General features: G+C 64.6%; 108 protein-coding genes and 2 pseudogenes (1 of these 110 only partly in view). 36 read left to right on the top strand and 74 right to left on the bottom strand.

Annotation, left to right across the window (positions count from 1 at the left end; all coding sequences use genetic code 11):
* The first annotated feature begins 20 nt into the window (after positions 1–20).
* Entirely contained in the window at positions 21–239 is a 219-nt protein-coding gene (locus XI05_RS17280; RefSeq protein ID WP_007596256.1) for a hypothetical protein, read from the top strand.
* 96 nt (positions 240–335) lie between these two features.
* Positions 336–587 carry a hypothetical protein gene (locus tag XI05_RS17285; protein ID WP_172784742.1) on the top strand — a complete coding sequence of 84 codons (252 nt, stop codon included), beginning with the start codon at positions 336–338 and terminating at the stop codon, positions 585–587.
* Here XI05_RS17285 and XI05_RS17290 read toward each other — a convergent pair.
* Positions 584–1294 (bottom strand): GGDEF domain-containing protein, encoded by a 711-nt coding sequence (locus XI05_RS17290; RefSeq protein WP_271503775.1) that lies wholly within the window; start codon positions 1292–1294, stop codon positions 584–586. The genes XI05_RS17285 and XI05_RS17290 overlap by 4 nt on opposite strands.
* Positions 1295–1436: 142 nt before the next feature.
* Here XI05_RS17290 and purE point away from each other — a divergent pair, with 142 nt between their 5' ends.
* Together purE and XI05_RS17300 are read left to right on the top strand one after the other, a co-directional pair.
* Entirely contained in the window at positions 1437–1925 is a 489-nt protein-coding gene (purE, locus tag XI05_RS17295; protein WP_172784744.1) for a 5-(carboxyamino)imidazole ribonucleotide mutase, read from the top strand.
* Entirely contained in the window at positions 1922–3028 is a 1107-nt protein-coding gene (locus XI05_RS17300) for a 5-(carboxyamino)imidazole ribonucleotide synthase (protein WP_271503779.1), read from the top strand. The genes purE and XI05_RS17300 overlap by 4 nt, the downstream gene beginning before the upstream one ends.
* A gap of 43 nt (positions 3029–3071) precedes the next feature.
* Here XI05_RS17300 and aqpZ read toward each other — a convergent pair whose 3' ends face one another.
* Positions 3072–3794, bottom strand: coding sequence for an aquaporin Z (gene aqpZ, locus XI05_RS17305; protein ID WP_271503781.1), 723 nt, complete (start codon positions 3792–3794; stop codon positions 3072–3074).
* A 259-nt stretch (positions 3795–4053) separates the two neighbouring features.
* Here aqpZ and rpsU point away from each other — a divergent pair, with 259 nt between their 5' ends.
* Entirely contained in the window at positions 4054–4350 is a 297-nt protein-coding gene (gene rpsU, locus XI05_RS17310) for a 30S ribosomal protein S21 (protein ID WP_008546194.1), read from the top strand.
* Positions 4351–4451: 101 nt separating this feature from the next.
* On the top strand, positions 4452–5102 hold the full coding sequence (locus XI05_RS17315) for a tetratricopeptide repeat protein (RefSeq protein ID WP_271503787.1): 651 nt from the start codon (positions 4452–4454) through the stop codon (positions 5100–5102).
* Between the two features lie 26 nt (positions 5103–5128).
* Here XI05_RS17315 and XI05_RS17320 read toward each other — a convergent pair whose 3' ends face one another.
* From XI05_RS17320 to XI05_RS17380, 13 genes are all read right to left on the bottom strand, one after another.
* Entirely contained in the window at positions 5129–6034 is a 906-nt protein-coding gene (locus XI05_RS17320; protein ID WP_271503790.1) for a hypothetical protein, read from the bottom strand.
* A gap of 92 nt (positions 6035–6126) precedes the next feature.
* Positions 6127–6411, bottom strand: a complete 285-nt coding sequence (locus XI05_RS17325) for a cupin domain-containing protein (RefSeq protein ID WP_271503792.1) — start codon at positions 6409–6411, stop codon at positions 6127–6129.
* A gap of 12 nt (positions 6412–6423) precedes the next feature.
* Positions 6424–7521 (bottom strand): calcium:proton antiporter, encoded by a 1098-nt coding sequence (locus XI05_RS17330; RefSeq protein WP_271503795.1) that lies wholly within the window; start codon positions 7519–7521, stop codon positions 6424–6426.
* A gap of 134 nt (positions 7522–7655) precedes the next feature.
* The gene (locus XI05_RS17335) at positions 7656–9041 is read right to left on the bottom strand and encodes a sodium:proton antiporter (RefSeq protein WP_271504009.1); all 1386 of its coding nucleotides are present in this window, start codon (positions 9039–9041) and stop codon (positions 7656–7658) included.
* A gap of 46 nt (positions 9042–9087) precedes the next feature.
* A complete protein-coding gene (locus tag XI05_RS17340) occupies positions 9088–9885 on the bottom strand; it encodes an alpha/beta hydrolase (protein WP_271504011.1) in 798 nt (265 codons plus the stop codon).
* Positions 9886–9911: 26 nt separating this feature from the next.
* The gene (locus tag XI05_RS17345; RefSeq protein WP_271503798.1) at positions 9912–10082 is read right to left on the bottom strand and encodes a hypothetical protein; all 171 of its coding nucleotides are present in this window, start codon (positions 10080–10082) and stop codon (positions 9912–9914) included.
* Between the two features lie 13 nt (positions 10083–10095).
* Positions 10096–11493, bottom strand: a complete 1398-nt coding sequence (locus XI05_RS17350) for an NAD(P)(+) transhydrogenase (Re/Si-specific) subunit beta (protein WP_172784751.1) — start codon at positions 11491–11493, stop codon at positions 10096–10098.
* Between the two features lie 39 nt (positions 11494–11532).
* A complete protein-coding gene (locus XI05_RS17355) occupies positions 11533–11850 on the bottom strand; it encodes a proton-translocating transhydrogenase family protein (RefSeq protein ID WP_014492434.1) in 318 nt (105 codons plus the stop codon).
* 11 nt (positions 11851–11861) lie between these two features.
* Positions 11862–12989 carry a Re/Si-specific NAD(P)(+) transhydrogenase subunit alpha gene (locus XI05_RS17360; RefSeq protein ID WP_212254280.1) on the bottom strand — a complete coding sequence of 376 codons (1128 nt, stop codon included), beginning with the start codon at positions 12987–12989 and terminating at the stop codon, positions 11862–11864.
* A gap of 137 nt (positions 12990–13126) precedes the next feature.
* Entirely contained in the window at positions 13127–13279 is a 153-nt protein-coding gene (locus tag XI05_RS17365; protein ID WP_008136857.1) for an aa3-type cytochrome c oxidase subunit IV, read from the bottom strand.
* A 97-nt stretch (positions 13280–13376) separates the two neighbouring features.
* Positions 13377–13772, bottom strand: a complete 396-nt coding sequence (locus XI05_RS17370) for a type II toxin-antitoxin system death-on-curing family toxin (protein ID WP_271503801.1) — start codon at positions 13770–13772, stop codon at positions 13377–13379.
* Between the two features lie 12 nt (positions 13773–13784).
* Complete coding sequence (locus XI05_RS17375; protein WP_018641564.1) at positions 13785–14009, bottom strand: AbrB family transcriptional regulator; 225 nt, start codon at positions 14007–14009, stop codon at positions 13785–13787.
* Between the two features lie 100 nt (positions 14010–14109).
* Entirely contained in the window at positions 14110–16032 is a 1923-nt protein-coding gene (locus tag XI05_RS17380; protein ID WP_271503804.1) for a M3 family oligoendopeptidase, read from the bottom strand.
* A gap of 127 nt (positions 16033–16159) precedes the next feature.
* On the opposite strand from XI05_RS17380, the gene XI05_RS17385 reads away from it, so the two are divergent.
* The 3 genes from XI05_RS17385 to XI05_RS17395 all read left to right on the top strand — a co-directional run bounded on the left by XI05_RS17385 (position 16160) and on the right by XI05_RS17395 (position 22063).
* Positions 16160–17656 carry a sigma-54-dependent transcriptional regulator gene (locus XI05_RS17385; protein ID WP_271503807.1) on the top strand — a complete coding sequence of 499 codons (1497 nt, stop codon included), beginning with the start codon at positions 16160–16162 and terminating at the stop codon, positions 17654–17656.
* Positions 17657–18007: 351 nt separating this feature from the next.
* The gene (locus XI05_RS17390) at positions 18008–20182 is read left to right on the top strand and encodes a L,D-transpeptidase family protein (protein WP_271503809.1); all 2175 of its coding nucleotides are present in this window, start codon (positions 18008–18010) and stop codon (positions 20180–20182) included.
* A gap of 288 nt (positions 20183–20470) precedes the next feature.
* Entirely contained in the window at positions 20471–22063 is a 1593-nt protein-coding gene (locus XI05_RS17395; protein ID WP_271503812.1) for a DUF882 domain-containing protein, read from the top strand.
* Between the two features lie 72 nt (positions 22064–22135).
* Here XI05_RS17395 and XI05_RS17400 read toward each other — a convergent pair whose 3' ends face one another.
* From XI05_RS17400 to XI05_RS17410, 3 genes are all read right to left on the bottom strand, one after another.
* Positions 22136–23899 (bottom strand): adenylate/guanylate cyclase domain-containing protein, encoded by a 1764-nt coding sequence (locus XI05_RS17400; protein ID WP_271503815.1) that lies wholly within the window; start codon positions 23897–23899, stop codon positions 22136–22138.
* Positions 23900–23985: 86 nt separating this feature from the next.
* On the bottom strand, positions 23986–24258 hold the full coding sequence (locus XI05_RS17405) for a DUF2312 domain-containing protein (protein WP_018641571.1): 273 nt from the start codon (positions 24256–24258) through the stop codon (positions 23986–23988).
* A gap of 195 nt (positions 24259–24453) precedes the next feature.
* Positions 24454–24759 (bottom strand): DUF1244 domain-containing protein, encoded by a 306-nt coding sequence (locus XI05_RS17410; RefSeq protein WP_271503819.1) that lies wholly within the window; start codon positions 24757–24759, stop codon positions 24454–24456.
* A 155-nt stretch (positions 24760–24914) separates the two neighbouring features.
* Between XI05_RS17410 and XI05_RS17415 the strand changes: the two genes are divergently transcribed.
* Entirely contained in the window at positions 24915–25496 is a 582-nt protein-coding gene (locus XI05_RS17415) for a DUF1036 domain-containing protein (protein ID WP_271503822.1), read from the top strand.
* On the top strand, positions 25493–26929 hold the full coding sequence (gene pyk, locus XI05_RS17420) for a pyruvate kinase (protein ID WP_271503825.1): 1437 nt from the start codon (positions 25493–25495) through the stop codon (positions 26927–26929). The genes XI05_RS17415 and pyk overlap by 4 nt, the downstream gene beginning before the upstream one ends.
* Positions 26930–27082: 153 nt before the next feature.
* On the opposite strand, the gene XI05_RS17425 is transcribed toward pyk, so the two are convergent.
* The gene (locus XI05_RS17425) at positions 27083–27763 is read right to left on the bottom strand and encodes a TetR/AcrR family transcriptional regulator (RefSeq protein ID WP_271503827.1); all 681 of its coding nucleotides are present in this window, start codon (positions 27761–27763) and stop codon (positions 27083–27085) included.
* A 319-nt stretch (positions 27764–28082) separates the two neighbouring features.
* Here XI05_RS17425 and XI05_RS17430 point away from each other — a divergent pair, with 319 nt between their 5' ends.
* A complete protein-coding gene (locus XI05_RS17430) occupies positions 28083–28277 on the top strand; it encodes a hypothetical protein (protein WP_271503830.1) in 195 nt (64 codons plus the stop codon).
* A gap of 173 nt (positions 28278–28450) precedes the next feature.
* Here the strand turns inward: XI05_RS17430 and XI05_RS17435 are convergent, their stop codons facing one another.
* Complete coding sequence (locus tag XI05_RS17435; RefSeq protein WP_271503832.1) at positions 28451–28678, bottom strand: hypothetical protein; 228 nt, start codon at positions 28676–28678, stop codon at positions 28451–28453.
* Positions 28679–28856: 178 nt separating this feature from the next.
* Between XI05_RS17435 and XI05_RS17440 the strand changes: the two genes are divergently transcribed.
* Positions 28857–29261 (top strand): VOC family protein, encoded by a 405-nt coding sequence (locus XI05_RS17440; protein ID WP_271503835.1) that lies wholly within the window; start codon positions 28857–28859, stop codon positions 29259–29261.
* Between the two features lie 118 nt (positions 29262–29379).
* Here XI05_RS17440 and XI05_RS17445 read toward each other — a convergent pair whose 3' ends face one another.
* Entirely contained in the window at positions 29380–29646 is a 267-nt protein-coding gene (locus XI05_RS17445) for a hypothetical protein (protein WP_271503838.1), read from the bottom strand.
* Between the two features lie 362 nt (positions 29647–30008).
* Between XI05_RS17445 and XI05_RS17450 the strand changes: the two genes are divergently transcribed.
* The 5 genes from XI05_RS17450 to XI05_RS17475 all read left to right on the top strand — a co-directional run bounded on the left by XI05_RS17450 (position 30009) and on the right by XI05_RS17475 (position 37067).
* Positions 30009–30815 (top strand): transglutaminase-like domain-containing protein, encoded by an 807-nt coding sequence (locus tag XI05_RS17450; RefSeq protein ID WP_271503842.1) that lies wholly within the window; start codon positions 30009–30011, stop codon positions 30813–30815.
* Positions 30816–31149: 334 nt separating this feature from the next.
* Positions 31150–31344 (top strand): hypothetical protein, encoded by a 195-nt coding sequence (locus tag XI05_RS17455; protein ID WP_271503846.1) that lies wholly within the window; start codon positions 31150–31152, stop codon positions 31342–31344.
* A 2894-nt stretch (positions 31345–34238) separates the two neighbouring features.
* A complete protein-coding gene (locus XI05_RS17465; RefSeq protein WP_271503850.1) occupies positions 34239–34610 on the top strand; it encodes a hypothetical protein in 372 nt (123 codons plus the stop codon).
* Positions 34611–34741: 131 nt separating this feature from the next.
* Positions 34742–35371 (top strand): TerC family protein, encoded by a 630-nt coding sequence (locus tag XI05_RS17470; protein WP_271503853.1) that lies wholly within the window; start codon positions 34742–34744, stop codon positions 35369–35371.
* A gap of 190 nt (positions 35372–35561) precedes the next feature.
* On the top strand, positions 35562–37067 hold the full coding sequence (locus XI05_RS17475; protein WP_271503856.1) for a CHASE3 domain-containing protein: 1506 nt from the start codon (positions 35562–35564) through the stop codon (positions 37065–37067).
* A gap of 67 nt (positions 37068–37134) precedes the next feature.
* On the opposite strand, the gene XI05_RS17480 is transcribed toward XI05_RS17475, so the two are convergent.
* Entirely contained in the window at positions 37135–38364 is a 1230-nt protein-coding gene (locus tag XI05_RS17480) for a glycosyltransferase family 87 protein (RefSeq protein WP_271503859.1), read from the bottom strand.
* Between the two features lie 163 nt (positions 38365–38527).
* Positions 38528–38692 (bottom strand): Flp family type IVb pilin, encoded by a 165-nt coding sequence (locus XI05_RS17485; RefSeq protein WP_172784770.1) that lies wholly within the window; start codon positions 38690–38692, stop codon positions 38528–38530.
* 353 nt (positions 38693–39045) lie between these two features.
* Between XI05_RS17485 and XI05_RS17490 the strand changes: the two genes are divergently transcribed.
* The 4 genes from XI05_RS17490 (at position 39046) to XI05_RS17505 (ending at position 43994) form a co-directional block, all read left to right on the top strand.
* Positions 39046–40536, top strand: a complete 1491-nt coding sequence (locus tag XI05_RS17490; protein WP_271503863.1) for a hypothetical protein — start codon at positions 39046–39048, stop codon at positions 40534–40536.
* A gap of 44 nt (positions 40537–40580) precedes the next feature.
* Positions 40581–42143, top strand: a complete 1563-nt coding sequence (locus tag XI05_RS17495) for a hypothetical protein (protein WP_271503866.1) — start codon at positions 40581–40583, stop codon at positions 42141–42143.
* A 163-nt stretch (positions 42144–42306) separates the two neighbouring features.
* Positions 42307–43302 carry a glycosyltransferase family 2 protein gene (locus tag XI05_RS17500; protein ID WP_271503867.1) on the top strand — a complete coding sequence of 332 codons (996 nt, stop codon included), beginning with the start codon at positions 42307–42309 and terminating at the stop codon, positions 43300–43302.
* An 8-nt stretch (positions 43303–43310) separates the two neighbouring features.
* Complete coding sequence (locus XI05_RS17505; protein ID WP_271503870.1) at positions 43311–43994, top strand: class I SAM-dependent methyltransferase; 684 nt, start codon at positions 43311–43313, stop codon at positions 43992–43994.
* 1 nt (position 43995) lies between these two features.
* Here XI05_RS17505 and XI05_RS17510 read toward each other — a convergent pair whose 3' ends face one another.
* The 11 genes from XI05_RS17510 to tolQ all read right to left on the bottom strand — a co-directional run bounded on the left by XI05_RS17510 (position 43996) and on the right by tolQ (position 58338).
* Positions 43996–45438: a hypothetical protein gene (locus tag XI05_RS17510; RefSeq protein WP_271503873.1), complete on the bottom strand. Its 1443-nt coding sequence runs from the start codon at positions 45436–45438 to the stop codon at positions 43996–43998.
* A 455-nt stretch (positions 45439–45893) separates the two neighbouring features.
* A complete protein-coding gene (ftsH, locus tag XI05_RS17515; protein WP_035998585.1) occupies positions 45894–47816 on the bottom strand; it encodes an ATP-dependent zinc metalloprotease FtsH in 1923 nt (640 codons plus the stop codon).
* A 279-nt stretch (positions 47817–48095) separates the two neighbouring features.
* Positions 48096–49151 carry a tRNA lysidine(34) synthetase TilS gene (gene tilS, locus XI05_RS17520; RefSeq protein WP_271503876.1) on the bottom strand — a complete coding sequence of 352 codons (1056 nt, stop codon included), beginning with the start codon at positions 49149–49151 and terminating at the stop codon, positions 48096–48098.
* 123 nt (positions 49152–49274) lie between these two features.
* The gene (ybgF, locus tag XI05_RS17525; RefSeq protein WP_271503879.1) at positions 49275–50354 is read right to left on the bottom strand and encodes a tol-pal system protein YbgF; all 1080 of its coding nucleotides are present in this window, start codon (positions 50352–50354) and stop codon (positions 49275–49277) included.
* 207 nt (positions 50355–50561) lie between these two features.
* Complete coding sequence (pal, locus tag XI05_RS17530) at positions 50562–51050, bottom strand: peptidoglycan-associated lipoprotein Pal (RefSeq protein WP_018641585.1); 489 nt, start codon at positions 51048–51050, stop codon at positions 50562–50564.
* A 251-nt stretch (positions 51051–51301) separates the two neighbouring features.
* The gene (locus XI05_RS17535) at positions 51302–52033 is read right to left on the bottom strand and encodes an N-acyl amino acid synthase FeeM domain-containing protein (protein WP_271503882.1); all 732 of its coding nucleotides are present in this window, start codon (positions 52031–52033) and stop codon (positions 51302–51304) included.
* A gap of 151 nt (positions 52034–52184) precedes the next feature.
* Positions 52185–54515 (bottom strand): putative bifunctional diguanylate cyclase/phosphodiesterase, encoded by a 2331-nt coding sequence (locus tag XI05_RS17540; RefSeq protein WP_212254257.1) that lies wholly within the window; start codon positions 54513–54515, stop codon positions 52185–52187.
* A 258-nt stretch (positions 54516–54773) separates the two neighbouring features.
* A complete protein-coding gene (gene tolB / locus XI05_RS17545; protein ID WP_442869285.1) occupies positions 54774–56120 on the bottom strand; it encodes a Tol-Pal system beta propeller repeat protein TolB in 1347 nt (448 codons plus the stop codon).
* Positions 56121–56161: 41 nt separating this feature from the next.
* On the bottom strand, positions 56162–57121 hold the full coding sequence (locus XI05_RS17550) for a protein TolA (protein ID WP_172784780.1): 960 nt from the start codon (positions 57119–57121) through the stop codon (positions 56162–56164).
* 4 nt (positions 57122–57125) lie between these two features.
* Positions 57126–57578, bottom strand: coding sequence for a protein TolR (gene tolR / locus XI05_RS17555; protein WP_172784781.1), 453 nt, complete (start codon positions 57576–57578; stop codon positions 57126–57128).
* A 43-nt stretch (positions 57579–57621) separates the two neighbouring features.
* Entirely contained in the window at positions 57622–58338 is a 717-nt protein-coding gene (gene tolQ, locus XI05_RS17560) for a protein TolQ (RefSeq protein ID WP_172784782.1), read from the bottom strand.
* A gap of 438 nt (positions 58339–58776) precedes the next feature.
* Here tolQ and XI05_RS17565 point away from each other — a divergent pair, with 438 nt between their 5' ends.
* A complete protein-coding gene (locus tag XI05_RS17565; protein WP_271503887.1) occupies positions 58777–59292 on the top strand; it encodes a DUF2231 domain-containing protein in 516 nt (171 codons plus the stop codon).
* A gap of 10 nt (positions 59293–59302) precedes the next feature.
* Here XI05_RS17565 and XI05_RS17570 read toward each other — a convergent pair whose 3' ends face one another.
* Entirely contained in the window at positions 59303–60070 is a 768-nt protein-coding gene (locus XI05_RS17570; RefSeq protein WP_271503890.1) for a serine O-acetyltransferase, read from the bottom strand.
* 312 nt (positions 60071–60382) lie between these two features.
* Here XI05_RS17570 and XI05_RS17575 point away from each other — a divergent pair, with 312 nt between their 5' ends.
* The gene (locus XI05_RS17575) at positions 60383–61546 is read left to right on the top strand and encodes an acyl-CoA desaturase (protein ID WP_271503893.1); all 1164 of its coding nucleotides are present in this window, start codon (positions 60383–60385) and stop codon (positions 61544–61546) included.
* 156 nt (positions 61547–61702) lie between these two features.
* Here XI05_RS17575 and XI05_RS17580 read toward each other — a convergent pair whose 3' ends face one another.
* The 4 genes and pseudogenes from XI05_RS17580 to XI05_RS17595 all read right to left on the bottom strand — a co-directional run bounded on the left by XI05_RS17580 (position 61703) and on the right by XI05_RS17595 (position 64006).
* Positions 61703–62194 carry a DUF2852 domain-containing protein gene (locus tag XI05_RS17580; protein ID WP_172784786.1) on the bottom strand — a complete coding sequence of 164 codons (492 nt, stop codon included), beginning with the start codon at positions 62192–62194 and terminating at the stop codon, positions 61703–61705.
* Positions 62195–62316: 122 nt separating this feature from the next.
* Positions 62317–63057, bottom strand: a complete 741-nt coding sequence (locus XI05_RS17585; protein WP_271503896.1) for a TetR/AcrR family transcriptional regulator — start codon at positions 63055–63057, stop codon at positions 62317–62319.
* A gap of 127 nt (positions 63058–63184) precedes the next feature.
* A complete protein-coding gene (locus tag XI05_RS17590; protein ID WP_271503899.1) occupies positions 63185–63550 on the bottom strand; it encodes a hypothetical protein in 366 nt (121 codons plus the stop codon).
* 52 nt (positions 63551–63602) lie between these two features.
* Positions 63603–64006, bottom strand: a pseudogene (locus XI05_RS17595) (YciI family protein).
* Positions 64007–64424: 418 nt separating this feature from the next.
* Here XI05_RS17595 and XI05_RS17600 point away from each other — a divergent pair.
* From XI05_RS17600 to XI05_RS17615, 4 genes are all read left to right on the top strand, one after another.
* The gene (locus tag XI05_RS17600; RefSeq protein ID WP_271503902.1) at positions 64425–66089 is read left to right on the top strand and encodes a methyl-accepting chemotaxis protein; all 1665 of its coding nucleotides are present in this window, start codon (positions 64425–64427) and stop codon (positions 66087–66089) included.
* A 303-nt stretch (positions 66090–66392) separates the two neighbouring features.
* On the top strand, positions 66393–67181 hold the full coding sequence (locus XI05_RS17605) for an SDR family NAD(P)-dependent oxidoreductase (RefSeq protein WP_271503905.1): 789 nt from the start codon (positions 66393–66395) through the stop codon (positions 67179–67181).
* 127 nt (positions 67182–67308) lie between these two features.
* The gene (locus XI05_RS17610; RefSeq protein ID WP_172784791.1) at positions 67309–67746 is read left to right on the top strand and encodes a hypothetical protein; all 438 of its coding nucleotides are present in this window, start codon (positions 67309–67311) and stop codon (positions 67744–67746) included.
* A gap of 385 nt (positions 67747–68131) precedes the next feature.
* The gene (locus XI05_RS17615) at positions 68132–68476 is read left to right on the top strand and encodes a hypothetical protein (protein WP_271503908.1); all 345 of its coding nucleotides are present in this window, start codon (positions 68132–68134) and stop codon (positions 68474–68476) included.
* A gap of 104 nt (positions 68477–68580) precedes the next feature.
* Here the strand turns inward: XI05_RS17615 and XI05_RS17620 are convergent, their stop codons facing one another.
* From XI05_RS17620 to XI05_RS17635, 4 genes are all read right to left on the bottom strand, one after another.
* Positions 68581–68994: a VOC family protein gene (locus tag XI05_RS17620; RefSeq protein ID WP_271503911.1), complete on the bottom strand. Its 414-nt coding sequence runs from the start codon at positions 68992–68994 to the stop codon at positions 68581–68583.
* A 25-nt stretch (positions 68995–69019) separates the two neighbouring features.
* On the bottom strand, positions 69020–69559 hold the full coding sequence (locus XI05_RS17625) for an SRPBCC family protein (protein WP_271503913.1): 540 nt from the start codon (positions 69557–69559) through the stop codon (positions 69020–69022).
* A gap of 170 nt (positions 69560–69729) precedes the next feature.
* A complete protein-coding gene (locus XI05_RS17630) occupies positions 69730–71016 on the bottom strand; it encodes an RNA polymerase sigma factor (RefSeq protein ID WP_271503915.1) in 1287 nt (428 codons plus the stop codon).
* Entirely contained in the window at positions 71013–71381 is a 369-nt protein-coding gene (locus XI05_RS17635; protein WP_271503916.1) for a YciI family protein, read from the bottom strand. Before XI05_RS17635 ends, XI05_RS17630 begins: the two co-directional genes overlap by 4 nt.
* A gap of 140 nt (positions 71382–71521) precedes the next feature.
* On the opposite strand from XI05_RS17635, the gene XI05_RS17640 reads away from it, so the two are divergent.
* Both XI05_RS17640 and XI05_RS17645 read left to right on the top strand, forming a co-directional pair.
* On the top strand, positions 71522–72487 hold the full coding sequence (locus tag XI05_RS17640; protein ID WP_271503918.1) for a 2-hydroxyacid dehydrogenase: 966 nt from the start codon (positions 71522–71524) through the stop codon (positions 72485–72487).
* Between the two features lie 105 nt (positions 72488–72592).
* Complete coding sequence (locus tag XI05_RS17645) at positions 72593–74560, top strand: methyl-accepting chemotaxis protein (protein WP_271503920.1); 1968 nt, start codon at positions 72593–72595, stop codon at positions 74558–74560.
* A 1-nt stretch (position 74561) separates the two neighbouring features.
* On the opposite strand, the gene XI05_RS17650 is transcribed toward XI05_RS17645, so the two are convergent.
* Complete coding sequence (locus XI05_RS17650; protein WP_271503922.1) at positions 74562–75248, bottom strand: TetR/AcrR family transcriptional regulator; 687 nt, start codon at positions 75246–75248, stop codon at positions 74562–74564.
* Positions 75249–75354: 106 nt separating this feature from the next.
* Here XI05_RS17650 and XI05_RS17655 point away from each other — a divergent pair, with 106 nt between their 5' ends.
* Positions 75355–75999, top strand: a complete 645-nt coding sequence (locus tag XI05_RS17655; RefSeq protein ID WP_271503925.1) for a glutathione binding-like protein — start codon at positions 75355–75357, stop codon at positions 75997–75999.
* Positions 76000–76081: 82 nt separating this feature from the next.
* Here XI05_RS17655 and XI05_RS17660 read toward each other — a convergent pair whose 3' ends face one another.
* The 6 genes and pseudogenes from XI05_RS17660 to XI05_RS17685 all read right to left on the bottom strand — a co-directional run bounded on the left by XI05_RS17660 (position 76082) and on the right by XI05_RS17685 (position 83394).
* Positions 76082–76846 (bottom strand): substrate-binding periplasmic protein, encoded by a 765-nt coding sequence (locus XI05_RS17660; protein ID WP_271503928.1) that lies wholly within the window; start codon positions 76844–76846, stop codon positions 76082–76084.
* A 17-nt stretch (positions 76847–76863) separates the two neighbouring features.
* Entirely contained in the window at positions 76864–77142 is a 279-nt protein-coding gene (locus XI05_RS17665; protein WP_271503931.1) for a c-type cytochrome, read from the bottom strand.
* A gap of 153 nt (positions 77143–77295) precedes the next feature.
* Positions 77296–79014, bottom strand: a complete 1719-nt coding sequence (locus XI05_RS17670; RefSeq protein WP_212254242.1) for a pyrroloquinoline quinone-dependent dehydrogenase — start codon at positions 79012–79014, stop codon at positions 77296–77298.
* A 335-nt stretch (positions 79015–79349) separates the two neighbouring features.
* Positions 79350–79568 (bottom strand): annotated as a pseudogene (locus XI05_RS17675) (TRAP transporter large permease subunit); the annotation flags it as partial.
* Positions 79569–79648: 80 nt separating this feature from the next.
* Positions 79649–81307 (bottom strand): hydantoinase B/oxoprolinase family protein, encoded by a 1659-nt coding sequence (locus XI05_RS17680; RefSeq protein ID WP_271503933.1) that lies wholly within the window; start codon positions 81305–81307, stop codon positions 79649–79651.
* A gap of 2 nt (positions 81308–81309) precedes the next feature.
* On the bottom strand, positions 81310–83394 hold the full coding sequence (locus XI05_RS17685; RefSeq protein ID WP_271503936.1) for a hydantoinase/oxoprolinase family protein: 2085 nt from the start codon (positions 83392–83394) through the stop codon (positions 81310–81312).
* A 298-nt stretch (positions 83395–83692) separates the two neighbouring features.
* Here XI05_RS17685 and XI05_RS17690 point away from each other — a divergent pair, with 298 nt between their 5' ends.
* Positions 83693–84790, top strand: coding sequence for a hypothetical protein (locus tag XI05_RS17690; RefSeq protein ID WP_271503939.1), 1098 nt, complete (start codon positions 83693–83695; stop codon positions 84788–84790).
* A gap of 60 nt (positions 84791–84850) precedes the next feature.
* Here XI05_RS17690 and XI05_RS17695 read toward each other — a convergent pair whose 3' ends face one another.
* From XI05_RS17695 to XI05_RS17710, 4 genes are all read right to left on the bottom strand, one after another.
* A complete protein-coding gene (locus tag XI05_RS17695) occupies positions 84851–85672 on the bottom strand; it encodes an NAD-dependent protein deacetylase (protein WP_271503942.1) in 822 nt (273 codons plus the stop codon).
* A gap of 76 nt (positions 85673–85748) precedes the next feature.
* Positions 85749–87434, bottom strand: a complete 1686-nt coding sequence (locus tag XI05_RS17700; protein ID WP_271503944.1) for a cation:proton antiporter domain-containing protein — start codon at positions 87432–87434, stop codon at positions 85749–85751.
* Between the two features lie 246 nt (positions 87435–87680).
* Positions 87681–88517, bottom strand: coding sequence for an SDR family oxidoreductase (locus XI05_RS17705; RefSeq protein WP_271503947.1), 837 nt, complete (start codon positions 88515–88517; stop codon positions 87681–87683).
* A gap of 70 nt (positions 88518–88587) precedes the next feature.
* Positions 88588–89904: a solute carrier family 23 protein gene (locus XI05_RS17710; protein ID WP_271503949.1), complete on the bottom strand. Its 1317-nt coding sequence runs from the start codon at positions 89902–89904 to the stop codon at positions 88588–88590.
* Positions 89905–90031: 127 nt separating this feature from the next.
* Between XI05_RS17710 and XI05_RS17715 the strand changes: the two genes are divergently transcribed.
* Complete coding sequence (locus tag XI05_RS17715) at positions 90032–91366, top strand: dicarboxylate/amino acid:cation symporter (protein ID WP_271503952.1); 1335 nt, start codon at positions 90032–90034, stop codon at positions 91364–91366.
* Positions 91367–91620: 254 nt separating this feature from the next.
* Here the strand turns inward: XI05_RS17715 and XI05_RS17720 are convergent, their stop codons facing one another.
* Genes XI05_RS17720 through XI05_RS17760 form a run of 9 tightly spaced genes read right to left on the bottom strand, consistent with a single transcriptional unit; the run spans position 91621 to position 99758 of the window.
* A complete protein-coding gene (locus XI05_RS17720; protein WP_025034068.1) occupies positions 91621–91968 on the bottom strand; it encodes a RidA family protein in 348 nt (115 codons plus the stop codon).
* Between the two features lie 14 nt (positions 91969–91982).
* Positions 91983–93104, bottom strand: coding sequence for an NAD(P)/FAD-dependent oxidoreductase (locus XI05_RS17725; RefSeq protein ID WP_271503954.1), 1122 nt, complete (start codon positions 93102–93104; stop codon positions 91983–91985).
* A complete protein-coding gene (locus XI05_RS17730) occupies positions 93101–94519 on the bottom strand; it encodes an FAD/NAD(P)-dependent oxidoreductase (RefSeq protein ID WP_271503956.1) in 1419 nt (472 codons plus the stop codon). Before XI05_RS17730 ends, XI05_RS17725 begins: the two co-directional genes overlap by 4 nt.
* Entirely contained in the window at positions 94516–94812 is a 297-nt protein-coding gene (locus XI05_RS17735; protein ID WP_172784813.1) for a (2Fe-2S)-binding protein, read from the bottom strand. The genes XI05_RS17730 and XI05_RS17735 overlap by 4 nt, the downstream gene beginning before the upstream one ends.
* A 27-nt stretch (positions 94813–94839) precedes the next feature.
* Positions 94840–95976 (bottom strand): NAD(P)/FAD-dependent oxidoreductase, encoded by a 1137-nt coding sequence (locus XI05_RS17740; protein WP_271503959.1) that lies wholly within the window; start codon positions 95974–95976, stop codon positions 94840–94842.
* A gap of 8 nt (positions 95977–95984) precedes the next feature.
* Positions 95985–96791 carry an ABC transporter permease gene (locus XI05_RS17745; RefSeq protein ID WP_271503962.1) on the bottom strand — a complete coding sequence of 269 codons (807 nt, stop codon included), beginning with the start codon at positions 96789–96791 and terminating at the stop codon, positions 95985–95987.
* Positions 96788–97663 (bottom strand): ABC transporter permease, encoded by an 876-nt coding sequence (locus XI05_RS17750; RefSeq protein WP_260382098.1) that lies wholly within the window; start codon positions 97661–97663, stop codon positions 96788–96790. The genes XI05_RS17745 and XI05_RS17750 overlap by 4 nt, the downstream gene beginning before the upstream one ends.
* Positions 97660–98700, bottom strand: a complete 1041-nt coding sequence (locus XI05_RS17755; RefSeq protein WP_271503966.1) for an ABC transporter ATP-binding protein — start codon at positions 98698–98700, stop codon at positions 97660–97662. Before XI05_RS17755 ends, XI05_RS17750 begins: the two co-directional genes overlap by 4 nt.
* Positions 98701–98723: 23 nt before the next feature.
* Positions 98724–99758, bottom strand: a complete 1035-nt coding sequence (locus tag XI05_RS17760; protein WP_172784818.1) for an ABC transporter substrate-binding protein — start codon at positions 99756–99758, stop codon at positions 98724–98726.
* Positions 99759–100033: 275 nt separating this feature from the next.
* Here XI05_RS17760 and XI05_RS17765 point away from each other — a divergent pair, with 275 nt between their 5' ends.
* Positions 100034–100933 carry a LysR substrate-binding domain-containing protein gene (locus XI05_RS17765; protein ID WP_271503969.1) on the top strand — a complete coding sequence of 300 codons (900 nt, stop codon included), beginning with the start codon at positions 100034–100036 and terminating at the stop codon, positions 100931–100933.
* Positions 100934–101121: 188 nt separating this feature from the next.
* On the opposite strand, the gene XI05_RS17770 is transcribed toward XI05_RS17765, so the two are convergent.
* From XI05_RS17770 to XI05_RS17805, 8 genes are read right to left on the bottom strand one after another with little or no spacing between them, the layout of a single operon-like run.
* Entirely contained in the window at positions 101122–102495 is a 1374-nt protein-coding gene (locus XI05_RS17770) for an amidohydrolase family protein (RefSeq protein WP_271503972.1), read from the bottom strand.
* Complete coding sequence (locus tag XI05_RS17775) at positions 102492–104075, bottom strand: ABC transporter substrate-binding protein (RefSeq protein ID WP_271503976.1); 1584 nt, start codon at positions 104073–104075, stop codon at positions 102492–102494. Before XI05_RS17775 ends, XI05_RS17770 begins: the two co-directional genes overlap by 4 nt.
* Positions 104075–104959, bottom strand: a complete 885-nt coding sequence (locus XI05_RS17780; protein WP_271503978.1) for a polysaccharide deacetylase family protein — start codon at positions 104957–104959, stop codon at positions 104075–104077. The genes XI05_RS17775 and XI05_RS17780 overlap by 1 nt, the downstream gene beginning before the upstream one ends.
* Positions 104946–105761, bottom strand: coding sequence for an ABC transporter substrate-binding protein (locus tag XI05_RS17785; RefSeq protein WP_271503980.1), 816 nt, complete (start codon positions 105759–105761; stop codon positions 104946–104948). The genes XI05_RS17780 and XI05_RS17785 overlap by 14 nt, the downstream gene beginning before the upstream one ends.
* 16 nt (positions 105762–105777) lie before the next feature.
* On the bottom strand, positions 105778–106542 hold the full coding sequence (locus tag XI05_RS17790) for an amino acid ABC transporter ATP-binding protein (protein WP_271503982.1): 765 nt from the start codon (positions 106540–106542) through the stop codon (positions 105778–105780).
* The gene (locus XI05_RS17795) at positions 106539–107396 is read right to left on the bottom strand and encodes an amino acid ABC transporter permease (RefSeq protein ID WP_212254224.1); all 858 of its coding nucleotides are present in this window, start codon (positions 107394–107396) and stop codon (positions 106539–106541) included. The genes XI05_RS17790 and XI05_RS17795 overlap by 4 nt, the downstream gene beginning before the upstream one ends.
* Positions 107393–108220 (bottom strand): ABC transporter substrate-binding protein, encoded by an 828-nt coding sequence (locus XI05_RS17800; RefSeq protein WP_271503984.1) that lies wholly within the window; start codon positions 108218–108220, stop codon positions 107393–107395. Before XI05_RS17800 ends, XI05_RS17795 begins: the two co-directional genes overlap by 4 nt.
* 36 nt (positions 108221–108256) lie before the next feature.
* Positions 108257–109213, bottom strand: coding sequence for an N-carbamoyl-D-amino-acid hydrolase (locus XI05_RS17805; RefSeq protein WP_212254222.1), 957 nt, complete (start codon positions 109211–109213; stop codon positions 108257–108259).
* 151 nt (positions 109214–109364) lie between these two features.
* Between XI05_RS17805 and XI05_RS17810 the strand changes: the two genes are divergently transcribed.
* Both XI05_RS17810 and XI05_RS17815 read left to right on the top strand, forming a co-directional pair.
* Positions 109365–110291 (top strand): LysR family transcriptional regulator, encoded by a 927-nt coding sequence (locus tag XI05_RS17810; RefSeq protein ID WP_271503985.1) that lies wholly within the window; start codon positions 109365–109367, stop codon positions 110289–110291.
* A 28-nt stretch (positions 110292–110319) separates the two neighbouring features.
* Positions 110320–111039: a type 1 glutamine amidotransferase gene (locus XI05_RS17815; protein ID WP_271503987.1), complete on the top strand. Its 720-nt coding sequence runs from the start codon at positions 110320–110322 to the stop codon at positions 111037–111039.
* A 119-nt stretch (positions 111040–111158) separates the two neighbouring features.
* Here the strand turns inward: XI05_RS17815 and XI05_RS17820 are convergent, their stop codons facing one another.
* The 3 genes from XI05_RS17820 to XI05_RS17830 all read right to left on the bottom strand — a co-directional run.
* Positions 111159–111626, bottom strand: coding sequence for a nuclear transport factor 2 family protein (locus XI05_RS17820; protein ID WP_271503989.1), 468 nt, complete (start codon positions 111624–111626; stop codon positions 111159–111161).
* A gap of 79 nt (positions 111627–111705) precedes the next feature.
* Entirely contained in the window at positions 111706–112155 is a 450-nt protein-coding gene (ybgC, locus tag XI05_RS17825; RefSeq protein WP_172784831.1) for a tol-pal system-associated acyl-CoA thioesterase, read from the bottom strand.
* 68 nt (positions 112156–112223) lie between these two features.
* On the bottom strand, positions 112224–112595 hold the 3' end of the coding sequence (locus tag XI05_RS17830) for a metallophosphoesterase (protein WP_271503990.1). The gene runs 549 nt beyond the window's last position; 372 of the gene's 921 nt are visible here — the last part of the coding sequence; its start codon lies beyond the right edge, outside the window; the stop codon is at positions 112224–112226.

Raw genomic sequence — 112595 nt, forward strand, 5'->3', positions numbered from 1 at the left:
AACACACGAGGACAACGCAGATGTCGGCGACCGCCCTTCTCGACAACAGCCATTATGAACAGGCCTGCGATCAGGCGATCGCGATGTGCGACGGCAATCTGCGCAGCACCATCAAGGCGCTGATCATGGCCAACGAATATCTGGAAGCCGAGCTGGAGGAATTGCAGGCGGCAATTTCCGCGGGCTGCATTCCGGAGACCTCGCGCAGCAAGATGCGGAGCAAGAGCAGCGCCGCCTGATTTTCAAGCGCGAAGGGATCGCGCTTTGTTTTAAGCATGATCTTGTCGGAAAACCGCTTCACACTTTTCCGGATCATGCTCCATCGGAGCAACGCCATGTCGGATGTGACCTATTACGTTGCAATGCCCTTTTTGATCGATGATGACGGATCCCCCGTCGCAGGCGCGGCAGAGGAGTGCCAGTCCTCGACGGCGGCGCTGCGACGCGCAGAGATTCTGGCGCGCGGCGCCGGCCATATCGGCGCGGTCGCATTCAGCCGCAGCGGCGATCCCATGACCGGCGAGTTCGGGGATGCGACGCTGCTGCGCAAGTTCGGCAACGTGCCGGAAGATCTTGCAACCCTCTAGACTGGCGCTCGCTGCGGAGCCTGATCCGCCGCCTCGTGCCGGCGGTGCGCCTTGCGCACATACATGGCGGCATCCGCCTCCTCCAGGGCGCGAGCTGCCGCGGACTGCGGACCGAGCAGGGCGACGCCCGCCGAGGCGCCCGCGGTCACGTGCTGGCCGCGAAAGACGAAGGACAATTCGTCGATCGCCTGCTCCAGGGCGGCGGCCTTCGCCTTGGCATCGGTCTCGCTGAGATTCCAGAGCAGCAGCGCGAACTCATCGCCGCCAAGGCGGCCGACCACGTCGGAGGCGCGGACCTGTCGCGTCAGCGTGGCGACAATCGCCTTGAGCACCTCATCGCCGGCGGCATGACCGAAGGAATCATTGATCGGCTTCAGCCGATCGACGTCGAGCACGATCAGCGCCCCGCTGGCGCGGTAGCGCTTCATATAGGCGATGGCGCGCGCGAGCTCGCGCTCGAAACCGCGCCGGTTGGGGATATCGAGCAGGAAATCGGTGTCGGCGGCCGCCTCGAGTTCCGAGATCCGCAGCAGGGCTGCCTTGAGCTTGCTCCTGAGGCCGCGAATGGCCGCCTTGCTGTCGTCGGCAGCAGGCGCTCCGCGCAAGGCCGGTTCGGCCGCGCGGCTCGAAACGGCTTTGGATCGGCCGGCGCTGATGGTCCGGCCCTTTCCGGCCTTCGCAGAGCTCGCCCTTTTTGGTTTCTTCATGGGCATCCTGCTCAATGAAGGCTTGCGGGGATTCACCAAGACAGGATAGTGGATTCCCTTCTCCTTGCCACCGCCTTGCGAGCCGCCGGCCGGAAACGTTAATCTGGCCTATCTTTCTGTTTTTCTGGGCACAATTGACGTCATGACCGCGCCAATCGCCATCATCATGGGCAGCCAGTCGGACTGGGACACGATGCGGCACGCCGCCGACACGCTTGACGCGCTCGGCATTGCTGCCGACAGCCGCATCGTTTCGGCCCACCGCACACCCGACCGGTTGTTCGCCTTCGCCAAGGGCGCCAAGGCCGCGGGTTACAAAGTCATCATCGCCGGGGCCGGTGGCGCGGCACATCTGCCCGGCATGGCGGCGGCGCTGACGGAACTCCCGGTGTTCGGCGTTCCCGTCGAATCCAGGACGCTCAAGGGCGTCGATTCGCTCTATTCGATCGTCCAGATGCCCGCGGGCATCCCGGTCGGCACCCTCGCCATCGGCAAGGCCGGCGCGATCAATGCCGCGCTGCTGGCGGCCGCCGTGCTGGCGCTGTCCGACCCGGCCCTGTCGGATCGCCTCGCCGCCTGGCGCAAGGCGCAAACCGAGGCGGTCGCCGAGCGCCCGGAGGACCAGGCGTGACGGACACCAGGCACGTGAAGCTGAAGCCCGGTGACACCATCGGAATCCTCGGCGGCGGACAATTGGGCCGGATGCTGGCCATGGCCGCGGCGCGGCTCGGCCTGCGCTGCCAGGTGTTCTCGCCCGATCCGGATTCGCCGGCCTTCGACGTCGTGCTGAACGCGACCTGCGCCGAATATGCCGACGTCGAGGCGCTCGAATTGTTCGCGCACGATGTCGACGTCATCACCTACGAATTCGAGAACGTGCCGGCGGCAGCCGCGCTGGTGCTGGACGCGCGCCGCCCGGTGCTGCCCAATCGCAAGATCCTCGAGACCACCCAGGACCGGCTCGCCGAGAAGGATTTCGTGACCCGGCTCGGTATCGGCACTGCCGCCTATGCCGACGTCACCTCCGTCTCCTCGCTGCGCGAGGCGATCGCCAGGATCGGCCTTCCGGCCGTGCTGAAAACCCGCCGCTTCGGCTATGACGGCAAGGGCCAGGCCATCATCCGCGAGGGCGACGACATCGCGAAAGTGTGGACCAGCCTCGCCACCAAATCGGCGATCCTGGAGGCCTTCGTGCCCTACGAGCGCGAGATCTCCGTGATCGCCGCGCGCTCCGCCACCGGCGAGGTCGAGTGCTTCGACGTCACCGAGAACGAGCACCGCGACCACATCCTGAAGATATCGCGTGCACCCGCGCCGATCCCGGATGCGCTCGCCGAGGAGGCGCGCAGCATCGCCGGCAAGATCGCAAGCGCGCTCGACTATGTCGGCGTGCTGGCGGTCGAGATGTTCGTGCTCGCCAACGGCACCGGGCCGAAGGTGCTGGTCAACGAGATCGCGCCGCGCGTGCACAATTCCGGACACTGGACGCTCGATGGCGCCTCCATCTCGCAGTTCGAGCAGCACATCCGCGCCATCGCCGGCTGGCCGCTCGGCAAGCCGGTACGCCACGGCGACGTCGTCACCATGACCAACCTGATCGGGGACGAGATCAAGGACTACGAAAAGTGGCTGAGCGTGCCGGGCGCGACCGTGCACGTCTACGGCAAGGGCACGCCGCGCCCCGGCCGCAAGATGGGCCACGTCACCGAAGTCAGGCCGCCCCGGGACGAGTGACGGGATCGCAGCAAAGGCTGCAATCCCGCCGGGTGCTTTTCGACTACGCCGTCTTCACGCCCGCAACGACGCCGGTGGGCTCCTCGCTGAGCCAGCGATAGATCACCCCGCCGAGCGCACCGCCGATCAGCGGCGCGATCCAGAACAGCCAGAGCTGCGACAGCGCCCAGCCGCCGACGAACAGCGCCGGGCCGGTGCTGCGCGCCGGGTTCACCGAGGTGTTGGTGACGGGAATGCTGACGAGATGGATCATCACCAGTGCGAGCCCGATCGCCAGCGGTGCGAAACCCGCCGGCGCGCGGCCATGGGTGGCCCCCATGATGATGAACAGGAACATCATGGTCATCACCACCTCGGTGAGGAAGCACACGATCATGCTGTACTGGCCGGGCGAATGCGCGTCATAGCCGTTGGAGGCAAAGCCCTTGCCGACGTCGAAGCCGGGCGCCCCGCTGGCAATGACATAGAGCAGCCAGGCGGCAATGATCGCCCCCGCCACTTGGGCGACGATGTAAGGCAGGACCTGCCCCGCCGGAAAACGGCCACCGGCGGTAAGACCGACCGTGACGGCCGGGTTGAGATGGCAGCCGGAGATGTGGCCGATCGCATAGGCCATGGTGACGACGCTCAATCCGAAGGCCAGGGACACGCCGACCAGCCCGATTCCCACCTGCGGGAAGCCGGCCGCAATCACCGCGCTTCCGCAGCCCGCGAATGTGAGCCAGAAGGTGCCGATGGCTTCGGCAGCATATTTTTTGATGTCCATTGTGGTCCCCTCATTGCAAGATTCCGGAACAAAGCTCCGGCGCGGCCCCGTCCTCGGCGCCAAACCGCCCAAATCGGGGCCGCACGGAGGTATTTTCGCCGCATTTAATGGCCGAACTTGGCCCGAAAACCCGCTTGGCCGGTGGACATCTGCTGTTTTGTCTGATACATCCGCGCGCTCAAGGTTAAGGGCTTGCGCGTTTCGCCATCCCCTTTGACTTACCAGAATTCAAATCCGATCCACCTGAAGAGGATGCCGCGTGCAGGTTCTCGTTCGCGATAACAATGTTGATCAAGCCCTCAAGGCGCTGAAGAAGAAGATGCAGCGCGAGGGAATTTTCCGCGAGATGAAGCTCCGCGGTCATTACGAGAAGCCCTCCGAGAAGAAGGCCCGCGAAAAGGCCGAAGCCGTGCGCCGTGCGCGCAAGCTCGCCCGCAAGAAGCTGCAGCGCGAAGGCCTGCTGCCGATGAAGCCGAAGCCGGTGTTCGGCGCCGGCCCGGGCGGCGATCGCGGCGGTCGTGGCGGCCCCGGTGCAGGTCCGCGCGGACCGCGCTGATCCGATTCAGCAAGACTTCAGTTTTCGATGACGCGGGCCCCAGGCCCGCGTTATTGTTTTGAGGACTTGTCGGATCAAGCTCTAGCGCGAGCGAACCGTAGATGGCCTCCCCTTTCCCTCAGCGCGGCTTTGCGCGACGGCGCCGGATCTGGCAGCCGCCGCTCGCGGTGGCGTTGACGGGAATCGCGCTGTGCGGCTGCTCGTTCGATCTGGGATCGCTGATGCCGGAGAAGGACAAGCCGCAGGAAGCGCCCAAGGCCGCCACGCCAGCCGAGAGCGCGGTAAGCGCCGGCAACGTCACCGAAGCTCAGGCCCATACCGCGAAGGCCCAGTCCCTGGCGAAGTCAGGCGAGACCGCGGCAGCGCTCGACGAGTTCAACCGCGCGGTCGGCCTCGATCCCTATAATGCGCAGGCGCTCTATGGCCGCGCCCTGATCTACCAGGGCAACAACCAGCACGACTTCGCGATCGCCGATTTCAGCGCCGCCAGCGGCCTCAACCCGCAAAAGGCCGAGCCGCTGCTCGGCCGCGCCACCAGCTATCTCGCGCTCGGCAAGGTCAAGGAGGCCGCAGCCGATCTCGATGAAGCCTCCGAGGCCGATCCGCACAATGCCCAGGTCTGGACCGCGCGCGGTCAGGCCTATGAGCGGCTGGGCGACAAGGCCAAGGCGGCGGCGTCCTACACCAGGGCGGTCGCGCTTCGTCCACGCGACGAACCCGCCCGCAGCGGTCTCGCCCGCGTCGGCGGCTGACCGTTTGGTGTAGCCTGAGCGTAGTTCTAGTCGGGGGTAGCGCTCTTGGGCAGAACGGCGTTGAACATCGACTTCATGCCCGACAGCATCTCGTCGGCGACATTGGTCTTCTTCGGCCGCGGCATGGCGGCGCCCGCATCGGCACGCAGGTCGAGCGGTGGCGCGATGACCGGCACGGGAATGTCGGCCGGCGGCGTCACCCGATTCGGATCGTCGTTGCCGACCGAGGCCGTGTAGGGCGGATTGGAGCCCGCATTGCCATAGGCCTCGGGCGAAGGCGTCGAGACATTGATCGGCGGCGGCAGCGGACGGACCGGGGACGGCTCCACATTCACGACCCGCGGGGCCTCCGGCGTGCGGGCAGCGTCCCGCACCGCAGGCTCGGCCGGCTTGGTCTCCGAAGCGCGAGCCTCGGCAGGCTTGGTTTCCGACGATTTGGCCTCGGCAGCCTTGCCCTCGGGTGATTTGCGCAGGCGCTCGATCGCAGCACGCGCCAGATCGTTGGCGTCGGGAGCCGGGGAAGCCGCCGTCGGGGCCGAATTGGCCTCGACCACCGGAGCAGAGGCAGCCGGTGCGGATTTCGCCGCGGCCTTGTCGCGGGTAGAGGGTCGGCCGCGCGGGGCGGCGTCAGCGGGAGCCACGTCTGCGGCCTTGGTCTCGGCGGCCGGCGGACGATCGGCTGGCTTCTCGGCTGCCGACTTGTCCGTCACGCTCTTCTCGGGGATGCCCTTGGCCTTGACGCCAGGCGCGGGAAGGTTGGCGCTATCGGTCGGCTTGCCGTCGCCGCCGGTCTGGGCAGGCGCGGTCACGGCGGCTGGGGTATCGGCGGCCGGCTTGGCGTTGATGTAATGATTGACGATGTAGGCCCCGATGATCGTCGCGAGCACCGAGGGGAAAATATCCATCGAAATTTTTGCGAGGTATTTCAGCATTCCGACCACTCCCCGCGCGACCTGATGCGGGAACTTTAGGGCATTGTGAGGGATCAACTGCGACGGATCGATGGCAAAGGGTGGCGCGCCCCCTAGCGTTTCAGCTCAATTTCAAGGAACACGATCTCAGTTGAGGTTTCGTTAAGTACGTCATGCTGGACGCCGGCCTTGCGGAAATAGGATTTTCCGGCGGCAAGCTGCGCCTTGGACCGTTCGCCATTGGGCGCCACGATGGTCATCTCGCCGGCGGCGACCGGAACGATCACATAGTCCATCCCATGGGTGTGGTGGCCGGTGGCGCTGCCGGGAGCAAGCCGCCATTCGGTCACCCGGACCTCCTCGTTGTCGATCTGGACGTCGGACTTGGCGGCAAGCACCGGGAGCTCCTTCTAGGGCACGAAAACCATGAACACGTAGACGGCAAATACCACCATATGCACCAGGCCGAACAGGACGTTGGTTCTGCCTGTGCCGAAGGTCAGCATGCTCAGGAAGAAGGTCAGCAGCAAAAGGACGCTGCCCTGGGCGCTGAGGCCGAGCTCGAGTTCCTTGTCGAGCGCATAGGTCGCGACGCCGACGGCAGGAATGGTCAGGCCGATGGTCGCCAGCGAAGAGCCGAGGGCGAGATTGATGCTCTTCTGGAGGTCGTTCCTGCGCGCCGCCGCGACGGCCGCAACGCCCTCGGGCATCAGGATCAGCAGCGCGACCAGAAGGCCGGCGAAGGCCGGTGGCGCCCCGATCCTGGCGCCCACGGCATCGACCACCAGCGAGAATTTCTTGGCGAGCAGCACGACCGCCAGAAGCGAGACCAGGAGCAACACCACGGTGAGCGCGAGTGCCCCTGCCGACACGTGCGCCGCCCCGCCCTCGCCGTCGGCACGTTCGTGCACGAAGTAATCCTTGTGCAGGACCGTCTGGGTGTAGAGAAACACCGCATAGAGCGCCAGCGTGACCACGTCGACGAAGCCGAGCTGGACCGCCGAATAGACCGGCCCCGGCGTGGTGGTGGTGTAGTTCGGCATGATCAGCGTGATGGTCGCGAGCGCGAACAGGACGCTGAGATAGACGTTGGCGCCGGAGAGCTGAAAGCCCTGCTCGCGATAGCGCAGGCCGCCGATGAAGATGCAGAGCCCGACGAGGCCGTTGCAGACGATCATGACCACGGCGAATACGGTGTCGCGGGCCAGTGCCGGGGCAGGCTTGTCGCCCAGCATGATCGTGGTGATCAACGCGACCTCGATGATGGTCACCGACAGCGTCAGCACCAGCGTGCCATAGGGTTCGCCGACCCGCTCCGCGATCACCTCGGCATGATGAACCGCAGCGAACACCGTGCCGAACAGAATGACCAGGAGGACGATTGCGAAGAGCAGTCCGCCAATCGACAGCGAGAACACGTAATCCGTCGCGCTGACGGCCGCGAACAACAGCAAGGCCAGCGCCGGAAAGACCCAGGCCGACCGGGGCATCGGATCATGCGCGCTCATCCACCGGCTCCAATCCCAGCATGATCCGGAAAAGTGTGTTGCGGTTTTCCGATATGATCATGCGCAATCGAAAAACCGAGGTGCGATGAAATTCATCGCAGCTCGGCCGAGCAGTAGCAAATCGGCCGGCAGATTCAATGCCAGTGCAGGATCGGCGCGACCGGCAGGAACGTCAGCAACAGGAACAGCGGGATCAGCACGGCGCCCGCGCGCAGGAGATAACCGAAGAAGCTCGGCATCTCGATGCCGTTCTCGCGGGCGATGCTGCTCACCATGAAGTTCGGCGCGTTGCCGATATAGGTAAGCGCTCCCATGTAGACGGCTCCCATCGAGATCGAGGCGAGCGTGCCCGAGAGCTCATGCATCAGCACCTGCGGGTCGCCGCCGGCGAGCTCGAAGAACAACAGATAGGTCGGCGCATTGTCGAGGAATGCCGACATCAGTCCGGTGAACCAGAAATAGGCGACCTCGCGCGGGGTGCCGTCCGGCGCCGTCACGGCCGACAGCAGCCAGGCGAACGCGCCGTGATGGCCGGCATTGAGCATGGCAATGACCGGGATGATGGCGACGAAGATGCCCGCGAACAGCTTTGCGACCTCGCGGATCGGCTCCCAGGTGAAGCCGTTGGCCTGCCTGTGCTCGTCGGGCGTCAGCCACACCGACAGCGCCGCGATGGCCAGCAGCACCAGATTGCGAACGAGGTCCTCCAGGTCCAGCCTGGTGCCGAGAACATCGAACGCGATGCCGGGCCTCCACATCGCCGAGGCGAGCAGGCTGGCGACGATGGCTGCGATCAGCACCAGATTGACGAGGCCGCGGATGCGCAACGGCTCGCCACGGCCTGTGTCAGTGGGCGGCGGCTCGCTGCGAAAGCGCCAGACGTCGACGACGGCGAAGATCGCGAGCAACAGACCGGCAACCAGCGTGGTCTGCAACCAGATGGTCCGCGTGGTCCAGAAGAAGTCGACACCGTGGAGGAAGCCGACGAAGAGCGGGGGATCGCCGAGCGGGCTCAGCGCGCCGCCGACATTGGCCACCAGGATGATGAAGAAGACGACGACATGGGCGTTGTGGCGCCGCAGCCGATTAGCGCGGATCAAGGGGCGGATCAGGATCATCGCGGCACCCGTGGTGCCGACGATGCTCGCCCCCAACGTGCCGAGCGCGAGGATGCCGACATTCGCCGCCGGCGTGCCCTTGATGTCGCCCGTGATGAGAATGCCGCCGGCCACGACATAGAGCGCGAACAGCAGCACGATGAAGCCGAGATATTCGGCGAGCATGGCATGGACCAGCGCCGCCAGCATCGCCATGCCGCCGGCGAAGACGACGAGCGCGGCGAGCGCCAGCAGCGACCAGGCAGCAGTGATCTTGCCGTAATGGTGATGCCAGATCTTCGGCAACAGCAGAGGCCCCAGTGCGATCGACAGCAACAACCCGGCAAAAGGCAGCGCATGGGGCCAGCGCATCGCCGCACCGTCGAGGCCGGTCGCGGCAAGCGCATTCTGCGGCAGAAACATCAAGCAGGAGACAGCGAGCGCGGGAACGTAACGTTGAGCCAAGCCGTCAGCCACCAATGAAGCCTCTCGCCGTTTCGATCGCACCATATTGGTCGAGATTGTCGTGCCCGCCGCCCACCATGCGAACGAACCGCTTGGGCTCGCGCGCGAGTGCGAACAGACGCTCCCCGAACACGATCGAAATGACAAGGTCATTGGTGCCATGCATGACGAGCAGCGGCACCGTGACGCGCGAGATGCGCTGGTCCGAATGGAACGGGTCGCGCATCAGAAGGCGGACCGGAACGAACCAGAACGATGACCCCGCAATGTCGGCCGTCGAGGTATAGGGCGCCTCCAGGATGAGTTTTCCAATGCGCTGCTCCGAGGCGAGCGCAACCGCGACGCCGGTCCCGAGCGAAAAGCCCCAGGCGACGATTCGTTCCGCCGCATAGCGCGCGGTCGTGAATGCGTAGGCGGCGGCAGCGTCGCGCAGCAGGCCCTGTTCGCTCGGCATCCCGCTCGACCCGCCGTAGCCGCGATAGGACAGCGCAACGAGGCCAGTGCCGTCGGCGGTCATCGCCTTGAAACGGCTGACGCGGCCGGCGAGAGAATCGCCATTGCCGTGGAAGTACAGGATCACCGAACGACCGGGCTTGGCCGGCACGTGCCAGACGATGACCTTCTCGCCGTCCGAGGTAGTCAGGACATGCTCTTCCGCCTCGGGAAGGCCCGCAGCATCGGGGGCGGTGCGACCGACGGGCGGGATCGGAAACAGCATCTCGCGCTGGCGGAGATACAGCACGACGAGACCGGCAAGATAGACGGCCACGAGCAGGATGACGGTCCATTTGACGATGGTGATCATTGCGCGGCCGGCCCCGATCCAGACTAGGGCTTGCGACGGCTCCGCAGCAATTTCATGACGTCGGGCCGGAGACTCGCCGGAACGTCGCGACAGCCGCACGCCGCCTTGTGGGCAGCGTGCCAGGCGATGCGCTGCTCGCGCGTCGCCTTGGGCGGCATGCGATGGGACCGGTGCCATTCCTTGTTGATGGCCACGGTCCCTCCCGCGTCACATCGCCTTGACGATGTTCTCGGTGACCTTCTTGGCGTCGCCGAGCAGCATCATCGTGTTGTCGCGGTAGAACAGCGGATTGTCGATACCGGCATAGCCCGAAGCCAGCGAGCGCTTGATGAACATCACCGTGCCGGCCTTCCAGACCTGGAGCACCGGCATGCCGTAGATCGGCGAGGACTTGTCCTCTTCGGCCGCCGGGTTGGTGACGTCGTTGGCGCCGATCACGAAGGCGATGTCGGCCTGCGCGAATTCGGAGTTGATGTCTTCGAGCTCGAACACCTCGTCATAGGGAACGTTGGCTTCGGCGAGCAACACGTTCATGTGGCCGGGCATGCGGCCCGCGACCGGGTGAATGGCGTATTTCACCTCGACGCCTTCCTTCTTCAGGATGTCGGCCATTTCGCGCAGCGCGTGCTGGGCCTGCGCCACCGCCATGCCGTAGCCGGGCACGATGATGACCTTGGAGGCGTTCTTCATGATGAAGGCGGCATCGTCCGCCGAGCCGAGCTTGGCGGGCTTCTGCTCGCCCGTACCGCCGCCGGCCGCAGCGGTCTCACCGCCGAAGCCGCCGAGGATGACCGAGATGAAGGACCGGTTCATCGCGTGGCACATGATGTAGGACAGGATCGCGCCCGAGGAGCCGACCAGCGCGCCGGTAATGATCAGCGCGGAATTGCCGAGCGTGAAGCCGATGCCGGCCGCGGCCCACCCCGAATAGGAGTTCAGCATCGAGATCACGACCGGCATGTCGGCGCCGCCGATCGGGATGATCATGAGCACGCCGAGCAGAAGCGCCAGGATGACGTTCAGCCAGAAGAACACGGGGCTGCCGGTGACGACGAGACCGACGATGCAGGCGACCAGCGCCACCGCGAGCGCGATGTTGATCACGTGGCGGGCCGGCAGGATGATCGGAGCGCCGCTCATCCGTGCCGAAAGCTTGAGGAATGCGATCACCGAGCCGGTGAAGGTCAGCGCGCCGATGGCGACGCCGAGCGACATTTCGACCAGGCTCTGGGTGTGGATATTGCCCGGCGTGCCGATGTCGAACGCCTCGGGCGCATAGAACGCGCCGGCGGCGACCAGCACCGCGGCCATGCCGACCAGCGAGTGGAAGGCCGCGACGAGCTCCGGCATCGACGTCATGGGCACGCGCCGCGCGATCACCGCGCCGATCGCGGCGCCAATCGCGATGCCGACGATCACCAGCACCCACGCGAGACCGTCAGCCGGCGGATGGTTGGCAAGCGTGGTGGCGACCGCGATCGCCATGCCGATCATGCCGAACAGATTGCCCTGGCGCGACGAAGCCGGGCTGGATAGCCCACGCAGCGACAGGATGAACAGCACTCCCGCCACGAGATACAGAAATGCAGAGAGGTTGGCGCTCATCTCAGGTCCCCATTGATCCCATCAGCCCGAGGTGGCCGCTCACTTCGACTTCTTCTTGTACATCGCCAGCATGCGCTGGGTGACAAGGAAGCCGCCGAAGATGTTGATGCAGGCAAAGATCAGCGCGACGAAACCGAAGGCTCGCGCCCAGCCGGAGCCGCTCGAAACATTGGCGACGCCGCCGGCAAGCAGCGCACCGACCACGATCACCGAGGAGATCGCGTTGGTCACGCTCATCAGCGGCGTGTGCAGCGCGGGTGTCACCGACCACACCACGAAGTAGCCGACGAAGACGGCGAGGACGAAGATCGACAGCCGGAAGATGAAGGGGTCGACGACCTGTGCAGCGTGCTCCATAACGGGTCTCCTTAAGCCTTCGGCTGGAAGTTCGGGTGGATCACGGCGCCGTCCTTGGTGAGCGCGGTGGCCTTGACGAGCTCGTCGTCCCAGTTCACGGCGAGCTTCTTCTCGTTCTTGTCGACCATGGTCTCGATGAAGGAGAACAGATTGCGGGCATAGAGGCTGGAGGCCGAGGCTGCAACGCGGCCGGCGACGTTGGTGTAGCCCACGATCTTGATGCCATCGAGGTCGACGACCTCGCCGGCCTTGGCGCCCTCGACATTGCCGCCGCGCTCGACGGCGAGATCGACCAGCACCGAGCCGGGCTTCATCGATCTCACCATGTCGGCACTGACGAGCTTCGGCGCCGGCCGGCCCGGAATCAGCGCGGTGGTGATGACGATGTCCTGCTTCTTGATGTGCTCGGCAGTGAGCGCGGCCTGCTTGGCCTGGTACTCTTTGGACATTTCCTTGGCGTAGCCGCCGGCGGTCTGTGCGTTCTTGAACTCCTCGTCCTCGACGGCGAGGAACTTTGCGCCGAGCGACTCGACCTGTTCCTTGGTGGCGGGTCGGACGTCGGTCGCGGTCACCACGGCGCCGAGACGGCGGGCGGTCGCGATCGCCTGGAGGCCGGCGACGCCGACGCCCATCACGAACACCTTGGCGGCGGGCACGGTGCCGGCTGCGGTCATCATCATCGGAAAGGCGCGGCCGAAGGCCTCGGCGCCCTCGATCACGGCACGGTAGCCGGCGAGGTTGGCCTGCGAGGACAGCACGTCCATCACCTGCGCGCGGGTGATGCGCGGCATCAATTCCATCGCGAAGGCCGCGACGCCCGCATCCGCGATCGTCTTCAGCGCGGCCTCGTTGCCGTAAGGGTCCATGATGGCGATGACGAGGGCGCCGCGCTTGTACTGCGCAAGCTCGGATGCCTCGGGACGCTTCACCTTGATGATGATGTCGGCGTCCTTGAGCGCGTCTGCGCTGACGGTGGCGCCCACGGCGGTGAATTCGGAATCCGGCAGGCCCGACTTGATGCCGGCGCCGGGCTCGACGGCGATCTCGGCGCCGAGCGCCTTGAATTTTTTCACCGTATCAGGCGAAGCGGCGACGCGCGGCTCCGACGGATCGATTTCCTTGGCAACGGCGATCTTCATAGGCCCTCCGGCGACGCGGGACAAAGCGCGCACGCGAACTTAGCGTTACTCCCGCAACGTTGGATACCGGTTTTAGAACCGGCTTGAATGCAAATTTTATGGGCACCGACAGCGCTGGCGGTGCGGCAACGGATCGATCAGGTGAGGAAGATCGCCATCAGGATCACGATGAGCGCGACCGAGGCCGTGCCGTATTTCACCAGCTTGATGAAACCCTCATAGGTCTGCTCGTGGGCAACGTAGTCGTTGCCGTCGGCAGTGGTGTACGCCACTTCGCTATGATCAGCCATGGAATGTCCCCAGTCGAACGTCGAATTCTCGGGCTGGGATACCTGAAAGATTTAGACAGGGCAACGGCACCGAAGCGGGGTTTTCCCGCAAATCGGGTCATTTGGAATTCCAATTGTCGCGGATCCAGCGCGCGAGGCTCTGCTCGCTGACTTCGCCGGCGGCGAGAGAGAGGATGATGGTCGTCGCTTCCGCCGGATCGGGACTGAACGCCACGCCATTCTTGTGCAGAAAAATCATCATCGCCATGAAGGCAATACGTTTGTTTCCATCGACAAACGCATGATTCTTCGCGAGCCCGAATGCATGGGCTGCGGCAAGCTCGTCCAACGGCGCCTGCTCGTAGCGCCATTTGTTGATCGGTCGATCGAGCGCGGACCGCAACATGCCTTCGTCACGCAGTCCAGGCGCCCCTCCAAAGCGTCGGAGTTGCCGGCCGTGAATGGCGACGGCCTGCTCGTAGGTAATCCAGAGCGGCTCCTGAGGATCGCTCATTGCATGAGCCGACTATTTCGCAAGCGCCGCGAGCGTGTCGCGATACTTGTCCATCACCTCGTCGGCGATTTCCATCGTCCGCTCGAAGTCGGGATCGTATGGCAGCAACTGAAAACCACCGCCGGGTAATTCCACGATGTGCAATTGCTGTCCGCGCTTGAGATCGAGCCGCTGCATCAATTCACGGGGCAGCAGTAGCCCGTCGGAATTGCCAATCTTCTTGATCTCGATCTTCATGGCATGGGCTCCAGCGAGTTATACATATGTATAACATCACCGAAGCCTAAGTTCAACAGATGTTTTACGTGCGACCCATCTCCAAAAGCGCCCGCGCGCCTCAGCCCATCGCCTCGAGCTCGTCGATCATCCCCGCGATGACGCTGAGCCCGCCGTCCCAGAACTTCGGGTCCTTCGCATCGAGCCCGAACGGGCGCAGCAGCTCGGAATAGTGCTTGGTGCCGCCGGCGGCGAGCATGTCGAGATAGCGCTCGGCAAAACCCTCGGCCGCGTTCTCATAGACCGCATAGAGCGAGTTCACGAGACAGTCGCCGAATGCGTAGGCGTAGACGTAGAACGGCGAGTGGATGAAGTGCGGGATGTACATCCAGTAATTCTCATAGCCCGCCTTGATCTCGATCGCCGGTCCCAGGCTCTCGCCCTGCACCGACAGCCAGATCTCGCCGAGCCGCGCCGCGGTGAGCTCGCCGTTCTTGCGCTCGGTGTGGACCGCGCGCTCGAAGGAATAGAACGCGATCTGCCGCACCACGGTGTTGATCATGTCCTCGACCTTGCCGGCGAGCAGCGCCTGGCGCTGCTTCGCGTTCTTGGTCTGGGCCAGCAGTCGCTTGAAGGTGAGCATTTCGCCGAACACGCTCGCGGTCTCCGCCAGCGTCAGCGGCGTCGGCGCCATCAGCGCACCGTTCTTTGCCGCGAGCACCTGATGGACGCCATGGCCGAGCTCATGCGCGAGCGTCATCACGTCGCGCGGCTTGCCCTGGTAGTTCATCAGCACGTAAGGATGCGCCGACGGTGTGGTCGGATGCGAGAACGCCCCCGGCGCCTTGCCCGGCCGCACCGGCGCGTCGATCCAGCGGTCGGTGAAGAAGCGCTCGGCGATATCGGCCATTTTGGGCGAGAAGCCGCGATAGGCCGTCAGCACCATGCTGCGCGCCTCCGGCCAGGCGATGACGTCGGTCGCCGCAAAGGGCAGCGGCGCGTTGCGGTCCCAATAGGCCAGCCGCTTCTTGCCGAACCATTTCGCCTTCAGCGCATAATAGCGATGCGACAGTTTCGGATAGGCTGCGCGCACCGAGGCGACCAGCGCGTCGACGACCTCGCGCTCGACGCGATTGTTCAGATGGCGGGAATCGGCAACGTCCTTGAAGCCGCGCCAACGGTCGGAGATGTCCTTGTCCTTGGCGAGCGTGTTGGTGATCAGCGCAAAGGTACGCTCGTTGGTCTTGAAGGTCTTCGCCAGCGCCTCCGCCGCGCTCTTGCGCTTGGAGCCGTCGCGGTCCTGCAACAGGTTGAGCGTGGGCTCGATCGCGAGCTCCTTGGTGCCGATCTTGAAACGCAGGCCGGAGATGGTCTGGTCGAACAGCCGGTTGAAGGCAGAATAGCCGGTCTGCGCCTTCTCGAGGAAAAGCTGCTCGAGCTTGTCGTCGAGCTGGTACGGCTTCTCCTTGCGCAGATCCTCGATCCAGGGACGGTAGTGCGCGAGCTCGGCGGCCTGCATCGCGCGATTCAAAATATCGTCATCGATCCTGTTGAGCTCGAGCGCGAAGAACAACAGATGCGTGGACGCCGCCGTCAGCCGCTCGGACACATCGCCGTAAAACTTTGAAATCGCAGGGTCCACGCTGTCGCCGGCATGGACGAGGCCGGCATAGGAGCCGAGACGGCCGGCGAGATCGTCGATCGCCTCATAGCGTCGCACCGCTTCGGCGAGCCATTTTCCGCCATCTTCGTTTGCTGTCCCTGTCGCCAGCTTGCCCTTGTAGTCCGTCTCGAAGGCGACGCAGTCGGCATCCATTTTCTCGAGATCGCGCGCCACTTCCGGCGCGCCGATCCCGGAGTAGAGGTCGGCCAGGTTCCACTCCGGAAGCTTGCCGGTCTTGCTTGCAGCTTTGGAGGGTCTGGCCTTGGCGGCGGATTTCTTGGTGCTTGGCTTGCGGAGAGCGGGCTTGCTGGGAGCGGACTTCTTGAGAGCGGTCGTCTTAAGAGCGGGCTTGTTCGAGGCAGACTTGGAGCGCGAATTCATTGTGTGGGAAACCTGTGTTCAACAATCGCGGAGGCGGGCGGGGGCATCAAGGATTAAGCGTGCGTTAATCGGCTTCGGCCAGAGTGCCCCGATTCGAGACAGATAGTAGTAGCGTGCGGGGAACACCATGGCTGCCAGTATTTTGATCGCCGACGACGACGCTGTAGCCCGCCGGCTGGTCGAGAACATGGTGCAGAAATGCGGCTATGAGACGGTCGTCGTGGACTCCGGCGACGCCGCAATCGCCGCCCTCACCGCCCCCGACGGACCGGCCATCGACGCCGTCATCCTCGATCTCGTGATGCCCGGCCTCGACGGCATGGGCGTATTGGCCAAGATCCGCGAAGCCGGCCTGAGCGTCCCCGTCATCGTGCAGACCGCCCATGGCGGCATCGACAACGTGATCTCCGCGATGCGCGCGGGCGCGGCCGATTTCGTCGTCAAGCCGGTCGGCGTCGAGCGGCTCCAGGTCTCGCTGCGCAACGCGCTCAACACGTCCGCGCTCAAGGGCGAATTGCAGCGCATCCGTCACAGCCGCGAAGGACGGCTCACCTTCTCCGACATCATCACCCGCTCCGAAGCGATGGCGGGCGTGATGCGTGCCGCCCAGAAGGCGGCAAACTCGGCGATCCCCGTGCTGATCGAGGGCGAGTCCGGCGTCGGCAAGGAGATGTTCGCGCGCGCCATCCATGGCAGCGGCGAGCGCAAGGCCAAGCCGTTCGTCGCGGTCAATTGCGGCGCGATTCCAGACAACCTCGTCGAGTCCATCCTGTTCGGGCATGAGAAGGGCGCCTTCACCGGCGCCACCGAGCGGCACACCGGCAAGTTCGTCGAGGCTCATGGCGGCACGCTGTTTCTGGACGAGGTCAGCGAGCTGCCGCTGACGGCGCAAGTGAAGCTGCTGCGCGCGCTCCAGGAAGGCGCCGTGGAATCGGTCGGCGGCCGCAAGCCGCTCAAGGTCGACGTCCGCATCATCTCGGCCACCAATCGCAAGCTGCTGGAGCGGGTCAAGCAGGGACATTTCCGCGAAGACCTGTTCTATCGGCTGCACGTGTTGCCGCTGACGATCCCCTCGCTGCGCGCGCGGCGCGAGGATATCCCGCATCTGCTCAGGCATTTCATCGCGCGCTTCGCCGCCGAGGAGAACCGCCCGATCACCGGGATCAGCGGCGAGGCGGTGGCCCACCTTGCCCAGCTGGACTGGCCCGGCAACATCCGCCAGCTCGAGAACGCGGTCTACCGCGCCGTGGTGATGAGCGACGGAGACCAGCTCGCTCTCGGCGACTTCCCGCTGCTCGCCTCGCAGCCACATCCCGCCACGGAAATTCCGACCGCCCCGCTGATGCTCGAGCCGGCGGCGGCACCCTCGCTGGTATCGGGTAATGAGATACCAATCGCTCCGCTCCCCCTGGTGGGGACGCTCTCCATGCTCACTGCGACCGGGGATGTTCGCCCGCTGGACAACATGGAGAACGAGATCATCCGGTTCGCGATCTCGCACTATCGCGGCCAGATGTCCGAAGTGGCCCGCCGCCTCAAGATCGGCCGCTCCACGCTCTATCGCAAACTCGACGAGGCCGGGGTTCCCGGGCATGGCGGCAAAAGCGGCGAGGAGACGCATTGAGCCCAGTGAGAACGGGGGTTCGCGCGCCGCTGCGAGTCCGCTCTAAACCGTTCGCATGACGACAGAATTCGGTTGCGATTTGAACCGTGACTTGGAAGTGACAGACAGAGGGAAAAGCGCGTGGCAGAAGCGTACAATCCGTTGCCAAGAGGCTCCCTTGAAGTCAGTTTGTCGTGAGTCGTCCCGAGTAGCGCTGGCTGCGAAATCGGGGCCTGTATATCGTCTGCGTCAGAATCGTTGCGTGCAGGCGTGCAACTTTCGAGAGGCCGGCGCGGTTTTAGCCGTAACTCATCACTAGGCGATAACGAAGCTGTTCCACGAAGGAACAGCTCACCCGAGGGGTGCGACACAATGCGTGACTGTTTGAACCATCGTGTGGGCTTTGACCGTGTCTTGATGACGGTCGCGGCAACCTTCCTCACGGTGTCGGCCAGCTCGGCCCTGGCGCAGGATCAGGTGCGCAGCAGCGCCGCCGAGCTCGCGATCGAAGCTGCGATCCCGCGCCCCGAGCCCGCAAACGTCCCGCCCCCGACTGCAGCCGACATCAAGCTCGACACCACCGCCACGGTGCAGGATTCGACGAAGGACGCTGCGAGGGACTCCGCCAAGACGGACGTCGCACCAGTGCCGGACAAGGTCGAGACCAAGCCGTCCGACGTTGCCACCACACCCGCGCCAGAAGCGCCGAAGGGCGAGACTGCGAAAACCGAGCCGGCAAAGGCCGAGCCTCCCAAGGCTGACACTGCAACCGCCACACCGGCGGCTCCCGCAGCACCGGCCGCAGAGCCGGTGAAGGCCGCAAGCACCGTGCCCGCCGCCGACCAGCCGGTCGCGGACAGGCTCAAGGACATGATCGGCGCCAAGACCTCGCGCCATTTCGACCGCAAGAACGAGCGGGCGGCCGTCGAGAAGTTTTACGGCGCGCGCGACTTCGCGCCGGTCTGGACGCAAGGCGGCAGCCTGACTGCTGCGGCCAAGGGCGTGATCGCGCGGCTCAAGGACGCGGCCTCCGACGGTCTCAATCCCGCCGACTATCCGGTGCCGGATTTCGCCGCCGCCACGACGCCCGATGCGCTGGCCGATGCCGAGCTCAAGCTTACCGCCGGGATGTTCGATTATGCGCGCCACGCCCAGAGCGGCCGCATGCATTGGTCGCAGGTCAGCGGCGACATCCTCTATCCCGAGCACCCGGTCGACCCCGGCGAGGTGCTCGCCAAGGTCACGACCGCGAGCGATACCTCTGCGGCGCTCGACAGCTACAACCCGCCGCACAAGCTCTACAAGGAGCTGAAGGCCAAGCTCGCCGAACTGCGCGGCCAGGGCAGCGGTCCGGTGATCGAGATCGCCGACGGTCCGGCGCTGAAATATACCCCGGCCGGCAAGAAGCAGGCTGAGATCGTCGTGGATGATCCGCGCGTGCCGCAACTGCGCGCCAAGCTCGGCCTCGCCGAGAATGCCAGCGACACCCGCTACGACGCCGCGGTGGCCGAAGCCGTGCGCAAATTCCAGACCAGCGTCGAGCTGAAGCCGACCGGCATCCTCGACGACAAGACGGTCAAGGCGCTCAACACCCCCAAGCGCGACAAGCAGATCGACGTGGTGCTGGTGAACATGGAGCGCTGGCGCTGGCTGCCGCGCGACCTCGGCACGCCGGCGCTGGGCGATGCCTATGTCATCCTCAACATTCCGGACTTCACGCTGAAGGTGATGCAGCGCGGCCAGCAGGTCTGGACCACCCGTGTCGTGACCGGCAAGCCGGGGTCGCATGCGACCCCGCTGCTCACCGAGACGATGAAGTACATCACGGTCAATCCGACCTGGAACGTGCCGCCGTCGATCGTCTACAACGAATACCTGCCGGCGTTGCAGCAGGACCCGACCGTGCTTCAGCGCATGGGCCTCAGGCTCGAGCAGAACCGCGACGGTTCGGTGCACATCTCGCAGCCGCCCGGCGAGGCCAACGCGCTGGGCCGCATCCGCTTCAACTTCCCGAACAAGTTCCTGGTCTATCAGCACGACACGCCGGACAAGCATTTGTTCGCCAGGGACGAGCGCGCCTTCAGCCATGGCTGCATGCGCGTGCAGAATCCGGATCAGTACGCCTCCGTGCTGCTCAACATCGCCATGCCGGGCGAGAAGTACACGCCGGAGCGCGTGCGCAGCATGTACGGCAAGAGCGAGATCGACCTGAAATTCCCGACGCCGATCCCGGTCAACATCACCTATCAGACCGCGTTCGTGGACGACGCCGGCAAGCTGCAATTCCGCAAGGACGTCTATGGCCGCGACGCGACCATGATCAACATCCTGAAGAACAACCGCGGCAAGGACCTCGAGGCCGTCGTGGCGCATTCCCAGCCGAGCTATTCGCGTCCGGCGACGACGCTGCCCTCCGGGGTGGCCGTGGCTAACAGCGGCTTCGGCTCGTCCGGGCCCAATTTCTTCGAGCGGCTGTTCGGGGCGCCCACCCAGGCCGCGCCGCCGGCGCCGGTCGGCCGCCGTCCGCAGCGGGTGTTTACCCGCTGAGCCTCGCTCGGCACCCTTGGCTTACAAGGAATTGTACAATGAAATCAGCGGCCTCATCCCCAGGATGAGGCCGCTTAACGTTAACCATGCTGCGACCCGCCCTGGGGCAGCGGGCGTTTTTTTGCCACAGTCAACGGCTTAGGATCGTATTCTGACTTGGTTTGGGGGCGGGAAGGTCAACTTCAAATTAACCTTCTCGCTTTAAGAAAGCGTTCATCCTCTTTCGCGCTGCTAACGGGGTTGGCGGGAGAGTCCATTTGAACGCTCGTCGACTGGGTGGGCTCATACGTGCTGACTGGTCTCGCACGCCAACTTGCTGTGCTGTCGTTGTCCCATGCGGGCGTGAAGGCCGGATCCCGGATCGGCCTCGCGGCTGCATTGCTGCTTGCGGCCGCCGGTTCGGTTCATGACGCCGCCGCGCTGAACGAGACCAAGACGCTCTCCTTCCACCACACCCATTCCGGCGAAGACCTCACGGTCACCTTCAAGCGCGACGGGCGCTATGACGAAGCGGCGCTGAAGCAGCTCAACCATTTCCTGCGCGACTGGCGCACCCAGGACGAGACGGTGATGGACCGCCGCCTCTTTGACATCCTCTGGGAAGTCTACCGCGACGTCGACGGCAAGCAGCCGATCCAGATCATCTCCTCCTACCGCTCCCCCGCCACTAACGCCATGCTCCGCCGCCGCTCCTCCGGCGTGGCGCGCGCCAGCCAGCATATGCTGGGACATGCGATGGACTTCTACATCCCGGGGGTGCCGCTGGAGCAGATCCGCTTCGCCGGCCTGCGCCTCCAGCGCGGCGGCGTCGGCTTCTATCCGACCTCCGGCTCGCCCTTCGTGCACCTCGACACCGGCAGCGTCCGGCACTGGCCGCGAATGACGCATGACCAGCTCGCGCGCGTGTTCCCGGACGGCAAGACGGTGCATCTGCCGACCGACGGCGTGCCGCTGAAGAACTATGAGCTCGCCAAGGCCGAGATCGAGCGACGCGGCAGCGCCGACGATGCCGGCAGCAAGCCGAATTTCTTCGCCGCGCTGTTCAAGGGCAAGTCGGCAGCTCCGGCCACCAGCGACGAGGATGACGAGGGCGCGCCCGCTCCGGCCGCGAAGCCGGCGGCACCGACCGTCGTCGCAGCCGCCGCCAAGCCCGCCGAGCCGGTGCCGACACCGCGCGCCAAGCCGCAGATCGCCGCAGCGATCCAGCTCGCCTCGGCAGATGCGCAGATCGTCGCGCCGCCCAAGCCGAAGCCCGCGCCCGTGGCTGACAAGCCCGCTTCCGGCAAGCCGGAGACCCCGGCCGACATCATCAATGCGCGCGGCTTCTGGGATGACGTTCCGGCCACGCCGCAGCAGGCGACGCCGGCGCAGATCGCAGCGCTGAAGGCGCGCCAGGCGCTGGCCGCGGCCACCGATCAGCAACCAACCGCCAGCGTGTCCAACGCGGCCCTCCAGGCCCTGGCTTTCGCGCCGGCGGCCTCCCCGGTCGACCGCACCAATGTCGTCGCCGCCTCCGCGCCGATCCCGCGCACCGCCCGCCCCCGCAGCGTGGCTCAGGCGACGGAGATCAACACCGTGGTCGGCAAGAGCATCGACGGCAGGATCGCAACCGCGACCCGCCTCTCCGCGGCCAAGGGCGAGAGCATCTGGCTCAAGATCGTGATGCTGTCGCCGAGCGCCAGCCGCGCGATGTCGGTGACGCTGATGGGCGAGCTCGATACCACGGCGCTCCGCGGCTATTTCGTCAAGCCGAAGGCCGTGATCGCGATGGGCTTCTCCGACGACCCGATGCAGGGCCTGTCCTGCGACAATTTCTCGGGCAGCGCGACCGCAAAGCTCGAGACGACGTCGTTCGTCGTGCGCACCGCCGCGCTGCGCTGAGGCGCATAGCGACCTTCGCGAATTCTTAGCCCATCTTGCGATGATCGCAGGCAGTCTCCTCCGTGCGCCGGATCAAGCCGGCAGGCCTGCCCGAAGGAGGCCTGCCTCATAGCGCTGACGATCGACCTCCCGCTTATAATGCTGGGTGGAAAGATGATTGGCGACGGAAAATGCCGGCTCACGCTTGAGAACTTCGGCCGCGTGCGCGCCGGCAGCCACTGCATTGCCCATCTGCGCGAAGATCCCGGCGAGGAACGCATGATGGGTGTGATCGGGGCGTGAGATCCGCGAGAGGGCTTCGGCGGCTTCGGCGTATTTTTCGGCACAGTAATAGGCACGCCCGAGATGGCTCCAGAATCGTTCCGGGTGATACGGGTTGAGCCGCATCGCCTTCTTGATCCAGTCGATGCCCTCCTCCGGCCGCCCCAGCCAGGTCAGCAGTTCGCCCTGCTGCACCACCACGAGGTCATAGTTCGGGTTGAGCGCGAGCGCGCGTTCCTGATGGTAAGTGGCCTTATCATGGTCGTCGCGATTCAGATTGAGTGCCGCGAGGATGCGGTGGACGTCGCTGTCATTGTCGTCGAGGACCAGCGCGGTTTCCAGCTCTGAAGCCACCTGCTCAAAGGTGGCGTCGCGATCCGCGCACCAATTATAGACCCAGGTCTGGCCCAGAACGCACGCCTTCCACGCATGCGCGTGCGCATAGCTCGCGTCGAGTTCGAGCGCCCGGTCGAGCAGAACTTGCGCCCGCGCATTGTCGTCGCGATTGGAGCGATGGTGCAAGACTTTCGCGGCCAGCACGCATTCGTAGGCCGCCATGTTGTCCGTCGGCTTGCGGTTCGCGCGATCGTGCGTCGCCGCCTCGACGCGGCCGGGCAACGTGGCGGCGATTGCCCGGGTCATCTCGTCCTGGATGGCGAAGATGTCCTTGAGCTCGCCGTCGTAACGCTCGGCCCAAATGTGCCGATCCGTCTCCGCATCGATCAGCTGCACGGTGACGCGGACGCGATCCCCGGCCTTTCGCACGCTTCCCTCGATGACGTAGTCGACACCGAATTCGCGGCCAACATCCTGTACCTTGACCGACTTTCCCTTGTACACGAAGGTCGAGTTGCGCGAGATCACCAGCAGGTCGTGGAAGCGTGAAAGCTCGGTGATGATGTCCTCGGTGAGACCGTCTGCAAAGAACTCCTGCTCCGGATCGCCGCTCATATTGGCGAACGGCAGCACGGCGATCGACGGCTTCTTCGACTTGCCAGTCGGCTTTGCGGCGGCCGTCGCACCCGCTGGCGTGCTTGCCACATCCTCCAATCGGATCCGGTAGACGCGGATGGCGCGCGCGATGTTCTTGACGTTCTGCTCGCCGATGTCCTCGAATGCGACGCCGTCGAGGCGCTCGCCCAGCTGGTCGCGAACCGCGCTGGAGATGCAGATGCCTCCAGGCTCGGCCAGCGTTTCCAGCCGCGCCGCGACGTTGACGCCATCGCCGAAAATGTCGTTTTGATCGACGATGACGTCGCCGAGATTGATGCCGATGCGGAATTGGATCCACCGCGGCGGCGCGACGTCGGCATTGCGCCGCGCCATGCGCCGCTGAACCTCGGCCGCACATAGCACGGCATCGACGACGCTGTGGAATTCCGCGAGCATGCCGTCGCCGGTCGTCTTGATGATACGGCCGCGATTCTTGGCAATGGCGGGATCGATGAGTTCGACACGATGGGTCTTGAGGCGCGCAAGGGTGCCGGCCTCGTCGACCTCCATCAGTCGGCTGAAGCCGACCATGTCGGCGGCGAGAACCGCGGCAAGCCTGCGCTCTGGTCCGGGCACGTCCATCGCTCGGTCCCTTCACCGAGCAATCTAGCAGATGCCGAGATTTTGCCCAAGCTTGGTGCGCTGCAACGCCGACCGGGCGAGGCGCCTCACAGCATGCCCAGTGCCTGCATGTAGGTCTCGAGAATGGTCTCGGCCTCGGCGCGCTCGTTGGGGTCCTGCTTGCGCAGGCGCACGATGGTGCGCAGCGCCTTGACGTCGTAGCCGTTGCCCTTGCTCTCGGCATAGACGTCGCGGATGTCGTCGGAGATCGCCTTCTTCTCTTCCTCCAGCCGCTCGATGCGCTCGATGATGGATTTGAGCTGGTCCTTGGCAAATTTCGTCGCGGGCTCGTCGTCGCGGACGGCGGCGGAGGTGGCCATCTTGGTACTCCCAATGGAACTGGCAAAACGAGGTGACGCCGGCATCCCTCACCGCGCGTGCTGGGTAGACCCTTAGGGTCGCCGCTCCCAGCGTTCAAGCAAGCATCACGCTCGTCCACAGCGCGCCCACACCTTCCTGCACTGATGCAAAGAAAGCTGTTGTGTGGAGCGACTCAGGGCTCGGCGATGGGCCGTTCAATGCCCGTGGGGATGGACCTTCTTCATCGCCTCGAGCTGCTCGGGCGTGGCCGCGCCCTGGTGCTTCGCCTTCCAGGTCTCGTAGGGCATGCCGTAGACGGCCTCCCGGCTCTCGTCCTTGCTCAAGGCGACGCCCTGGGCGTCCGCGGCGTCCTTGAGCCAGTTGGAGAGGCAGTTGCGGCAGAAACCGGCCAGATTCATCAGGTCGATGTTCTGGACGTCCGTCCGGCTCCGCAGATGCTCGACCAGGCGCCGGAAAGCGGCCGCCTCGAGCTCCGTTCTGGTTTTGTCGTCGATTGCCATGGCTGTCGTCCTTAACCGTGCCGGTGGAGGTTAGCGTTAGGGGATCAGGTGGGTGTTGTCACAGATTTTGCCATATCGCGGCGCAAAGGGGCCACGGCCGGGCTGGCCCCGGCCCAACGCCAAATCGTCAATGATCTGGTATAGCTTCCGCGACAATGACGACCGAATCTCCCCGCTCCCCGCTTTACCTGCTCGCCCGGTTGGTCCCGGTGCTGGTGGTCGCTCTGCTGTGCCTTGCCGCCAGCCCCGCCTCCGCCGATTTCCGCCTCTGCAACAACACCTCGAGCCGGGTCGGCATTGCGCTCGGCTACAAGGACGCCGAGGGCTGGACCACCGAGGGCTGGTGGAACATCTCGTCGCGCTCCTGCGAGACGCTGCTGCGGGGCACGCTGGTCGCCCGCTATTACTACATCTACGCCATCGACTACGACCGCGGCGGCGAATGGTCGGGCCAGGCCTTCATGTGCTCGCGCGACAAGGAGTTCACCATCCGCGGCACCGAGGATTGCCTGGCGCGCGGCTATGACCGCACCGGCTATTTCGAGGTCGACACCGGCGAGCAGCGGGCCTGGACGGTGCAGCTGACCGACGCCAACGAACAGCCGGCGCAGCAACGCGTGCCTGGCCTGCCCGGCCCGGTGGGCCCGGGCGGGGTTCCGGGTTTGCCCAATAGCCCGCCCGGTGCTACGCCCCCGGGCTCGCCCGGCCTGCCACCCCCGCCTGGAAATAAGCCATGAGGCGTCTTCGCCGTATCAAGATTCTCGCGACCCTGGGACCGGCCTCTTCAGACCTCGCGATGATCCGCCGCCTGTTCGAGGCCGGCGCCGACCTGTTCCGCATCAACATGAGCCACACACCGCATGACAAGATGCGGGAGCTGGTCGCGACGATCCGCAACGTCGAGTCTAGCTACGGCCGGCCGATCGGCATCCTGGTCGACCTGCAGGGCCCGAAGCTGAGACTGGGCTCCTTTGCCGAAGGGGCGATCCAGCTCCAGAACGGCCAGACCTTCACGCTGGATTCCGACAAGGCGCCGGGCGATGCCACGCGCGTCCATCTCCCGCATCCGGAGATCCTGGCCGCGCTCAGGCCCGGCCATGCGCTGCTGCTCGACGACGGCAAGGTGCGGCTGATCGCGGAGGAGACCTCGAAAGAGCATGCGGTGACGCGTGTCGTGGTCGGCGGCAAGATGAGCGACCGCAAGGGCGTCAGCCTGCCCGACACCGATTTGCCGGTCTCGGCGATGACGCCCAAGGACCGCGCCGACCTCGAGGCGGCCCTCGTCACCGGCGTCGACTGGATCGCGCTGTCCTTCGTGCAGCGCGCCGACGACGTGATCGAGGCCAAGAAGATGATCCGCGGCCGCGCCGCCGTGATGGCCAAGATCGAGAAGCCGCAGGCGATCGACCGCCTCGCCGACATCATCGAGGCTTCCGATGCGCTGATGGTGGCCCGCGGCGACCTCGGCGTCGAGCTGCCGCTGGAGCGGGTGCCGAGCCTGCAGAAGCAGATGACGCGGATGGCGCGCCGCGCCGGCAAGCCGGTGGTGATCGCGACCCAGATGCTGGAATCGATGATCCAGTCGCCGGTGCCGACCCGCGCCGAGGTCTCCGACGTCGCCACCGCGGTCTATGAGGGCGCCGACGCCATCATGCTGTCCGCGGAATCGGCGGCCGGCAAATTCCCGGTCGAGGCGGTCTCGACCATGAACCGCATCGGCGAGGAGGTCGAGCGCGACCCGATTTATCGTTCCGTGCTCACCGCGCAGCGTCCGGCGCCGGAAACCACCGCAGGCGACGCCATCGCCGACGCCGCGCGGCAGATCGCCGAGACGCTCGACCTGCCCGCCCTGATCTGCTGGACCTCGTCGGGCTCGACCGCCGTGCGCGTGGCGCGCGAGCGGCCGAAGCCGCCGATCGTGGCGATCACGCCGAACATCACCGCCGGCCGCCGGCTCGCGGTGACCTGGGGCGTGCATTGCGTGGTGGCGGAGGACGCGCGCGACCAGGACGACATGGTCAGCCGTGCAGGCCAGATCGCGTTCCGGGACGGCTTCGTCCGCGCCGGCCAGCGCGTGATCATCGTCGCCGGCGTGCCGCTCGGCATCCCCGGCACCACCAACATGGTGCGCATCGCCTCGGTCGGCCCCGAGGGCGACGCGAACATGTGAGGCCCGCCGGGGGCTGCCGAACAAAAAGTCGAAAAACAACCCCATGCACAGTAGCCGGCCGCTTGGCCGGATCTTGCCGGGGTTTTACGAAAAGGCATGCTCAGGCAAAGGCCTGAGCGCGATCAGGTCGCCACCGCACGCGCGGCGCGATTTTTACGCGCCGACCAGCGCCTTGGTCGTCGGCAGCAGCGTCTGCTGGACCACGAGGCCGCGGGCGCGGGCGTCCATGACGCCGACGGCGCGCAGCGCCAGCAGCGTCACCGTCTGCACCGCATCGCGCATCTTGACGGGATCTTCGAGACTGTCGGGCGCGAGCGGCCCGACGAGAGCCTCATGCAGCGCCCCAAGCAGCGCGGTGGCGGCGAGCGCGGTGTCCTGCGCCGGCAGATGGCCGGCGCGCACCGCAGCGTCGATCCGGGAGGCGATCTCGCCGGCGATCTCGCGCCGGCTGGCCAGGCGGGAGGCGCTGACATCGACATCGACGGGCTCGGCCAGGATGCCCCAGGCCAGCCTGCGCTGCGACAGCGTATGGACCGCCACCGTGGTGACCGCAGCCGCCAGCGCCGAGGACGGCCCCGGCGCGGCATCCGCCGCCCTTCGGATCGCCGCGAGCTCGTCGCGGGAGACCTCGGCAATGAGCTCGGAGATCAGCTCGGCCTTGGAGGGGAAATAGCGGTAGACGGTGCCGGCTGCGACATTGGCCCGGACCGCGACCGGCGCGATCTGCACCGCCGCCATCCCGCCCTCCGCCGCCGCCTCCCGCGCCGCCGCCAAAATTGCGCTGCGCCGCGCCGCAAGGCGCTTCACCACTTGATGCGTCCGCCGATAAACCATGGCGCGCTTCCTGTCCCACCACGCCGGCCGCACGCCCTGCGGCCGAACGCTTCTCACGCAAAAGATGCAAATCGCCCCGCAAGGACTGAACAACTATTCAGGGTGAATGACAAGATGCAAATGCGTGAAGCGCCATGGTGAGCGGACGAGGGCGTCAAGCCTGCGTCAGTGGCGCGCGGGCTTTCGTCTTGGATTTCGACGGACCCCAGCCCCGGAGCTGAGTTCTTTTCGTCGCCTGTGTACATTTTTGTACAAAGCACCGGAACGCAGTCGCGGTTTCCGACTCATCCCAGGGGGCCATGGATGGGATAAAAAAGACGTGCCGCGCTACACCTCCTTCGCCCGAGAGGCGGCAGCAACGCTGCTGCGAATGGCAAAAACAACAAAGGACCCGCAGGTGGCGTCGGGATTGATCCAGCGAGCGGCCGACCTGAAGGACCGCACGGGCGAGTTGCCCCCGGTTGATATTGAGATTGCCCCCGCGGAGCCAAAGAAGCCACTGACGAAGAACTAAGGCTGCCCCAATTGGCGGCCCTTTCCTCTCGGAACCTAGTTAAATGGCCCCAGCTTCTGGGGGCAATGGGGATGAAGCTGGGGCCGATTGGCGGTGCCCTTGGGGAAGGGCATCGGGAAAACCTGGCAATTGGCAAAGCGTTCCCTCGCCTTGGCGTTTTCCGCCTCAGCTTGTCAGCGATCCTTATCAGGCTTGCCGTTGGGGCTGCCGTCACCGCCGCCATTGCCATAGCCGTTATTGCCCCGCGGGCCATGCACCAAGCCGCCGCCCGAGCGGGCGATGGCTGTGCTGGTGAGGGACGTGGACAGCAAGACGGTGATAACAGGAGGCGTCACCACGGCAAACTTGCCGCAGGTTTTCAGAAACTCCCGCCGGTCATCATCTTCTCGTTCCGTCGTCATTGCACTCTCTCCAAGTCCCTCAGCGGCACCATATAATACCGAGTGGAATTAAATAAATTAAACAGGTTAATGTTCAATCACAAAATGCGACGGAGCGTCGCGGGTAGCATTCCGAGCGGACTTCGGCTTGACCGAGCGGTGATGCGACCGGCGCTTAGAATGCAGAAGGAGAGAAGGGATGCTCAGAAACGCGAAAGTGGCGGCCCGTCTTCCAGCCAAGGACCTGGAGCGCGCTCGGGCCTTCTACTCCGAAAAACTCGGTCTCGAGCCGGCCGAACAGCGTGAGGGTGGATTGCGCTACGTCTGCGCAACTGGCGAGTTTGCGATATTCATCTCGGCCGGGGTGCAATCCGGCACGCATACACAGATGGGCTGGGAAGTAGAGGATCTCGAAGCAACAGTGCGCGAGCTTCGGGCGCGGGGAGTCAAGTTCGAGGAATATGACCTGCCTGGTCTGAAGACAGCGAACGGGATCGCCGACATAGCCGGCAACTACGCCAGCAAGGGTGTAGCTGAGCGAGGCGCGTGGTTCCGCGACAGCGAAGGCAATCTTCTTGGTATCGGACAGCCGGTTCGATCCTGACCGGCGGGCCGCTGCGGTTTCGAATTCACTCAAGGACGTGACCGCCGCTTTTGGCCCATGAACTAAGTTGCGCCTCGTCCCGCTGCAGACTCCTTGCAAACGCCGGTCGGCGTCGCGTTCACACGGCCTCGACGGCGAGCACGCGAACAGCACCGTGGTCATTGAGATACGCGGAGAGACAGTCGCCAAACTCGTCTAAAAGGGCGAGCCCGGCTTCATCAAAATCGTTCGTGCCGCATAGGATCAGAGTCCCGCTTTCGTAGCGACAGTGGACGTCTCGGTGCCATCGACGGTGATCTCGGAATTCAGTTTGGATGTCTTGTGCCGCTATTGCTCCGACAGCAGCATCAATCCCACCGCAAGCAAGCGTAATCTTGAAAGCCATCAGCCCCAACGCGACCATAGATTGGTGCAAGACTACTATGCTGCTTCGCCCCAGTGAATGGCCGCTTTGGTCTTCGGTGCCCTAGGCTCCCGCTGCCTAAGAAACGTGTCCGCAAAACCCGTCGGATGAGAGCTAGCATCGCCTTTTATCACGTCCGCGCATGGCGCGTTCAATCTCTTCAATTGGCGCTAAGGGCATCCTCAGCTAGCGACTGCTCTCTTCTCCGAGCAGCCTGCCATGTGGCCGATTGGCCCGTTGCACACCTCGGGCGCGCTCGACTAGGCTTGTCATCGGACCGCCGGCCGCCGTTGCCGACACGATCATCCCGCAGCCAATCGAGTTAATGCAGACAGGCCCTCAGCATGAAAATACAGGTTGGCTTCGAAATGATCTACGAATTCCAGCAAGTCACACCATTGATTGCTGTCGTCGGCATGCATTTCACCCGTGCATCCGACATCATCGTGCCGGATTACCTCGTCACGGAGCCTTCCGTGCCGATCTCGCCATACCGAGACGGCTTTGGAAACTGGTGCAGTCGGTTCGTTGCGCCCGCCGGCCGCATGCGCCTTTCCGCCAACGGTACAGTGCGCGATAGCGGCTTGCCTGATGTGATCGCGCCTTCCGCTACGCAATACGCGGTCGAGGATCTTCCACCTGATACCATCGTTTATCTGCTCGGCAGCCGCTACTGCGAAACCGATCGGCTTTCGGACATCGCATGGAAGCTGTTCGAGAAATCAGCGCCGGGTTGGCCACGGGTCCAGGCGATCTGCGATTTCGTGCACAATCACATCGCGTTCGGCTACGCGCACGCGCGGCCCACCATGACGGCTTGGGACGTATTCAACGAGGGCAAGGGCGTCTGCCGCGACTATGCGCATCTTGCCATTGCATTCTGCCGTTGCATGAACATTCCGGCGCGCTATTGCACCGGCTATCTCGGCGACATCGGTATCCCGCCGCCCCACGCTCCAGGGGACTTTGCAGGCTGGTTCGAAGCCTATCTTGGCGGCCGCTGGTACACATTCGATGCACGCAACAACACTCCGCGAATCGGCCGCGTCCTGATCGCGCAAGGCCGCGATGCGGCGGATGTTCCGATCGCCCACACTTTCGGACCCAACACGCTCGTCAGCTTCAAGGTGTGGACCGATGAACTTGTCTAAAGCGCTCGCCTAGGCGATTGGGTACCAGGCGGCTGAGATTGATCTCGCTAATCGGTTAGAAGACTGCTAGACAGTTCCCATCACCGCGCGCTGCGTGGCTGTTATCGGTGACTGAGAGCGTTGTGCTCCCGCCTCAACCCAAGAGAAGGCGGTCAGATGTCAAATTCCGACAAATTCGACATTCGTGAGTGGCTCGTACCACCGTTGTTGGTACCGCTCTTCCTCGTACTGCTGATTGCGGTGACCGCCCTTTTATAGCGGTAAGTCCGTCAAGCGATGCGTCAGACCTGCAAACCGGGGCGTTGAGTCAGTTCAAGGCAAACAGGAGCCCAAAATGGCAAACACGGCAATCATCAGGGATGCCTACGGGGTTCCGGCAATCTTCGTTGGTTCGAAGAGTGGCCGGGACGATGCGCCCTTTGTTTTCGTGCGGGTCGGAGGTGAAGAGCGGCGAATGCGTTGGTCCGAATGGGATGCTCTTCCGGCCTGGACCGGCGAGAGCCCCACCTGGGCGAGTAAAACCAAATAGCTATGGAGTGCTCAGCATGAGGATGGTTCGAACAGGCACTTGGACCGCGGCGCTTCTGCTGGCATCGGTATTGGGCCTCTACACGCCGGCAGCTTTTGCCGCGGAGCCGAATTGCCGTGCGATCGAAAGCAGCAACGCGCGCCTATCTTGTTACGATGCGGCATTTCCTCCAAAAGCCAGGAAGCCCACCGAAGCCGGCATCGACTCATCGCCAGGCCCCAAGGACCCATTTCTTGCGGAAGACGCTCGAACCGCCGCGAGGCTGAAGAATATTTGCCGGGGTTGCTGAGTTTCGCTTCCGAACATGTGCGCCAATTGAGAGAGCCTGAAGATGACGAGCGATGATGCTAAAGGTCGCCGAGTGGTCCGCCAGCAAAAGCGTGCTCTTCATCTGGCTGGCACGGTTTTGGATGGCAGGGCTGACCGCTCCGCAAGCTCTAAGGACCAATCGGCGAGAAAACAGCGCCTGCTTGACGGGCCAGCGGAATTCAAATCGGTCCGCGTCGACCGTTCGAAGAAGACTTCAAACGATGCTGAGTAATCGAGGACGGTCCCTTCGGCCCGGAGTCATGATGGCGCATGGAACATCAGGGCATTAAATACACAGTGGTCCAGACGATCAATCCGCCCGGCTGGAAATGGTCGTTTGAGCGAGACGGTCGGTCACCCCGAACCGGAATTGCCTTCAATCGAGCGGAGGCTGTCAGCGCAGTTGAACGAGCGATCAGCCGATCGCTCAGAGATCAGCAACGCCAATAGAAGCGCTCGGTTTGCGGCTCCTCAATTTGAATTTTGCCTCTGTCCTCGGCACGTTGCCTCTCGACGCCGGCGTCGCAAGGCGCAAGTGCGGATCACAAAAGCCCGGGGGCCAGGGCGGAGAATTGCAAGAGAGGTGCGCCCGGCCAGTACCGCATTACAGAGGGCTAGCTTCCAGCGAATAGTTCTTGCCAGAAACTGAACAAAGCGCTCGCTATCGGGCAAATAAAGGCGCACTGTCCCACTACCATCGAACGGCCCATAGCATCTATCGGTGGTGTGAACGCAACTTGCGCTCCCGCTCAACCCCGCAGCGGAGCGTCAAACATGCCGGCTAAACGGTCCCAAGGACAATCCTCGACATTCGAATACCGCCTCGCGCAAGAGGCGATCAACCTGCGCCTACAAGCCAAAGGGATGCCCGCTGGCGTCCGCCGCACGGAGCTTCTGCGGAAAGCCCGTCAGATCGATGTTGCCGGAGAGATCAACAACTGGCTGACCTCGCCGGGACTACAGCCGCCAACTTGAATTTAGGTCTCGCTTTTTGTCCGACGTGATGAACTTCACACGCCACGTGGAGACCAACCTTCATCGGGATTTTACTCTCACCCTCCCGGGGGCTGGTAAGCCGCCGCCTGCGCTCTATTTAAGCGGGCGGCGTTTTTGCTCGAGATGGTATGCCATTGGATGCGACGTCTAGCGGCTGATCGAGATTTCCATGTGGCTTTCCAGGAACGCCGCTGGGAGAACGGCTTTAACGTCGATCACCTTTTCGAATCCCTGGGCTACTATCGGTGACTGAGAGCTAGTTGCTCCCGCCTCCAAGCCGCGGGATGCACATGTGCGACAAGTGCGACCACATAGACAACGAGATTGAACGGTTCCGCAGGTTGATAGCACCGGGGCTGGACTCGCTTAGTCTGGCGATGATCCGATGCGCCATCGAATTGCTGGAAGATGATAAGGCGGCCTTTAAGTGCAGCGGGAGCGCGCGCAACTAAGTGAGCGCTCAGTTCGCAATCCTGGTCGATGTCGTCTCTTAGGCCCGTTGCTGACACTGGCTCATCGCGCCGCGAAGCCGGCTTCCCGACGGCTGACCAGAACGGGGCAATGTAGTGGCCAAGGCCGCCTTTGATCCGCTGCTGAACTGAGGGACCGACGCTATTGCCGCGTCATCAGCGCGACAACCAATCCAAGCAGAGCGAGCAGAATAGTGAGGGGATACAGCTGAACGAGCTTCGTCCTGAGCGGAATGGCTATGCCAAGGTTGTTTGAGGTCGAACTTAAATGGCACCTCGGAGAAACGTAGCCCGAAGTCCAGCTCGTACTTCTCGCAAAGAAGGGCCAACAGGTCGTTCGTGAGGAAATAGAATTCGAAGAAGATGATGGTTGGCAAGAGATACAGCCCCGTCTCAGAGCTCAGGCAATCTTCTTGGTATCGGACAGCCGGTTCGATCCCCGACCGGCGGGCCGCTGCGGTTTCGAGTTGACTCAAGGACCTGACCGCCGCTTCTGGCCCAAAGGCAAATGTGGGAAATCAACATTGACTTCACTTGTTGAGGAAAGAGCGGACGCAAGTTGGACGAGATACCGCCCGTACACCACCCAGAGACTCAGCCCCATCGTCAATGAGCATTTTCAGCCATAGATCTCGTGTTGATCCACGAGCCGGCATGTGACTCGATGCTATCGAACGGGTCCACACTCAGCGGAACAAGCAGGCGGATCGGCCGGAGTTCGGGCACGTTCCAGTAGAAAGATTGAGCGCGTGCGGGCCAAACGGATCGCGGTCATGTTGCCGCGCGGCCAAAACGCGCGCGACCATCAGTAGCATTGTGCTTCTGACTGCAAGGGTCGTCTTTTAAACGGTGAAATCTGTCGATCGTGGGTGCGCTCTCGAAAGAGGCCAGCACATGATTGAGCTTTGGAACAAATGGTATGAGACCTTGGCCTCCGTCGAGGGGCTGGCAGCCGTTGTCATCGCTGCCGTAACGACCGCTGGCGTTCTTACGTTGATTGAGGGTCGGCGGCATAGGACAACAAGACATTCATTTGAGAGGCGGAAAACGCCCAAGTAGACCGGATATTTCAACGAGTAGACGGCTCCTACGTAAAGCGCTCGTATGCAGGAGGATCAAATGATCGCTTCTCATGCAAGTTGGAACAGGAATGCGCCTTGGCGGGACACATTCTGCTTATTCGCGTTGTTGAGCATCCTGGTCGCGACTCCCGCCCTCTTTATGATCCTCCTGCTGGATTCCCAACTCGTCTTACCAGCGCTCAGTCTTCTATTTTTCTCAGACGCGATGATCACCGCGCTCTTGGCTTGGGCAAAGCCCGAACATGTAACGCCAGAACATGTAACGCTCTGGGATATCGCAGGTGCATTCACCATGATGTGTTGCGCCACAGCGATTTTTGGCGAACCAGATCAAGTCGCAATGCTTTTCGGGGCGCCGGTCGGACAACATTCGGACGCCGTTTTGGGAGATCGTCACCTGGCGCCCTGATTGCCGCCGACGTCGGACTAGAGTTGATTTGGCCGCTCTGTTTTGGATGGTAACGCGCATCGGTCAATCCATAGAACGTATGCGACCATCGCTCGGAGTTGCCATTTCCCTGGCATCGGGAACCATGATCCGTGTTAGATTCCCTCAATACGGATGTTCTTAGCGTACTCTTGCAGGTCGTTCTAATCGACCTTGTGCTCGCCGGCGATAATGCCATCGTCATCGGCCTTGCCGCGGCGGGACTTCCTCAGGCCCAACGAAGCAAGGCGATTTTGATCGGTATAGTCGCCGCGACGATACTGCGCCTTCTGTTAGCCGGGACAGCGACGCAGATCCTGCAGATCGTCGGCCTCCCGCTCGCTGGCGGGATCCTGCTATTGTGGGTATGCTGGAAGATGTGGCGAGAGTTGCGCACGTCCCCCTCGGGCCCCACCGATAGGAAAGGGACAATTGCAGAAATCCCGGAAAGCAAACCTCGCAAAACACTCATCCAGGCGAGTTGGCAAATTATCGTTGCCGACGCTTCCATGTCTCTCGACAATGTTCTGGCCGTCGCAGGGGCTGCGCGGGAGCATCCATTGGTCCTGATCTTCGGCTTGGGCCTTTCCATCGCGATGATGGGAATGGCCGCTTCCTTCATTGCCCGCCTTCTGGAGACTCATCGCTGGATTGCTTACGTCGGTCTGGCCGTCATTCTCTACGTGGCGCTTGAGATGATCATTCGCGGGACATTGGATGTCATGAAGGTCGCGTCGATATGACGGCCCTGTTGCGTCCAACGACACGGCAAAATTTCCCCCTTGCCCGGCGAGACACTGACTGCGCTCCACTCCGGAGGCTGCGCCGCTTTGCCCCGTCACGGTCCCATACCAATTCTTGCGAATGCCATCGCTTGGGAGCAATCTCGAGCTAGCTGTCTGGTCGGTCGCGGACTTCGGCCTTGAGGGTCAGGTGCCCCAGTTTTCAAGTCTACTGATTTTGCACAAATTGATGGCGGCATTTGCAGCCGTGGTAGCAGTCATATTCGTGAGCGGCGCAATCGTCTACGACAGACTTAGCGTGATCGAAGAGGCCAAAAACCGGCGGGTCCACACCACCGACGTGTTGGACACGCTAGAGGCGGCAGTAGCCGCAGCGCTGGATCAACAAACTAGCCTACGCGGCTATTTGATCAGCGGCGACGAGAAATTCCTGGACCCGTACCGCAGAGGCAGCGCCGACTTCAGCGCGGCAATCCGAAAATTGAGAGAACAGACTTCGGATAACCCAGACCAGCAGGGTCGTCTCGATGAATTGAACAAGCTGGCGATGACGTGGCGCGTCGAGACCGCCGAGCGGGAGATCACGCTGATGGCGGATCCCACGACTCGGGAGCAGGCGCGCACGTTGGAGGGGGCGACCGGCAAAGCTGCCATGGACGCAATCCGCGCCAAGGCGCGCGAAATCGAGAAGGTTGAGCGCGATCTGTTGGCAAGGCGCGACGCCGTACAGAACTCGGCATATGCTACCGCATACGCGGCAACCGTGATAGGCGCCGCAGCCTCACTCATGATCGCAGTGTTGATGGGCATACTACTCACACGCGCGATCGCGCAGCCGATCACACGCATGACCGGGGCTATGGCGGCGCTTGCCAAGGGAGACACGAGCATCGACGTGCCCGGAATTGACCGGCGTGACGAAATCGGCGCAATGGCGGCCGCGGTCAATGTTTTCAAGAAAGGCATTGTCGAACGCCAAAGGACACAAGTCGAGCTCGCTCATGTCAGTCGCGTCGCCACAATGGGCCAGCTGACGGCCTCGATTGCCCATGAGATCAATCAGCCGATCTCGGCCGTGCTTAGTAACGCCGACGCCGCCTTGAACTGGCTCGCCGCGGACCCGCCAAACCTGGGCAAGGGCCGCGAGTCCCTCCACCACATTGTCACAGATTGCCAACGAGCTGGCGACATCGTCCACCGGATCCGCGATATGGTCAGGAAAGCGCCGGTGCCCAAAAGTCGGCTCGACGTCAACGCAGCCGTTCTGGACGTCATCGCCATGGTCCGGAGCGAGGCGGTGAGGCATGGAATCTCGGTACAGATGCAACTCGCTGAGGATCTGCCGCAAATCGAAGGTGAGCGCATTCAGCTGCAGCAAGTGCTCCTAAATCTGATCCTCAATGCCGTGGAAGCCATGAATAGCCTTGAGGACGGCAAGCGGGATTTGCAGATCAGTACCGAAAGAGACGTTGCAGGCAGCGTGCTCGTCGCTGTACGGGATTCGGGCCCGGGGATCGAGCCGACGAGTGCGGAACGTGTTTTCGACGCATTTTACACGACCAAGTCCGACGGCCTAGGCATGGGGCTTGCCATCTGTCGGTCGATCATTGCGGCTCATGGCGGACGGTTGTGGGTCACCGCGAATAAACCGCGGGGCGCCGTCTTCCAGTTTACCCTCGCTCCCCTCCAGGACTAGATGACGCCACATGGGGCGCTCAGCCGACAGTCTCCGGCTTTGAGCCGGCAGACCGCTTTCGAACTTCTCAGCTCGTTCGCGTGATCGCGAGCTGCGCCGATGCGGCCTCGGCCGTCCGCCAGGCTGCACAGCGTCCGAGGATCAGCCCGAACACGATCAGGATCGCCGGGAAGCCGACCGGTTGCCCGAGAAACAGGAAGCTCGCAAGCAGCGCGAAGACGAGCGCCAGCGCCATCACCTCGTGGCGTGCGAAACCTTCGTCGAGTCCGGCGCGGATGAGGAAGGCCACCGCGATGCCCAGCACGACCAGATCGTACATGAAGAGATAGGGCGTCGTGAGCAGCGTCGCCGTCGCGAGCATCGCCGCCTTGAGGGCGTGGGGCAGCCGGCTCCGCCACACCACGGCCAGCACGACGGCCACAGCTGCGGTCAACACCCACTGGAAGATCCATCCGAGCTGCTCGGTGCCGCCGACATAGCGCACCAGCGCGAAGATGCTCTGCATCTTGAACCAGGGCGCCCTGCCTTCGGTCAGGAAGGCCTGGGAGAACATCGGGATCCAGTGGAAGAACGCCTGCCAGCTTTCGGTGCCGAAGGCGAACCAGGACATTGCAGCGATCGCAGCGGTGACGATTGCGGCGGTGAACAGCACGGTCCATTCGGCGGCGGCGAGCAGTGCAAGCGGAAACAGGAGTCCATATTGCGGCTTGTAGCTGAGCAGGCCGAGACAGATTCCGGCCAGCACCGGCCGTGCCGGCAACAGATAGAGCGTGCCGCCGATCAGCGATGCCGTGAGAAAGCCGTTCTGCCCGACCAGGATGTTGAGGAAGGCGGCCGGAAATCCAACCGCAATCACGAGGCCCGCATTGCGCCCGATGATCGCGCGCATCACGGCGAGATAGGGCACCATGCTGAACGCGGCCCAGCCGATGAACGCATTTGCATAGGGAAATTGCGCAAGGAACGACGCAACGAACAGGAAGGGCGGCGGATAGTGCCAGGCGAAATGGCCGGCGAAATCCTGCTTGAGCAGTGCAAGCTCGACCTGCTTCTGAATGTCCCAATCCCAGGCCTGCGCGGGATGCCCCTCGAGCGCCAGCTTTCCGGCCGCCCAGACATTGACGAAATCAGTGGGGATGCCGCGTCCGTCGGCGTCGAAGATCCAGAGATGGGTGAGATAGGCCGTCGGAAAATACGCCAGCGTGACGATCGCCAGCACGAAGGAGATGTTGACGAGGATCGCAGGGACCGCATCGTGACGGCCGACGGCTGGCGGGACGGACGAAGCTTCGGCCATGCGGCTTCCTTACGCGATACGCTGACGCAGATGCGTTCAAGCCATACACCCGAGTGGCTTGAAGGAGGCTTAAGCCCGATCGTCGCGCCTCGCGCCGATGCCGGCAAAGCAAAAGAGCCCCGTCGATGACGGGGCTCTTCGCTATTTCGCTGGTCGTCCGGCCTTACTTGAGGCTGGTCGAGATCGAGGTGAACTTGGCGTTCAGCGTGGTGCCGAGGTTGTTGACGACGGTGATGATCGCCAGCGCGATGCCGGCAGCGATCAGGCCGTATTCAATGGCGGTGGCGCCGGATTCATCCTTCATGAAACGCGCAACGAGGTTCTTCATAGAGTGCTCCAAATGAGTACACGAGGCTACAACTGATCTGGTCTCTTCGGCTTCCCAGCGCCGCCCGACCATGGGAACGAAACGTAGAGGCAAAGAATTGCGCCGCAGTTAATTCGACTGCGTAAACACTGAGCGGATTGCGTGTATTGGCCCATGGTAAATCCAAGTTCGAAACAATCCGTTAAATTGTAAATATATGACGCCGGTCTGGCGCGGCCGGTTTACCCGAAGTTATGACCGGCGTGGTCCAATGCCGCCCGCTCGGACTGAAGCGCGGGGAGATGGTGCGCACGCAGCCCGCCGGGTCCGGATCATGGCCGGACCGGCAAGAACAACCAGGACGACGAGGCGGCATGTCCCTTTCCTTCGCCAACAGCATCGCGGTGCAGGGCCGCGCACGCGCCCTGGTGCCATTGTGCGTCGGCGCCGGCGCCTATCTGTTCTTCCTGTTCCTCGGCGACACGCTGCTTCAGGATTCCGACTCGTTCTGGCAGATCAAGATCGGGCAATGGATCCTCGATCACCGCGCCATGCCCATGATCGACTTCTATTCCTTCACGCGGACGGGCGCGCCGTGGATCTCGACGTCCTGGCTGTCGCAGGTCGCGTTCGCCTTCTCCCATGCGCAATGGGGCTGGGCGGGTCCCGTCATCCTCACCGCGGCCGCCGTCGCGCTCACCGTCGCAATCTTCGTCCATCTGCTCGAGGCGCATCTCGAAGCCCCGCGCGCGGTGCTGTTCGCGATGCTGGCGCTGCTGCTGTCGATCCATCACGTGCTCGCGCGCCCGCATGTTCTGGCGCTGCCGGTGATGGTGGCGTGGGTCGGCTTGCTGATGGCGGCTGCGAACCGCAGGAGCGCGCCGTCATGGACCTGGCTGCCATTGATGGCGCTCTGGGCGAACCTGCATGGCGGCTTCGTGCTGGGGCTCGCGCTGATCGGCCCGATCTCGCTCGAAGCGGTCGAGCATGCCGAGAAGGGGCGGCGGCTTGCCCTGTTCATGCGCTGGGTGCTGTTCGGAATCGGGGCGCTGATCGCGAGCTGCTGCACGCCGTACGGCTGGCGAACGCTGCAGGGCGCGACCAACATCCTCAGCCTCGGCGAGCTGCTGACGCTGATCCTCGAATGGATGCCGGCGAACTTCGCCACGTTCACCCCGTTCGAAGGCGCCCTGCTCGCCCTGATCGCCTTCGGCTATTATCGCGGCCTGGTGCTGTCGGCGCCCCGGATCTTCCTGATCCTGTTCCTGACCTGGAGCGCGCTGAGCCACGTCAGGAGCATCGAGGCATTTGCATTCCTGGTGCCGCTGGTGCTGGCAAAGCCGCTCGGCGAGATGTTCCCGCAGCCGGCGCCTGAGGCCGCCGGTGCCGAAAGCTGGCCGGGCCGCACCGTCACAGCACTCGGCGCGCTGATGATCGTAGCGGCAAGCTGGACCTCGACCTCGCTCTACATGGGGCACCACCGTTTCACCTTCACCATGACGCAGACGCCGGTTGCGGCGGTCGATCTGCTCGAGCAACGCAAGGTGCAGCGCGTCTTCAACGCCTACCAGTTCGGCGGCTATCTGATCTCGCGCGATATCCCGGTTTTCGTCGACGGCCGTGCCGAGCTCTACGGCGAGAAGTTCATCATGGACTTCTTCAAGGCAACCGAAGGCAAGAAGCCCGAGCTGCTGCCGCGTCTGCTCGACGAGTACAAGATCGACGCGACGCTGCTGGGTGCCGATGCGCCGGGCCCGCAGATCCTCGACCAGCTCAAGGGCTGGAAGCGGATCTATGCGGACGGCATCGCCGTGATCCATTTGCGCGACACTGCAGACGGCGTCACCGCGGCGCCTGCGAAGTGAGGACCTGCTCCAGCGCGCGTCGTCGGCCTCAGCGCCTCCATCACATGGTTCCTTCCAGCAAGCAGACCCTGACAGATCCGGCTCGTCCCGACCCGGACCGAGCCGTGACGATCATCGTGCTTGCGATGCTGGCGGCGGTCTCGTTTGTTCCGGTGCTGCTGACGCCCATTCCGGCGATGGTCGATTATCCCAATCACCTCGCCCGCATGTACATTCTGAGCCAGAACGGCACCCCGGGGGCCAATCCGTATTACGAGGTGAGGTGGGCCTTCTATCCCAACCTCGGAATGGACCTGCTGGTGCCGCAGCTGGCGCGGCTGATGAGCGTCGAGGACGCCACGCGGCTGTTTCTGCTGCTGAGCCAATTCCTGATCGTCACCGGTGCGCTTCTGCTCGAATGGGTCAGGAAGGGGCGCATCCATCTCGCCGGCTTCGCCGCGCTCGCCTTCCTCTACTGCCTGCCGTTCAGCTGGGGCTTCGTGAATTTCGAGTTCGGGCTCGGCCTCGCGCTCTGGGGCATCGCCGTCTATCTGATGCTCGCCGAGGGCCCCTGGCCGCTGCGCTTCGCCGCCAATCTGATCTTCGTCGCCGTGCTCTATGTAGCGCATTTCTTTTCGCTCGGCATCTACGGCGCGACGCTTGGCCTCTTCGAACTGTCGCGCATCCGCCGAGGGCAAGTCGCGTATCCGATCGCGACCGCGCGGCTCGGCGCGCTCGCCCTGCCGGCGCTTTCGCTGCTTGCGATCATGCATGTGACGGCAGGCTCGATCGGAAGCGAAGGCAACAGCTGGTTCGCCGCATTCAAGCCGGTCTGGCCGCTGCGTATCATGAACGGCTACAATCTGACGATCGCGGCGATAACCGGCCTGGCGCTGATGATCTCGCTGCTGTTCGCCGCAAGGCGCGGCGTTCTCAGGCTCGAGCCGGCGGGGGTCTGGCTCGCGATCGGCTTCGCGCTGCTTTACCTCGTCATTCCCTCGAAACTGTTCGGAACCTCGTTCGTCGACCTTCGCATGATTCCCGCGGCGGCGCTGATCCTGCCGGCGTTCTGCTCGCTGTCCTTGCCGAGCCGGGCCTGGAGAATGGCTGCGCTCGCTGCGATCAGTGGCATCATATTGCTCAATGTCGCCGTCGTTCTGGCGGTCTGGCTGCCTTACCGCGCCGACTATGCGGCGATGATCGCCTCGTTCCAGAAGATCGATCGCGGCTCGCGCGTTCTCGTCGGCAGCACGGACGACAAGGGAGATCCGCCCTTCGCCGACCTCACCTCCTATCCGATGTATTATGCGCCGACGCTGGCGGTGCACTATGCCGACGCGTTCGTGCCCAACCTGTTCACCGAAACGGGCAAGCAGCCGGTGCGGCCGCGCGAGGCGGTGCGCAATATTGCCATTCCCTATGGCGGGCCGGTGCCGTCGGGCCTGCTTGCCGCGATCGCGATGGGCCAGCCGGCGGCGGACGCTCCGCAATTCGTCCGCACCTGGCACCGGGATTTCGACTACCTCTATGTGCTGGGATCGCCGGCCGCAAATCCGCTGCCGGATCGGCTGGAGGTGCTGGAGACCTCGAAGCGATTCGTCCTCTACAGGATTCGCCGCACGCCCTAGCGCGAAGCCGCGGCCGCAGAAGCGTGGTTAACCGCACTTCACCATTCCCGTCCGCCGCCCTCACCCATGTTCCGGGCGATAGACCCTTAACGGTTGCGGCAAGGCGACCTTAACCACCTGCTCATAGACTTCCGCCCCTGCAACCCCAGCCGGACTCCTTCGCATGGCGGCCAATTCCAGATCGATCCGCTACAGCCTCGTCATCCCCGTGTTCAACGAGGAAGCGGTGTTGCCGGTGCTGTTGCGCCGGCTCGACCAGGTCATGTCCAAGCTGGACGGGCCGGCCGAAGCGATCTTCGTCGACGACGGCAGCAGCGATTCCAGCTCGATCGTGCTGCGGGCGCTTGCCGCGCGTGACGAGCGCTTTCGCTATATCGGCCTGTCGCGCAATTTCGGCCATCAGATCGCCATCACCGCCGGCATGGACGCCACGCAAGGCGACGCTATCATCGTCATGGACGCCGATTTGCAGGATCCGCCCGAAGTGATCGAGCAATTGATCGCGAAGTGGAAGGAAGGCAACGACATCGTCCACGCCCGCCGCCTGTCGCGCGAGGGCGAAAGCCGTTTCAAGCGTGCGACCGCGCATCTGTTCTACCGGCTGCTGGGCAGGATGTCCTCCGTCGGCATCCCCGCCGATGTCGGCGACTTCCGCCTGATCGATCGCAAGGTGCTCGACGCGCTCATGCAGATGCCGGAGCAGGATCGCTTCGTGCGCGGCATGATCGCCTGGCTCGGTTTCCGTCAGGCCGAAGTCGCCTTCCATCGCCTCGAGCGCGCCGCGGGCGAAACCAAATACCCGCTGTTCAAGATGGTCCGCCTCGCGGTGAACGCCGCACTCGGCTTTTCCGATCTGCCCTTGCGGCTGGCGATCTGGTGCGGATTGACGGTCTCCGGACTTGCGCTGCTCTACGGCGGCTGGGTGGTCCTGTTGTGGCTCAGCAAGGACAGCCATCTCGTCACCGGCTGGTCCTCGACGATCGTCGTCGTGTCGCTGCTGTGCGGCATCAACATGCTGATGACGGGCATCGTGGGACTCTATGTCGGCCGCATCCATGCCGAGGTCAAACGCCGTCCGCTCTACGTGGTGCAGGCACGCATCGGATTCAATCGGGGCGAGACCGCGGCGACACCCGCGATCCACGCCGTCAACGAGTGACCCAGCGCATGGCCGAACTGTTCGACGGCTATCACGACAATTACCGTGATGTGGTCCAATCCTCGATCGACTTCTCGGGTCTGCCGCATGATTTCTTTATGCGCGCGAAGGCCGACCTGCTGCGCGATCTGATCGCGCAGCGGCTCGGCGCGGAAAGGCCCGACATGCTGGACGTCGGCTGCGGCGTCGGCAGCCTTCATCCGCTGCTGCACGGCATGGTCGGCCGCCTCAGCGGCATCGACGTCTCGTCCGCCAGCCTGATTCAGGCGCGCACTCACAACGCTGCGGCCGACTACCGGGAGTATGACGGCCGCACCTTTCCGTTCGCCGACGCCAGCTTCGACCTGGTCACGGCCATCTGCGTGATGCACCATATCGTGCCGGCCGAATGGGCGCAGTTCATGGCCGAGATGCGGCGCGTGACGCGCCCCGGCGGGCTCGTCTGCGTGATCGAGCACAATCCCTACAACCCGCTGACGCGCCTGGCCGTTGCGCGCTGCGAGTTCGACCGGGACGCCGTGTTGCTCGGCGCCGGCACGACCCGGAAGCTGATGGCGGCGAGCGGCCTGCGCGAGATCGGCGCGCGGCATTTCCTGCTGCTACCCTGGGACACCAAACCGGCGCGGCGCCTCGAAGGAGCGCTGAGCGGGGTTTGGCTCGGCGGCCAATACGCCGCGTTCGGGACCGCTTGAATTATTGCGGCGTCGCCCGCCGCTTGTGCACGACCGCCACATCGTCGCCGTAGACACGCTGCCATTCGGGCAGCCGGTCGAGCAACGCAACGGCCGGTGTGCCAGGCGCAAGCAGCGTCGCGCCGATCTTGTACTCGTCGAGCAGCTTGAGAAGATCTCCGAGGTCGACCAGCGCCAGCGCGCGGTTGTAGCGGTCGATGAACGGCCCGCCGTAGAGCTCGCCGCGGCCATCGATGAAGGTGGGAATGCCGGCATAGATCAAATAGCCGCCGAAGGAATAATCGTTGAGCACGCGCTCCGCCTTGGCGAGGCCGGTTCGGGCGATGGCGGCCTCAGGGGTGATGATCGGCGCGGGCCGGATGTCGCGCGCCAAAGCCAGGCCGCTGATCGCGGCCAAGACGCCGAATGCGGCGAGATTCAAGCCGCGCGAGGAGCCGTCGGTCTCGTTCTCGCTCGGCCCACCGAAGGTGCGGCCCAGCGGGGCCGCCAGATAGAGCGGCGCCAGCATGGCCAGCAGATCAGCATTGCGCATCTGCGCCAGCGCGAAATGCAGCAAGCCGATCACCACGAGGGTCCGCACGACCGGCAGCGTCACGCCGCGCGAGAGCGCGAAGATGCTCCCCAGCAGCAGCAGCTCGAAGCCGCCGACATGACTGAAATCCTGCGGCCGCCATTCCGCGATCCAGGCGAGCGCGGAGCCGAGGCCGAGCGTGGTCAGCGGCATCAGCAGCGGTTCCGGGCCGTGCGGCGTCAGGCAGGACGCCGCCAGGGCAAGCGCCGAGAAGGGCAGCCATCGCAGCAGCACGCGCGGCCACTCGCTTCGCTGCTCGCGCAGCAGCGCCTCGAGCACCGCCGGGCCGATCAGCCCGAGCGCCAGCACCACGCTGCCATGCAGGTTGGTCCACAGCACCAGCAACGGAAGGGCCCAATAGGGCGGAGGCGTGCTGCGGTCCATGCAGCGAACCAGCGCGGCCGCCCAGGTCACCATCAGCGGCAGCACGAGGACATGGGGCCGCGCCAGCATGTGCGGCGCCAGCAGAACGATGGCCGTGATCACCATCAGCATGGTCAGGGCCGGCGAAAGCTCGCGCAGCAGGAAGAACGTGAGCAGGCCAAAGGCGAGCGCGATCGCCGCGGCGGCAATGGCGACGACGCCCGGCCAGCCGGCCAGCGCAAAGACGGCGGCATAGATGACCTCGGACAACCATTCGAAGGTGATCCATGGCGCGCCGTGCTTCGAAAATGAAAACGGGTCGCTCGTCGGCAGGGTGCCATGCGCGATGATCCAGCGTCCGACCTCGATGTGGGAATAGCTGTCGGGATCCCCGAGCAGCCGCGGCCCGATGGCCAGCAGCACGGCATAGAGCAACAGCCCCACCGCCCAAGGGAGCGCTGCACGTGCCGAAAACGATTGAACCGCGCTGTGGACGACCTGATCAGTCATGGCGGGCCAAGGTAGGCCGCAAGCGTTAAGTTCTTCTTTAGGGTTTCGCGCATTTGCCCCAAGGCAGGCCGGCGGCGCCAGATGATCTTCATTGCGATCGTGCATGGCATCAACGTCGTCATTGCGAGCGCAGCGAAGCAATCCAGAGTCTTTCGGCGGAGGCAGCCTGGATTGCTTCGCTGCGCTCGCAATGACGAGTTTGTGGCTGCGGCGTGCGTCCCTCTTGTGTCCCGGACGCGTTGCAACGCTCCTGGCGTTGCTGCGCAGAGCCGGGACCCAGGAGGCGGCACGCGAAGATGCGGAGACGTGGGGCCCGGCTCTGCAGCGCACCACGTCGCGAGGGCGACGCGCTGCGCTGCGTCCGGGGCACGAGACCGGAGCAAAGCGGCAACACCTCGGCCAACAAAAAACGCGGCGTTGCCGCCGCGTTTTTCGATCTCAGTTGCCGCTTGGAATTACGCCTGCGGCTGCGGCTCGAGGCCGGGATCCGGATCCGGACGCGGGCGCGGCTTGCCGGCCGGGGGCACGGCGGAGGCGCGCGGGGTGGTCGGCTCGAGCACGGACTCGCGGTTCGGCTTCTTGCCCTTGAGCAGGTCGACGATCTCATCGCCGGTCAGCGTCTCGAACTCGAGCAGGCCCTTGGCCAGCGTCTCGAGATCGGCGCGCTTCTCGGTGAGGATGCGGGTCGCTTCCTTGTAGCCTTCCTCGACCAGGCGCTTGATCTCGGAATCGATCTTCTGGACGGTGGCTTCGGAGGCGTTCTGCGTGCGCGACACCGACATGCCGAGGAAGACCTCGTCCTGGTTCTCGCCATAGGAGACGGTGCCGAGCTCCTCCGACAGGCCCCAGCGCGTCACCATCATGCGGGCAAGGCGCGTGGCCTGCTCGATGTCGGACGCCGCGCCCGAGGTCACCTTCTCGCGGCCGAAGATCAGCTCTTCGGCGACGCGGCCGCCCATCATGATGGCGAGGCGCGAGGTCATCTGCTCCAGCGACATCGACAGCTTGTCGCGCTCGGGCAGCTGCATGACCATGCCGAGCGCACGGCCGCGCGGGATGATGGTCGCCTTGTGGATCGGATCGGTCGCGGGCACGTTGAGGCCGACGATGGCGTGGCCGCCCTCGTGATAGGCCGTCAGCAGCTTCTCTTCCTCGGTCATGACGAGCGACTTGCGCTCGGCGCCCATCATCACCTTGTCCTTGGCCTCCTCGAACTCGGCCTGCGTCACCATCCGCTTGTTGCGGCGCGCGGCAGTCAAAGCGGCCTCGTTGACGAGGTTCATCAGGTCGGCGCCGGAGAAGCCGGGCGTACCGCGGGCGATGGTCTTGAGGTTGATATCCGGCGCCAGCGGCACCTTGCGGACGTGAACCTTCAGGATCTGCTCGCGGCCGACGACGTCGGGGTTCGGCACCACGACCTGGCGGTCGAAGCGGCCCGGACGCAGCAGCGCGGGATCGAGCACGTCGGGACGGTTGGTCGCGGCGATCAGGATCACACCCTCGTTGGCCTCGAAGCCGTCCATCTCGACCAGCAGCTGGTTCAGCGTCTGCTCGCGCTCGTCATTGCCACCGCCGAGGCCGGCGCCACGGTGACGACCGACGGCGTCGATTTCGTCGATGAAGATGATGCAGGGCGCGTTCTTCTTGGCCTGCTCGAACATGTCGCGGACGCGGCTGGCGCCGACGCCGACGAACATCTCGACGAAGTCCGAACCCGAAATTGTGAAGAACGGCACGTTGGCTTCGCCCGCGACCGCGCGCGCGATCAGGGTCTTACCGGTGCCAGGAGGGCCGACCAGCAGCACGCCGCGCGGGATGCGGCCGCCGAGGCGCTGGAACTTGCCCGGATCGCGCAGGAACTCGACGATCTCCTGCAGGTCCTGCTTGGCCTCATCCACGCCCGCGACGTCCTCGAAGGTGACGCGGCCATGGGCCTCCGTCAGCATCTTCGCACGCGACTTGCCGAAGCCCATCGCCTTGCCGGCGCCGCCCTGCATCTGCCGCGACAGGAAGATCCAGACGCCGATCAGCGCGATGAAGGGCAGCCAGGAGACCAGCAGCGAGACGAACCACGGCACGTTGTCGCCGGGCGGCTTCGCGGTGATCTGCACCTTGCTGTCATAGAGGCGCTTCACCAGCGTCGGGTCGTTCGGCGCGTAGGTCTGGAAGCTGGAGCCGTTGGTGAAGGTGCCGTGAATATCCGGCCCCTGGATCACGACGTCGCGCACATTGCCACGGTCAACCTCGCTCAGCAGCTGCGAGAAGGCGATGTCCTGCGAGGAGGCCCGCTGACCCGGATTCTGGAAGAGCGTGAACAACGCCAACAGCAGCAAAACAATGATGACCCAGAGGGCGAAATTGCGCAGATTGGCGTTCATCGATCTTCCTTCGTGGTCGCGCGGATCGCGGCCCTGATCCTTGGGTCGTTACTTCCGTCAATGCGAGGAAATCCCAAGGAATCCTCATCGTTGGACGCATACAATTTAGGTGCCGCCCCGGTCGCTGCCAAGGGAACGAGATGGGACTATTTATCCCATCTTACCGCGATTCCCGCTGAAATAATGGCGTCCAAACCGGGGTTTTTCCTGCCTGGTTAAGGTGGCCTGACGGGCACGGACGCGAATTGACCGGTGTCATGATCCGCTTCTCTGTCGCGCTCATCTGCCCTTGCGCCGGCGGGCCGGCGCCGGCGCGATCTGGATACGCCCGCCGGCAAGGCTGATCAAGGCTCCCGCAAGGGTCTGCTTGAGGACCGGCCGGCCATTTGCGGCTGCACGGGGGCTGGCGGTCGCCCGATCAAGCACGGACATCAGGGTTTCGACCTTGCCGAGTTCCGCCGGCCCTTCATGACCGAGCGCGTTGATGGCCCGCAGCAGCAGCCGCAGCCGCACCTCCTCCGGCAGGGCGGCAAAAGCGGAGGCCTCGAAGCTACGGACGCCCACCTGCGGCGCATCGCCGCGATCCCGCACGCGGAGGAAGCGCTCGGCGCCGTCGGCGAGCACCTCGATCGCCGCGTTGGCCCGCGCCAGCCTTGCCGCGAGCCGCGCCAGATTCCTGGCATCGCCACCCTCGGCCGCGAGAAGCGGCAGCAGCGCGCGCAGCCGCGGCCGGGTGAAGGCGGCGTCCCGGTTGCTGGGGTCCTCGGCAAAGCCGATCTTCGCCCGCCGCAAGGTCGCGATCAGCTGCGATTTGGGGACATCGAGCAACGGACGCGCCAGCACGATTCCCTCGCGCGCGGTGAAAGGAGCCATGGCCGAGAGCCCGGCAAGTCCGCTGCCGCGGAACAGGCGCATCAACAGGGTCTCGGCCTGATCGTCACGGGTGTGGGCCGTCAGGACATGGCTCGCGCCGGCGGCACGCGCGGCCTTTGCAAGCAGACGGTAGCGGGCCTCGCGCGCAGCGGCAGGCAACCCCGTCTTCGGCTTTTCACCGCGCCAGCGCAGAGTCCGGTGCGGCAATCCGAGCGCGGCGGCGAGCCGCTTGACCTCGCGCGCCTCGCGGGCGGCTTCCGGGCGCAGGCCGTGATCAATCGTCACGACCGTGATTTGCGGGGCTCGCGCGAGGCTGCGCTGCCAGCGCGCCGCAAGCCACATCAGCGCAACCGAATCGGGCCCGCCGGAGACCGCGAGCACCAGCGCCGGCGCATCTTTCAGGCCCGCGAAGAGCCGCCTCGCCTCGCGCGCCGAGATCGGTGAATTGTCGTCGTCTGACATGACGCTGCAATCGTCCGCGGATGGACCGAGTGTTTAGCGCAACGCCATCGGTTTTGTCAGCGACCGCTCTTGTTTGAGCATGATCTTTTCGGAAAACCGCTGCACACTTTTCCGGATCATGCTCTAGCACTTCACCCGCTTCTGCTCGCGATCGACGGTGGCTTTGACGCTCGCCGAGGCGCGCGGATATTTGCGGCCGATCTCGCCGAAGGCGGCGCAGGCGGCCTCCTTCTCCTTCAGCGCGGCGAGCGACTGGCCGAGCCGCAGCAGCGCATCCGGCGCCTTGGCCGATTTCTCGTATTTGGTGGTGACGGCGAGGAATGCTTCCGCGGAGTCACGATATTGCTGACGCTGGAAATAGCTCTCGCCGAGCCAATATTGCGCGTCGCCAAGCAGCGGGTCACTCGGATATTTCTGCGTGAAGTTCTTCATGGTCTGCTCGGCCAGCGCGTAGTCCTTGCGCTGCATGTAGCCGATGCCGAGGTCGAACTCGTCGCGCGGCGTCGCCGAGGGCGGCAGGGTGGCCAAGGCAGCGCCCCCGGCCGGTGCGGGATAACCCGATTGCACCGGCGGATAGCCGGGCTGCGCGGCTGGCGGCACACCTTGCTGGTAGCGGGGGCTGGTGTTGGCGAGATCGAGCGGCTCGCCGGCATTGCGGCCGCCGCCGGGCGTGACCGCCGGCATCGGCTGCTGCCCGCCGCCGAGTGCGCGCGGCGCACCGGGCGCGTTCGGGTTCTGGTTGGGGTCGAAGGCATCGCCGCGGCGGCGCGTGCCGGGTCCGCCGGGCGCCGGCTGCTCCTGAACGATCGGCGCGGGCGCAGCGATCTGCGGCTGCTCGTAAGCAGGCTGCGCGGCCTGCTGTTGCGGCGGCTGGCGGTAGCCGGGCCCGGCCTGACCTGGTGCAATCTGGCTCGGTGCGATCTGCGCGGGCGGCATCGCCGCGACGTTGGGTGCCTGTCCGGGCGCGCCTTGCGCACCGCCCTCAAGCGCCCGCAGCCGCTCTTCGAGCTGGCGGTTGCGATATTGCAGCTCCTCGTTCTGGCCGGTGAGCTGGCGCAGCCGGTTCTCCAGCCGCTCGATCCGCATCTCCGGGTCGGCATCTTCCGACTGTCCGTAGCCCGATTGTGCGAGTGCGGGCGAGCACAAAGAGAGCAGCGCGGCGGTCGCCACGGTGCCGGTAAAGACCTTAAATCTGGATGACATCTTGCCCTGACGACGAAAGCGAAATGGCCTGCGACGGAACCCTCGACGCGCCACACATTGAAGTGGAGTACGCCAAAAATGTGACTGATACCAAGGGGTTTTCAGTCACAGAATGCTGAAACGAAACCGGCGCCCGAGAGGGCGCCGGCATCATCCAATTCCAAAGCTGAACGGCACCTGACTGACCGCCGGGGACCTGACCGATCGTCAGGAGCTCGCGTTCAAGACAGTGACCGCGCGGCGGTTCTGCGACCAGCAGGAGATGTCGTTACAGACGGCGACCGGCCGCTCCTTGCCATAGGAGATCGTGCGCATGCGGTTCGGGTCGATGCCGCGCGAGGCGAGGAACGAACGCACCGACTGGGCACGCCGGGCGCCGAGCGCGATGTTGTATTCGCGGGTGCCGCGCTCGTCGGCATGACCTTCGATGGTGAAGGAGTAGCGCGGATAGGTCTGGAGCCACTGCGCCTGCTTCTCCAGGGTCACGATCGCCTGCGGGGTCAGATCGGTCTGGTCGCTTTCGAAGAACACGCGGTCGCCGACATTGACGACGAAGTCCTGCTGGCTGCCGGGCGTCGCCGCATTGGCCATCGCATCCGTCGCGGCATTCTTGTTGGCGCAGGCGCCCATCGACAGCGCGACGGCGAGCACCGCGGCCAGCTTCAATCCCTGGAGGATACGCATAGGATGTTTCATTCCGGAGCCTCCACGCTCACGTTAGTCCACTGCTGTCCGGTCTACAGGGGGTTGGTTAAGCGAACGTTCCGTCAACCTTGACGGAACCTTGCCACAGCCGGTCAAATGCCCCCAACCAGCGAAAAGCAAACGCCATGGTTAATGGGTTGTAAATGTGGCGCGAGGGTGAAGGCAAGCCGGTCGATGATCAAAACACCGTTCCGCCAGGATCGACCCCGGCGGCCGCTGAAGCCGCTCACGGACTGAAGGGTTCAGGCCGGCGCAGCCGCGCCGGCAACGAGAACCGGCCGCGATGGGGCAATCCGGGGGGCGCTACGTTCGAACAGCATCCGCCGCTCGAACGCACTCGATCGCATGATGGGGAAGCGCGTGAGGATCTTTTCCCGGACTCTAGGATAGTCCGAGGCCATCAGGACGGCCTTCTTGGTCGGCCAGCCCGGAAATGAACGCGGCTCGGTGAGAGTCTCGGACAGGAACACGCGGCGGTAGAACGCCTGATGATCGGTGCGCACCATCGAGAGTCCGACATCGGCGTTGAAGTGCTCGCAGGCGACGAAGGGAAGCCGCACCGTTAGATAAGGCAGTTCGGGGAACCGCTGCTGCATTTCCGGATCAGCGACGAATCGACAGGGGTCGATGAAGACCTCGCCCCGGTCCAGGCGGGGATGCAGCACGTCACCGAACACCTCGGTCGTGTAGGACATCCGCCATTCGAATGTCAGAACGTGGATGCGGACGGCACTGCAGAGTTCGTTGTCGACGTAGACCCCGAAATTCCAGACGTTGGGCGCGTCGTCGAAACGGTCGGTCACCCGCTGGGATTCCGACGGCGGAATCAGCCCGGCGTGCAAATAGGCATGGTAACGCATCCGATGGAGGCGATCCGTGTCCTCTTCCGTTTCGATGAGCCGATAATCCACACGCTCAAACAGCGCGGCTCCGCGTGGAACAAGCGCCGTTTGCGGTTCGGCCCCGGACTTCATCAATAACCCCTACGCTGCAAGCAACTTCCGCGAGTGAGCACAAGTTAATAGTTCCTTAAAGAAATTGCAAAGCGTTAGAAACGTTAGGGTTAACCTTTTGCTCCCCGTAAAAACACCGACACGAAGAGCCTTTGTGAAGTCGGAAGGGAGGTCAGGCGATCGATCGCGCCGAAGCTGCGAGGGACTGATCGTTGCCGCCGCGAACGCCGTAGGAGGCATTCAGCAGCTGACGAATGCGCACGGCAGGGACTGGCCGGCTGAACAGGTATCCCTGCGCTTCGGTCACTGTCCCGTCGGCGTTGATGAGCTCGAGTTGCTCGTTGGATTCAATTCCTTCCACCACCACCGACATACCGAGGTCGGCGGATAGCCGCGCCACCCCCCGCAGCAGCGTCAGCGGACGGTCCGAGTCGATGCCTTCCAGGAAGGAGCGGTCGATCTTCACCTTCTGCATGGGGAAGTTGTGCAAATAGCTGAGGCTGGAATAGCCGGTGCCGAAATCGTCCAGCGAGATGCGCACGCCGAGCGCGTGCAATTGCGACAGGATGTCGTGCGTCAGCTGGGTGTTACGCAACAGCGAGGACTCGGTGATCTCGATCTCGAGCCGATGCGCCGGCAGGCCCGACACTTCGAGGGCATAGCGGATTTCGCTCAGGACGTCGCGCTGGTGGAATTGCTGCGGCGAGAAGTTGACGGCGACGCTGACGCCTTCCGGCCACTTCATGCATTCCACGCAGGCGCGGCGCAGGATCCAGCGGCCGAGATCGACGATCAGGCCCATGTCCTCGGCGACCGGGATGATGTCGATCGGCGACACCGTGCCGCGCACCGGATGATTCCAGCGCAGCAGCGCTTCGCAGGTGGTGATCTTGCCGGACTTCAGATTGACCAGCGGCTGATAGAACAGCTCGAACTCCTCGTTGGCGAGCGCCTTGCGCAGGTCGAGTTCGAGGATGCGGCGGGCCTCGACGGTCGCCGCCATCTCGTCGCGGAAGAAGCAGAAGGTGCCGCGACCGTCGGCCTTGGCACGGTACAGCGCCATGTCGGCGTTCTTGAGCAGCGTGTCGGCGCTGGTGCCATCCGGCGAGGTCAGCGCGATGCCGACGCTGGCGCCGATCTCGACCAGGTGATTGTCGATGCGATAGCGCTCGCTCAGCCGCTCGACGATGCGGCGGGCGAGCGCCGCCGCGTCCTCCGGCGAAGCGAGGTTCTGCTGGAACACGACGAACTCGTCGCCGCCGAAGCGGGCGACGAAATCTTCGGGCCGCAGCATCTCGCGCAGGCGGTTGGCCACCGCACACAGGAGCTGGTCGCCGCAGGGATGGCCGAGCGTGTCGTTGACCTGCTTGAACTGGTCCAGATCGATGAACAGCAGTGCGGAGAGCCGCTCGGCATGATGCGTGCTCGCCAGCAGTCGCTCGATCTCGTCACGGAAGCTGACGCGGTTCGGCAGCGCCGTGAGATCGTCGAAGCGGGCCAGATGGCTGATCCTGGCCTCCGCCGTGCGCCGCTCCGTAATGTCCTCGAGCAGCACCACCGCACCGCCGTCAGCCATCGGCTGGACGGTCCATGACAGCGAACGGTTCCTTTGTGAATCGGGGTCGGCGGTGATGATCTCTTTCGCATGCGCGTTTTCGATATCGGCAATGATCGCGGCGCCGCTCGCGGCCGAGATCGATCCCCCCTCGACACATGCGGCGACGATGTCGCGCGCTGTCATGCTGCTCTGGGTGAGATTGCCGGGCAGTTTCATCATGGCGGCAAAGCGGTGGTTCATCACCGCGAGCTGGCCGTCGATGCGAAACATGCAGAGCCCGTGCGGCATGTTGTTGAGCGCCGTGTCGAACTGGCCGGCGAGCGCAGCCTCGCGTTCGCGTGCGACAACTGCGCGCAAGAATATCTTGTGCAGATTGCCGGACAGACGCATGACCGAAAGGAGGAACGCGGCGCAGACGACGGACATCGCGACGTAATAGGGCGTGCGGTGCAGCGCCAGCGCGATCACGGCCGGTCCGAAGATCAGAGTGGCTTGCAGACGAAATATCCACTGCCGTCCATAAGCTCTCCCGGCCCCTCCCGCCACGATTCCGGTGGTGACCGAGAGCGCAATCATGTGGGCGACGGCATCTTCATTGCTCAACAGCGTCGTGGAACACCAGAGACCGATTACGGCCGCCTGAATGAGCGCTCCAATCTGGTAGCGCTTCTGCCAACGCGCCGCTTGTTCGGCGCTCAGAACCGATTTTTGGGCCTGGTATCGACTGAGATCGAAAGCGCGTATAGCTCCCGCAAGAATGAGAAGCGGAACAAAGCCCCAGAGCAGCACCTGTCCGGTCTTGAGCGCCGTCAGCGAGGCGGAGAACGCCGAGAACACAATGCCGGTAAGCACCGTGCCGGGAGCTTCGAACAGCGAATCGGTCAGCGCCGCCGAGATCGTCGGCGAGGCCTGGTCCGGCTCTCTGCTCTGGCTTGCGAACTGCATTGGTGTTTGTACGCGCGTCCTGTTTGCCGCGTACTTTTATCCACTTCAGGTGAAGCTTTTCTGAGGGAACATCGTTAAAGTCGAGTTGTTTTCGGCAACGACGAAATGATTTTCGCCTGATATATCAGGCAGGTAGGAAACTCTCGCCGGGGCACAAGGTGAAGGAAGTGTTGCCCTTCGTAGAGAACGCGGAAAAATCGGCGCGTTTTTTCGAAAACATCGCGCGTCTGAACGCGCGATGTTTCGGTTGCGATGTCGTCAACCCGACGTCGAGGACAAGAGCGGCGACCATGCCGGGTCGGAGGCAAAGCCCGGCGTCGGCACTTTCAACTCGTTGCGGCCGGAGATGTCGACGGAGTACAGCGACGGCCCGCCGTTGCCGCCGGGATCGCGGAAGAACATCAGCACGCGGCCGTTCGGCGAGAAGGTCGGGCCTTCGTTGTGGAAGCCTGAGGTGAGCAGCCGCTCGCCCGAGCCGTCGGGCTTCATGACGCCGATCGCGAACTGGCCGCCGCCCTGCCGGGTGAAGGCGATGTAGTCGCCCTTCGGCGACCACACCGGGGTGGAATAGCTGGCGTTGGTGTCGTCCTTGGAGAAGGAGATGCGCTGCGCCTGTCCGCCACCCGCGCTCATCACGTAGATCTGCGACCTGCCGCCACGATCGGACTCGAAGCAGATCCGGCTGCCATCGGGCGAATAGGACGGCGAGGTGTCGATCGCCGGCGTGTCGGTGAGACGCGTGGTCGAGCGCGAGCGCAGATCCATCACGAACAGGTTGGAATTGCCGCCCTGCTGAAGGCTCATGATGACGCGCTGGCCGTCCGGCGAGAAGCGCGGCGCAAAGGTCATGCCGGGGAAATTGCCGACGATCTCGCGCTGGCCGGTCTCGATGTTGTAGAGATAGACCTTCGGATCGCCCTGGCCGAACTCCATGTAGGTGATCTCTTGCGAGTTCGGCGAGAAGCGCGGCGTCAGCACGAGGTCGGAGCCGCGGGTCAGATAGCGCACATTGGCGCCGTCCTGGTCCATGATCGCGAGCCGCTTGACGCGGCGCTCCTTCGGCCCGGTCTCGTCCACGAACACGACGCGGCTGTCGAAATAGCCCTTTTCTCCGGTCATGCGCTCGTAGATCTGGTCGGAGATGATGTGCGCGATGCGGCGCCAATATTCCGGCGAGGTGAAATATTGCTGGCCGGCGAGCTGCTGGCCGGAGATGACGTCCCACAGACGGAATTCGGCCTTGAGACGGCCGTCCGGCTGCCGCGTCATGCGGCCGGTGACGAGCGCCTGCGCGTTGAGGGTCTTCCAGTTCTGGAATTGCGGCGCGACGTCCATGTTGTTGATGCGCTCGATGAAGGCGGCCTGGTCGATCGGCGCGAACAGGCCCGAGCGCTTCAGATTGTTGGTGATGACCTGCGTGACGCCGTTGCCGACGTCGCCGTCGGACGGCGAGCCCGGCAGGAAGCTGGTGATCGCGATCGGGATCGGCTGGAATGCCGTGGGATCGATGCGCAGGCGCCCCTCCTGCCCTTGAGCGAAGGCGCGTCCGCTCCCGAGCATCGCGAGCGTCGATCCGGTCAGGGTCATGAAGCGGCGGCGGTTCATCGAGCTCACGTCATTCATCGCAAAATTCTTTTGTTCGGATGTCACAACATATCTTTCAGGCCGAAAGTCATCGGAATGAGCTTCCAGCTCTCGTACTGCTGCTTCGGCATGAAGGAATAGACCTGGCACTGCACGATGGCGCGCTTGGCGCTCTCCGCCACCGCCTGCGCGATCGACCGCGACGGTCCACGCACTGCGACGACGATCGGCTCGGAGGCGAGCGATCCGTCGATCTTCATGGGAATGTCGATGTCGGCCTCGTACTGATCGGCATCCTGCCCGTTATAGGTGGGGGTGAAGCAGCGCTTGACGGCGCCCTGGAATGCACCGCGCCAGGTCGCGACATTGTTGGCGGCCGTCCCGGTCGCCGCCCCCAGCGATGCCGACGCGTTCAGCGTCGACCCGGCGAGCTCGTGCCGGGTCGCGGCGCGCTTGTCGAGGTCGCGCTGGATCTGCGCGGGATCGAAGGTGCGCTCCTTGGGCTTGGGCTGCTGCTGCGGCTGCACCGCCGCGACCTTCTGCTCCACGGGCTTCGGCGGCGGCTTCTTGGTCTCCATCTTCTTCTGCAGCTCGGCGATCGGATCTTCCTTGGCCGGATCAGGCTTCTTGTCCTGCGGCTTCGGCTCTTCCTTCGGCTTGGCCTCGGCGACGGGCTTGGGCGGCTCCGGCTTCTTCTCGACCGGCTTCTCGACGGGCTTTGGCGGCGGCTCCGGCTGCGAGTTGGTCTTGATCAGCTCTTTCTTCTCGGTGACCTTGCCGACGGCGTCTTCCTCGGGCTTCGGTTCGGCGATCTTCTCGACCTTGGGCTTCGGCTCTTCCTTCTTGCCGGTCTTCTGCCCCGCCATCATCTTGGCGAGCTGATCGGTGGAGATGATGTCGACCGGAAGCGACTCCTCCGGCGCGATGTAGGCCTTGCTGCTGAAGGTGACGAGCCCCCATCCCAGCACGAGGACATGCAGGGCAATCGACGCAACGAGTGTCTTGTCGACGTTCACCTTCACGGCCTCAAGACCCCTGATCCGCTTCCGTGACGAGCGCCAGCTTCTTGAATCCGGCGCCCGAGAGCTGGCCCATCACCTTGGCCACGGTGCCGTAATCCGCCTTCTTGTCGGCGCGCAGATAGATGCGCTCCTCGAGGCCGCCGCGCGCATCGGTGATCGCCTTCAGCTTCGGGATCAGCTCATTCAGCGCAATCTCGGTATCGTTGATGAACACCTTGCCCTTGATGTCGACCGACATCTGGATCGGCTTCTGGTCGTTGTTTTCGAGGCTCTTGGCATTGGTCTGGGGCAGGTCGAGCGGCACGCCGACGGTCAACATCGGCGCCGACACCATGAAGATGATGAGCAGCACCAGCATGACGTCGACCATCGGCGTGACGTTGATCTCGGCCACGACCGGCTTGCGCCGGCCGCGGCGCCCGCCGCCGCCGGACGAACTCGCAACGTTCATGGCCATGATCGCGTGCCCAAATTGCCCTTCACACTATACATGCCGTCGTTCAGCCCCGCTCGTCGATCTGACGGGACAAGATGGCTGAAAATTCATCAGCAAAGCCCTCGAGCCGCTGGGCCTGCCGGTTCACCTCGGAGGTGAACTTATTGTAGAAAATAGTGGCAGGAATGGCGGCGATAAGGCCGACGGCGGTCGCAAACAGCGCCTCGGCGATGCCGGGGGCGACCACCGCCAAAGAGGTATTTTTCGACGCCGCGATCGACTGGAAGCTCGACATGATGCCCCAGACCGTGCCGAACAGGCCGACGAAGGGGCCGGCGGAGCCGACGGTCGCGAGCACCAAGAGGCGCCGTTCCAGCCGCTCCACCTCGCGCGCGATCGAGACGTTCATCACCTTGTCGATGCGCATCTGAAGCCCTGCGACCGAGCGGGCATGGCTCTCGAACGAGCGCTTCCACTCGCGCATCGCCGCCACGAAGCAGGCCGCCATGGAATGCGTCGGCTTGGCCGACAGCGTGCGATAGAGCTCCTCGATCGACTCGCCGGACCAGAACGCCTGCTCGAACCGGTCCATCGAGCGGCGGGTGCGCGCGTAAAGAAAGATCTTGTCGATGGCGATCGCCCAGACCCAGACCGAGCAGGACAGAAGTCCCAGCATCACCGCTTTCACGATCCAGTGAGCCTGCCAGAACAGCGCAATCAGCGACACGTCGGCGGAGGCAGCAACCGGAAGGGCTGACTGAGCCAATTCGGCCGGATTCATAAGCAGTATCCTCTCAAGGCGATCGTTACCTAATGTCCTTCGGCCAGCAAATCTCGGCCGGTATTCCCCAACAGCCGCGCTGGACCCGCGCGGCCGGCAAGCCTGCTCAAAGCCTTGTCTTTCTGGGGTGCAGGGCTCGTCCAAAGGCTCGTTAAAGCCGGCCGCCTGCATTCCCCGCCAAGATGTCAAAACTAAGGGGCCTCGACCCCAGGCCTTGACGTCGGGCTCCGGGCACGCCTGTCCAGCCTTACCAGAGCCCGCCGATGGTTAATGCGGGGTTACCGGCAGCGCATTTGGCTGCGGGAAACGCAGGCCGCACAGGGGGATGAAGGGACGCTGCGTCGCACCCGGAGCACGGGTTCCGCGCACAAGGCAGCCGGAGGAACCAGCTTTCGCGCCAAAAATTGTCCGGAAAATCACTTTCAGCGAGGTCCTGCCATGTCGATCAACCCCAAGACGACCGCCGCCATCGGCGATCACCCGCTCCACCCCATGCTGATCCCGTTCCCGATCGCGTTCCTGGTCGGCGCCCCCATCGCCGATCTGGCCTTCATCGGAACCGGCGACGGCTTCTGGGCGCGCGCCGCGATGTGGCTGATCGGCGCCGGCATCGTCATGGCGCTGGTTGCCGCCGCAGCCGGCTTCACCGACTTCTTCAGCGAGCCCCGCATCCGCCGCCTGAACGATGCCTGGTATCACATGGTCGGCAATCTCGCGGCGGTCGTGCTGGCCCTGGTCAATTTCTATCTCCGCTACGCCCAAGGCGCGGAGGCGGCGATCAAGCCATGGGGCGTCGTGCTGTCGCTGATCGTAGTCGGCATCCTTCTGTTCACGGGATGGAAGGGCTGGGAGATGGTCTACCGCCACCACGTCGCGGTGCTGGATGCGCCGGGCCAGACCAGCTCGGAGCCGGTCAGCCCGCATCACGGCGGCGAACGTCGCCGCGCCGCGTAAGCGAGGGCCCTCAGGCGGCCGATGCTGCCTCGGGGCAGTTGATCAGCCGCGCGGGATTGCCGACCGCGGTGCAGCCAGCGGGGATATCGCGCGTCACGATGGTGCCGGCGCCGATCTTCGCGAGATCGCCGATGCTGATGTCGCCGAGGATGCTCGCGCCCGCGCCGATGAAGACGCCGCAGCCGATGCGCGGCGAGCGCGCCGGCAATTCACTGCTGCGGCCGATGCTGACGTTCTGGAGAATGGTGACGTCGTCGCCGATGACGACGTTGGCGCCGATCACGATGCCGCTGGCGTGGTCGAGATACACCGCGGAGCCAATGCAGGCAGCCGGATGAATGCTGACCTGGAGCACGTTCGAGGCCTCGTTCTGAAACAGCAGCGCGGCATCGCGATGATCGTGGCGCCACAGCCAGTTCGAGACGCGCCAGGCCTGCAGGGCGAGGTATCCCTTGTAATGCAGCAGCGGCGGCAGCAGGCCGGCGACGGCGGGGTCGCTGCGCGCGATGGCCACGAGATCTCGGCTGGCAGCTTCGATCAGGTCCGGCTCGCCACCAAAGGCGTCGCGGGCAAAGGATGTGAAGCGCGCGCGTTCGGCGGCATTGCTGCCGAGCCGCTGGCCGATCAGATCGGCGAGCGCCGCGGCGAAATCATCATGAGCGAGAATGGCGCCGGCGAGCGCCTTGCCAAACACGGGATCGGCAGCGGCCGCGCGCTGCGCCTCGCTGCGAAGTCTCCGCCAAAGGCTGTCGCTCGCCATCGTCGCAGCTTCCGCCATTGCCGCCTCCGGTATTCTGGCGCGTCCTACTCAGGTGCCGAATATAGGACGTGGGTGGCCCCCGCGCCACGGCGCACGCGTGGCCCCCAAACAACATGCCGCAGCTCCCCGTGAGGCTACGAGCTTGCATGCCAGGCACCCGCGACCATATAGTTCGCTTGCTATTCGGCCGGCGCTGCGTTGGCCGGGGATGTACACGCAGAGCATCTCAAGCCCCCCGCGGTGGTCCGCCACCCGCGGGTTTTTCGCACCCGACGTCCTGCGCGGCCGATGCGAATACCCGATCCCCCTCACCCAAGGTCACGCCAAGACATGTCGCCCAACGCGCTCGCCGACGACCACCATGACGACGTCATGTACCCCTCCGCCATACCGTTCGTGCTGGTCCATCTCGGCTGCTTCGCGGCCATCTGGTCGGGCGTCACATGGCAGGCCGTCGCGATCTGCGGTTCGTTGTACGTCGTGCGCATGTTCGCAATCGGGGCAGGTTACCACCGCTATTTCTCTCATCGGGCCTTTGCGACAGGGCGCGCGTTTCAATTCATCCTGGCCTGTCTCGCGCAGAGCAGCGCACAGAAGAGCGTTCTGTGGTGGGCGGCCAAGCATCGGCACCATCATCTCCATTCCGATACCGAATTGGACGTGCACTCACCGCGCCAACGCGGCTTCCTGTACAGCCATGTCGGCTGGATTTTTTACCGGCAGCACGACGCGACCGACCTCGTGAAGGTCGGCGATCTCACGGTCTATCCGGAGCTGATGTGGCTGCATCGGCTGGAGCTTCTGCCGGCCGTCGTGCTTGCAGTGCTCTGCTTCCTGGCTGCGGGCTGGTCAGGTCTGATCGTCGGCTTCCTCTGGAGCACGGTGCTGGTCTATCACGCGACCTTCTGCATCAACTCGCTGGCCCATGTCCATGGACGCAAGCGCTACGTGACAGGCGACGATTCCCGCAACAACTGGCTGCTGGCCTTACTCACCCTGGGAGAGGGCTGGCATAACAATCACCACGCCTACCAGAGCAGCGTGCGACAAGGCTTTCGCTGGTGGGAGGTCGACGTGACCTATTACATCCTGAAGGTCCTGTCCTGGTTCGGCATCGTCTGGAACATGAAGGCGCCGCCCGAACTGGTGCTGCGCAACGAGCAGCAGCTCGGCGCACGGGTCATCAACAGGGCAGCCCGCCAGCTCGCCGGGCAGTTCGACGCTCACGCGCTGGCGCACGCGATCTCGTCGGCGCTGCACAGGGCCGACCTGGCCCAGCTGCAACTGCCGACGCTGCACGACATCTTCAATCGCGCCCACGAGAGCGTCGATGCGCTGACGCATCTGCATCTGCCGAAGATCCCGACCCGCGACGAGTTCCTCGCCGAAGCCAGGGCGATGTTCGCGCGAACGCGATCGCTCAACGAGATCGTGGACCACGCCTACGAGCATTTCCTATCGTCGGTTCGCGCGCAGCTCGTCACGGTTCGCTGACCAGGGTGACCTGCAAGGCCATCTGAACGTCGCGGCTGCCCAGCCGCCCCCCCAAAACCAAACCGCCCGCCTGCGGGTTGCGCAGGCGGGCGGCTCGGGGCCATCAGGACTTTGGGGGCATGCGCCTGAAGGCTTTGAGAGGTGGACTTCTTCGGATCAACCCTGCTGCTGGTCGGTCGGCGGCGGGGTCGGACGCGTCTTGTGCTGCGCCATGAACTGGTCGAACTCTTCCTTGTCCTTGGCGTGACGCAGGCGGGTCAGGAAATCCTTGAACTCGCGCTGCTCTTCCTCGAGGCGCTGCAGCGTCTCGGCGCGATATTCGTCGAAGGCGCGGTTGCCGGAGGACGGCGGGCCGAAGCCAAAGCCGAAGCCGCGGCGATCCATGCGGTCGCGCATGCGATCCATCTTGTACTGCATCTTTTCCATCTTGTTCTGCCAGCGATCCTGGTGGCTCCAGCACGACATTCTTCTGCTCCCGAGTGTGAAAAAGAGAAGGGCAAGTCCGATCGGCCACCAGATGATGAAGCCGAGAATGGTCACGGCGATCCAGCCGGGATGCCAGGGCGTATCGAGCATGCGGGGGCGCTCGTACTGTTGGTATTGGTCCGAAGGGCCGCGCCATCGATTGACATCAGCGGTGTAGGCCATTTCCCATCTCCATCACGGCAACTGCGCCGTTGTGAATGTAAATAACATTTACATAGCTAGACTATCCCGCGATTTTGTCAAGCTGGCCGCCAGACACGCCCGCGTGATTATTTCGCGCAATCTTATTTCGGCTTGCCCCAGGGGCCGCCGGGCGGGACGCCCGAACCGGAGGGAGCCTCCGGCGGCACCGGCGGCGGCGCGGCGCCCTTGGCCGCAGGACGGCGGTCGGTCGGGAAACCGAGGCCGCGCAGATAGATCAGCACCTCGGCCTCCAGCAGCTCGTCCGGCGACATCGGCAGCTTGCGGCGCGCAGCATCGCCCCGGGAAAACAACGAGGCCACGCCATGCGCCATCGACCAGATGTGCAGCGCCATCATCATCGCCGGCGGTCGGGGCGTGCCCGGTGGCGTCAGCGCGGCGAGCCGCTCGGCTGCGGCTCGGATGATGTTGAAGGCGCGTTCGCTGGCCGCCTGAAGTGCGGCATTGGCATCGACCGGCACGCCAGATTCGAACATCGCATTGTAGAAGGCCGGCTCCTCGCGGGCGAAGGCGAGATAGGCCTTGCCGACGCGCTCGAACGCGGTGACCGTATCGGGCCGCCCGTCGTCCCAGGCCGCGGACAGGCGCGCCTCGAACTGCTCGAAGCCGCGCTGCGCGATCGAGGACAACAGCTCCTCGCGGTCGCGGAAATGCCGATAGGGCGCCGCCGCACTGACGCCGGCCATGCGCGCGGCATCGGCGAAGGTGAAGCCGGCCGCCCCCTTCTCGGCGATCAGCCCGAGGGCCGCCTGCAACAGGGCTTCCTTCAGATTGCCGTGGTGATAGCCGCGCTCGGCGCGGCGCTGCTCCTTGCGCCAGCTCATGTGAACGACCTTTACATGAGCCGGGCGTGAAGGTCACTAGCGGCGATGGGGCGTGATTAACCCCGTAGTCTCCGCAGTCGTTCCGAAGTGGCTCGAAGAGCCGCCCCGGAATGACGATCGCCGGAAGCTACATCTGCGGAATCGGCAGCACGGGCATGACCTCGATGGCCTCGCCCGGGAAGATCGCAAAATGCGGGTGGTTCTCGAACAGCTTTGCAGCGTCCTCCTGCGAGGCGGCGCGCACCACCGTGAAACCGGTCAGCGCGTTGCTGATCTCGGTGATGCCATTGGCGTCGATCCTGCGGGTCTTGCCGAGCGGGCCGCCCATCTCGACGATCACGGCTTTGTGCTTCTCGACCCAGCCGTGCCAGGCCGCCATGCCCTCCTGCTCCTTCGCCTTCCGTTCGGCCTCGGGCAGTGCGCGCCACGCCGCCATTTTCGATCCCGTCATGCTGCCGAGATAGATGGCGAGGAATTTGTGTTCGGTGCTCATGGTTTTCTCCTGGGGTTGAAAGAGTGGGGACATCACGCAGCGGCTGTGTCGTCTACGTCTTCAGGTCGCCAAACCCGGCGATGATCTCCTGCACCTCGGGCGAGTAATCGGCGATCTCGTGCACCTGCCGGATTTCGATGATCTCGTTCGGCGAAGCCGGGCACTTCCTGGCCCACGCGATCGCTTCCTCGCGCGAAGCGACCTCGATCATCCAATAGCCGCCCAGGACTTCCTTGGCTTCCGCGAGGGCCCGTCGGTCACCACAGGCTTGCCGGTCGCGAACGAGACGCGCGCGCCGGTCGACGGCGGGTGCAGCCCGTCCAGCGTGATCAGCACGCCCGCATCCTTCAGCGCCTCGTTGTAGCGCATCATCGCCGCAACGCGCTCGGGATCGAGCTGCACCTCCGGCGGCGCGTTCTCGTAGCCGAGCGGGATCATCAGCATCATGAATCGCATGGGGCTCCTCGCCTTTCATCGTCGGGGAGAGCGCGGCCGAACCGTCCGCCTCACCTGCAAGACGAACGGACTTTCAGGGAACCGACATGCGGCGTGAGAAAATTTCCTCGGCCGACCTGGCCCCGGCGCGTGATGATTCTCAGGACGCCGCGCCCTGCATTTGCGCAGACCCCGGCAACACGGCGCGAAAAATCATGCGCGTTCGCCCCGTACAAATACGGAGCCCATATGTACCTAAACGTGCATACAGAGCTGAAATCTCTCTAGATTGAAGGATGTGGCCAATACACGTTTAAATAACCCGAATTCTTACGGGGTTGCAGGGTTTACAGATGGTCAAGAAGAGCATGCAACTTTTTTCATCAGAGAACGATACGCCAGTCCTTTCAATCGCCCCCGAGAATATTGCGGAGCTCACGTGTTCAATTTCCAAAGCAAGAAGGTCAGACACGCCATCGCAGAAGTCGAGGCACTCGATCAATCTCAGGCCGTGATCGAATTCGACCTCGACGGCACCATCCTCGATGCCAACGAGAACCTGCTGAAGATGACCGGCTATACGCTCGCCGAGATCAAGGGCAAGCACCACAGCATCTTCGTCAGCCCGGCCGAGCGCGAGAGCGCCCGCTATCGCGACTTCTGGGCCAGCCTCAACCGCGGCGAATTTCAGACCACTCAATACCAACGTTTCGGAAAGGGCGGGAAGGAACTCTGGATCCACGCCTCTTACGCGCCGCTGCGCGACGAGAACGGCAAGGTCGTCAGCTTCATCAAATTCGCCACCGACATCACCGCGTACAAGATCAAGACCATGGAGGATTCCGGCAAGATCGCCGCGATCAATCGCGCCCAGGCGGTGATCGAGTTCAACATGGACGGCACCATCGTCAGCGCCAACGAGAACTTCCTGAAGGCGATGGGTTACTCGCTCGACGAGATCAAGGGCAAGCATCACAGCATGTTCGTGACGCCCGAGGACCGTGCGAGTGCGGCCTATGCCGCGTTCTGGGCCAAGCTGAACCGGGGCGAGTTCGAGGCGGCCGAATACAAGCGGCTGGGCAAGGGCGGCAAAGAGATCTGGATCATCGCCACCTACAATCCGATCCTCGACGAGAACGGCAAGCCGTTCAAGGTGGTGAAGTTCGCAACCGACGTTACCGCGCAGAAGATGCAGGCCGCCGACAATAACGGTCAGCTCGCCGCAATCCAGAAGTCGCAGGCCGTGATCGAGTTCAACATGGACGGCACGATCCGCACCGCCAACGACAATTTCCTGAAGGCGATGGGCTATTCACTGGCGGAGATCAAGGGCCAGCACCATTCCATGTTCGTCGAGCCGAACGAGAAGAACTCGGCGGCTTATCGCCAGTTCTGGGAGACCCTCAATCGCGGCGAATATCAGGCCGCCGAATACAAGCGGATCGCCAAGGGCGGACGAGAGATCTGGATCCAGGCCTCCTACAACCCGATCTTCGACCTCAACGGCAAGCCTTACAAGGTGGTGAAGTACGCCACCGACATCACCGCGCAGGCGATCGGCCGCAAGAAGGCCGACAATGCGCGCGGACTGATCGAGGCTGTCGCGGCCGGCAGCGAACAGATGAGCGCCTCGATCCGCGAGATCTCGGAGACCATGGCGAAGTCGCGCGAGACGTCCAAGGTCGCGACCGCGAGGGCCGAATCCGCGGACAGTCAGGCCCATAAGCTGGCCGCAGCTGCGCAAGCCATGAGCGGCATCGTGGAGATGATTTCGGGCATCACGAGCCAGATCAACCTGCTCGCACTCAACGCCACGATCGAATCGGCGCGTGCGGGCGAGGCCGGCCGCGGCTTTGCGGTGGTCGCCTCCGAGGTGAAGAATCTCGCGAATCAGGCCAAGCAGGCGACCGACACGATCACCTCCGAAATCGAAGCCCTGAACGTCATCTCGGGCGACGTCGGCAGCTCGCTCACCGCGATCAAGGCCGCGATTGCCGGCGTCAACGAGTTCATCGCCTCCACCGCGGCCGCCGTCGAGGAGCAGAGCATCGTGACATCGGACATGTCGGCCAACATGCAGCGGGCCTCGGCGGAACTGGCCTAGGCGCCCGCTTTATCGCCATCCTGAGCGCTCGCTGTCTCCACAGCGACATTGCGAGCGCAGCGAAGCAACCCAGAATCCCCTCCGGGGCGGCAATCTGGATTGCTTCGCTGCGCTCGCAATGACGGAGCAAGGAGCGACGCCGTCGTTCCCTAACTTGTATCTCGCCTTGCAGGCCCGGGGCTTCGCGCTCTCCGAGCGTACAAGCGACCGGCTCGACCAGCATGGGCCTTTCGTCCTCTGACCAAAGCACAGTAAAAGGACCGCAAGCTCAAGCACGCACTTTGCCCCGAGGACAGATTCTCCATGCCGCAAGCCCCGCAAAAAATTGCCCTCGTCACCGGCGCCGCCCGCGGTATTGGGCTGGCAACCGCGAAGAAGTTTCTCGCCGAGGGCTGGCGCGTGGCGCTGCTCGACATCGATGGCGACCTGCAGGCGAGCGCGGTAGCGGCGCTGGAAAACCGCAATGATGCGCTGGCGATCACCTGCGACGTAGCCGACGCAGCGGCTGTCGGAACCGCAATGGACGCTGTCATGAGCCGCTTCGGCCGGCTCGATGCGCTTGTCAACAATGCCGGCGTTGCCGCGTTCGCACCGGTGTTGGAGACCAGTGACGCCGATTGGAACAGGATCATGGCGGTCAACCTCACCGGCCCGTTCCTCTGCACCAAGGCGGCCGTGCCCTTGATGCGCGACGGCAACGGCGGGGCCATCGTCAACATCACCTCGATCTCGGCCGTGCGCGCCTCGACGCTGCGCTCGGCCTACGGCACCAGCAAGGCAGGCCTTGCGCACCTCACCAAGCAGCTCGCAGTCGAACTCGCCTCGCTCAACATCCGTGTCAACGCAGTCGCGCCTGGACCGGTCGACACCGCCATGGCCAAGCAGGTGCACACCAAGGAAATCCGCGCCGACTATCACGACGCCATTCCGCTCAACCGCTACGGCCTGGAGGAGGAACTCGCGGAAGCGATCTATTTCCTGTGCTCGGGCAGCGCGAGCTACATCACCGGCCAAATTTTGGCCGTGGACGGCGGCTTCGATGCGGCGGGTATCGGCCTGCCGACGCTGCGCGGGCAGAGGCGCAACGGGTAGGCACAGGATTTGTAGGGTGGGCAAAGGCGCAACGCGCCCTGCCCACCATCGATCCAAATTTGGCGGTACGGATGGTGGGCACGCTCCGCTTTGCCCACCCTACGGAATCGAGTTCGTGGAGAGTACCATGCAACGCATCACCTTCCTCAAAACCCTGATGCTTGCATCCGCGCTGCTCGTCGCCGCGCCGGCGGCGGCCGAGATCCGCATCATCCAATCCCCGGGTGGACAGGTCGGGCCGTTCCTCGATCTGTTCGAGAAAGTGCGCGAGAGCGGCGAGCGCGTCGTGATCGACGGCCCCTGCCTGTCCGCCTGCACGCTGGTGCTGAGCATCGTGCCGGGCGAGCGCATCTGCGTCACCAAGCGTGCGGTGCTCGGCTTCCACGCCGCGCGATCGGTGGACCGGCGCGGCCGCTTCTATGCCGAACCGGAAGCATCGGTCGCGGTGCTTGCCGCCTATCCAGGCCCGGTGCGCGACTGGATCAGCCGCCGTGGCGGTCTTAGCTCGCGGCTGCTCCTGTTGAAGGGGCGCGATCTCGCCGCGATCTATCCGCGTTGCCGCTGATACAGCCGGCAGCCGCCAACCGCTTTCAAAAGAGCGTCTGGATCACCGGCGCCAGTTTCGCGCTGGCGCAAATGAGCATTCCCCAGAGAGCAAAGTTGATCTGTAGCGCCGCCGCCATCGGTCGCTCCCCTTCCACGTGACGTCCATCCCGGTTTGTAGCTTTTATGACTCACCAATAACGATTCTGACGTGCATATCACAGCCCAATATTGCGCCAATTGTTGTGCGATGCAGCTGATGCCTCACTGCGTCCGCAAAGTGATGCGAAAGCACGACTCATATTCGGCCATGCTGGCAAGCTTGTTTTGCCTTGAGTTCCATTGAACCGACGATGCGCGTGTCTCTCGCAGATCCTGCGCGCCGCTTATGGAGGCAAAAGCCCGGCATGATTCGACACGGCTTCATCGTGCTTACTTTTTGCACAGCGCTGATCGGATGCGCAGAGGCGCAGGAGCGCCGCGCCATCGCATGGGATGGTCTCGGCAAGGACCCGAACCGTCCGCATGTCGCCAAGCGGCGCGTCACGACCGGCGCGCCGGCCGCAAGTGATCCCAATCAGGAGCGGGAAAAGGTGCTCGGCACATTGCGCCCATATTCCGAGGCGTGGTGGGCGGTCCAGGACGAGATACAGGCGGAGAACGACAAGAAGCTCGGCGCCAAGCTCGTGATCTGTCCTCGCTGCGTGGAATCGTCGCCGCCGCGCGAGGACGCCACCGGATCAATCCGGTGAGAGGAGAAACGGCCGATCGGCGCGTGACGTAACGAAGCGTACGTCCCCTCTCCCGCAGAATTGGAGAGAGGGGATCGCAACGCGACGGATCGCGCTCGCGCCCGTCACATGCCTTCGGCCGGGCAATTCACCATCCAGGGAATGCCGAACTTGTCGACGCACATGCCAAAGCCCTTGGCCCAGAACGTCTTGCTGAAAGGCATGGTGACGCTGCCGCCGTCGGCGAGCGCGTTGAACTTGCGCTCGCCATCTGCAGGATCCTTGACCGTGAGCGAGACCGAGAAGCCCTGCGGCTTGTGAAAGTGCTCGGCCGGCGCATCGGAGGCCATCAGCACGCTGCCGTCGGGCAGCGACATGCGCGCATGCATGATCATCTTCTCGCGGCCGGGCGCGGCCGGCATTTCCGGCGGAGCATCCGATGCGCGCATCATTGCGTCGATCTTGCCGCCGAGAACCTTGGCGTAATAGTTGAACGCCGCTTCGCAATTGTCCTGGTAGAACAGATAGGGATTGAGCATCGTTTCTCTCCTCTTCGTTGCAGTCCTATTGCTTCTCGGTGAGCTTCTTCAGGCCGGCGAGGCCCGCCTCGAAATCCTTGCCGATCATGCTGTCCATGTTGATGAACACCTGCATGACCTTGGACAGGAACGGGGCCGGACCGTACATCGCCCATGTGACGAGTGTGGCATCGCCTTGCGGCACAAAGGTGAACTCCGCGGTGTTGTGGCCTTCGAACGGCCGCTCGAAATCGAGCTTGATGCGGAGCTTGGAGGGCCCGTTCGCCTCCAGGATCTCCATATGGCCGGCGCCGACATTGTTGTTGCCGTCCCAGGCATAGGTCGCGCCCTTGCCTGCCGCGGTTCCGCCGAACGTCCGCCTCATGGCGGGATCGCGGGTCTCATAGGGCGACCAGGCGGTCCAGCGATGGAAGTCGGCAACCAGCGGATAGATCGCAGCGGCCGGCGCCTTCACGGCGAGCGCGCGCTCGACACGGAGCGTATCGGGTTTGGTCAGGGCGAAGACGAGGACCGCGGCAATGCCGACGGCGAGAACGATGGCGATGACGGCAATGGCTTTCAGCATGAGGGCTCTCCTGGATACGGGATTAAGACGAAGGAGAACGGCTGGGGCCGACAAGACGGAAACGGAATTATTTCAGCGTCATTCCGCACCCGAAGGGTGAACCCGGAATCTCGAGATTCCGGGTTCGATGCTTCACATCGCCCCGGAATGACGGTTTAGGGGCACCTGCCCTACTTCGTCTTCGCGCTTTCCTTTGCCCTCGGCTGGCTGTCCCGCATCAGGCGATCCAGATGCATGCGGATGTGGGCGGCTTCGGCCGAGGTGTTGGCGAGCGCGATGGCGCGGTCGAAGGCGATTCGGGCTTCGTCGTTGCGGCCGAGCTGCATCAGGAAGGCGCCGCGCACGCCGTAGAAATGGAAATAATTGGCGAGCTTCGGCGCCAGCGGCTCGATCAGCTCGAGCGCGGCCTGCGGCCCGCGCACCTTGGAGACCGCGACCGCCCGGTTGAGCGTGACCACCGGCGAGGGCTGCACCACTTCGAGCGCGCCGTAGAGCAGGTCGATCTCCGTCCAGTCGGTCTCCTCCGGCGTCGCCGCGCGCGCATGCAGCGCGGCGATCGCGGCCTGGATCTGGTAGGGCCCGCTGCGGCGGTGGCGCATCGCCTTGTCGATCAGCGCGAGGCCCTCCGCGATCATGGTGCCGTTCCACAAGGAACGATCCTGATCGTCGAGCAGGATCAGCGAACCGTCCGCGGCAAAGCGCGCGGCGCTGCGTGCATGCTGCAACAGGATCAGCGCGGTCAGACCCATGATCTCCGGCTCGCTCGGAAACAGCCGCAGCAGCAGCCGCGCCAGCCGGATCGCCTCCTCGCACAGCGGCTTCCTGATTTCAGCCGTGTCGCCGCTCGCCGAATAGCCTTCGTTGAAGATCAGGTAGATCATCGCGGCGACGCCGGCGAGCCGTTCGGAGCGCTCGACCGCGCCGGGCGCCTCGAACGGTGTCCCGGCCTCGGCGACCTTTGCCTTGGCGCGCGTGATGCGCTGCTCCATCGCCGCTTCCGAGACCAGGAACGCGCGTGCGATCTGCTTTACCGTGAGGCCCGAGACGATGCGCAGCGCCAGCGCGATCTGCTGCGTCGCCGGCAGTCCTGGATGGCAGCAGATGAACATCAGCCGCAAGATGTCGTCGCGATAGTGCGAGCCGTCGAGCCGCTCGGCCAGCGCGCCTTCGGCGTCGTCGAGATCGGAGATCGCCTGATCGTCCTCCGGCAGCGGCTGCTGCCTGCGCGCGCGTCGCACCTCGTCGATCGCAACGTTGCGGCCGACCATGATCAGCCAGGCCGCGGGATCGCGCGGAGGCCCGTTCTGCGGCCAGGTCTTCAGCGCGCGCAGGCAGGCGTTCTGAAAGGCCTCCTCTGCGGTGTCGAGATCGCGGAAATAGCGCAGCAGCGCGCCGACCGCCTGGGGTCGCGCCGAGGTCAGCGCAGTCTCGATCCAGGCGGTATCGGCCTCGCTCACGTCAGGTTTCCTCCGGGCCGGAACACGCCGACGGGACGCACCTCGTAGGCGCCGCCGGGGTTGGCGGCAGCCAGCTCGCGTGCGGCGTCGAGGGCGTCGTCGAGATTCTTGCAGTCGACGATGTAGAAGCCGAGCAGCTGCTCCTTGGTCTCGGCATAGGGGCCGTCGAGCACCAGCGGCGGATCCTCCTTGCGCAGGGTCGCCGCCGCAGTCGTCGGCAACAGCCGCGCCACCGGCCCGAGCCGGCCCTGCTTGGTGAGCTTCTCCTGCACCACGGCGAGCTTCTTCATCACGGCCTCGTCCTGGTCCTTGCTCCAGGAGCCGACGAAATCCTCATCGTGATAGCAAAGAATGGCGTAAAGCATGGCCGGCACTTCCCTCGTCTGTTCTGAAGACGCGCCAATATGCCCCGCGCCGACAGCGCTGCGGAAAAAAATTGCAAGAAAAATCCGGCAGATCGTGCCAAGGAGGGCCTTCTCGAGCGGAACCTGAAGAGGCACTTCGAATGACCCTGGGCACACTGGCCGTCCTGATCAACAGCACGCAGCAGAACTGGCTGCCGGAGCGCTGGAAAGCCCGGTTTGACGCCGTCTGCGGGGACCGCCGCGTGGTGCTGCTGCCGGACGCCGGGCTCGATCCGGCGGAGGTGCATTATGCGGCGGTGTGGAAGCCGGTGCCGGGCGATCTCGGTGCGTTCCCAAATCTGCGGGCGATCTTCAACCTCGGGGCGGGCGTCGACGCGCTGATGGCCGACAAGAGCCTGCCCGAGGTGCCGCTGGTGCGCGTCGCCGTGCCCGATCTCACCAACCGCATGACCGAATATGTCGTGCTGCACGTTCTGATGCATCACCGCCAGGAGCTTTACCTCCGGCAATCGCAGCGCGAGAAGCGCTGGGAGCCCAGATATCAGTGGCCGGCCAGCGCGATCACGGTCGGCGTCATGGGACTGGGCACGTTGGGAGCCGACGCGGCCGACGTGCTGCGGCGGCTCGGCTTCCGCGTCGCCGGCTGGAGCCGCAGCCCGCGCACGATCGACGGCGTCGAATGCTTCCATGGCACGGCCGGCATGGACGCATTCCTGCGCGCGACCAATATCCTGGTCTGCCTGCTGCCGCTGACATCAGACACGCACGGCATCCTCAACGGTGACGTCTTCGCAAAGCTCAACCGCAGCAGTCCGCTCGGCGCGCCGGTGCTGATCAATGCCGGCCGTGGCGGCCTGCAGAACGAAGCCGATATTCTCGCCTGCCTCGACGACGGCACGCTGGGTGCGGCCTCGCTCGACGTCTTCGTGCAGGAGCCGCAGCCAAAGGACAGCCGGTTCTGGACCCACCCCAAGGTGGTGCTGACGCCGCACAATGCCGCCGACACCGACGCGGATGCGATCTCGGCCTATGTTGCCGAGCAGATCGCGCGGTTCGAGGCGGGCGGGAAGCTGGAGAACGTGGTGGACCGCGCAAGGGGCTATTGAGACCGCCTGAGAGGCGCACGACCGCACGCTCCGGCATCCCGTTCACCGTCTCTTAGCGAGAAGTTGATAGGCCTCGTTAATCAACGCTCAAACAACGAGTCGGACATGCGGGCGAGTCTCGGTCTCAGGATGCGGATCACGGTTGCGCTGGCGGTGACGGCCGCAGCGACCACCCTGTTTGCCGTGCTCGGCGCGATGTGGATCATCGGCGGGATCATCGACCGCGCAGACCAGCGCGAGCTGCGCAGCCATTATGATGCCCTGTTGTCGCGCATCGCCGAGGAATCCCGCCGCGCCGCCGCCATGAGCATCGTAGTTGCCGCGATGCCGGCGACGCAGGATGCAATGGCGAAACAGGACCGCAACGCGCTCGTCACACTGTTCGGGCCGGTGTTCACCGCGACCAAATCGGAGTACGGCGTCGAGCAGTTCCAGTTTCATGTGGCGCCGGCGACCTCGTTCCTGCGCGTGCACCAACCCGCCAAGTTCGGCGACGACCTCTCGGGCTTTCGCAAGACGGTCGTCGCCACCAACCAGGACCGCAAGGTCGTGGTCGGTCTCGAGGGCGGCGTCGCCGGTCTCGGCATCCGCGGCGTGGTGCCGATCGCGCAAACCGGCAAGCATCTCGGCAGCGTCGAATTCGGCCTGACCTTCGGCCAGTCCTTCCTCGACGACTTCAAAGCCAACCGCCATGTCGACATCGCCTTCCATCTCGCCGACGGTTCCGGCTTCAAGCTCTTTGGCGGCACGCTGAAGGGCAAGAGCTTCTTCGATGCGACCGAATACGGCCGGGCCACCGGCGGCGACTTCACGGTGCGGCAGGGCAAGCTCGACAGCACGCCGGTCGCCGCCCTGCTGGGACCGATCAAGGACTTTTCCGGCAAGCCGCTCGGCGCCGTCGAGCTGGTGATGGACAATGCCGACTATGTCGCTTCCGCCGATCGCGCCTGGTGGCTTTCGCTCGGGATCGCCGCGCTCGGGCTGGTGGTGGCCGCGATCGTCGGCTATCTGATCGCCCGCAGCATTTCGCGTCCGATCCTGTCGATCACATCAGTGATGCGCGAGCTCGCCGATGGCCGGCTCGACGTTGAAGCTCCCGTCAGCACGGCGAATGACGAAGTCGGCGCGATGGTGAAGGCGGTCGGGGTGTTCCGCGACAATGCCGTGAGCTTCAGCAAGCTTCAGGCCGACCAATTCGAGGCCAAGGCCCAGTCCGAGGCCGAGAAGCGGCGGACTTTCGCGGCGCTCGCCGACAATTTCGAAGCGAGCATCCGCGACGTCGTCACCACGGTGTCCTCGGCCGCGGTCGAGATGGAGCATACGGCGCGATCGATGTCGGCCATCGTCGAACAGTCGCGGCAGCAGACCCGGATGGTGTCGTCGGCCTCGGCGCTGGCCTCCGAGAACGTGCAGACGGTTGCGGCAGCCGCAGAAGAGCTATCCTCGTCCATGACCGAGATCAGCCGTCGCCTCGCCCATGCGACCGAGGTGGTCGGCAAGGCCGCCAGCGACGGGCAGCGATCGAATGCGCGCGTGCAAAGCCTTGCAGATGCCGCGCAGAAGATCGGCGACGTCGTCTCCTTCATCAACGGCATCGCCGGTCAGACCAACCTGCTGGCGCTGAACGCGACGATCGAAGCGGCGCGCGCGGGCGAAGCCGGCCGCGGCTTCGCCGTAGTGGCGTCCGAGGTGAAGGCGCTGGCAACCCAGACCGCGAAGGCGACCGAGGAGATCGGCGCACAGGTCACCGCCGTGCAGGGCGAGACGTCAGGCGCGGTTGACGGCATCCAGTCGATATGCGCAACCATCCAAGAGGTCGACGAGATCTCGGCCGCGATCGCCGCCGCCGTCGGCCAGCAGGGCACGGCAACGCAGGAGATTGCGCAAAACGTCCAGCAAGCCGCGGCCCGCACCGGCGAAGTCTCGCAAAACATTGCGGGCGTCACCGACGGCATCGCAGCGACGGGTACCGCCGCCGAAGAGGTGCTGGGCTCGGCGGTCGAGCTGGCCAAGCAATCGCAGCGGCTGCGCGAAGAGGTGGATCGTTTCCTCGCGCAGATTCGCGCGGCGTAGCTCAGGCCCTGGTCCCGACTCCAACCATCACGTCGATCGCGCCCTTCACGATCGCCTCCAGCTCCTTGCGCGGCACGCGGGCGCGGGAGCGGACGGCGATGGTGTGGATGGTGGCCGATGCGATCTGCGCCAGCGCGAACGGATCGGCGCTCTCCGGCAGCTCGCCTTTCTCCTTGGCGCGGCGGAAGCAACTGGCAAACGCTTTGTCGAGCCCGGTGAGGCCGTCCAGCACCATGGCGCGGATCTCGGGATCGCCGACCGCCTCGGAGGCCGCGGTCACCACCGTGAAGCAACCGCGCGGTCCGGTGTCGCCGGACAGATAGATGTCCAGCGCGGAAGCGTAGATGCGCTCCAGCCGCTGGCGCAGCGGCATCTCCTCGCGGAAGATCGCGACCATCGCCGCGCCCGCTTCGTCGCGATAGCGCTGGTAACTCTTGATGTAGAGCTCGCGCTTGTCCCCGAAGGCGCCGTAAAGGCTCGGCCGGTTCATGCCGGTGGCCGCGCTGAGATCGTCGAGCGAGGTGGCCGCGAAACCCTGCTTGCGGAACAGATCGAGCGCCTTGCCGAGCGCGACATCGGGCTCGTAGGCGCGCGGGCGGCCGCGGCGCTTAGGCTGGCCCCGGCGCTCGGGTTGACCGCGGGATTCGGGTTGATTGGCAGCAGCTGGCGGCTTCGATTTTTGTACCATTTCGCAGGATAATCCTTGACCGCATCCATATTATGCAAGATGGTACAAAAATCAATCTGGCCAGGTTGAGCGACACCCAAAGAGGAATTGCCCAAGGAGGCTACAGATGGATCTCTATTTCTCGCCGCTTGCCTGCTCGATGGCGACACGCGTCGCACTGTATGAAGCCGGCGCCGAGGCGAATTATCTCGAAGTCGATCCGCCGACCAAGAAGGTGCTGAACGACGGCTCCGACTTCCGCACCGTGAATCCGATCGGCCTCGTGCCGACGCTGCGCACCGACGAGGGCGTGGTGCTGACCGAGAACGCCGCAATCCTGCAATATGTCGCGGACCGTTTTCCGCAATCCGGTCTCGGCGCCACAGCGGGCATCGAGCGCACAAGGCTGCATCAGTGGCTCTGCTTCATCGGCACCGAGCTGCACAAGGGTCTCTTCATTCCCCTGCTCGACCGCAAGGCGCCGCAGGACGCCAAGGCGTATGCGCTGGAGAAGAACCTGTCGCGGCTCGACTATCTCGACAAATACCTCGAGGGACGCGAGTTCCTGCTCGACCATTTCAGCGTGGCCGATGCCTATCTCGCCACGGTCATCAACTGGACCATGGCGACGCCGCCGATCGAGCTTGCGAAATGGCCGAACGTGAAGGCGTATTACGAGCGCCTGCGTCAGCGGCCGTCATTCGCGAGGGCGATCGCCGAGGAGTTCGAGCTGTACAAGGCCGAGCTCGCGCGGAAGAAGGCGGCGGCCTGAGGCCGCACGCAAACTCCGTATTCGCGCGGCAGCGATGCTATCCCGGCTCAGTCGGGACAGCGTCGCTCCGTCGTGCAGCGCGCTATCTCGGCGCCTGCAGCGTGATGCCGTAGCGGCGGTAGATCCGGTCGATCGTGCCGTCGCTGCGCAGCCGTTCCATCGCTGCGTCGACGGCCTCGCGCAAGGCATCGTCCGGGCGGACCATGCCGACGCCGACGTTCCAGTTCAGATCGGCCGTGCTCTCATCGCGATCCAGGATCCGGAGCGGATTGTCCGGATGGGTCAGATTGAAATAGCTCGCCGCAGTGGGCGTGACCGCGGCGGCATCGATCTCGCGGTTCGATACGGCCTCCAGGCTGTCGCTCTCGAAGCCGAAGGTCGATATCGGCACGCGCCGCTGACCGATGATCATGGCTGCGATCGATCCAACCTGCACGCCCACCTTGGTCGACCCGTTGAGGCTCGCGAAGGACGTGAGCGTGCTGGATGAAGGCACGGCGAGCGCGACGCCCGTGCGATAGTACGGTTTGGAGATTTTCAGGCGGGTTTCGCCTTGCGCTTCGCGATCGGCGATAACGTCCAGAAGAATGTCGCAGCCGGCGCTGCGCATCTGGTACTGCGTGATGATCCAGTCGAGCCTCAGGGAGACACCGAGCTCGCGTGCCAGCACCCGGCCGAGCTCGATCTGGAAGCCGGGCGGATCGCCGGTCTTGTGCGCGAAGGGAAGCGAATTGGGATGCGCGCAGAGCCCGATCACGCCGCTGGAGCGGATCGCCTCCAGGGGTCGCGCCGACGCCTGCCCCGACAGCACGATGGCGGCGACGATAACAGGGACAAATGCCTTCATGCCGCGCTCTCTGCGGTTCAACCCTCGCGCGGTTTCAGGGCGCGGATGTATTTGACCATCTGGTCAATCTGGGCGTCGGTGAAGGCGCCGTCGAAGGCTGGCATCGCCCCCTGCTTGCCCTGCTTGATGCGATTGCGAATGAAGTCGTCGTCCCGCGGCGAATTCATCAGTTGCGGCCCTTTGCCGGCGGCGCGGCCGCCGTCGGAGTGACAAAAGCCGCACGTCCCCGCGAACACCTGCTCGACCTCGAACGCCGCGTTCTCCGGCGCGGGCGTTGCGGATTGTGCCTGGGCCATCGCAACCCACAGCAATGAGGCGCCCAGCCCCGCCGGAATCGTTTTGCAAGGCAGTCTCAACAGCTACGCTCCATTCCTGATCCACGCACGGGCCGCGACGTCGATCGAGGAGCGGGCTTGCGCCCGCTCCATGACCGAACCTCTGCGGCTTACCTATTTCAGGCTGAAGACGACCAAGGCGCCGTCGTCACGCGGCATGCTCTTGTAGACGCCGCCGAAGTTCGGCGCATATTCGTCTGCCAGCATCCCGCCGAAGCCCGCCGTCACGGCGATATATTGCTTGCCGCCGACGGAGTAGCTGACGATGCCGCCCTGATGGCCGGTTCCGTTGTTGTGCTTCCACAGCTCGGCGCCGGTTTCGGCATCATAGGCGTGCAGCACGCCGCGGGAATCAGGCACGAAGACGAGGTTGCCCGCGGTCGACAGCACGCTTCCGAGCGGAGGCTCGGGATAGCGAACTTCCCATTTCTTCGCGCCCGTGATGGGATCGCGCGCGTCGAGGTGTCCGTAGATCTCACCACCCGGAGGCGGCACCATCTTGAAATCGGCACCGATGTTGAGCTGGGCCTGCGGCGCTGTGACCGGGGTCGTCTTCTGGATATCCAGCGTCATGCACCATTCCTGTCCGATCTTGTAATAGAGACCGGTCTTGGGGCTGTACGAGCCGGCGTTCCAGCTGATGCCGCCGCCGATGAACGGACAGAGCGGTGGTTCGGTGACCTTCCCGACCGGGAAATCGCGACGGCCGATCAGCGCGCCGGTCTTGGGATCGATGTCCTTCACGAAGTTGATGTTCTCGACCAGCCGCCAGACGTTCTTCACGGCGAGATTGCGGTCGTAGACGAAGACGAAGCCGCCCTTGTTCGGATGGACCACGTATTTCTGGCCGTCACGCTCGAGCATCACGAACTCGCCGACGGAGCTGTCGAAGTCCCAGGCATCGTGCGGCAGTTCCTGATGGTAGAATTTCAGCTTGCCGGTGTCGATGTCGAGCCCGATCACCGAGCTGGTGTAGAGATTGTCGCCGGGACGCGCGCCCTGCGTCTTGTAGTCTGCGCCCGACCAATCGTAGAGCGGCGCCGGGTTCGCAGTGCCCCACAGGATGGTGTTGGTCTCGGAATCGTAGGTGCCCGGCATCCAGCCGCCACCACCGCCGGTGCGCCAGGACTCGTTGCCCCAGGTCTTCATGGCCTCGTCGGTGCCTGCGACCGTCAGGAACTCCCACTTCTTCTTTCCCGTCGCGGCATCGAGCGCGAAGATCGGGCCGCGGCCCGGCCATTCGCCGCCTTGCGCGCCGATGATCACGCTGCCCTTCGCGTAAAGCGGCGCGCCGGTGAAGCCGACCGTGAGCTTCTGCGAGTCGAGCAGCCTGGTCTCCCAGAGAACCTTTCCGGTCTTGGCGTCCAGCCCGAAGGCACGTCCATCCATCGTGCCGACGAAGACCTTGCCTTCGCCGAGAGCGACGCCGCGGTTGTAAGGGGAGTGGGTCTGCCGGCTGATCAGCGCTTCATCCAGCTCCGGAAAGAACGACCAGATGACTTCGCCGGTCGCGCCGTTCAGCGCGAAGACGCGGCTGTAAGAGCCCGAATAGTACAGCACGCCGTCGGCTACGAGCGGCATCGACTGCAGTCCGCGCGTCGAGCGTCCGGGAATGTGCATCCACGCCACGCCCAGATTGCCGACATTGCTCGCATTGATCTGCGCAAGCGGGCTGTAGTGATGGGATTTGTACGAGCCGTGATAGGTGAGCCAATCGTTCTGTCCGGCGCTCTCGATACGGGCCGTATCCACGGACTGAGCCAATGCCGCCGTCGCTGCAAACGTCGCAACGACAACGACAGGCAAGACCGAGCTGAGCCACTGTTTCCTCATTTGCACTTCCTCCCGCTCTTGTGTTTGTTGATTGCGTCTCGTGAACGCCGCCGCGAGGGATTATTTGCAGTTCAGTGAGCGTCGATCGTCCTCCATCGGACCGAATCGTCAACAGACGTCCCCTCGCTCGGCGCATCGCGCCGAGGAGCCACGTTCACCGGAGTGGTTGCTGTTGTACTTCTGCTTGCCGTTACAGTGTACGACGGATCAAAGAACGTGCAAACACGGAATGCGCGCTGAAGGCGATTTGATGCAGGGCAACTTAAAACGGCAGCGGCGCTGACCGTTTTTGCGATTGATCGGCCAAATTTCTTGGAACTAGTCGGCTTATCCGTCTTCGGCAGGATCGTGACCGTGGCCGGCCATAGCGTGAGCAGCAGCACAAAGGCGATCATGATCACGAGGTACGGCAAGGTGACGCGCGCGATATAGCCGAGACCATCTTCGGTAAGGCACTGGATGACGAACAGGTTGAAGCCGACCGGCGGCGTGATCTGCGCCATCTCGACCGCGAGCAAGAGGACGATGCCGAACCAGACCTCGTCGAAACCTGCGGAGCAGCGTCGCCGCGCCCCCCGGTGAAGTTCCGTCGCGTGATCAGTTCGCCCCTCCCTTTACCAAGCGCGTCGATGCATCAACGCGCGTACCCATAAACCTTGACGGCGTTCTCTGACGACACGAGACCGCTCGCGATGTCGTCGTTGACGGCCGCGCGATCGCGCTCCCTGGGATCGCCGATGCCGGCGCCGCCGGGCGTCATCACGACTAGTCGATCGTCCGGCGGCACCTGCTGGAAGCCTTTGCCGCGCAGTTTCTTGCCGGACTTGAGGCCGACATAGCCGGCCTCGCCGTTTCGGCCGCCGTCGCGCCCACGCGGCGGATGATCGATGCGATCGAACGCCGCGAGGATGTCGAACGGCGCATCGACGCCGCTGCCGACTTCGATGATCTGGCCGAGGCCGCCGCGGGTGCGCCCTGCCCCGCCGGAATCCGGACGCAGCTCCTTGCGCCAGAAGATCAGCGGCGTCTGCGTCTCCGCGATCTCGACCGGCGTGCCGCGCACGCCGCTCGGGTAAGCGGTGGCCGACAATCCATCCTTGCCGAAGCGCGCGCCGGTGCCGCCATTCGAGGTGACCGCCATCGAGAACCCGTAATTGCCGCCGGCGCCGCTTCGCGTCTGGCCGCGGACGTTGAGATTCCACAGGCAGGAGGTGCCTTCCGCGGGCACGCGCTCGGGAATGATCTGGCGCAGGCAGCCGAACACGACGTCAGGCAGCATCTGGCCGATGACGTGGCGCGAAGCCACGGGCGCCGGCTTCGGCGCATTGAGGATCGCGCCCGCCGGCGCCGACACGGTCAGCGGCGAAAGCGAGCCGGCATTGTTGGGAATCTGCGAGGCGACGACGCAGCCGAGGCCAAACACGGTGTAGGCCGTGGTGTAGGACAGCGGCACGTTGATGCCGAACTTCGAGGCGGCGGATGTGCCGTCGAAATCGACGTGGATGCCGGTCTCCGAGATCGTCAGCGTCGCGGCCAGCGTCACCGGCGCATCATAGCCGTCGACCACCATGGTGTTGCGCCAGCTGCCCTTCGGCAGCTTTGCGATCTCGGCCAGCACGGCCTCGCGCGAGCGCTCGCAGATGTAATCGCCGAGCTCGTCGAGCGTGTCGATGCCGAACTCGGTCATCATCTCGACCAGCCGCTCGCAGCCGACGTCGTTGCAGCCGGCGAGCGAATAGGTGTCGCCCTCGGTATCGATCGGCAGGCGCGTGTTGGTGCGGATCATCGCCATCAGCGTCTCGTTGACGACGCCCTGATCGATCAGCTTCAGCATGGGGATGTAGAGCCCCTCCATGAAAACGTCGGTGGCGTCAGGTCCGAAGCCGATGCCGCCGATGTCCATCAGATGGCTGGTGCAGGAGAACAGCGCGACGACCTTGCCGTCCTTGAAGCAGGGCGTGGTGACGACGAAATCGTTGAGATGACCGGTCCCCATCCAGGGATCGTTGGTGATGTAGGCATCGCCCTCCTTCATCGTCTCGATCGGGAAATGAGCGATGAAGTGCTTGACCGATTCCGCCATCGAGTTGACGTGGCCGGGCGTGCCGGTCACCGCCTGCGCCAGCATCCGCCCCCTGAGGTCGAACACGCCGGCCGAGAGGTCGCCGCATTCGCGCACGATCGGGCTGAAGGCGGTGCGCAGAAGCACCTGCGCCTGCTCCTCCACCACGGCGATCAGCCGGTGCCACATGATCTGAAGGTCGATCAGGCTCGCGCCATTTGCCTTGCTCATGATCAGGCCGCCTTTCGTTCCATGACGATGCTGCCAGCACCGTCGATATGGGCGTCGAAACTGGTGGAGACGAAGGTCGAGGTCTCGTCTTCCGCGATCACGGCGGGACCCGCGATGGTCGCTCCCGGCGCCATGTCCTCCCGGCGATAGAGCGGGATCTCGATCACTTCTCCGGCCCGGCCGTCGAAGAATTTTCGACTGCCCGACGCCTTGGCCGCGGCCTTGCGCGCGACCGCCGCAACGCCAGGCGGATTGCGCGCCTCCGTCGTCGCCAGCACCGACCAGCTCAACACCTCGATCGCCGCGCCCGGGATCGGACGCTCGAACATCGCCGAATAGTCGGTTTCGAACTGCTGACGCAGGGAGGCGAGATCGGCCGAGGTGAGCCGCCGGTTCGGCAGCTCGACGGTGATCTCGTGGCCCTGGCCGACATAGCGCATGAAGGCCGCGCGGCGCTCGCGCACCGGTGCGCCGGCAGCTCCAGGCTCGACCAGCGCACGCGCTTCGGTTGCCATCTCCTGCAAGAGGTCGGAGACCGCCTCGGTGTCGAAATCATCGAGGCGGACGTGCCGGCTGCGCACCAGCTCATAGGCGATCGGCGCGGCCAGAAAGCCGACCGCAGAGCCGACGCCGGCATTCGACGGCACGATCACACGCGAGACGCCGATCTTCTCGGCGACGCGCGCCGCATGCAGCGGCGCAGCGCCGCCGAAGGCGATCAGCGTGTGCTGGCCGACCACCGCGCCGCGCTCGACGGCGTGCACGCGCGCCGCGCTCGCCATGTTCTCGCAGACCACCTCGTGCACGGCATAAGCCGCGGTTTCCGCCGACAGGCCGAGCGGCGCACCGACATCGCGCAGCAGCGCCTGTTTCGACAGCTCCGGATCGAGCTTGATCGTGCCGGCTGCAAAGGCATCAGGGTCGATCATGCCGAGCGCAACGTCGGCATCCGTCACCGCCGGACGCTGGCCGCCGCGGCCATAGCAGGCCGGGCCCGGCTCCGACGAGGCGCTCTCCGGGCCGACGGTGACGCGCTTCATCGCGTCGACATGGGCGATCGAACCGCCGCCCGCGCCGATCTCGACCATCTCGATCACGGGGATGCGCACCGGCAGGCCGGAGCCCTTGAGGAAGCGCGCGGCGCGATCGACCTCGAACACGCGTGAGGTCTCGGGCTGGTACTTCTCGATCAGGCAGATCTTCGCCGTGGTGCCGCCCATGTCGAAGGAGAGCACCCTGCTCTCCCCGAGCCGCGCCGCGATCTGCGCCGCGAAGATCGCGCCGCCAGCCGGGCCGGACTCGACGAGGCGCACCGGAAAACGCCGCGCCGTCTCGATCGAGGTGACGCCGCCACCTGACGTGACGAGATAGATCGCGCCGCGAAACTGCTCGACCTGCAGGGCGTCGGCCATGCGGGCGAGATAACCGTCGATCAATGGCTGCACATAGGCGTTCGCAACGGCCGTGGAGGTGCGCTCATATTCGCGGATCTCGGGACACACCGCCGAGGACACCGTCACCGAAATGCCGGGCATCTCTTCCGCGATGATTGCGGCCGCGCGTCGCTCGTGCTCGGGATTGGCGTAGGAGTGCAGGAAGGCGATCGCGACGCTCTCGACGCCGAGCTCACGCAATTTGGGCGCCAGCGCGCGCACGGCCGTCTCGTCGAGCGGGAGGCGGACGCCGCCATGGGCGTCGATGCGCTCGGGCACGGTGAAGCGGAGGCTGCGCGGGGCCAGCGGCTTCGGCTTGTCGATGCCGAGATCGTACTGGTCGTAGCGGCTCTCGGTGCCGATATCGAGCACGTCGCGAAAGCCTTCGGTTGCGATCAGCGCCGTCTTGGCGCCGCGCCGCTCGATGATGGCATTGGTCGCGAGCGTCGTGCCGTGGATGAAGACGTCGATATCGCTGATATGGGCGCGCGCATCGGCAAGGATGAGCCGCATGCCGTCCAGCACCGCCTGCTCGGGCCGCTGCGGCGTCGTCAGCACCTTGCGGGTTTTGCGATCTTGTCCCACGTCCAGCACGATGTCGGTGAACGTGCCACCGATATCGACGGCAAGCCGCACCTCGGCTCCCTCAAGCATTCCAATTTCTCCGTGCTGGTCGTCAAGACTGGGCCCAAAAAGCGCAGCAATTCCCGTGCCATGAGGCATGCCGGCAGCGCTGTGCCCGGCTATTTTGCGCGGCACCTATGCAATAGGCAAGGCGTGTTCGCGCCTGAGCGATCAGAGCAGGAATGCAAGCGCCGCTTCGCAGCGCTCCTCGACCTGACGCGCGAGGAGATCGCCGGCGCGGCGCGACCAAGCAGCGGATGCGTTCTCTTTACCAAAGATTGCATCCGTGATTATTTTCCCGCAGCAGCCATTCCCAGGAGTGACTTGCATGGCCGACGATACTCCGCTCGAGGAGCGCAAATTCCTTTTCGAACAGCAGCGATGGCGCGACGAGCTCCCGCTCAAGCGGTTGGAACTCGAACAGAAGCTTCGCGAGAACGGCTGGCTTGCCCGGGCATTCTCGCCGCTGACGACGGCCCTGATGGCGGGGGTTCTGACCATCTTCGGATCCGTGGTCGCGACCACGATGCAGAGCCGCAATTCACTCGAGTTGGAAACCAGGAAATTCGAAAGCACCAAGCAGTTGGAAAGCCAGAAGCAGGAGCACGAATTGATCCTGAAGATGGCCAGCGTCGGTGACGTCGAGCAATCCCGGAAGAACATTCGATACCTTGCTGAAACCGGACTCATTACGGACAAGGCGCTGGTCACGAGAATCCTTGCAAGAACGGATGCGCCCGTTCTCCCAGCGCCGGCCGGGGCAGCCAACTTCCCTGTTCCCGACTCGCTATCCCGGAGGCTTTCGCCGAGAGCGCTTGAAATGATAGCGAGCTTTGAGGTTCTCGGCCGCGAGAACTACGAAAAGACTTATGCGCATCCAACATGGACAGGCATGGGCGGCGTCACCATCGGGATCGGTTATGATCTGGGTTCGGTGTCTCCAAGCCAGATGAATCAGGACTGGGACGGCCTGATTGCCTCGGCCGACCTGAATCGGCTGACAACAGCTGTCTCGATCAGAGGGCAAGCCGCGCGCGATCTCGCAAACAGCTTGCAGGACATCGTGATCGATTGGGATGACGCGGTCGTTGTATTCGGCAAGCAGATCGAACGCTGGTCGAGCCTGGTTGACGGGCGTCTGCCAAATGCCCGCGAGCTTCCTCCCGATTGCTACGGAGCGATCCTGTCGATCGCATACAACAGGGGCCTGTCCTTCGACTCGCAAGGCGATCGCTACATCGAAATGCGAGCCATCAAGGAGCTGATCGAGAAACGGGAGTTTGACAAGATTGCCGATCAGATTTGGGCGATGAAGAGACTGTGGCCGACCGTCTCCGGACTACAGCAGCGCCGCGACAAGGAGGCAAAACTTTTCGAAGATGGGCTCACGCGTGCCGGCAACAAGGCCGCAACTGCTCCAAACTAGACCTGCTAAGGTGCCGGGCCGAGCCTGATCAACAGCCAGGTCACCCTGTTGGCCATGCGCTCAGAGCAAAAACGCCAGCGCCGCTTCGCAGCGCTCCTCGACCTTCAGCGTCAGGAGATCGTCGGCGCGGGTGCGGCCGAGATTGACCGCGGCGATCGGAATCTGCCGCTTCGCGGCGGCCTGGACGAAGCGGAAGCCGGAATAGACCATCAATGACGAGCCGACGATCAGCATGGCATCGGCCTGCGCCAGATGATCCTGCGCCGTGGCCACCACCTCGCGCGGCACGGTCTCGCCGAAGAACACCACGTCGGGCTTGAGGATGCCGCCGCAGGCCTCGCAAGGCGGCACCTCGAAGGAGGAAAAATCCTCGTGCTCGAGATCGGCGTCGCCATCGGGCGCGTCCACGGCATCGAGCGCCAGCCATGCCGCATTGGCGCGGCCGAGAGCGTGCTGGAACGCGTCGCGAGGGGTCTTGCGACCGCAGCCCATGCAGCGGACCAGATCGAGCCGGCCGTGCAGGTCGATCACCTGCCGGTGGCCGGCCGACTGATGCAGCCGGTCGACATTCTGCGTCAGCAACATCCCGCATCGCCCATTCGCCTCGAGCCGGGCCAATGCGCGATGCGCATCGTTCGGCTTGGCCTGGCCGAACCGCCGCCAGCCGATCAGGCTGCGCGCCCAATAGCGCCGGCGCGTAGGCCCGTCCGACATGAAGGCCTGGAAGTTGACGGGCTGGGTCCGCTTCCAATTGCCCTGGCTATCGCGATAATCGGGAATGCCCGAATTGGTGCTGCAGCCGGCGCCGGTCAGCACGAACAGGTTTTCGTGCCGCTCGATAAAATCCTGGAGCGATCTGTTTCCCGGCGCAGCATTTGTCATCGCGCACATGTAGTTCGCGCAACTGCATTTTGCCAGATCACGAGCGCCGGCGGCGCACAGCCGTCCGGACGAGTGGCTATCGTGAGGACCGGCGCCCTGTGAGATCGGGCGGAGGAGCCTTCTCTTGTCCGGCGATGCGGGCGGCCTGCTGCAGCGTGCGCCGGAATTCGTCCCGCTTCTCGTGCACCGAGGCGATCGCATGACCGACCGCAACGCCGAGGCCGACCAGCGCGGCTTCGGAGAGTTGCAGGCTCGCCTCGATCGTTTCCGGCACCGCATCGGTTGCGCCGATCGCATAGAGGTGGCGGGCATGATCGGCGTCCCGCGCGCGTGAAACGATCAGCACATCCGGCCGCACCGCCCGGATCCGCTCGACGACGGCGTCGATCGCCGGCCGTGATTGGACGGTGATGATCACGCCGGTCGTCTGCATCAGGCCGCAGGCTTCGAGGAATCCCGGTTCGGTCGCATCGCCGAAATAGACTCTGTGGCCGTCGCGGCGATCGCGCGCCACGCCGGCGGCCTCGTGATCGACGGCAATGTAGTTCAGGCCGTGGCTTGTCAGCAGGGAGCAGACGACTTTTCCAACACGGCCGTAGCCGACCACGATGGCTTGCGCCTGATCGCCGGGCGGCCGAACCGCAAGCTCGGGATCGCGCGCGCGCTCGCTGCCCAGCTTCGCGGCCAATTTTCGTCCGAGAATGCTCAGAAGCGGTGTCAACGCCATCGTCACGGCGGTGACGGCCACGGCAAAGCTCGATACGCGGGGCTCGATCAGGTCGCCGGCCGCCGCCATTCCGATGCTGACGAAGGCGAATTCGCCGACGGGGCCCAGCAGGAAGCCGATCTCGATCGCCGCCGGCCATGACAGCCTGAAGAGGCGGCCTAAGATGATGAGCACGATCGCCTTGCCGACGACAATGCCGATAACGGCCGCCAGCAGCCAACCGGGCTCCCGCGCGAACACGCGGAAGTCGATGGCCATGCCGACGGTGAAGAAGAAGATGCCGAGCAGCAGGCCCTTGAACGGCTCGACGGTGGCCTCGATGGCCTTGCCATACTCGGTCTCCGCCAGCATCAGTCCTGCAACGAATGCTCCGAGCGCCATCGATAGGCCGGCCTGGTGGGCGGCAAGCCCTGCGCCGACAATGACGAACAGGGTCGCGGCAACGAACAACTCCGTCGAATGGGTGCCTGCAACCATCTGGAAGAGCGGGCGCATCAGCAGCCGTCCAATCAGAATCAGGAAAACGACTGCCAGCACGGCCTTCAGGATCGCCGTGGAGATGTGCGCCACGACCGAGCCGCCGCTGCCCGCGCCGAGCACCGCGACAAGGACGAGGACGGGGACCACGGCAAGGTCCTGGGCCAGCAGCACCGCGAAACTGGCGCGCCCGGCTGTGGTCGCAAGCCGCCTCTCGGTGGATAGAAGCTCGAGTACGATCGCCGTCGAGGACAGCGCAAGGCTCGCCCCGAGGATAACGGCCGTATCGGAGCTCTGCCCAAAGAGAAGCGCCACGCCGAAAATCATGGCCGACGTCGCAAGGACTTGCAGGCCGCCAAGCCCGAACACGAAGCGTCGCATCGTGACGAGCCGGCGCAACGACAGCTCGAGCCCGATCAGGAACAGCAGGAACACGATGCCGAGATTGGCGATACCCTCGACGTTCTGCGCGTCCGTCACCGTGAACCAATACAGGAATGGGATGTCGCGAACGAGCGAGCCGAGCCCGAGCGGACCGAGAATGGCGCCCCGCGCCAAGATAGCCCAGCACGGGATTGATGCCCCAATGCCGGACCATTGGCACCACCACGCCGGCGGTCCCGAGCACCACCAGCGCGTCGCTATAGGCATTGATGTTGATGGTTGTGGTCACGAGCCCGTCATGTGTCGGCGTCTGCCAATTAGCGGCAGCATCGTCCACGGTCGATAGCACACGGCGCCGCAGACCCCCAACCGGCCTGCCCCTCCATCCCGCGCGAGGGACGCGTCATCCCAAGCCGATTCTCAGCTTGCCCAGTTCTCCCGAAACTCTGGAAACAGCGTCAGACCCCCGCAGGCATAGATGGTCTGCCCGGTGATGTAGCTGGCATCGTCGGAGGCGAGGAAGGCGAACACGGCGGCGATCTCTTCGGGCGCGCCGACGCGCCCCATGGGAATATGGGAGGTGACGACGCCGCGCTTTGCGGGATCTCCCGTCCAGGCGGCGTTGATCGGCGTGTCGATCGCGCCGGGACCGACCGCATTGACACGGATGCCGTGCCGCGCGAATTCGAGCGCCAGCGTGCGGGTGAGACCGGCCATACCGCTCTTGCTGATGGAGTAGGCGAGATAGCCGGGTTTTGGGATGATCTGGTGGACACTGGAGCAGTTGATGATGCTGCCGCCTGCCCCGCGCGCGACGAAATGCGCCAGCGCCTTCTGCGCACACAGCACGGCGCCGTTGAGATTGACGTCGATGATGCGGCGGTAGGTTTCGACGTCGAGCGCCTCGCTCGGCGATTCCCGCTGGAAGCCGGCATTGTTGACGAGGCAGTCGAGGCGCTTGAAGCGCGCCAGGACGGTCTCGAACATCGCGGCGATGTCCTGCTCATTGCCGATATCGGCCTTGACGACGATATGGTCGAGCCTGCCGTGGCCGCGATCGCTCGCCGCGCTTCGTGCAAGGGCAAGGGTCTCCTCGGCATTGCCGGCGTGATCGAAATAGTTGATGGCGACAGTCGCGCCTTCCTGCGCCAGCCGGATGGCAACGGCGCGGCCGATGCCTTGCGAGGCGCCTGTCACCAGCGCGTATTGGCCGACGAGGCGCGAGGGAAACGAGGTCGAGCGTTCGGTTTGCGGCATGTGTTCTCTCCGGGATGCACCATCATGGATGGAACCGGCCTTTTGTTCCATCCCTTAGCGATGCTGGGATCTAATCGGCTCGCGCGAGCGGCGAGGTCAGGATTTGATAGAGGATGATCGCGCCGAAAGTCGCGGTGCCGATGCCGCCGATCGTGAACGCACCGAATTTGAGCGTGAGATCGCCGGCACCTGCGGTCAGCGCCACCGCGACGGAGATCAGGTTCGCAGGGTTGGCGAAGTCGACCTTGTTCTCGACCCAGATCCGCCCCGCCATCGCGGCGATCAAGCCGAACAACACGATCGAGAGGCCGCCGATGACGGGACCCGGGATCGACAGGATCAGCGCGCCGAATTTCGGCGAGAAGCCGAGCAGGATCGACACCAAGGCTGCGAACGCAAACAGCAGGGTCGAATAGACCTTGGTCGCCGCCATCACGCCGATGTTCTCGGCATAGGTGGTGACGCCGGTGCCGCCGCCGCAAGCGGCCACGATGGTCGCGAGGCTGTCCGCGAACAAAGCGCGGCCGAGATAGGCATCGAGGCTGCGGCCCGTCATGGCGGCGACGGCCTTGATGTGCCCGAGGTTCTCGGCAACGAGAATGACCGCAACCGGCGCGATGAGGAAGATCGCATCGGCATGGAAGCTCGGCGTGGTGAAGTTCGGCAGGCCGAGCCACGGCGCGGCCGAGAGCTGGGTGAAGTCGATCGGCTTGCCGAAGCCGAGGCCGTTTGCGAACAGCAGATACAACAGATAGCCGCCGGCCGCGCCGAGGATGATCGGCAGGCGGCGCCACAGGCCTGGCGCTGCAACGGCCACCACGCCGATGATCAGCACGGTGGCGAGCCCGATTCCCGTGTCGAAGGCACTCGCGCTCACCGCCTTGACCGCCACCGGCGCGAGATTGAGGCCGATCGCGGCGACGACAGCGCCGGTGACGGCCGGCGGCAGCAGCCGCTCGATCCAGCCGACGCCGGACCACATCACGACCAGCGAAATCAGGCCATACAGCACCCCGGCGCCGACGATGCCGCCCAGCGCGACCGACAGGTTTGGGTTCGGCCCCTGCCCGGCATAGCCGGTGGCGGCGATGACGACGGCGATAAAGGCGAAGCTCGAGCCGAGATAGCTCGGCACGCGCCCGGCAACGACGACGAAGAAGATCAGCGTGCCGACGCCCGAGAACAGAACTGCAACGTTGGGATCGAACCCCATCAGCAGCGGCGCGATGATCGTCGCGCCGGACATCGCGACGCAATGTTGAAGACCCGAGACGATGGTCTGCCCCCAGGACAGCCGCTCCTCCGGCATGATCACGCCCGAGGTCTTGAGCTTCCAACGTGGAAAATAGCCTTGCCCCTGCTCGCCCGAGCCTGTTGCGATCGTCATGTTCCCACCCAAGTTGCGGCGCAACGATCGATGGTCGTGCCAACAGACAAAAATGTGATTATCGCTTCTGCGGCGCCCATCACATGATGCAAATCGTGCACGATCAATCCGTTCCCGAGCCTGCATTATGACACAGATCGCAATTCCGTCAGCCATCCAGCGCCGGCACCAGCCCTGGTACAAGATCCTCTACGTCCAGGTGCTGATCGCGATCGCGCTCGGCGTGCTCATCGGCTATGTCTATCCCGACCTCGGCAAGGCCTTGAAGCCGCTCGGCGACGGCTTCATCGCGCTGATCAAGATGATGATCGCGCCCGTGATCTTCTGCACCGTGGTGCACGGCATCTCCTCGATGGGCGATCTGAAGCGGGTCGGCCGGGTCGGGCTGAAATCGCTGATCTATTTCGAGACGGTCTCGACCGTGGCCCTCGCGGTGGGCCTTTTGGTCGGCGAGATTCTCCAGCCCGGGCACGGCTTCAATATCGATCCGGCCACGATCGACCCGAATTCGGTGGCGACCTACGTCACCAAGGCCAAGGAGGAGGGCATCGTCGCCCATCTGATGGCGATCATTCCCGACAGTTATCTGGGCGCGATTGCGCGCGGCGACCTGCTCCAGGTGCTGCTGATCTCGATCCTCTCCGGCTTCGCCATCGCCTTTCTCGGCAAGGCCGGCGAGCCCATTGCGGAGGCGATCGACAAGGCGGCGAAGATGTTCTTCGGCATCATCCGCATCATCGTGCGCGTCGCGCCGATCGGCGCCTTCGGCGCGATGGCGTTCACCGTCGGCGCCTATGGCCTCGGCTCACTGCTCAATCTCGCCGCCTTGATCGGAACGTTCTATCTGACCAGCATCCTGTTCGTGCTGATCGTGCTCGGCGCGATCGCCCGCCTCTCCGGCTTCTCGATCCTGCGTTTCATCGCCTATATCAAGGACGAGCTCCTGATCGTGCTCGGCACCTCGTCCTCCGAGACCGTGCTGCCGCAAATGATCCAGAAGATGGAGCATCTCGGCGCCTCACGCTCCGTGGTGGGCCTCGTCATCCCCACCGGCTACAGCTTCAATCTTGACGGGACCAACATCTACATGACGCTGGCGACGCTGTTCCTGGCGCAGGCGACCAACACCCATCTGACCATCTGGCAGGAGCTCGGCATTTTGGGCATCGCCATGATCACCTCCAAGGGGGCCTCGGGCGTGACCGGCGCCGGCTTCATCACGCTCGCCGCGACGCTGTCGATCGTGCCTGATATCCCGATCCAGTCGATCGCGATCCTTGTCGGCATCGACAAGTTCATGAGCGAATGCCGCGCGCTCACCAACCTGATCGGCAATGGCGTCGCCTGCGTCGTCATCAGCATCTCCGAAGGCGAGCTCGACCGCGACGCGCTGCACGAGACCATGGCGCATCCGCTGGAGATCGGCGAGGCGCTGGAGCCGGGCGGAGGCGCGGCGTCGTAGGCCGCACAGCCGGTGAGCAGACGACGCCCAGTTCCGATGCGGTAGTTTCCCGGAGTAGAAAATTGATGCGGTCCGCGTCACAACAATGGCGTTGGGATCACGGATTGATACTCATTCTTTCCGCCCGACGCGCTGGGGGCAGGGCGTCGGGCTTTTGATAATCATTGCCGCATGCGATCTGGCGGCGGGTCGAATTCCCTCTCATGAATGCGCTGGCAAGATCGGGCGATCGCCCGATCTCGGTCCCGCCGCGATCAGCCCTTCAGCGCGGTCACCACCACCTCGATCAGCGCGCCGCCGCCGAGATCGGCCACGCCGACGGTGGCGCGGGTCGGCAGGTTGTCGCCGAAGAATTCGGTCCAGGCTGCGTCCATCTCCTTCTTCTTGGAGAGATCGGTGACAAAGATCGAGGCGCTGACCACGCGCGACTTGTCGGTTCCCGCTTCCTTCAGATAGCCGGCGATCTTGCCGAGGATGTTGCGGGTCTGGTCGCCCATCGAGACCGAGGTGTCGTCGGCGATCGTGCCGCCGAGGAAGACGAAGCCATTGGCTTCGACGGCGCGGTGCATGATGGGCGTGCGGATGCTGCGGGTGATGCTCATGATGTCCTCTTCTTTTAGAGCGTAGGAGGGTGGAAGCGGTCGATGCCGAGATCGCTGACGCGGGTCTGGGTGCCGCCGTTGACGATCAGCTCCGCCATCACGGCGCCGGCGCCGGGGCCAAGCTGGAAACCGTGCAGCGAGAAGCCGAACTGGTGATAGAGGCCCTTGTGACGGGAGCTCGGCCCGAACACGGGGATGTCGTCCTTCATCTTTGCTTCGATGCCGGCCCAGGCGCGGACGATGGTGGCGCTGCGCATCACCGGGAACAGCTCGAACACCGTTTGCGCGCTGGTCGCAAGGCTCTTCCAGTCCAGCACCGTCTCGTTGCGATCCTGATAGGGCGTCGCCAGATGGCCGCCGCCGATCAGCACGGTGCCGTTCTTGAACTGCTTGAACGACAGTTTTCGCCCGCGCAGGATCACGACGGGATCGATGAAGTGGGGCACGCGCGAGGTGATCATCAGCATCGGCGCCACGGTCTCGACCGGCACCGGCTCGCCGAGATCAGCCGCGATCTTGCCGGCCCAGGCGCCGGCCGCATTGACCAGCACCGGCGCGGCAAAGCTCTCCGAACCGACATCGACGTGCCAGAGGCCGTCGCTATAGCGGATGTTGCCGGCGGCCACGCCTTCGCGCACGGTGGCACCGAGCTGCTCGGCCTTGCGGCGGAACGCCGTTGTCGTCTGCGCCGGATTGGCAGCGCCGTCGCGGCGGGAGACCACGCCACCGGGACAGGTCTCGGCCACCGCCGGCACGAGCCGGCGCAATTCCGCGGCGTCGATCAGTTCTTCGTGGGTAAAGCCCAGCGCATTGAGCTCGGTGACACGCGCACGGCAGACGGCGAGCTCGTCCTCGTTTTCGGCGACCAGCACCTGGCCGTAGCTCTCGAAACTGCAATCGTCGTCGAGGAGGTCCGAAATCTTCTCCCAGATGCCCATTGAGCGGATCGAGAGTGGGATTTCTGGAATGTGCCGGGCGAGCTGGCGGACGCCACCGGCGTTGACGCCCGAGGCGTGACGGCCGGCATAGTCCTTTTCGATCAGCAGCGGCTTCAGGCCGGCGAGACACAAATGCAGCGTCGTCGAGCACCCGTGGATGCCGCCGCCAATGACGATCGCATCCACGTTTCGTGTCATCCGCGCACCACGGCCTTGACGTCGGCCTCGCTCTTGGGAACAGCGGCGAGCTCGGCCAGCGTGATCGGCTTCACCGGCGCGCGCAGCCGGTAGTAACCGATCTCCTGCGGAGTCTTGCCGCGCGCCTGCGCCATCAGCTCGGTGACGGTGAGGCCGCAGAGCCGGCCCTGGCACGGGCCCATGCCGGTGCGGCGATAGGCCTTGAGCTGGTTCGGCCCGGTCGCACCGATTGCGACGGAATCCAGAACGTCCTTGGCGGTCACCTCCTCGCAGCGGCAGACGATGGTATCGCCCGCGGGAATGCGGAACTGCGGCGCCGGGCGGAACAGCGTGTCGAGAAAGACGCGGCCGCGCTCGGCCCTGGCGAGGTCGGAACGGAGCGTCGCCATTGCGGGAAGTTTTGCGGCAGAAGCGGGCGCCAGTGCTTCCACCGCGGCGCGCGCGGCAATGCGACCGCGCACCACGGCTGCATTGGCGCCGCCGATGCCGGCGCCATCGCCCGCGATCGCAATGCCCGCGACCGACGAATTGCCGCTTGCATCGAGCACCGGCGACCAGCACAGCTGTAAATCATCCCAGCGATGCTCGATGCCGGCCGACATCGCCAGATTGACGTTGGGCACGACGCCCTGATGCAGCAGCAACAGATCGGCCGGAATGGTCTCGCGCTTGCCGCCGGCGACATAGCTGGCGCTCGCGAGCTGGCCGTCGCCAGCCGCGGCGAGCTCGGTGACGCCCGAGACGACCTGCACCTTCGCCTTCACCTCGCGCATCATCGAGAGGCCCTTGGCGAAATAGGGCGACGTCAGGAATGCAAAGGCGTGCGGCAGCGCCGCGAAATAATTGCCGCGCTCGGTGGTGTCGAGGATGCGATCGATGCGGCCGCCGAGCCGCAAAATCTGCGCGGCGAGCAGCCAGAGCAGCGGCCCCTGCCCTGCGATCACCGTGCGTCCGTCGGGCACCAGGGCCGACGATTTCAGCATGGTCTGGGCCGCGCCTGCGGTCATCACGCCCGGCAGCGTCCAGCCGGGAATCGGGAACGGCCGCTCAAGCGCGCCGGTCGAAAGGATCACGCGCTTGGCCTTGACGAAGGCGGAGGCGCCGCCGATCGAGACGGCGATGTCGAGATTGCGGTCGAGACTCCAGACCGTGGCACGCTGGATCATCTCGGCATTGCTCGCGCGCAGCGACTGCACGAGATCGGCCCCGACCCAATAGTCCGGGCCGAGCTGGTTGCGGTCCGTCACGGGTGTCGAGGCGATCGCCCGAAACACCTGACCGCCAGGGCCGATGTTCTCATCGAGCAGCAGCGTCGACAGGCCGGCCTCGGCAGATGTGGCCGCAGCGGCGAGGCCGGCAGGGCCGGCGCCGATCACCACGACGTCGTAATTTTCGCGCTTGGGAGCCACACTCATCTTCCGATCTCCCGCTTGCCCTTCTGAATCTCGATCTGCATGCCCTCGGCGACGGGCACCAGGCAGCCCTGCCTATTGCCGACGCCGTCGATGGTGACGAGGCAGTCGAAACAGACGCCCATCATGCAGTAAGGCAGACGCGGTGCGCCGCTGACTGCGGTGGAACGCCGTGCGTCAACGCCGGAGGCCAGCAGCGCGGCCGAGACGGTGTCGCCCTGGCGCGCCGCGACGGCAACGCCGTCGACGAAGATCTGCACCTGTGGGCGCTTGTCCTGTTCGGATCGTCTAAACATGGGATGCCCCTTGGCTCCTTGTGATCTCTAGTAGCCGCTGCTGTTGGCAGCGCCTGCGCCACCAAAGCGGCTGGCGGAGAACGCACCAACCAGCTCCGGCTCGAGCGCGCCCTGCGCCACCATGCGCGCAATCTCGAAGGCATGGTTGGAAGCCAGCGTCACGCCGGAATGGCAACAGGCGACGAAGGCGCCGGGATGCGTCTCCGACTGGTCGTAGATCGGAAAGCCGTCCTGCGGCATGACGCGAATGCCCGACCAGCTCCGGACCACGTTGAGCCGCGACAGATGCGGGAACATCCGCTGCGCGCGATCAGCCATCACGCCGCTGATCGAAGGCTTCAGCGTGCGATCGTCGAGCTCGTCCTCCTTGCTGTCGCCGATCATCACCGTACCCTCGTCGGTCTGACGGATCGTGGTCAGCGGATGCGGCAGGAACGGCATGGTGCGCTCGGTCACCACGACTTGGCCACGGGTCGGGCCCATCGGAGCAAAGAGGCCGACCATCGGCGCGAGCGTCTGGTTGGCATTGCCGGCGGCGAGCACGATCTTGGCGGCACGCAGCTCGCCCTTGGGCGTCGTCAGGCGAAATTCGCCGCCGCTCTTGCTGATCGCCGAGACCGGACGCTCCGGAAAATAGTCGATGCCGAACGCAACGAAGCCGGTGTGGAAGGCGCGGAACGTGCGCAGCGAATTGACATGGCCGTCGAGCGGACAGTAACTGCCGCCGGAGACCTCGGGCCCGATCAGCGGCAGCGCCTTCTTCAGCTCGGACGGCCGCAGCATTTCCATCTTGTAGTCGGCCGCGCCGGCCTGGTTGTGCATGCGCTTGACGAGCTCGGTGCGCTGGCCGAATTCGTCCTCGCCGAGGGTGAGGTGAAAACCGCCATTCTGCTGAAGGGCAACGTCGAGGCCAGTCTGCTGCTTCAACTCGGAGGCAAGCCGGCCCCATGCCTGCGAGGCCTGCACGGTCCACACCGTATAGGCGGGCATGCCGAGCCCCTTGCTCTGCACCCACACCAGCGCGAAGTTCGCGCGCGAGGCGCGCTTGGTGATGTCGCCTTCGTCGAGCACGGCGACCTTCTTGCCGAGCCGGCCGAGGCCCCAGGCAATGGCGGAGCCGAGCAGTCCGCCGCCGACGACGGCGACGTCGTAATCCGTTCGCATAGGTTCTCCTATCGTCCCGTATCGCCCTTGCCGGCGAGCACACGGTCGAGCCCGTAGAAGCGGTCGAGCAGAATGAGGGCGGTCATGGTGATCGCGATCACGCAGGCCGAGACCGACGTCACCAGCGGATCGATGTTGTCCTGGATGTAAAGGAACATCCGCACCGGCAACGTCTCGGTGCCCGGCGCGGCGAGGAAGACGGTCATGGTGAGATCGTCGAAAGACTGGATGAAGGCGAGCGCCCAGCCACTGATGACGCCGGGCAGGATCAGCGGCAAGGTCACGCGGCGGAACAGCGTCCAGCCGCCCGCACCGAGCGAGACGGCAGCCATTTCGACCGAACGATCCATGCCGGTCGCAGCCGCCAAGGTCAGCCGCAGCGCGAACGGAAACACGATGATGACATGGGCGATGATCAGCGCTGCAAAGCTGCCGCCGAGGCCCGCCGAGGTGAAGAAGCGCAGGAAGGCGATGCCGAGCACGACGTGCGGGATCATCAGGGGCGACAGGAACAACGCCGCCAGCGCACCACGGCCGCGAAAGCGATAGCGCGCGATCGCGAGCGCCGCCGGCACCGCGAACAGGAGCGCCACGAGCGAGGACAGCGCGCCGAGGCCGAGGCTGACCCAGAAGGCGTGAATGAATTCGGGATAGTTCAGGATGGTCCTGAACCAGCGCAGCGAAAACCCGTTGGTCGGCAGCGACAGAAACCCTTCGGGGGTGAAGGCGACGAGGCAGACCACCAGGATCGGCGCCACCATGACGATGACGAAGATGGTATGGAAGATCAGCGCGAGCGGACCGTTCTGCCTCATCGGAACACCTCGGCATAGCGGCGCTCGATCAGCGCATTGCTGCCGACCACGATCAGCACCAGCGCGACCAGCAGCAGCGTTGCGACCGCAGCTCCCAGCGGCCAGTTCAGGGTGTTGAGGAACTCGTCATAGGCAAGCGTCGCGGCGACCTTGAGCCGGCGGCCGCCGATGATCGCCGGTGTGGCGAAAGCGCTGGCCGAGAGCGAGAACACGATGATGGCGCCCGACAGCACGCCCGGCATGATCTGCGGCATGATGATGCGGCGAATGATGGTCGCGGGGCCCGCGCCGAGCGACATCGCGGCATTCTCGATCTGCGGGTCGAGCCGCTGCAGCGCCGCCCACACCGAGAGCACCATGAACGGCATCATCACATGCGCGAGCGCGACCACCATGCCGGTTTCGGTGAACATGAACGGAATGGGCGAACGGATCGCGCCGAGCGACATCAGGAGCTTGTTGACGAGACCGTTGTTGCCGCCGAACAGCAGTGCCCAGCCGAGCGTGCGCGCCACCACGGAGATCAGCAGCGGCCCGAGAATGACCAGCAGGAAGAAGCTTTTCCAGCGGCCGCTCATGCGGTTGAGGATGTAGGCTTCGGGTGCCCCGAGCAGCGCGGTGAGCAACGTGGTCAGGATCGCGATGCGGAACGTCCGCCAGAACATCTCGGCGTAATAGGGATCGGTCGCCATCTCGTGCCAGTTCTTCAGGATGAAGACCGGCTCGATGCCCTTGTACTGGCCCCAATCGTGGAACGACAGCATCACCGTCATTGCCAGCGGAATCAGCAGCACGCCGACGAACAGCATCAGGGCGGGCGCGGTGAGTGCCCACGGCGCGCGTAGGCTGCGCTCCTCGGCGGCCATGCTCATGCGCCGACCCTCGCGCGCACGCTCATGTCCTCGGCCCGCCAGGTGAGGCGAACCGCGTCGCCTTCGGCCGGCTGCGCCGTGCCGTCATTCTGGCGTATCACGATCGCCGGGCCGCATTCGCTGTTGCACTGGAACAGCCAATGATTGCCCTGGAAGATGCGGGTGATGATTTTTGCGCTGAGCCCTGTATCGCCAAAGCCGATTCTTTCCGGGCGAACGCTGACGGTGACGGGACCGCCGAGCCCGGCCGGCGCCGGTGCGCGCCAGGAGCCCGCCACCAGTTGCGTCGGCGAGACAGTCCGGTCGATGGTTCCGGCAAAATCGTTGGTCTTGCCGAGGAATTGCGAGACGAAGGCGGAGGCCGGCTTCTCGTAAGTCTCTTGCGGCGTGCCGATCTGCTCGATCTTGCCCTGGCTCATCACCACGATGCGGTCGGACAGCGACATCGCCTCGTTCTGGTCGTGGGTGACCAGGATCGTGGTGGTGCCGACGGTGCGCTGGATCTGGCGCAGCTCGATCTGCATCTCCTCGCGCAGCTTGGCGTCGAGGTTCGACAGCGGCTCGTCGAGCAGCAGCACGCTCGGCTTGATCACCAGCGCGCGCGCCAGCGCCACGCGCTGCTGCTGGCCCCCGGACATGCGGCGCGGATGGCGGTCCTCATAACCGGCGAGCCCCACCATCGCGAGCGCGGCGCGCACGCGCTCGGCCCGTTCGGTGCGCGGCACGCCACGCATCTCCAGGCCAAAGGCGACGTTCTCCGCCGCGGTCATGTGCGGAAACAGCGCGTAGCTCTGGAACACGATGCCGAGGCCGCGCTTGGCCGGATGAATCGCGGTCAGGTCCTTGCCCTCGAGGCGGATCGCGCCGCGCGTGGGATCGAGGAAGCCCGCGATCATCTGCAAGGTCGTGGTCTTGCCGCAGCCGGACGGGCCGAGGAAGGAGATGAACTCCCCCTTCCCCACCGACAGGCTGAAGTCGTCGACCACAGTCTGCGTGCCGAACTGCTTGGCGACCCGATCGAGCTCGAGATAGGCCATGGCGCTGTCTCCGCGGCGACCGATCAGCGCTCGACCTCGCGATTCCAGCGCTTGGTCCACTCCTCGCGCTTCTCGTTGATCACGGTCCAGTCCGGATTGTAGAGCTTCGCCGCGCGCTCGCCGATCGGCGCCATCTTGCCGAGCTCCGGCGGGATCACCAGCGATTTCAGCACCGGGCCGTAGCCGTAATCCTTCAGCATCACGAGCTGGATCTTCGGATCGAGCAGCATCTTGACGAAGCTCGCCGCCAGCGGCGAGGCGTTGGGCTTGTTGATCGGGCACGCCGTCGTCAACAGCGTCGCTGCGCCTTCCTTGGGATAGACGAAGTCGACGGGGAAGCCGGTATTGGCAAAGCTCTGCACGCGGCCGGTGCCCCACACCGCGATCACGGCCTGGCCGGACTGGAACAGCTCGGTCATCTTGCCCGGCGACGGCTCATAGGCCAGCACGTTCGGATTGATCTGTTCCTTGAAGATCTTGAAGCCGGAATCGACGTTGGTCTCGCCGCCGCCGTTCATCTTCGACAGCATCACCAGCGCTTCGAGACCATAGGTGTTGTTGATCGGCGGGATCACGAGCTGTTTGGCGTATTTCGTGTCTTTCAGATCGTTCCACGAGGTCGGCGGCGCCCAGCCTTTCTCTTTGAACACCTTGGTGTTGTACATCAGGCCGGTGGCGACGATGCCGATCGCGACCGCGCGATCGTCCTTGAAACGCGCGGTGTCGTAGAGATCTGCGGGCAGGCCGTCGAGCTTGCCGCAGAAGCCGAGCTGGATCGCCTGGTACATCGGGCCGTCATCGACGATGGCGACGTCGATCTGCTGATTGCCCTTCTGCGCCTGGAGTTTGGCCAGCGTGTCGGTGGAATTGCCGGCGACGTATTCGACCTTGACGCCGTTCTCCTTCTCGAAGGCCGGGATCACCTCGTCGCGGATGGTCTTCTCGAACGAGCCGCCATAGCCGGCGACATAGAGCGTTTTCTGCTGGGCCCAGGCGACTGATGGGGAGGCAATGAGCGCTGCGATGCTGACCGCGGTCAGAAGGCGAAAAGTCTTCATGTGGACCGATCTCCAATACCGGAATGAGGTGACGTGCCGACGAGTCTCGCTGGCTGAAGCACCTTCCGCATTCCCTTCCGCGCAAACCCTCTCCGATCAGGGCTCCGGCCCCTGTTCGGCGGGGTTTTGGCGCGATCTGAAGGTTTGAACCCCTCCAATCTGCCGAAAAAGCGGGCTGTCTCCAGTCCTGATGAAAAAGATCGCAACCTATACTTCCATCGTCCAATGAATAATGGCACCCTCTGCATGCCAAAATGTTATGATCGGAATCTGGAATGGCGCGGATCAATTCGCGGCAGGTGGAGGCCTTCCGCGCGACAATGCTGACGGGCAGTGTGACCGAGGCGGCGGCGCTGATGAAGGTGACGCAGCCGGCCGTCAGCCGGTTGCTGCGCGACCTCCAGGCCCTGCTGAAAATGGAGCTGTTCGAACGGCGCGGCACCGGACTGGTGCCGACCGCGGCGGCGATGGCGCTCTATACCGAGGTCGAGCGCTCCTTCGTCGGCTTGGAGCGCATCACTGCGGCAGCAGAAGAAATCCGCAGCCGCCGCACCGGCTCGCTGCGCATCGCGGCGCTGCCGGCGCTGTCGAACGGCTATCTGCCGCGGCTCACCGGTCAGTTCCTGAAGGAGCGGCCAAACCTCAACCTGGCCTTCTTCGGCGTGATCTCGCCGATCGTGGTCGACTGGGTGCTGAACAATCAATGTGACGTCGGCTTTGCCGAGGTGCCGATCGCGCATTCCGGTCTGCCGAGCCAGCGGCTGCCAGCGCCGGCGCGCGTTGCAGTGCTCCCGACCGGCCATCGCCTCGCGGAGAAGGAAGTCCTGGAGCCGCGCGATTTCGAGGGCGAGACCTTCATCTCGCTCTCGGCGGGATCGTCGAGCCGGCATCTCGTCGACCAGGTCTTCCATCGCCATGATGTCCGCCGGGTGCTCAGGGTCGAGACCACGCTGTCGGAGATCATGTGCGGCATGGTGTCGTCGGGGCTCGGCGTCGCGATCTGCGATCCCTTCACGGCGCAGGAATTCGCAACGCGCGGCGTCGTCGCGCGCCGCTTCCTGCCGCGCATCGACTTCGAATTCTCCGCGGTCTTTCCGGCGCAGCGCAGTCCGTCGCCGGTGGCGCTGGACCTGGTCGAGACCATGCGCAAGGCGCTGGTGGAGTTTGAGGATTAGGGCTTGGATTTGAACAGTGCAGCTACAGGCTCGCTGCAACCTCTCCCGCTTGCGGGAGAGGTCGGCGCGTAGCGCCGGGAGAGGGCTCTCTCCACACTGAGAGTGTCCCTATGAGGAGAGAGCCCTCTCCCCCGCCCTCTCCCGCAAGCGGGGGAGGGAGCGCACCGTCGTCGTGGCGTCAGCAGCGCTCAGCCGTTGAACGCCGCCTGCGCCTCCGGCAGATCCCAGATCTTGCCGATTGCGGTAGTGCCGGCCGCAATGATCGCCGCTTCATCCGCGCCGAGATAGCGTCCCTCATCGACCAGCACGCGGCCATCGACCACGACCTGATCGATATTGGCGCGGTTGGCGAGCGCGATCAGCGCGCGGCGCGGATCGAACAGCGGCTGCAGATGCGGATGGGTGAGATCGACGACGGTGAGATCGGCGGTCGCGCCCGGCTCGATGCGGCCGAGATCGGGCCGCTTGATGACGTCGGCGGCCACCGCCGTATTCGCCTCGATCAGCTCCGGCGAGTTCGCGACATCGGGGCGCGCCGATGTGATCTTGGAGATCAGCGATGCCGCATTGAGCTCGCCGAGCAGGTCCATGTTGTAGCCGTCGGTGCCGACCACGGTGCGCACGCCGTGCTCGGCGAAGCGGCTGAACGCCGCGGTGATGCCGGCGCGCGCGAACACGCGCGGGCAGTTCAAGACGGTCATGCCGCGCGCGGCCATCAGCCTGAGATCGTCGTCGCTCGAGAACATGCAATGCGCCGCCATCAGATCGGGCGCGAGCAGGCCGAGCCAGTCCAGATATTCTGCCGGGGTGCGGCCGCCATAGCGCTTGCCGATGGTCTCGACCTCGGCGCGGCTCTGCGCCATGTGCGTGGTGATGGGAACGCCGAGCTCGCGCGCTCGCGTGGCGCAAGCCTTCAGGAGATCGGGACCGCAGGTGTCGGTGGCGTGCGGGCTCATGGCAAGGCTGATGCGGCCGTCGCCGCGATTGTTCCAGCGCTGATAGAGCGCGTCCCATGTCGCCAAGTCCGCGGCGCCGTCATCGCCGGAATATAGGACCACACCGTCGGGCCCGGCCTTGGCGTCGGACGTCGAGAACAGATAGGGCGCGCCGTAGAAGCGGATGCCCATCTCCTCCGCCGCGTCGAACATTTGGGAGATCGAGTTGCGGAACGGCTCCATCACCGTCGTGGCGCCGCCTTTGAGCAGCTGGAGGATGCCGAGCCGCGCCACCGCAAGCCGTTCCTCAGCCGACAGGATATCGGCGCCGCGCTTGGTCAGCGGCAGTAGCACCGTGTAGACGATGCTCTGGTTGTTCCGGCGGCCGTTGCCGTCCTCGGTGTGGCTGCGCGCCACCGCTTCCGAAAAGCAGTGATTGTGCAGGTTGAGCAGACCCGGCAGCACGAAGCGACCCGGGCGATCATAGACCTGATCGGCGCGCGGCTTGTCGCGCGTGACCGCCGCGATCCTCTTGCCTTCGACCAGAACCCAATGGTTGCGCAGCACGTCCTGCGCGCCGTCTTTCCGTGACAGCACGTAGCTGCCGAAGATCGCTGTTGTGCTCATGCGGGGCGCACGTTCCAGAACACGGCGGTGCCGTCGAGAATGCCGGTGATCGCCTTGCGATAGGCGGTCGGCTGCTTGTAGAGGCCGATCGGAATATAGGGGATTTCCTCGAAGGCGACCGCCTGGATCTCGCGGCAGATGCGCTGCTGCTCGGCGAGCTCGGAGGCCACCAGCCATTGGCTGCGCAACGCGCCCATCTTCGTGCTCGCATACCAGCCCGCGACCTTCCCTTCGCCGCGGATGTTGGTGTTGCCGGCCGGGTTGAGCCAGTCGATGCCCTGCCAGTTGCCGACCGCGGCGCTCCAGCCGCCCTGTCCGATCGGATCCTTTTTCAGCTGGCGCTGCAGCACCACGGCGAAATCAAGGCCGGCATATTCGACGTTCATGCCGGCCTTGCGCAACGAGTCCACCGCGATCTCGCCGAGCGGCTTTTGCGCCAGCGAGTTGGTGGGCACGAGCAGCACGATCTTCTCGCCGTTATAGCCGGCGGCCTTGAGGTCAGCCTTGACCTTGTCGTAGTTGCGCGGGCCGCGGAACACGTCGAGGCCGACGTCGTTTGCCATCGGCGTGCCGGATGCGAAATAGCCGATCGGCGAGACCTGGAACGCCGGATCGGTGCCGGCGACAGCGGTCATGAACGCGGACTGGTCGATCGCCCCCAACAGCGCGCGGCGGATGGCGGGATTGTCGAACGGCGGCTGCAGATGATTGAGCCGCAGCATGCAGGCGTAGCCTCTGGGATCGAGGATTCGCGTCTCGATATCGCCGGCCGCCTTGATCACCGGAAGCAGATCGTGCGGCGTGGTTTCCTGCCAATCCTGCTCGCCGGTCTGGAGCGCGGCGACGCCGGTGCCGGCATCAGGCGTGGTAGTCCAGACCACGCGGTCGTAGTGCACGATCTTCGGCCCGGCGGTCCAATCCGGCTTGCCGTCGGTGCGCGACTGGTAGCGCTCGAACCTGGCATAGGCGTTGCGCGCGCCCTGCACGCGCTCGTCGGCGAGATAGCGGAACGGGCCGCTGCCGATCACCTCCGTGAGCGGCTTGAACGGATCCTGGCTCGCCAGCCGCTCCGGCATCATGAAGCAGGCATTGATCGCGGCCTTGCCGAGCGCCTGCGGCAGCAGCGGGAACGGACGCTTCAGACGGAAGCGGATGGTGCGGTCGTCGACAGCCGAGAGCTCGTTGGTTGCCTCCATCAGCTCGCCGCCAAAGCCGTCGCGCGCGGCCCAGCGGCGAATGCTGGCGACGCAATCGCGTGCCAGCACGCGCTCGCCATCATGCCAGAACAGACCATCACGAAGCGTGAGGTCCCACTGCAGCTGGTCGCCAGAGATGGCCTGGCCCGACAGCATCTGCGGCGAAACCTGGAGCGAGGAGCTCATGCCGTAGAGCGTGTCGTAGACCATGAAGCCGTGGTTTCGCGACACCTGCGCGGTCGAATAGATGGGGTCGACGAAAGCGAGGTCGATGACCGGGATGAAGCGCAGCGTGGACTGCGATTCAGCGCGGACGATGCCCGGCAGCGACACCGCCGGCAGCGCCGCGCCAGCCTTGAGGAGCGAGCGGCGGGAGATGGACATCAGCGGTGACCGGCCTCGTGGCGCAGGAAGTTCTCCGCGATCTTCTCGCCGGTGGTGATCCAGACATCCGGGCACGATTTTGCGTAAGTCAGGAACTCGCGCAGCAGCCGCAGCCGCATCGGGCGGCCGCTGCATTGGGGGTGCAGCACGGTCGTCACCATCGCCCCCCAGTCGCGGACCTCGTCCAGCTCGTCCTTCCATAGCGAGAGCACGTGCTCCTTGGGGAAGATCGAGCGCGGGCTGAAGCGGGCGGACAGGCCGTGCATCCAATCATCGTAGCTCGCGGTCACCGGCAGCTCGATCGTGCCGGGCTTGCCGTCGGCGAGGCGATGGCGATAGGGCCTGACGTCGTCGCGGAACGAAGACGTATAGACGATGCCGTGGCGCACCAGCGCGACGCGCAGCTCCTCCGTGAACTCGCCATAGGGCGCGCGATAGCCGGTCGGCTTGACGCCGAGCCGGCGCTTCAGCGCCTCGAAGCCGCGCTCCAGCTCCTCCTCGATCCAGGGATCGCCGGGATCTGGCAGCAGATGGTGATAGCCGTGATGGCCGATCTCGTGACCGGCCTTGAGAATGGATTCCGCCATCGCGGGATGCGCATCGACCGACCACCCCGTGACGAAGAACGTCGCCTTGAGATCGAGCTGGTCGAGCAGCTCCAAGAGCTTCGGCGTGCCGACGCGCGCCTCGTAGCCGCCATAGCTCATGGTGATGAGCCGCTGCGCATGCACCGCATCCTTGCTGGTCCAGGCGCTCTCCGCGTCCACGTCGAACGACAGGAACATCGCCGAATTGTACGGCTTCGGCCAGGGATATTCGGGCGCGGGATCGGCGGTGTTGGCCGGAACGAGCGGGATGCTCTGGAGTGCCTTACTGTCCAGCATTGATGGTCGCCTTCTCGATTGCGTTGTCGCTCAATTTCCACTTCGCCAGCAGCGTCTTGTAGGTGCCGTCCGCAATCAGCGCATCGACGGCTTCCAGCATCGCCTGTTGCAATGCCTTCTCCTTCACCGGCAGAGCAATGCCGGTGAACTGCTGCGCGATGGGTTCGCCCACGGTCGCATAGGTGTTGGGCTCGAGGTCCATGATGTAGGGCAGCGTCTCGTTGCCCTGGGCGGCGGCATCGATGCGGCCCTGCCGCAGCTGGGTGCGCGCGTCGGCCGAGCCGTCGGTGCCGACGACCTGAATCGGATTGCTGCCGCAATTCTTCTCGCTCCACGCCGCGATCTGGGCCGGGAACATGGTGCGGCGGCTGGAGCCGACCTTCTTGCCGCACAGCGATACCGCATCCTTGAATTCCGCCTTGCGTGACGCCTGCACGAAGAACTGCGGGCCGCTGCGCAGATAATCGACGAAGGTCGCGACCTCGTGCCGGCTCGCATAGTCGGTGAAACCGGACAGGATGGCATCCACCCGCCCCGTCGAAATCGACGGCATGAATTCGGCAAAGCTGGTCTCGGTCCATTCGATCTTGAGGCCGAGCTTGCGGCCGATCGCCTCGCCCAGATCGACGTCGAAACCGGAGAGCGCGTTGGTGGCGGGATCGCGGAACTCCATCGGCGGATAGTTCGGCACGATCGCCACTTTGAGGCTGCCTCGCTTGGCGATGTCAGGCGGCAATTCGGCCGCCATCGCCGACGCGCTCATGGCGCCCAGGAACGCCGCCGCAAGCAAAAGTCTCTTCATCACCACGCTCCCAGTTTCAGATCACTGCCGAAAGAAATGCCTTGGTGCGCTCCTCGCGCGGCGCGCCCAACACGTCGGACGCGCGGCCTTGCTCGACGATCGCGCCATGGTCCATGTAGACGACGCGGTCGGCGACCTCGCGGGCGAAGCCGAGCTCGTGCGTCACCACCATCATGGTCATGCCACTCTTCGCCAATTCCTTCATGACAGCGAGCACCTCGCCGACGAGCTCGGGATCCAGCGCACTGGTGGGCTCGTCGAACAGCATCAGCATCGGCTTCATGGCGAGCGCCCGCGCGATCGCGACGCGCTGCTGCTGGCCGCCGGAGAGCTGCGCCGGATAGGAATTCGCCTTGGCCGCCAGCCCGACGCGACGAAGCAGCTCGGTCGCCTCGGCCCGCACCTCGTCCAGCTTGCGCCCCTGCACCTGGGTCGGACCTTCGGTGATGTTCTCCAGCGCGGTCTTGTGCGGAAACAGGTTGAAGCGCTGGAACACCATGCCCGTCTTCAGCCGCTGCCGCCCGATCTCGCGCTCGCTGAGGCGATGGAGGCGTCCGCCGTGCTCGCGCACGCCCAGAAGCTCGCCGTCGAGCCAGATGCCGCCGGCATCGATGGTGGTAAGCTGGTTGATGCAGCGGAGCAGCGTGGTCTTGCCTGAGCCGGAGGCTCCGATCAGGCACATCACCTCGCCGGGCCAGACGTCGAGCGAGACGTTGTTGAGAGCCTGAAACTCCCCAAAATTCTTGGCGACGGAGCGGATCGCGACGAGGGGTTTTGTCATCGCGCCAGCCGCAATGTGCCGCGTGCAAAGCGGCGTTCAAGCAGCATCTGGAGCGGGGTCAGGATCGAGACCACGAGCAGGTACCAGAGCCCCGCGACGATGAGCAGCTCGATGACGCGGGAGTTGGCGTAATAGATGTTCTCGGCATTGTGCAGCAGCTCCGGATACTGGATCACGCTGGCGAGCGAAGTCGCCTTCACCATGCTGATGAACTCGTTGCCGAGCGGCGGGATCACGACGCGCATTGCTTGCGGCAGCACGATCCGCCGCAGCGCGCGCAGCCGCCCCATACCGATGGCCTGCGCCGCCTCGTATTGCCCAATATCGACCGACAGCATGCCGGCACGCATCACTTCCGAGGTGTAGGCGCCCTGGTTGATGCCGAGCCCAAGCAGCGCGGCGAGGAACGGCGTCATGACGTCGACGGCGCGCGCAGACCACAGGCCGGGAATGCCGATGGTCGGAAACACCAGCGCGAGGTTGAACCACAGCAGCAGCTGCAGGATCAGCGGCGTGCCGCGGAACAGCCAGGTGTAGCCGGCGGCGACCGACTTCAGCACCGGATTGGGCGACAGCCGCATGATCGCGACGACGATGCCGAGAAAGATGCCGAGCATCATCGCCAGCACCGCCATCACCATGGTGTTGACGATGCCTTCGAGGATGACCTTTGCGGTCAGGAAGCGGCTGACATAGGACCATTCGATCTGGCCGTTCGCAAAGGCGCGCGCGATCGCCGCCAGCACGAGGACGATCAGGGCCGCGCTGATCCAGCGAAACCAGTGCGGCTCGCGCGCGATCCGCATGCCCGACAGATCGGGAAAGCCTTGCGCGAGTGCCGGCGCCGGCTTCATTGCGGCGCCGCGTTCAGCATGGGCTGGGCGACCGCATTGGTCCCGAGACCCCATTTGTCGAGAATGGCCTTGTACGAGCCGTCGGCGATCATGGCCGCGAGCTTCTCCGTCACGACCTCGCGCAACGCCGCATCGTCCTTGCGGAACATGATGCCTTGATAGCCCGTGGACAATTGCTCGCCAATGACGCGGTACTTACCGGCTTCCTGCGTCTGCGCGTAGGGCAGGGTTTCACTGCCCTGAACCGCGGCATCGATGCGGCCCTGCTTGAGCTGATTGCGGACGTCGATCGAATTCTCGCCGGGCACATACTGAATGGCAGGCTTGCCAACCGCCTCGCAGTTCTGCTTGCTCCATTTCTCGATCTCGAGCGGAAATGCGGTGCTGCGGGTGGTGCCGACCTTCTTGCCGCAAAGATCGGTGGCGACCTTCGCCGCATTGTCGGTCAGCACGAAGAATTGCGGACCAGTGGTCAGATAGTCGACGAAATCCGCCGTCTCACGCCGCGAACTACGATCCTGGATGCCACTGATGATGAAGTCGGCGCGCTTGGTCTGGAGCGAGGGAATCAGCTCGGCGAACGGCGTCTCGCTCCATACGATCTTGAGGCCTCCGAGCCGCTTGGCGAGCTCGTTCGCCAGATCGATGTCGAGCCCGACCAGCTCGTTGGTTGCGGGATCGCGGTATTCCATCGGCGCGTAGGTGGAGTTGACCGTGAGCTTCAGCGTGCCGGCCTGCTTGATCTCCGCCGGCAGTTCGGCGGCTCGCGCCGACGTCACGGCAGCCAATGCTGCGAAGGCAAGCAAATGCGAAAGGCGTGTCATGTCAGCTCCTTTGCCAACGCCGCGACCGGCTGTTGATCAATCCGCGTCGAGAACGGCCGGCTCGATGACGCCGGCACGCTCGGTGATCACCCTGTATTGCTCGGGCCGCCGGTGGGCGGCGAAGTTGAACATCTTGTCCTTGCCCTGGCGGCAGAGGTCGAGATCGATGTCGGCGACGATCACCTCGTCGGCCAGCGTCTGCGCCTGCGCGACGATGCGGCCATTGGGATCGACGATGCAGGAGCCGCCGATCAGGCCGGAGCCGTCCTCCTCGCCCGCCTTCGCCACCGAGATCGCCCAGGTCGCGTTCATGTAGGCGTTGGCCTGCGTCACCAGCGTCGAGTGGAAGGTGCGCAAGGCGCCGTCTTCCGTCGTGCCGCCGTTGGGATCGTAGGCCGCCGAATTGTAGCCGATGCAGACGAGCTCGACGCCTTGCAGACCGAGCACGCGCCAGGATTCCGGCCAGCGGCGATCGTTGCAGATCATCATGCCCATGATGGCGTGGGCCCAGGACGAGCCGGCGCGGAAGGCGGGAAAGCCGAGGTCGCCATAGTCGAAGTAGCGCTTCTCGAGTTGCTGGTAGCGCGCGCCCGGACGCGGCTCGACCGAGCCCGGCAGGTGCACCTTGCGATAGCGGCCGAGAACCTCGCCGTCGCGATCGACCAGGATGGAGCAATTGTAGCGACGACCCTCCGGCGTCAGCTCGGCGTAGCCGACATAGAAGCCGACGCGCAGCGCACGGGCGCGGTCGAACAGCTTTGCCACAGCGGGGTTCGGCATGCCGCGCTCGAAATACCGGTCGAGCGCCTCTCCCTCGAGCAGCCAGCGCGGGAAGAAGGTGGTGAAGGCGAGCTCCGGAAACACCACAAGGCTCGCACCCCGACCGGCCGCCTCCTCCAGCATGTCGAGCATCCGCGACAACGTATGCTCGCGGCTGTCTGCTTTTTGCGTCGGCCCCATCTGAGCGGCGGCGGCGCGAAGGACACGAACCAAGATTGCCTCCAATCTGTGCGCAGTGCTGCCTCAATGGGCGAGCGAACCCTTTGATGCAACGTGCAAATCTGCTGCCATTACGGGGAAGCGCTGCTGCAAAATCAATTCGCTTTGCTATGATGTTTTAGCTCAGACTATAATCGGTAGTGATATGAACCTGCGTCAGCTCGAGATCCTGCGCGCCGTCATCCGGCACCGCACCACGGTGGCGGCGGCGGACGAGCTTGCGCTGTCGCAGCCCGCGGTCAGCAATGCGCTGAAGACGATGGAGGCGCAGGCCGGCTTTGCGCTGTTCGAGCGCGTCAACAACCGGCTGTTTCCAACCGCCGAAGCGATGGCGCTCTACAAGGAGAGCGAGGCGATCTTTGCGCTGCACGCCAAGCTCGAGAACCGCGTGCGCGATCTGCGCGAGAACCGCTCCGGGCATCTCGCCATCGTGGCGACGCCGCCGCTCGCCTACAGCATCATTCCGTCCGCGCTGTCCGGCTTCCTGCGCCGCCGACCGGAGACGCGGGTGTTCTTCGACGTACGGCGCTATGAGGGCATCATCGAGGGCGTGCTGAGCCGTGTCGCCGAGCTCGGCTTCGCGCTCGGACTGACGCATCATCCCGGGATTGCACATGAGGTGGTGCACACCGGCGAGATGGTGTGCGTGCTGCCGCCGCAGCATCCGCTCGCGGAACGACCGGTGATCACGGCCGCTGATCTCTCCGGCCTGCCCTTCATCGGGCTCGAACGCGGCACGCGGCTCGGCGAAGCCGTGCGCGACAGCTTTGCACGGGCCGGCGCGCCGTTCCGGCCGACGGTCGAGGTGCGCTACTGCAATACGGCTTGCGTGCTCGCCGCCGCCGGCGTCGGCGCGGCGGTGGTCGATCCCTTCTCGCCGCGGCAGAACGGCGGCGGCGGCCTCGTCGTCCGTCCGTTCACCCCGACGACGCAGGCGGTCGCCTACATGCTATGGTCGGAAGCCGAACCGCTGTCGCGTCTGGCCAAGGCCTTTCTCAACGAGATCCGCAAGGAGAGCGCTCTGCTCGAGCGCACAGCGCCGCACCAGCAACATGGGGCAGAAAGCGGCTGAGCTTCGCAACCTTTTGCCTGGGAGGCCCATGGCACGCATCACCATCATCGAGACCGGAGAGGTCCCGCAAAAATACCGCGAGCGCCACGGTTCATTTCCGGACATGTTCGCGCGCATGATCCGCACTGAGGATCCGACAGCGACGGTCGAGGTCGTCAGCATCCCCAACGGCGATGCGCTTCCCGATCCGAGCAAGCTCGAGGCCGTCCTGATCACCGGCGCGGCTGCCGGCGTCTATGACGGGTTCGACTGGATCGCGCCGCTGGAAGATTTCGTGCGGACGGCCTACGCCAACAAGATTCCGATGGTCGGCGTCTGCTTCGGCCACCAGCTGATCGCGCAGGCGCTCGGCGGCACCGTGCGCAAGTCGGAGAAGGGCTGGGGCATCGGCCGGCACGTCTATGACGTGCTGCCGGAGAACGGAGTGGTCGACGGCGAAGCGGTCGCTATCGCCGCCTCGCATCAGGACCAGGTGATCGAGCCGCCGAACGACGCGCTGACGATCCTCTCGTCCGACTTCACCCCGCATGCCGGCCTGCTCTACGCCAACGGCGCAACGCTGACCGTGCAGCCGCATCCGGAATTCGACGTGGGGTTTGCGCAAGTGTGCTGCGACCTGCGCGACGGCAAGGCGCCGGAGGATGTCGTGGCCACAGCAAGGGCGTCGCTGGCGGAGCCGATGGACAGCGCCAAGCTCGGCGGAGCGATTACGCGGTTCTTGTCGCGCAAATCTCTCCCCTCATCTTGAGGAGCTTGCGAAGCAAGCGTCTCGAAGGATGAAGGCCCGGATGCAGCAGCGGGGCCTGCATGGTTCGAGACGCCGCTTCGCGGCTCCTCACCATGAGGATTGACAGTTGCTTGCGCGGCTTAAAACGGATCCGTTCCCAACCCCGGCACATCGGCCGGCCGCGGGCCCGGCGCGGCCCAGTGGAAGCGGCGGTCTTTCTCCGCGATCGCGATGTCGTTGATCGAGGCCTCGCGCCGCTTCATCAGGCCGTGCTCGTCGAACTCCCACTGCTCGTTGCCGTAGGATCGGTACCACTGCCCGCTTGCATCGTGCCATTCGTACTGGAAGCGCACTGCGATGCGATTGCCGTCGAAGGCCCAGAGGTCCTTGATCAGCCGATAGTCCTGCTCCTTCTCCCATTTGCGGGTGAGGAAGGCGACGATCGCTTCGCGGCCCTGAAAAACTTCGGAGCGGTTACGCCAGCGGCTGTCCTCGGTATAGGCGAGCGAGACCCGCACCGGATCGCGTGAATTCCAGGCGTCCTCGGCCATGCGGGCCTTTTGCGCGGCGGTCTCGCGGGTGAAGGGTGGAAGCGGCGGGCGCGACATGATGGCCTCATCGGTTGATCGGGATCGCGAATGTATCGTCGCAATCGGCAGAGTCGATAGGCCATCCGCTATCGAGCGATCACGAAACCAGATCGGCCTTCATCAGCTGGCGGATCGATTTCGGGATCGGCTGGGCGCGACCGCCGCTGATGAAGGCGACGCGGACCTCGGCTTTCACCAGCACATCGTCGCCGCGTCGCACCTCCTGCGCCAGCATGATGGACGCCCCCTTCACCGCGACCGGCCAGGTCACGACATCGAGCACGTCATCCATTCGCGCGGGTTTCAAAAAGTCCAGATGCATCGAGCGCACCACGAAGGCAAAGCCCGTGCCTTCCGTCTCGGTCTGCTCGAACAGCGCCTGCTGCTCGGCGCCCATCAGCCTGAGATGATTGGTGCGTCCGCGCTCCATGTAGCGCAAGTAATTGGCGTGATAGACGATGCCGGAAAAATCCGTGTCCTCGTAATAGACACGGACCTGCATGTGGTGGCGGCCGTCGCGGATCTCGCCGTCGAGATGAGCTGTCACGTCGCGAGCCTCTTCGCTTGTCGGTAACCGGCTCGTTTTGCGCAAAAACAGCCGGACGCGCAAGCGTGTTAGGACACAACCAGCCCTGACCGTCCCAGCGTCACCTCGACGATCTCGGGCGGCACGCCGAAGCGGAGCGGCATGATGCTGCAACCGAGGCCGCCGGAGACGATGAGATCGCATTTCAGGCGGAAGTGGCCATAGGCGAGCCGCAGGCCGTTCTTCGGCGATACGGCCGGCGACCAGCCGAGCAGGCGGACCTGGCCGCCATGGGTATGGCCCGACAGTTGCAGCGCGACGCGCGCGGGCACCAGCGGCGCGATGTTGGGCTCGTGCGCGAGCAGGATGACCGGCGCATCGTCGGTGATCTTCGCCAGCGTGGCGCTGAGATCGTCGGCGCCGAAGTGCGCCATGTTCCGGAAACGCCGCGCCGGCAGGAA

The sequence above is a fragment of the Bradyrhizobium sp. CCBAU 11357 genome, assembly GCF_028128865.1.
Taxonomy (GTDB): domain Bacteria; phylum Pseudomonadota; class Alphaproteobacteria; order Rhizobiales; family Xanthobacteraceae; genus Bradyrhizobium.

Coding starts and splice junctions, on each gene's coding strand:
- XI05_RS17465 (WP_271503850.1), top strand. CDS start 34,239: ATGATCGCTTCTCATGCAAGTTGGAACAGGAATGCGCCTTGGCGGGAC.
- XI05_RS17500 (WP_271503867.1), top strand. CDS start 42,307: ATGGCGGCCAATTCCAGATCGATCCGCTACAGCCTCGTCATCCCCGTG.
- XI05_RS17765 (WP_271503969.1), top strand. CDS start 100,034: ATGGCGCGGATCAATTCGCGGCAGGTGGAGGCCTTCCGCGCGACAATG.
- XI05_RS17745 (WP_271503962.1), bottom strand. CDS start 96,791: ATGAGGCAGAACGGTCCGCTCGCGCTGATCTTCCATACCATCTTCGTC.
- XI05_RS17650 (WP_271503922.1), bottom strand. CDS start 75,248: ATGGTACAAAAATCGAAGCCGCCAGCTGCTGCCAATCAACCCGAATCC.
- XI05_RS17755 (WP_271503966.1), bottom strand. CDS start 98,700: ATGGCCTATCTCGAGCTCGATCGGGTCGCCAAGCAGTTCGGCACGCAG.
- aqpZ (WP_271503781.1), bottom strand. CDS start 3,794: ATGGACATCAAAAAATATGCTGCCGAAGCCATCGGCACCTTCTGGCTC.
- XI05_RS17635 (WP_271503916.1), bottom strand. CDS start 71,381: ATGCTTTACGCCATTCTTTGCTATCACGATGAGGATTTCGTCGGCTCC.
- tolR (WP_172784781.1), bottom strand. CDS start 57,578: ATGGCCATGAACGTTGCGAGTTCGTCCGGCGGCGGCGGGCGCCGCGGC.
- tilS (WP_271503876.1), bottom strand. CDS start 49,151: ATGTCAGACGACGACAATTCACCGATCTCGGCGCGCGAGGCGAGGCGG.
- XI05_RS17285 (WP_172784742.1), top strand. CDS start 336: ATGTCGGATGTGACCTATTACGTTGCAATGCCCTTTTTGATCGATGAT.
- XI05_RS17690 (WP_271503939.1), top strand. CDS start 83,693: ATGGCCGACGATACTCCGCTCGAGGAGCGCAAATTCCTTTTCGAACAG.
- XI05_RS17815 (WP_271503987.1), top strand. CDS start 110,320: ATGGCACGCATCACCATCATCGAGACCGGAGAGGTCCCGCAAAAATAC.
- XI05_RS17590 (WP_271503899.1), bottom strand. CDS start 63,550: ATGAGCACCGAACACAAATTCCTCGCCATCTATCTCGGCAGCATGACG.
- XI05_RS17320 (WP_271503790.1), bottom strand. CDS start 6,034: ATGCTGAAATACCTCGCAAAAATTTCGATGGATATTTTCCCCTCGGTG.
- XI05_RS17720 (WP_025034068.1), bottom strand. CDS start 91,968: ATGAGCATCACCCGCAGCATCCGCACGCCCATCATGCACCGCGCCGTC.
- XI05_RS17785 (WP_271503980.1), bottom strand. CDS start 105,761: ATGAAGAGACTTTTGCTTGCGGCGGCGTTCCTGGGCGCCATGAGCGCG.
- ftsH (WP_035998585.1), bottom strand. CDS start 47,816: ATGAACGCCAATCTGCGCAATTTCGCCCTCTGGGTCATCATTGTTTTG.
- tolQ (WP_172784782.1), bottom strand. CDS start 58,338: ATGAATCCGGCCGAATTGGCTCAGTCAGCCCTTCCGGTTGCTGCCTCC.
- ybgF (WP_271503879.1), bottom strand. CDS start 50,354: ATGTCATCCAGATTTAAGGTCTTTACCGGCACCGTGGCGACCGCCGCG.
- XI05_RS17790 (WP_271503982.1), bottom strand. CDS start 106,542: ATGACAAAACCCCTCGTCGCGATCCGCTCCGTCGCCAAGAATTTTGGG.
- XI05_RS17565 (WP_271503887.1), top strand. CDS start 58,777: ATGTCGATCAACCCCAAGACGACCGCCGCCATCGGCGATCACCCGCTC.
- XI05_RS17435 (WP_271503832.1), bottom strand. CDS start 28,678: ATGACGACGGAACGAGAAGATGATGACCGGCGGGAGTTTCTGAAAACC.
- XI05_RS17655 (WP_271503925.1), top strand. CDS start 75,355: ATGGATCTCTATTTCTCGCCGCTTGCCTGCTCGATGGCGACACGCGTC.
- XI05_RS17750 (WP_260382098.1), bottom strand. CDS start 97,663: ATGAGCATGGCCGCCGAGGAGCGCAGCCTACGCGCGCCGTGGGCACTC.
- XI05_RS17380 (WP_271503804.1), bottom strand. CDS start 16,032: ATGAATTCGCGCTCCAAGTCTGCCTCGAACAAGCCCGCTCTTAAGACG.
- XI05_RS17575 (WP_271503893.1), top strand. CDS start 60,383: ATGTCGCCCAACGCGCTCGCCGACGACCACCATGACGACGTCATGTAC.
- XI05_RS17800 (WP_271503984.1), bottom strand. CDS start 108,220: ATGACACGCCTTTCGCATTTGCTTGCCTTCGCAGCATTGGCTGCCGTG.
- XI05_RS17365 (WP_008136857.1), bottom strand. CDS start 13,279: ATGGCTGATCATAGCGAAGTGGCGTACACCACTGCCGACGGCAACGAC.
- XI05_RS17685 (WP_271503936.1), bottom strand. CDS start 83,394: ATGCTTGAGGGAGCCGAGGTGCGGCTTGCCGTCGATATCGGTGGCACG.
- XI05_RS17485 (WP_172784770.1), bottom strand. CDS start 38,692: ATGAAGAACCTCGTTGCGCGTTTCATGAAGGATGAATCCGGCGCCACC.
- XI05_RS17680 (WP_271503933.1), bottom strand. CDS start 81,307: ATGAGCAAGGCAAATGGCGCGAGCCTGATCGACCTTCAGATCATGTGG.
- XI05_RS17615 (WP_271503908.1), top strand. CDS start 68,132: ATGATTCGACACGGCTTCATCGTGCTTACTTTTTGCACAGCGCTGATC.
- XI05_RS17735 (WP_172784813.1), bottom strand. CDS start 94,812: ATGTTTAGACGATCCGAACAGGACAAGCGCCCACAGGTGCAGATCTTC.
- pal (WP_018641585.1), bottom strand. CDS start 51,050: ATGAAACATCCTATGCGTATCCTCCAGGGATTGAAGCTGGCCGCGGTG.
- XI05_RS17795 (WP_212254224.1), bottom strand. CDS start 107,396: ATGAAGCCGGCGCCGGCACTCGCGCAAGGCTTTCCCGATCTGTCGGGC.
- XI05_RS17645 (WP_271503920.1), top strand. CDS start 72,593: ATGCGGGCGAGTCTCGGTCTCAGGATGCGGATCACGGTTGCGCTGGCG.
- XI05_RS17410 (WP_271503819.1), bottom strand. CDS start 24,759: ATGGCAATCGACGACAAAACCAGAACGGAGCTCGAGGCGGCCGCTTTC.
- XI05_RS17710 (WP_271503949.1), bottom strand. CDS start 89,904: ATGACGATCGCAACAGGCTCGGGCGAGCAGGGGCAAGGCTATTTTCCA.
- XI05_RS17820 (WP_271503989.1), bottom strand. CDS start 111,626: ATGTCGCGCCCGCCGCTTCCACCCTTCACCCGCGAGACCGCCGCGCAA.
- XI05_RS17360 (WP_212254280.1), bottom strand. CDS start 12,989: ATGAAGATCGCCGTTGCCAAGGAAATCGATCCGTCGGAGCCGCGCGTC.
- XI05_RS17810 (WP_271503985.1), top strand. CDS start 109,365: ATGAACCTGCGTCAGCTCGAGATCCTGCGCGCCGTCATCCGGCACCGC.
- XI05_RS17580 (WP_172784786.1), bottom strand. CDS start 62,194: ATGGCCTACACCGCTGATGTCAATCGATGGCGCGGCCCTTCGGACCAA.
- pyk (WP_271503825.1), top strand. CDS start 25,493: ATGAGGCGTCTTCGCCGTATCAAGATTCTCGCGACCCTGGGACCGGCC.
- XI05_RS17760 (WP_172784818.1), bottom strand. CDS start 99,758: ATGAAGACTTTTCGCCTTCTGACCGCGGTCAGCATCGCAGCGCTCATT.
- XI05_RS17405 (WP_018641571.1), bottom strand. CDS start 24,258: ATGGCCACCTCCGCCGCCGTCCGCGACGACGAGCCCGCGACGAAATTT.
- XI05_RS17770 (WP_271503972.1), bottom strand. CDS start 102,495: ATGAGCACAACAGCGATCTTCGGCAGCTACGTGCTGTCACGGAAAGAC.
- XI05_RS17695 (WP_271503942.1), bottom strand. CDS start 85,672: ATGACAAATGCTGCGCCGGGAAACAGATCGCTCCAGGATTTTATCGAG.
- XI05_RS17330 (WP_271503795.1), bottom strand. CDS start 7,521: ATGAGCGCGCATGATCCGATGCCCCGGTCGGCCTGGGTCTTTCCGGCG.
- XI05_RS17715 (WP_271503952.1), top strand. CDS start 90,032: ATGACACAGATCGCAATTCCGTCAGCCATCCAGCGCCGGCACCAGCCC.
- XI05_RS17490 (WP_271503863.1), top strand. CDS start 39,046: ATGTCCCTTTCCTTCGCCAACAGCATCGCGGTGCAGGGCCGCGCACGC.
- XI05_RS17660 (WP_271503928.1), bottom strand. CDS start 76,846: ATGAAGGCATTTGTCCCTGTTATCGTCGCCGCCATCGTGCTGTCGGGG.
- XI05_RS17640 (WP_271503918.1), top strand. CDS start 71,522: ATGACCCTGGGCACACTGGCCGTCCTGATCAACAGCACGCAGCAGAAC.
- tolB (WP_442869285.1), bottom strand. CDS start 56,120: ATGAACCGCCGCCGCTTCATGACCCTGACCGGATCGACGCTCGCGATG.
- XI05_RS17510 (WP_271503873.1), bottom strand. CDS start 45,438: ATGACTGATCAGGTCGTCCACAGCGCGGTTCAATCGTTTTCGGCACGT.
- XI05_RS17350 (WP_172784751.1), bottom strand. CDS start 11,493: ATGAGCGCCAACCTCTCTGCATTTCTGTATCTCGTGGCGGGAGTGCTG.
- XI05_RS17400 (WP_271503815.1), bottom strand. CDS start 23,899: ATGGACGTGCCCGGACCAGAGCGCAGGCTTGCCGCGGTTCTCGCCGCC.
- XI05_RS17540 (WP_212254257.1), bottom strand. CDS start 54,515: ATGCAGTTCGCAAGCCAGAGCAGAGAGCCGGACCAGGCCTCGCCGACG.
- XI05_RS17775 (WP_271503976.1), bottom strand. CDS start 104,075: ATGTCCATCTCCCGCCGCTCGCTCCTCAAGGCTGGCGCGGCGCTGCCG.
- XI05_RS17535 (WP_271503882.1), bottom strand. CDS start 52,033: ATGAAGTCCGGGGCCGAACCGCAAACGGCGCTTGTTCCACGCGGAGCC.
- XI05_RS17780 (WP_271503978.1), bottom strand. CDS start 104,959: ATGCTGGACAGTAAGGCACTCCAGAGCATCCCGCTCGTTCCGGCCAAC.
- XI05_RS17370 (WP_271503801.1), bottom strand. CDS start 13,772: ATGAGCGATCCTCAGGAGCCGCTCTGGATTACCTACGAGCAGGCCGTC.
- XI05_RS17705 (WP_271503947.1), bottom strand. CDS start 88,517: ATGCCGCAAACCGAACGCTCGACCTCGTTTCCCTCGCGCCTCGTCGGC.
- XI05_RS17455 (WP_271503846.1), top strand. CDS start 31,150: ATGGCAAACACGGCAATCATCAGGGATGCCTACGGGGTTCCGGCAATC.
- XI05_RS17425 (WP_271503827.1), bottom strand. CDS start 27,763: ATGGTTTATCGGCGGACGCATCAAGTGGTGAAGCGCCTTGCGGCGCGG.
- XI05_RS17480 (WP_271503859.1), bottom strand. CDS start 38,364: ATGGCCGAAGCTTCGTCCGTCCCGCCAGCCGTCGGCCGTCACGATGCG.
- XI05_RS17390 (WP_271503809.1), top strand. CDS start 18,008: ATGCGTGACTGTTTGAACCATCGTGTGGGCTTTGACCGTGTCTTGATG.
- XI05_RS17670 (WP_212254242.1), bottom strand. CDS start 79,014: ATGAGGAAACAGTGGCTCAGCTCGGTCTTGCCTGTCGTTGTCGTTGCG.
- XI05_RS17495 (WP_271503866.1), top strand. CDS start 40,581: ATGGTTCCTTCCAGCAAGCAGACCCTGACAGATCCGGCTCGTCCCGAC.
- XI05_RS17725 (WP_271503954.1), bottom strand. CDS start 93,104: ATGACACGAAACGTGGATGCGATCGTCATTGGCGGCGGCATCCACGGG.
- XI05_RS17605 (WP_271503905.1), top strand. CDS start 66,393: ATGCCGCAAGCCCCGCAAAAAATTGCCCTCGTCACCGGCGCCGCCCGC.
- XI05_RS17450 (WP_271503842.1), top strand. CDS start 30,009: ATGAAAATACAGGTTGGCTTCGAAATGATCTACGAATTCCAGCAAGTC.
- XI05_RS17620 (WP_271503911.1), bottom strand. CDS start 68,994: ATGCTCAATCCCTATCTGTTCTACCAGGACAATTGCGAAGCGGCGTTC.
- XI05_RS17375 (WP_018641564.1), bottom strand. CDS start 14,009: ATGAAGATCGAGATCAAGAAGATTGGCAATTCCGACGGGCTACTGCTG.
- XI05_RS17335 (WP_271504009.1), bottom strand. CDS start 9,041: ATGTTTCTGCCGCAGAATGCGCTTGCCGCGACCGGCCTCGACGGTGCG.
- XI05_RS17280 (WP_007596256.1), top strand. CDS start 21: ATGTCGGCGACCGCCCTTCTCGACAACAGCCATTATGAACAGGCCTGC.
- XI05_RS17570 (WP_271503890.1), bottom strand. CDS start 60,070: ATGGCGGAAGCTGCGACGATGGCGAGCGACAGCCTTTGGCGGAGACTT.
- XI05_RS17355 (WP_014492434.1), bottom strand. CDS start 11,850: ATGGAGCACGCTGCACAGGTCGTCGACCCCTTCATCTTCCGGCTGTCG.
- XI05_RS17585 (WP_271503896.1), bottom strand. CDS start 63,057: ATGAGCTGGCGCAAGGAGCAGCGCCGCGCCGAGCGCGGCTATCACCAC.
- XI05_RS17290 (WP_271503775.1), bottom strand. CDS start 1,294: ATGAAGAAACCAAAAAGGGCGAGCTCTGCGAAGGCCGGAAAGGGCCGG.
- XI05_RS17625 (WP_271503913.1), bottom strand. CDS start 69,559: ATGCTGAAAGCCATTGCCGTCATCGCCATCGTTCTCGCCGTCGGCATT.
- XI05_RS17445 (WP_271503838.1), bottom strand. CDS start 29,646: ATGGCTTTCAAGATTACGCTTGCTTGCGGTGGGATTGATGCTGCTGTC.
- XI05_RS17385 (WP_271503807.1), top strand. CDS start 16,160: ATGGCTGCCAGTATTTTGATCGCCGACGACGACGCTGTAGCCCGCCGG.
- XI05_RS17740 (WP_271503959.1), bottom strand. CDS start 95,976: ATGCGAACGGATTACGACGTCGCCGTCGTCGGCGGCGGACTGCTCGGC.
- XI05_RS17440 (WP_271503835.1), top strand. CDS start 28,857: ATGCTCAGAAACGCGAAAGTGGCGGCCCGTCTTCCAGCCAAGGACCTG.
- XI05_RS17415 (WP_271503822.1), top strand. CDS start 24,915: ATGACGACCGAATCTCCCCGCTCCCCGCTTTACCTGCTCGCCCGGTTG.
- XI05_RS17505 (WP_271503870.1), top strand. CDS start 43,311: ATGGCCGAACTGTTCGACGGCTATCACGACAATTACCGTGATGTGGTC.
- XI05_RS17730 (WP_271503956.1), bottom strand. CDS start 94,519: ATGAGTGTGGCTCCCAAGCGCGAAAATTACGACGTCGTGGTGATCGGC.
- XI05_RS17610 (WP_172784791.1), top strand. CDS start 67,309: ATGCAACGCATCACCTTCCTCAAAACCCTGATGCTTGCATCCGCGCTG.
- XI05_RS17665 (WP_271503931.1), bottom strand. CDS start 77,142: ATGGCCCAGGCACAATCCGCAACGCCCGCGCCGGAGAACGCGGCGTTC.
- purE (WP_172784744.1), top strand. CDS start 1,437: ATGACCGCGCCAATCGCCATCATCATGGGCAGCCAGTCGGACTGGGAC.
- XI05_RS17315 (WP_271503787.1), top strand. CDS start 4,452: ATGGCCTCCCCTTTCCCTCAGCGCGGCTTTGCGCGACGGCGCCGGATC.